This window comes from Vibrio sp. 10N.286.48.C11, from assembly GCF_041469805.1.
GTDB classification, from domain to species: domain Bacteria; phylum Pseudomonadota; class Gammaproteobacteria; order Enterobacterales; family Vibrionaceae; genus Vibrio; species Vibrio crassostreae_C.
The window spans coordinates 1-115,343 of sequence record NZ_JBFRLK010000005.1; the positions used below are offsets into that span (position 1 = coordinate 1).

At 44.1% G+C, this 115,343-nt stretch carries 91 protein-coding genes, 1 tRNA gene and 2 riboswitches (1 of these 94 running past the window's edge); of the genes, 45 read left to right on the forward strand and 47 right to left on the reverse strand.

Features of this window, described 5'->3' with window-relative positions; translation table 11 throughout:
* Nucleotides 1-101: 101 nt before the first annotated feature.
* Genes bcsE through bcsG form a run of 3 tightly spaced genes read left to right on the forward strand, consistent with a single transcriptional unit; the run spans nucleotide 102 to nucleotide 3,486 of the window.
* Nucleotides 102-1,685, forward strand: a complete 1,584-nt coding sequence (gene bcsE / locus AB4209_RS01470) for a cellulose biosynthesis protein BcsE (protein WP_372054600.1) — start codon at nucleotides 102-104, stop codon at nucleotides 1,683-1,685.
* Complete coding sequence (locus AB4209_RS01475; protein WP_170791835.1) at nucleotides 1,682-1,858, forward strand: hypothetical protein; 177 nt, start codon at nucleotides 1,682-1,684, stop codon at nucleotides 1,856-1,858. The genes bcsE and AB4209_RS01475 overlap by 4 nt, the downstream gene beginning before the upstream one ends.
* On the forward strand, nucleotides 1,858-3,486 hold the full coding sequence (bcsG, locus tag AB4209_RS01480; protein ID WP_065585142.1) for a cellulose biosynthesis protein BcsG: 1,629 nt from the start codon (nucleotides 1,858-1,860) through the stop codon (nucleotides 3,484-3,486). The genes AB4209_RS01475 and bcsG overlap by 1 nt, the downstream gene beginning before the upstream one ends.
* Before the next feature lie 132 nt (nucleotides 3,487-3,618).
* Here the strand turns inward: bcsG and AB4209_RS01485 are convergent, their stop codons facing one another.
* The 5 genes from AB4209_RS01485 to AB4209_RS01505 form a co-directional block, all read right to left on the reverse strand.
* Nucleotides 3,619-4,545 (reverse strand): LysR family transcriptional regulator, encoded by a 927-nt coding sequence (locus tag AB4209_RS01485; RefSeq protein WP_372054603.1) that lies wholly within the window; start codon nucleotides 4,543-4,545, stop codon nucleotides 3,619-3,621.
* Between the two features lie 249 nt (nucleotides 4,546-4,794).
* Entirely contained in the window at nucleotides 4,795-6,009 is a 1,215-nt protein-coding gene (gene gltS, locus AB4209_RS01490; RefSeq protein WP_017062061.1) for a sodium/glutamate symporter, read from the reverse strand.
* A gap of 254 nt (nucleotides 6,010-6,263) precedes the next feature.
* Nucleotides 6,264-6,354 (reverse strand) — tRNA-Ser (locus AB4209_RS01495).
* A 180-nt stretch (nucleotides 6,355-6,534) separates the two neighbouring features.
* Nucleotides 6,535-6,984 (reverse strand): L-alanine exporter AlaE, encoded by a 450-nt coding sequence (locus AB4209_RS01500; protein ID WP_017062062.1) that lies wholly within the window; start codon nucleotides 6,982-6,984, stop codon nucleotides 6,535-6,537.
* A gap of 248 nt (nucleotides 6,985-7,232) precedes the next feature.
* On the reverse strand, nucleotides 7,233-9,686 hold the full coding sequence (locus AB4209_RS01505; protein WP_372054605.1) for an ATP-binding protein: 2,454 nt from the start codon (nucleotides 9,684-9,686) through the stop codon (nucleotides 7,233-7,235).
* A 171-nt stretch (nucleotides 9,687-9,857) separates the two neighbouring features.
* On the opposite strand from AB4209_RS01505, the gene AB4209_RS01510 reads away from it, so the two are divergent.
* On the forward strand, nucleotides 9,858-10,427 hold the full coding sequence (locus AB4209_RS01510) for a UPF0149 family protein (protein WP_017062064.1): 570 nt from the start codon (nucleotides 9,858-9,860) through the stop codon (nucleotides 10,425-10,427).
* 75 nt (nucleotides 10,428-10,502) lie between these two features.
* On the opposite strand, the gene AB4209_RS01515 is transcribed toward AB4209_RS01510, so the two are convergent.
* The 17 genes from AB4209_RS01515 to aspS form a co-directional block, all read right to left on the reverse strand.
* Nucleotides 10,503-11,534, reverse strand: a complete 1,032-nt coding sequence (locus AB4209_RS01515; protein WP_017063519.1) for a potassium channel family protein — start codon at nucleotides 11,532-11,534, stop codon at nucleotides 10,503-10,505.
* A 175-nt stretch (nucleotides 11,535-11,709) separates the two neighbouring features.
* Nucleotides 11,710-12,771 (reverse strand): quinolinate synthase NadA, encoded by a 1,062-nt coding sequence (nadA, locus tag AB4209_RS01520; RefSeq protein WP_048664691.1) that lies wholly within the window; start codon nucleotides 12,769-12,771, stop codon nucleotides 11,710-11,712.
* A 209-nt stretch (nucleotides 12,772-12,980) separates the two neighbouring features.
* Entirely contained in the window at nucleotides 12,981-13,763 is a 783-nt protein-coding gene (gene ybgF, locus AB4209_RS01525; RefSeq protein ID WP_017062068.1) for a tol-pal system protein YbgF, read from the reverse strand.
* Between the two features lie 32 nt (nucleotides 13,764-13,795).
* Entirely contained in the window at nucleotides 13,796-14,338 is a 543-nt protein-coding gene (gene pal, locus AB4209_RS01530) for a peptidoglycan-associated lipoprotein Pal (protein WP_017062069.1), read from the reverse strand.
* 113 nt (nucleotides 14,339-14,451) lie between these two features.
* Nucleotides 14,452-15,804 (reverse strand): Tol-Pal system beta propeller repeat protein TolB, encoded by a 1,353-nt coding sequence (gene tolB, locus AB4209_RS01535; protein ID WP_017062070.1) that lies wholly within the window; start codon nucleotides 15,802-15,804, stop codon nucleotides 14,452-14,454.
* A gap of 12 nt (nucleotides 15,805-15,816) precedes the next feature.
* Nucleotides 15,817-16,884, reverse strand: a complete 1,068-nt coding sequence (gene tolA / locus AB4209_RS01540) for a cell envelope integrity protein TolA (RefSeq protein WP_372054608.1) — start codon at nucleotides 16,882-16,884, stop codon at nucleotides 15,817-15,819.
* A 13-nt stretch (nucleotides 16,885-16,897) separates the two neighbouring features.
* Nucleotides 16,898-17,341: a protein TolR gene (gene tolR, locus AB4209_RS01545; RefSeq protein ID WP_017062072.1), complete on the reverse strand. Its 444-nt coding sequence runs from the start codon at nucleotides 17,339-17,341 to the stop codon at nucleotides 16,898-16,900.
* A gap of 3 nt (nucleotides 17,342-17,344) precedes the next feature.
* Complete coding sequence (tolQ, locus tag AB4209_RS01550) at nucleotides 17,345-18,028, reverse strand: protein TolQ (protein WP_017062073.1); 684 nt, start codon at nucleotides 18,026-18,028, stop codon at nucleotides 17,345-17,347.
* Entirely contained in the window at nucleotides 18,018-18,455 is a 438-nt protein-coding gene (gene ybgC / locus AB4209_RS01555) for a tol-pal system-associated acyl-CoA thioesterase (RefSeq protein ID WP_017062074.1), read from the reverse strand. The genes tolQ and ybgC overlap by 11 nt, the downstream gene beginning before the upstream one ends.
* A 172-nt stretch (nucleotides 18,456-18,627) precedes the next feature.
* Nucleotides 18,628-18,930 carry a cyd operon protein YbgE gene (ybgE, locus tag AB4209_RS01560; RefSeq protein ID WP_017062075.1) on the reverse strand — a complete coding sequence of 101 codons (303 nt, stop codon included), beginning with the start codon at nucleotides 18,928-18,930 and terminating at the stop codon, nucleotides 18,628-18,630.
* Nucleotides 18,923-19,030 carry a cytochrome bd-I oxidase subunit CydX gene (cydX, locus tag AB4209_RS01565; RefSeq protein WP_000270284.1) on the reverse strand — a complete coding sequence of 36 codons (108 nt, stop codon included), beginning with the start codon at nucleotides 19,028-19,030 and terminating at the stop codon, nucleotides 18,923-18,925. The genes ybgE and cydX overlap by 8 nt, the downstream gene beginning before the upstream one ends.
* A 31-nt stretch (nucleotides 19,031-19,061) precedes the next feature.
* Entirely contained in the window at nucleotides 19,062-20,198 is a 1,137-nt protein-coding gene (cydB, locus tag AB4209_RS01570) for a cytochrome d ubiquinol oxidase subunit II (protein WP_017062076.1), read from the reverse strand.
* Nucleotides 20,199-20,211: 13 nt separating this feature from the next.
* Nucleotides 20,212-21,798 (reverse strand): cytochrome ubiquinol oxidase subunit I, encoded by a 1,587-nt coding sequence (gene cydA, locus AB4209_RS01575; protein ID WP_017062077.1) that lies wholly within the window; start codon nucleotides 21,796-21,798, stop codon nucleotides 20,212-20,214.
* Nucleotides 21,799-22,350: 552 nt separating this feature from the next.
* Nucleotides 22,351-23,367: a Holliday junction branch migration DNA helicase RuvB gene (ruvB, locus tag AB4209_RS01580; protein ID WP_372054610.1), complete on the reverse strand. Its 1,017-nt coding sequence runs from the start codon at nucleotides 23,365-23,367 to the stop codon at nucleotides 22,351-22,353.
* A gap of 103 nt (nucleotides 23,368-23,470) precedes the next feature.
* A complete protein-coding gene (gene ruvA / locus AB4209_RS01585; RefSeq protein WP_017062079.1) occupies nucleotides 23,471-24,082 on the reverse strand; it encodes a Holliday junction branch migration protein RuvA in 612 nt (203 codons plus the stop codon).
* 153 nt (nucleotides 24,083-24,235) lie between these two features.
* Nucleotides 24,236-24,757, reverse strand: a complete 522-nt coding sequence (gene ruvC / locus AB4209_RS01590; protein WP_008219936.1) for a crossover junction endodeoxyribonuclease RuvC — start codon at nucleotides 24,755-24,757, stop codon at nucleotides 24,236-24,238.
* A gap of 171 nt (nucleotides 24,758-24,928) precedes the next feature.
* Nucleotides 24,929-26,707 carry an aspartate--tRNA ligase gene (gene aspS, locus AB4209_RS01595; protein WP_017062081.1) on the reverse strand — a complete coding sequence of 593 codons (1,779 nt, stop codon included), beginning with the start codon at nucleotides 26,705-26,707 and terminating at the stop codon, nucleotides 24,929-24,931.
* 314 nt (nucleotides 26,708-27,021) lie between these two features.
* On the opposite strand from aspS, the gene AB4209_RS01600 reads away from it, so the two are divergent.
* From AB4209_RS01600 to AB4209_RS01625, 6 genes are all read left to right on the forward strand, one after another.
* On the forward strand, nucleotides 27,022-27,927 hold the full coding sequence (locus AB4209_RS01600) for a DUF72 domain-containing protein (RefSeq protein ID WP_029235140.1): 906 nt from the start codon (nucleotides 27,022-27,024) through the stop codon (nucleotides 27,925-27,927).
* Between the two features lie 139 nt (nucleotides 27,928-28,066).
* Nucleotides 28,067-28,795 carry a carboxy-S-adenosyl-L-methionine synthase CmoA gene (gene cmoA, locus AB4209_RS01605; protein WP_017062083.1) on the forward strand — a complete coding sequence of 243 codons (729 nt, stop codon included), beginning with the start codon at nucleotides 28,067-28,069 and terminating at the stop codon, nucleotides 28,793-28,795.
* 186 nt (nucleotides 28,796-28,981) lie between these two features.
* Nucleotides 28,982-29,953 carry a tRNA 5-methoxyuridine(34)/uridine 5-oxyacetic acid(34) synthase CmoB gene (cmoB, locus tag AB4209_RS01610; RefSeq protein WP_017062084.1) on the forward strand — a complete coding sequence of 324 codons (972 nt, stop codon included), beginning with the start codon at nucleotides 28,982-28,984 and terminating at the stop codon, nucleotides 29,951-29,953.
* A 312-nt stretch (nucleotides 29,954-30,265) separates the two neighbouring features.
* Entirely contained in the window at nucleotides 30,266-31,006 is a 741-nt protein-coding gene (locus AB4209_RS01615) for an ATP-dependent zinc protease (RefSeq protein ID WP_372054612.1), read from the forward strand.
* Nucleotides 31,007-31,023: 17 nt separating this feature from the next.
* Nucleotides 31,024-32,529, forward strand: a complete 1,506-nt coding sequence (locus tag AB4209_RS01620; RefSeq protein ID WP_372054614.1) for an inactive transglutaminase family protein — start codon at nucleotides 31,024-31,026, stop codon at nucleotides 32,527-32,529.
* Nucleotides 32,530-32,532: 3 nt separating this feature from the next.
* Nucleotides 32,533-33,513 (forward strand): alpha-L-glutamate ligase-like protein, encoded by a 981-nt coding sequence (locus AB4209_RS01625; RefSeq protein WP_372054616.1) that lies wholly within the window; start codon nucleotides 32,533-32,535, stop codon nucleotides 33,511-33,513.
* 124 nt (nucleotides 33,514-33,637) lie between these two features.
* Here the strand turns inward: AB4209_RS01625 and fdhF are convergent, their stop codons facing one another.
* The 5 genes from fdhF to cmoM form a co-directional block, all read right to left on the reverse strand.
* Nucleotides 33,638-37,867: a formate dehydrogenase subunit alpha gene (fdhF, locus tag AB4209_RS01630; RefSeq protein ID WP_372054618.1), complete on the reverse strand. Its 4,230-nt coding sequence runs from the start codon at nucleotides 37,865-37,867 to the stop codon at nucleotides 33,638-33,640.
* A 327-nt stretch (nucleotides 37,868-38,194) separates the two neighbouring features.
* Nucleotides 38,195-42,655: a chromosome partition protein MukB gene (gene mukB, locus AB4209_RS01635; RefSeq protein WP_372054619.1), complete on the reverse strand. Its 4,461-nt coding sequence runs from the start codon at nucleotides 42,653-42,655 to the stop codon at nucleotides 38,195-38,197.
* The gene (gene mukE, locus AB4209_RS01640; protein WP_372054621.1) at nucleotides 42,652-43,458 is read right to left on the reverse strand and encodes a chromosome partition protein MukE; all 807 of its coding nucleotides are present in this window, start codon (nucleotides 43,456-43,458) and stop codon (nucleotides 42,652-42,654) included. The genes mukB and mukE overlap by 4 nt, the downstream gene beginning before the upstream one ends.
* On the reverse strand, nucleotides 43,439-44,776 hold the full coding sequence (gene mukF / locus AB4209_RS01645) for a chromosome partition protein MukF (RefSeq protein WP_017055049.1): 1,338 nt from the start codon (nucleotides 44,774-44,776) through the stop codon (nucleotides 43,439-43,441). Before mukF ends, mukE begins: the two co-directional genes overlap by 20 nt.
* A gap of 125 nt (nucleotides 44,777-44,901) precedes the next feature.
* Entirely contained in the window at nucleotides 44,902-45,687 is a 786-nt protein-coding gene (gene cmoM, locus AB4209_RS01650; RefSeq protein ID WP_372054623.1) for a tRNA uridine 5-oxyacetic acid(34) methyltransferase CmoM, read from the reverse strand.
* Nucleotides 45,688-45,802: 115 nt separating this feature from the next.
* On the opposite strand from cmoM, the gene elyC reads away from it, so the two are divergent.
* Nucleotides 45,803-46,663 (forward strand): envelope biogenesis factor ElyC, encoded by an 861-nt coding sequence (gene elyC, locus AB4209_RS01655; protein WP_104216130.1) that lies wholly within the window; start codon nucleotides 45,803-45,805, stop codon nucleotides 46,661-46,663.
* A gap of 157 nt (nucleotides 46,664-46,820) precedes the next feature.
* On the opposite strand, the gene torR is transcribed toward elyC, so the two are convergent.
* The gene (gene torR / locus AB4209_RS01660) at nucleotides 46,821-47,534 is read right to left on the reverse strand and encodes a two-component system response regulator TorR (RefSeq protein WP_017062094.1); all 714 of its coding nucleotides are present in this window, start codon (nucleotides 47,532-47,534) and stop codon (nucleotides 46,821-46,823) included.
* A 285-nt stretch (nucleotides 47,535-47,819) separates the two neighbouring features.
* Between torR and torD the strand changes: the two genes are divergently transcribed.
* From torD to AB4209_RS01675, 3 genes are all read left to right on the forward strand, one after another.
* On the forward strand, nucleotides 47,820-48,467 hold the full coding sequence (gene torD / locus AB4209_RS01665) for a molecular chaperone TorD (protein WP_017062095.1): 648 nt from the start codon (nucleotides 47,820-47,822) through the stop codon (nucleotides 48,465-48,467).
* Nucleotides 48,468-48,783: 316 nt separating this feature from the next.
* Nucleotides 48,784-49,788, forward strand: a complete 1,005-nt coding sequence (purR, locus tag AB4209_RS01670; RefSeq protein WP_017063507.1) for an HTH-type transcriptional repressor PurR — start codon at nucleotides 48,784-48,786, stop codon at nucleotides 49,786-49,788.
* Nucleotides 49,789-49,958: 170 nt separating this feature from the next.
* Nucleotides 49,959-50,044: riboswitch (cyclic di-GMP riboswitch) on the forward strand.
* Between the two features lie 127 nt (nucleotides 50,045-50,171).
* Nucleotides 50,172-50,762 carry a TfoX/Sxy family DNA transformation protein gene (locus AB4209_RS01675; RefSeq protein WP_019820997.1) on the forward strand — a complete coding sequence of 197 codons (591 nt, stop codon included), beginning with the start codon at nucleotides 50,172-50,174 and terminating at the stop codon, nucleotides 50,760-50,762.
* Nucleotides 50,763-50,859: 97 nt separating this feature from the next.
* Here AB4209_RS01675 and AB4209_RS01680 read toward each other — a convergent pair whose 3' ends face one another.
* A complete protein-coding gene (locus AB4209_RS01680; RefSeq protein WP_017067843.1) occupies nucleotides 50,860-51,219 on the reverse strand; it encodes a DUF3316 domain-containing protein in 360 nt (119 codons plus the stop codon).
* A 379-nt stretch (nucleotides 51,220-51,598) separates the two neighbouring features.
* Between AB4209_RS01680 and AB4209_RS01685 the strand changes: the two genes are divergently transcribed.
* Complete coding sequence (locus AB4209_RS01685) at nucleotides 51,599-52,279, forward strand: TVP38/TMEM64 family protein (RefSeq protein WP_102319674.1); 681 nt, start codon at nucleotides 51,599-51,601, stop codon at nucleotides 52,277-52,279.
* A 64-nt stretch (nucleotides 52,280-52,343) separates the two neighbouring features.
* Complete coding sequence (locus AB4209_RS01690; RefSeq protein ID WP_017062099.1) at nucleotides 52,344-52,661, forward strand: DUF2007 domain-containing protein; 318 nt, start codon at nucleotides 52,344-52,346, stop codon at nucleotides 52,659-52,661.
* 131 nt (nucleotides 52,662-52,792) lie between these two features.
* Here the strand turns inward: AB4209_RS01690 and AB4209_RS01695 are convergent, their stop codons facing one another.
* The 4 genes from AB4209_RS01695 to topA form a co-directional block, all read right to left on the reverse strand.
* Complete coding sequence (locus AB4209_RS01695; protein ID WP_017062100.1) at nucleotides 52,793-53,590, reverse strand: alpha/beta fold hydrolase; 798 nt, start codon at nucleotides 53,588-53,590, stop codon at nucleotides 52,793-52,795.
* 285 nt (nucleotides 53,591-53,875) lie between these two features.
* The gene (glgA, locus tag AB4209_RS01700; protein WP_372054626.1) at nucleotides 53,876-55,330 is read right to left on the reverse strand and encodes a glycogen synthase GlgA; all 1,455 of its coding nucleotides are present in this window, start codon (nucleotides 55,328-55,330) and stop codon (nucleotides 53,876-53,878) included.
* Complete coding sequence (gene glgC, locus AB4209_RS01705) at nucleotides 55,320-56,549, reverse strand: glucose-1-phosphate adenylyltransferase (RefSeq protein WP_080582251.1); 1,230 nt, start codon at nucleotides 56,547-56,549, stop codon at nucleotides 55,320-55,322. The genes glgA and glgC overlap by 11 nt, the downstream gene beginning before the upstream one ends.
* Nucleotides 56,550-57,074: 525 nt before the next feature.
* Nucleotides 57,075-59,705, reverse strand: a complete 2,631-nt coding sequence (gene topA / locus AB4209_RS01710) for a type I DNA topoisomerase (protein WP_050643790.1) — start codon at nucleotides 59,703-59,705, stop codon at nucleotides 57,075-57,077.
* A 439-nt stretch (nucleotides 59,706-60,144) separates the two neighbouring features.
* On the opposite strand from topA, the gene AB4209_RS01715 reads away from it, so the two are divergent.
* Nucleotides 60,145-60,390 carry a YciN family protein gene (locus tag AB4209_RS01715; RefSeq protein ID WP_017062104.1) on the forward strand — a complete coding sequence of 82 codons (246 nt, stop codon included), beginning with the start codon at nucleotides 60,145-60,147 and terminating at the stop codon, nucleotides 60,388-60,390.
* Nucleotides 60,391-60,451: 61 nt separating this feature from the next.
* Here the strand turns inward: AB4209_RS01715 and aroA are convergent, their stop codons facing one another.
* Nucleotides 60,452-61,732 (reverse strand): 3-phosphoshikimate 1-carboxyvinyltransferase, encoded by a 1,281-nt coding sequence (gene aroA / locus AB4209_RS01720; RefSeq protein WP_017062105.1) that lies wholly within the window; start codon nucleotides 61,730-61,732, stop codon nucleotides 60,452-60,454.
* 162 nt (nucleotides 61,733-61,894) lie between these two features.
* Nucleotides 61,895-62,350 carry a glycine zipper 2TM domain-containing protein gene (locus AB4209_RS01725; RefSeq protein WP_004736438.1) on the reverse strand — a complete coding sequence of 152 codons (456 nt, stop codon included), beginning with the start codon at nucleotides 62,348-62,350 and terminating at the stop codon, nucleotides 61,895-61,897.
* 53 nt (nucleotides 62,351-62,403) lie between these two features.
* Here AB4209_RS01725 and aat point away from each other — a divergent pair, with 53 nt between their 5' ends.
* The 3 genes from aat to infA all read left to right on the forward strand — a co-directional run bounded on the left by aat (nucleotide 62,404) and on the right by infA (nucleotide 64,112).
* On the forward strand, nucleotides 62,404-63,114 hold the full coding sequence (gene aat, locus AB4209_RS01730; protein WP_372054628.1) for a leucyl/phenylalanyl-tRNA--protein transferase: 711 nt from the start codon (nucleotides 62,404-62,406) through the stop codon (nucleotides 63,112-63,114).
* The gene (locus AB4209_RS01735; RefSeq protein ID WP_065585123.1) at nucleotides 63,114-63,812 is read left to right on the forward strand and encodes an arginyltransferase; all 699 of its coding nucleotides are present in this window, start codon (nucleotides 63,114-63,116) and stop codon (nucleotides 63,810-63,812) included. Before aat ends, AB4209_RS01735 begins: the two co-directional genes overlap by 1 nt.
* An 81-nt stretch (nucleotides 63,813-63,893) precedes the next feature.
* A complete protein-coding gene (gene infA / locus AB4209_RS01740) occupies nucleotides 63,894-64,112 on the forward strand; it encodes a translation initiation factor IF-1 (protein ID WP_001040192.1) in 219 nt (72 codons plus the stop codon).
* A 213-nt stretch (nucleotides 64,113-64,325) separates the two neighbouring features.
* Here infA and clpA read toward each other — a convergent pair whose 3' ends face one another.
* Together clpA and clpS are read right to left on the reverse strand one after the other, a co-directional pair.
* Nucleotides 64,326-66,599, reverse strand: coding sequence for an ATP-dependent Clp protease ATP-binding subunit ClpA (gene clpA, locus AB4209_RS01745; protein WP_372054630.1), 2,274 nt, complete (start codon nucleotides 66,597-66,599; stop codon nucleotides 64,326-64,328).
* 39 nt (nucleotides 66,600-66,638) lie between these two features.
* Nucleotides 66,639-66,959, reverse strand: coding sequence for an ATP-dependent Clp protease adapter ClpS (gene clpS, locus AB4209_RS01750; RefSeq protein WP_004737430.1), 321 nt, complete (start codon nucleotides 66,957-66,959; stop codon nucleotides 66,639-66,641).
* Between the two features lie 585 nt (nucleotides 66,960-67,544).
* On the opposite strand from clpS, the gene cspD reads away from it, so the two are divergent.
* A complete protein-coding gene (gene cspD / locus AB4209_RS01755) occupies nucleotides 67,545-67,766 on the forward strand; it encodes a cold shock domain-containing protein CspD (protein WP_004736548.1) in 222 nt (73 codons plus the stop codon).
* Nucleotides 67,767-68,083: 317 nt separating this feature from the next.
* Here cspD and AB4209_RS01760 read toward each other — a convergent pair whose 3' ends face one another.
* Nucleotides 68,084-70,309, reverse strand: coding sequence for an NADP-dependent isocitrate dehydrogenase (locus tag AB4209_RS01760; protein WP_372054632.1), 2,226 nt, complete (start codon nucleotides 70,307-70,309; stop codon nucleotides 68,084-68,086).
* A 321-nt stretch (nucleotides 70,310-70,630) separates the two neighbouring features.
* On the opposite strand from AB4209_RS01760, the gene AB4209_RS01765 reads away from it, so the two are divergent.
* Nucleotides 70,631-71,359 (forward strand): pseudouridine synthase, encoded by a 729-nt coding sequence (locus AB4209_RS01765; RefSeq protein ID WP_136973574.1) that lies wholly within the window; start codon nucleotides 70,631-70,633, stop codon nucleotides 71,357-71,359.
* Between the two features lie 58 nt (nucleotides 71,360-71,417).
* On the opposite strand, the gene AB4209_RS01770 is transcribed toward AB4209_RS01765, so the two are convergent.
* Together AB4209_RS01770 and AB4209_RS01775 are read right to left on the reverse strand one after the other, a co-directional pair.
* Nucleotides 71,418-72,065, reverse strand: coding sequence for a DUF2057 family protein (locus tag AB4209_RS01770; protein WP_102398103.1), 648 nt, complete (start codon nucleotides 72,063-72,065; stop codon nucleotides 71,418-71,420).
* Between the two features lie 74 nt (nucleotides 72,066-72,139).
* The gene (locus AB4209_RS01775; protein WP_104216125.1) at nucleotides 72,140-73,159 is read right to left on the reverse strand and encodes a porin; all 1,020 of its coding nucleotides are present in this window, start codon (nucleotides 73,157-73,159) and stop codon (nucleotides 72,140-72,142) included.
* Nucleotides 73,160-73,672: 513 nt separating this feature from the next.
* Here AB4209_RS01775 and dinG point away from each other — a divergent pair.
* The 5 genes from dinG to AB4209_RS01800 all read left to right on the forward strand — a co-directional run bounded on the left by dinG (nucleotide 73,673) and on the right by AB4209_RS01800 (nucleotide 78,564).
* Nucleotides 73,673-75,748 carry an ATP-dependent DNA helicase DinG gene (gene dinG / locus AB4209_RS01780; RefSeq protein WP_017066711.1) on the forward strand — a complete coding sequence of 692 codons (2,076 nt, stop codon included), beginning with the start codon at nucleotides 73,673-73,675 and terminating at the stop codon, nucleotides 75,746-75,748.
* A 128-nt stretch (nucleotides 75,749-75,876) separates the two neighbouring features.
* A complete protein-coding gene (locus AB4209_RS01785) occupies nucleotides 75,877-76,656 on the forward strand; it encodes a TSUP family transporter (RefSeq protein WP_017062114.1) in 780 nt (259 codons plus the stop codon).
* 22 nt (nucleotides 76,657-76,678) lie between these two features.
* Nucleotides 76,679-77,227: a primosomal replication protein gene (locus tag AB4209_RS01790; protein WP_017062115.1), complete on the forward strand. Its 549-nt coding sequence runs from the start codon at nucleotides 76,679-76,681 to the stop codon at nucleotides 77,225-77,227.
* Entirely contained in the window at nucleotides 77,217-77,387 is a 171-nt protein-coding gene (rsmS, locus tag AB4209_RS01795; protein WP_017055021.1) for a pleiotropic regulatory protein RsmS, read from the forward strand. The genes AB4209_RS01790 and rsmS overlap by 11 nt, the downstream gene beginning before the upstream one ends.
* A 43-nt stretch (nucleotides 77,388-77,430) precedes the next feature.
* Nucleotides 77,431-78,564: a cupin domain-containing protein gene (locus AB4209_RS01800; RefSeq protein ID WP_017070025.1), complete on the forward strand. Its 1,134-nt coding sequence runs from the start codon at nucleotides 77,431-77,433 to the stop codon at nucleotides 78,562-78,564.
* A 112-nt stretch (nucleotides 78,565-78,676) separates the two neighbouring features.
* On the opposite strand, the gene AB4209_RS01805 is transcribed toward AB4209_RS01800, so the two are convergent.
* On the reverse strand, nucleotides 78,677-80,794 hold the full coding sequence (locus AB4209_RS01805) for a methyl-accepting chemotaxis protein (protein ID WP_017070026.1): 2,118 nt from the start codon (nucleotides 80,792-80,794) through the stop codon (nucleotides 78,677-78,679).
* A 499-nt stretch (nucleotides 80,795-81,293) separates the two neighbouring features.
* Here AB4209_RS01805 and emrD point away from each other — a divergent pair, with 499 nt between their 5' ends.
* The 6 genes from emrD to AB4209_RS01835 all read left to right on the forward strand — a co-directional run bounded on the left by emrD (nucleotide 81,294) and on the right by AB4209_RS01835 (nucleotide 92,086).
* On the forward strand, nucleotides 81,294-82,499 hold the full coding sequence (gene emrD / locus AB4209_RS01810; RefSeq protein WP_017065927.1) for a multidrug efflux MFS transporter EmrD: 1,206 nt from the start codon (nucleotides 81,294-81,296) through the stop codon (nucleotides 82,497-82,499).
* A gap of 348 nt (nucleotides 82,500-82,847) precedes the next feature.
* Nucleotides 82,848-84,938, forward strand: coding sequence for a S9 family peptidase (locus AB4209_RS01815; RefSeq protein ID WP_017065926.1), 2,091 nt, complete (start codon nucleotides 82,848-82,850; stop codon nucleotides 84,936-84,938).
* Nucleotides 84,939-85,107: 169 nt separating this feature from the next.
* Complete coding sequence (gene xthA, locus AB4209_RS01820) at nucleotides 85,108-85,914, forward strand: exodeoxyribonuclease III (protein WP_372054635.1); 807 nt, start codon at nucleotides 85,108-85,110, stop codon at nucleotides 85,912-85,914.
* A 156-nt stretch (nucleotides 85,915-86,070) separates the two neighbouring features.
* Nucleotides 86,071-87,756 (forward strand): type I secretion system permease/ATPase, encoded by a 1,686-nt coding sequence (locus tag AB4209_RS01825; RefSeq protein WP_017062120.1) that lies wholly within the window; start codon nucleotides 86,071-86,073, stop codon nucleotides 87,754-87,756.
* On the forward strand, nucleotides 87,749-89,089 hold the full coding sequence (locus AB4209_RS01830) for an HlyD family type I secretion periplasmic adaptor subunit (protein ID WP_017070029.1): 1,341 nt from the start codon (nucleotides 87,749-87,751) through the stop codon (nucleotides 89,087-89,089). Before AB4209_RS01825 ends, AB4209_RS01830 begins: the two co-directional genes overlap by 8 nt.
* Nucleotides 89,090-89,101: 12 nt before the next feature.
* Nucleotides 89,102-89,185, forward strand: a riboswitch (cyclic di-GMP riboswitch).
* A 30-nt stretch (nucleotides 89,186-89,215) separates the two neighbouring features.
* Complete coding sequence (locus AB4209_RS01835) at nucleotides 89,216-92,086, forward strand: hypothetical protein (RefSeq protein WP_372054637.1); 2,871 nt, start codon at nucleotides 89,216-89,218, stop codon at nucleotides 92,084-92,086.
* A 163-nt stretch (nucleotides 92,087-92,249) separates the two neighbouring features.
* Here AB4209_RS01835 and AB4209_RS01840 read toward each other — a convergent pair whose 3' ends face one another.
* From AB4209_RS01840 to AB4209_RS01860, 5 genes are all read right to left on the reverse strand, one after another.
* Entirely contained in the window at nucleotides 92,250-92,927 is a 678-nt protein-coding gene (locus tag AB4209_RS01840) for an ABC transporter permease (protein WP_017062123.1), read from the reverse strand.
* 2 nt (nucleotides 92,928-92,929) lie between these two features.
* Nucleotides 92,930-93,670: an ABC transporter permease gene (locus tag AB4209_RS01845; RefSeq protein ID WP_017066929.1), complete on the reverse strand. Its 741-nt coding sequence runs from the start codon at nucleotides 93,668-93,670 to the stop codon at nucleotides 92,930-92,932.
* A gap of 79 nt (nucleotides 93,671-93,749) precedes the next feature.
* Nucleotides 93,750-94,520, reverse strand: a complete 771-nt coding sequence (locus AB4209_RS01850) for an ABC transporter substrate-binding protein (protein WP_017062125.1) — start codon at nucleotides 94,518-94,520, stop codon at nucleotides 93,750-93,752.
* Nucleotides 94,521-94,657: 137 nt separating this feature from the next.
* The gene (locus tag AB4209_RS01855) at nucleotides 94,658-95,428 is read right to left on the reverse strand and encodes an ABC transporter ATP-binding protein (protein ID WP_004736532.1); all 771 of its coding nucleotides are present in this window, start codon (nucleotides 95,426-95,428) and stop codon (nucleotides 94,658-94,660) included.
* Nucleotides 95,429-95,665: 237 nt separating this feature from the next.
* Nucleotides 95,666-97,129 carry a hypothetical protein gene (locus AB4209_RS01860; RefSeq protein WP_102567177.1) on the reverse strand — a complete coding sequence of 488 codons (1,464 nt, stop codon included), beginning with the start codon at nucleotides 97,127-97,129 and terminating at the stop codon, nucleotides 95,666-95,668.
* 441 nt (nucleotides 97,130-97,570) lie between these two features.
* Here AB4209_RS01860 and AB4209_RS01865 point away from each other — a divergent pair, with 441 nt between their 5' ends.
* The 8 genes from AB4209_RS01865 (at nucleotide 97,571) to AB4209_RS01900 (ending at nucleotide 109,963) form a co-directional block, all read left to right on the forward strand.
* The gene (locus AB4209_RS01865) at nucleotides 97,571-99,112 is read left to right on the forward strand and encodes a DUF3360 family protein (protein WP_016767646.1); all 1,542 of its coding nucleotides are present in this window, start codon (nucleotides 97,571-97,573) and stop codon (nucleotides 99,110-99,112) included.
* 307 nt (nucleotides 99,113-99,419) lie between these two features.
* Nucleotides 99,420-101,696, forward strand: coding sequence for a formate C-acetyltransferase (gene pflB, locus AB4209_RS01870; protein WP_102427865.1), 2,277 nt, complete (start codon nucleotides 99,420-99,422; stop codon nucleotides 101,694-101,696).
* A gap of 200 nt (nucleotides 101,697-101,896) precedes the next feature.
* Nucleotides 101,897-102,886, forward strand: a complete 990-nt coding sequence (locus AB4209_RS01875) for a lipid A deacylase LpxR family protein (protein ID WP_102332498.1) — start codon at nucleotides 101,897-101,899, stop codon at nucleotides 102,884-102,886.
* Nucleotides 102,887-103,050: 164 nt separating this feature from the next.
* Complete coding sequence (gene pflA / locus AB4209_RS01880; protein WP_010437353.1) at nucleotides 103,051-103,791, forward strand: pyruvate formate lyase 1-activating protein; 741 nt, start codon at nucleotides 103,051-103,053, stop codon at nucleotides 103,789-103,791.
* Between the two features lie 220 nt (nucleotides 103,792-104,011).
* Nucleotides 104,012-104,512, forward strand: a complete 501-nt coding sequence (locus AB4209_RS01885) for a YfbU family protein (protein WP_017066932.1) — start codon at nucleotides 104,012-104,014, stop codon at nucleotides 104,510-104,512.
* A 543-nt stretch (nucleotides 104,513-105,055) separates the two neighbouring features.
* Nucleotides 105,056-106,990, forward strand: a complete 1,935-nt coding sequence (locus AB4209_RS01890; RefSeq protein ID WP_017062132.1) for a PrkA family serine protein kinase — start codon at nucleotides 105,056-105,058, stop codon at nucleotides 106,988-106,990.
* 127 nt (nucleotides 106,991-107,117) lie between these two features.
* Nucleotides 107,118-108,389: a YeaH/YhbH family protein gene (locus AB4209_RS01895; RefSeq protein WP_017062133.1), complete on the forward strand. Its 1,272-nt coding sequence runs from the start codon at nucleotides 107,118-107,120 to the stop codon at nucleotides 108,387-108,389.
* A gap of 11 nt (nucleotides 108,390-108,400) precedes the next feature.
* Entirely contained in the window at nucleotides 108,401-109,963 is a 1,563-nt protein-coding gene (locus AB4209_RS01900) for a SpoVR family protein (RefSeq protein ID WP_017062134.1), read from the forward strand.
* Between the two features lie 144 nt (nucleotides 109,964-110,107).
* Here the strand turns inward: AB4209_RS01900 and sohB are convergent, their stop codons facing one another.
* Nucleotides 110,108-111,175, reverse strand: a complete 1,068-nt coding sequence (sohB, locus tag AB4209_RS01905) for a protease SohB (RefSeq protein ID WP_372054640.1) — start codon at nucleotides 111,173-111,175, stop codon at nucleotides 110,108-110,110.
* Between the two features lie 137 nt (nucleotides 111,176-111,312).
* Here sohB and AB4209_RS01910 point away from each other — a divergent pair, with 137 nt between their 5' ends.
* The 4 genes from AB4209_RS01910 to AB4209_RS01925 form a co-directional block, all read left to right on the forward strand.
* Nucleotides 111,313-112,053, forward strand: a complete 741-nt coding sequence (locus AB4209_RS01910; protein WP_017062135.1) for a YciK family oxidoreductase — start codon at nucleotides 111,313-111,315, stop codon at nucleotides 112,051-112,053.
* A 155-nt stretch (nucleotides 112,054-112,208) separates the two neighbouring features.
* Complete coding sequence (gene imuA, locus AB4209_RS01915) at nucleotides 112,209-112,916, forward strand: translesion DNA synthesis-associated protein ImuA (protein ID WP_371724741.1); 708 nt, start codon at nucleotides 112,209-112,211, stop codon at nucleotides 112,914-112,916.
* Nucleotides 112,917-112,919: 3 nt separating this feature from the next.
* The gene (locus tag AB4209_RS01920) at nucleotides 112,920-114,389 is read left to right on the forward strand and encodes a DNA polymerase Y family protein (protein ID WP_372054642.1); all 1,470 of its coding nucleotides are present in this window, start codon (nucleotides 112,920-112,922) and stop codon (nucleotides 114,387-114,389) included.
* Nucleotides 114,390-114,462: 73 nt separating this feature from the next.
* Nucleotides 114,463-115,343 carry the 5' end (the start) of an error-prone DNA polymerase gene (locus AB4209_RS01925; protein ID WP_372054644.1) on the forward strand. Its footprint extends 2,212 nt past the window's final position, so 881 of the gene's 3,093 nt are visible here — the first part of the coding sequence; it begins with the start codon at nucleotides 114,463-114,465; its stop codon lies beyond the right edge, outside the window.

Sequence of the window (115,343 nt, forward strand, 5' to 3'; positions counted from 1 at the left end):
CTTCAAGCTGATTTGATCAACAACGCCGCTTTAGAGTATAACTCCCTTCGTTATATTCTACTTACCAGCTGATAAATAAACCACTGAACTTAAGGAACTTTATGCACTCGATTCATGGATTACCGGTGACCACCAGTGAAAGAGAGTATGAATCTGTATACGTCAATTTGTTTACTCATAAGCGACTAGCAATTGATTCCTTATTCAACTTACTAAAAAATCAAGACAACACATCACTTACAATCTTCACAGACAAAGAAACATTCTTGACTGGTATCACTGACGAAGTCATCTCAAAGATCAATAACTTAGCAAATACATCACTAGATCAAATGTATTTTGTTAATAACCATCAGTCAAAGAAAACAATTAATCCTATTTTGCTATCCAGAGACATTTACAGGGTGAATGTAAAGGCAGGTTCTACTTATGTTTTATTTATTCATGACTCCTTACTCGCTCATTGTAATGACAATGAAATTAATGAGTTTCTACGAAACATCGAAAAGTTGGCCATTAACAAAAACCTAGCCATCAGTTTGTGTATTTATGGGAACCTTGCAACATCCATATTAAAACCTAAACTGCTGACGAATAACCGATATATAGCTGGGTTAGCGACTATGACACCAATAGACGAGTCAACTTATAATTACCTCGTTGATTTTTGGTCGAACAAACATGGGGTTAAGTCAGATAGTGAATATATTCTAACGAGCTCAAACAGCCATCAATTGGAAGCTACTTTGAATCAGAGCCTAAACTCTGCAGGCACTACTGAAGACAGAGCGGACAGCGATCGGATTTATGTCAGTAAAGAAGTTTTAGGTGAGGGCGTTAAGGCGCCCAAAAGCGTGCATTTAGCCAATGACAATCAAACACTATTGAGCATGATTGATAGTCCAAGAGCATCAACCGTGATCTTTAGTTGTGGCGATCAAAGTGAAGTCAGGCAGCTAGCTATCGACTGTTACAGGTTGCGAGCTAAAGCGGGTAATCAGTTAAAAATAGTTATTCGTGAGACCAACCAGTGTCTGCGATATACAGATGAAAAATTTCTACTGCGGGCAGGAGTCAATTTGATCTGTCCAGTTCAAGTTCCTCACATGCGCTTTATGACTCAGGTCGAGGCCATACAAGGCCAGGTGTCGACTCGATCCTTACCTATAAATGTTGAATCACTGCTCAAATATGATCTTAAGTTCGGCAACAAAGGCTACTTGCTCAACAAAGAGTTCACCAATTATTGTAGCGATGTTATTGCAATGTCATCACGCTCAAGCATTCGATTTGCACTGATAAAGCTTAATCTATTACCCGGAATGACCCCAGAGGAATGCTTGCGACTGTGCCATATTCGCCGAGACGGTGATATTGTCACCGCCTGTAATAATGCCCTGTATGTTCTTTTTAGTGCTATCCGTCATAACGATATCAATGTTGCGCTGAACAACATCTTCGAGTTTCCTATTCGCGATCTGTTCCATACGGTTCAAACCTATGATACTCAACATGATATCGAAGCCGAACTACTGCACATCATTGAAGATCAAACTGCAATCTCACCTGAAGTATCGAAATTAACGACAGAACAAAAAATATTTTCAGATATTTCTCAACCCATTGCTGACATACCTCCCCTATTCGCTATAAAAACAGTCATCGCCTCTAAGGGAAACATATGAACATTAACGATTTTCTGCTTACGGCAAGCATCAGTATTTCTATCGGGGTGCTACTGGGGTACTTTCTGCGCGATGCTATTGAGTTTGGTAAACGCTTTTATCAACGTCATCTCACTCGTTCACGATATTTCGAACAAGATGTCATTATCACTAAAAATAAGAAGCTTAAATAATGAAACCTCATGTTAAGGATTCCATTTATGCAAACCTAAGTTTAGGTTGGTGGAATATCTATTTTATCGCAAAAGTAGCCCTTTTCGCTCAAGGGACAATTGACTTCCACCCAGTTGAAAACTTCGCTTTATTACTATTTATACTGCTCCCAGTGACAGTGAAACCGATCAACGCATTTCGCCACCTAATAGCCATAGTGATAGCAGCTTGGCTGTTACATTATGACTCTTACCTTCCTCCACTGGATAGGCTTTGGGCACAAGCGGGACAATTGATCCAGTTTGAAATCGGATACCTTATTGAGCTTATGGGTAGATTTGTTTCACTCGAAACTCTCGTTGGCTTATTCACACTATGTGCGGGTTATTTCATTCTAAGTAAATTTTTGCGCGTCTCAGTCTTTGTCGTTATCGCGATGCTTTATGTCAGCCTGCCGGACAATACCGACTCTTCTGCTCAAGTTGTTGTTAGTTCAGATTTACCACAAGAGAATACTCCTGCAGAGCAACGTCCAGAACAACCGCAAATTGCTGAAATAAACGATCAGTCCCTCAACAAAATGACAGCCGACTTTTTCGAAAAAGAAGCGTCTCGCTCTGTCTCGTTTAGTCAGGACACTAATGCAGGTGCACCGTTTGATTTACTGTTCTTAAGTATCTGCTCTGTTGCATGGGACGATATAGAGATTGCTGGATTAGCAAACCATCCATTGTTTAAAGAGTTCGACATCATGTTCGATAACTTCAGTGCTGGCACCTCGTACAGTGGTCCTGCTGTTATTCGACTCTTAAGAGCGAGCTGCGGACAGCAAGAACACAGCCAACTGTTCGCATCAGCGCCATCGAACCAATGCTACCTGTTTGATAACTTGAAAAACCTGGGGTTTGAAGAGAACCTGTTAATGAACCATAACGGTGTATTCGACAGCTTCCTCGAGCTAATTAAGAAGGATGGGGATTTACAAACAGACCTCATGTCTCAAGAAGGATTTAAACCTTACCAAAAGTCATTTGATGGCTCATCGATATTCAGAGACAAACAAGTCCTAGATAACTGGATACAGCAGAGGCTCAATAGCAACGACGAAAAAGTAGTCGCACTGTATAATTCAATATCATTGCATGATGGCAATAGAATCATCAATTCAAAATCCAGTACTTCAATGATCAGTTATAAAAAACGTTTGAAGAACCTACTTGATGACCTTTACGATTTTTTCAAGCAACTTGAAGCGTCGAAACGCAATATCGTCGTTGCTCTCGTACCAGAACACGGAGCAGGTATGCGCGGTGATAGAATGCAAATACAAGGTATGAGAGAAATACCCGCTCCTGCAATTGTACATACCCCGGTTGGCATTAAAATTTTTGGAGAAAATATTGAGCGTAATGGTGAAACCGAGCATGTTAAAGCACCTTCAAGCTATCTAGCGCTTTCGCAATTGGTTGCCAATATTTTAGAAGAAGATATCTATAGTCGCCGCCAATTCACCCCAGCTAAATTAGCTGAAAATCTGCCAGAAACACCTCTAGTGGCACAGAACTCGGGGTCGACAGTGATGGAGGTAGATGGAAAGTACTACATCACTCTCGATGGCTCTAGTTGGATTGAATACCCAAATAAATAGCCATTAGTCAGGCTCTGTCAATACATAAAATTGTGACAATTAAAATACAAGCCAGTGCATTTCAATCACTGGCTTTTTAATACCTACCATTATCAGATTGTTTAATCTAAATGCACACCAACCTACTTCAACTTAAAGATTGTAAGCGTCATGACTCAAGAAAGTGGCGTTCTCGAGTAAGAAATCTAACAAGGTTTCCGCTTGTAGCGTTAGTGCACGGCCTTTCAAAGATTGAACCTTAACCGTCGCCTTCGATAGCATCTCCAACTCGGTCGCAACCACTTCTATCTGCCCTGACTTTATCTCATCGATCACAGTGAGCTTAGGCATAAAGGTGACGCCCAACCCTGCTGAAACGAAGTTAGTCAGTGCCGTGACTGAGTTAGTTTGAAGTTTTGGCTGCAAGGTAAGATGGGAAATTTGTTCAGCCTGCTTTACTAGCCTCCCCATACCGGTCGAGTTATCGATCAAGGCGAGAGAAGCGTCTTGAATATCTTGCATTACCACTGGTGCTTCTTTCATCGTAAGGAAGTGCCCCTTCGGAGCAATCAATTCGAGCGGATGGCTGCGTTCAACGTGGGAGTGCAGTTTAGGGTGCGGTGCAGACGCATAGGTTATCGCAAAGTCTATCTGTTGATCTTCCAACATCTTGACTGCATCCAATGCCCCTGCGATCTCAATAGAAAGATTGATATCAGGATAACGAGTCATGAAGGTTTGCATCGGTTTAGAGACCAAGTTAGTAATAAATCCTTCTCCAATCGCGATGCTAACATTACCGCCCTTGAGGTTTTTAAGCTTGGTTAGTCGAGCAAGCACTGCCGCCTCTCCACGAACAATGGAGCGATAGTAGTTCAACAGTTCGTTCCCCGCCTCAGTCAGCAGAGATTGGCGGTTGTTGCGCTCCCATACTTTCATTTCCGCTTGCGCTTCTAACTGTGTCAGCATTCGACTCATCGCGGCAGGGTCAACGTTCATCATCTTAGATGCCTTACGTAACGACCCGTATTTCGATAAAGCATTAAGGTATTCCAGCGCGCGGATATTAAAGTGGTGCATTCAACTTCCTTGTGATTCGACTGACACTAATCAAGCGTCTCACAATTTTGCTGCGAACACGTATCCCAATTTATCGAGATCGGAATTGCGCTTACTAACTTGTGCACCGAGTCACTTCAAGGCATTACATCAAAGGTTGATATACGTGTATTTTTTGCTGTAGATAACACAAAGGCGACAACTTTCGTCATCGCCTTTGTGGTCATTATCCCGATGTAAACCTCAAGCAGTCAATAACCGGTCACTTCACTACAGACCAACAAAGAAACTGATCACCAATGCGTTGATCAAATCAACAAAGAAACCACACACTAATGGCACCACAATGAACGCTTGTGGGCTTGCGCCATAGCGGTGAGTTACTGCGGTCATGTTCACAATTGCTGTTGCGGTCGAGCCTAGAGTGATACCACCAAAGCCTGAACATATCACCACAGAGTCGTAGTTTCTTCCCATCAAGTAATAAACGACAAACACAGTAAACAGCAGCGAAAGTAAGATCTGGATACTCATGACAACAGAGATATAGCCAAACAGTCCATCGAGATCCCAGATACGCAACCCCATCAATGCCATGGTCAAGAACATGCCTAAACAAATATCAGAGATCATCGCTAAGCCTTTGCGGCCTTGAGCGATTTTCTCTTGTGTACGACGTTTCTTAAACAGTGCGCGACCAACGTTTCCGATTAGGATACCTGCGATCAAACAGCTAACGAATAACGGCAGTTTTAGGCCCATCGAGTCGATAACTTCACTCAAGCTGTAACCCAGCATTAGTGTTAAGTTAAGAATCAACCACGCCCACAGAACGCCGTAGTGGCTAAGCTCTGTTTTTGTTTCACTCTCTTGGAATGCACCAACCGTAACCTCTTCTTCATTAGAAGGGCTTACTTTGTGTTTATTGAGCAGGTAGTTCGCAATCGGACCACCAATCACACACGCTGCAATTAAACCAACCGTGTTTGAAGCGACACCAAGTTCGAGCGCGTTAGCAATACCAAACTCTTCCACAAACATTGGCGCCCAAGCTAACGTTGTGCCTACGCCGCCTATCAAGCTAACAGACCCAGATAGCAAGCCTGCTTTCGCATCCATTCCAAAGCCAGAAGCGACTGCCATTCCGACTACGTTTTGCAACACGATAAAAATGGCAGCAAGACACAGTAGGATGAACAACGGTCGCCCGCCTTTAATCAGTGTTTTAATATCCGCTTGGAGCCCGATGCCAGCAAAAAAGTAGAGAAGCAAAAAGTCTCTGACATCTAGGCTAAAAGTGATTTGGATTTCAAAAATATAGTAAAGCGCCGCTACGGTCGCTGCGCAGACAAAGCCACCAATCACAGGCTCTGGCAGTGAATACTTTCTTAATACTTCAGATCGCTCGATCAAACCTTTACCGATAAACAGTAATGAAATCGCGATCGTAAAAGAGAGCATTGGAGAAACTAGGGTTTCTGTCATGAGGTTATGGATTCCTAATAGTTAGATTATTCATAATATTGCGTACTATTAATAATCTAGATTCAGGCCAAAAAATCAAGCGATTATCGATGATAAAAACATCTAATATGGTTAATTCTGCGACGGTATTAATAGAGATTATAACTATAAAGCAATGATTAAAGGAACGGATATTAGGGAGGTATACAGATGAGGTGGGATATAGAGGCTCTAAAACGAGAAAACCCCAGCATTTCTGCTAGGGTTTTGAATAGTGGTGGAAGGATGGGGATTTGAACCCCAGATACGCTATAAACGTATACTCGCTTTCCAGGCGAGCGCCTTAAGCCACTCAGCCATCCTTCCACAAATTGTGTGTTGAGCATGTCACTCAACGAGGCGCTACTTTATTGATTCTGCTTGCTTTGGTCAAGGGGCATTCTCAAAAAAAGTGCCTTTTTCGGTTTGTTCGATTACAAATTAACTCATTAGATCAAAAACAAACCAAATTTCATTCTTTCGCTGCACTTACGCTTGTTGCTTTTCTTAAGCTTGTTGATAGTAGCCAGGAACTCGAAACCATTTACGACACATATCGAGGAAGTAGCCGTAAAGTACGCCCATACCGCACGAGATAACTGCATTACTGGTGACAGCCGTAACGATCTGGTCGCCTGAAGCACCCACTGCCAACAAAATACCCGCATATACTGGAGACTGGAATAACACGTATGCCATCAAATCAGACAAGTTTTTCATCAATGAGCTTTCTGAAAGTTTTGCACCATTGCGTAAGAACCAATCACGAAAAACGCCATAAGGCCAAGCGATAGCAATGTTTACAGGAATAGATAACGTTCGAGAAGCAAGAGATTGCTCAAACGTCATACCAGAAATAAACACTTCTACGATCATGCCAGAAATAAAACAGAAAACGACCATAGCAAATGTATCCGCAGCTGCGTTTCGAATACAAAATGGACCACGAGACTTCATTGACGACAAACCTAAAATATATCACTGCTTAATTAGTGATTTAGTAACATATAAACAAGGCACATTTGCACCTCACCAGATAATATCGCTATTAAATCACAAGATTAGTAGTCATACACTCCAAATTAAAAATCAAGTTGTAAATTAACAACCAAAAACCACTTTAAAAGCAGTCACTTTCACCAAAAAATCCAACCAAGGTCAAATATTGGACAGTTCGTCATTTACTTACCGTAATTAAACAACATTTAAGCCATAGGTAGATTTACAGTAATGATATTAATGACATCTTGTGTAGGTGGTGATCCTAAAGCAACCTGCTCTAACGCTTTATCGACTTGTTCAGTAAGTTCCGCGTTGTTCATAGCTTCAACGTGGACACGTAGGCTCTCTAGTGCAAATTGAATCAGTTCTAGGTTGTTGTCTTCTAGCGCCACATACAACGTCACTAACAGCTCTTCAGTGTTATCTTTGTTGCGAAGATCAGGTTTAGGCAGTGACTCGCTTTTACTTTTCGAATCGTGTGGTTTTACGTCTTGGCTTTCGAGCTCATCCGCTTTTACTTCATGGTATTGATAAAGCTTATTTGAATAGCGGAACAAGGCATCATCCAGTTCACGCTCGTCAATCGGCTTAGCAATAATATAATCCACACCTGCCCCCAACATACGCTCACGAGTCTCTTTAAAGACATCAGCCGTACAACCAAACACCAATACCGATGACACATCGCCTATCAAAGCACGAATAGCAGTGGTTGATTCAACGCCATCCATCACAGGCATATGGTTATCCATGAGCACCAAATCAAAGCGCTCAGCAACCACGGCTTGTATCGCAAGTTCACCGTTTTCGACGCTCTTACAGGTAAAGCCTTTACTGCTCATGAAGGCTTCAATGATCACCGTGTTAGTTCGGTTGTCCTCGACGATCAGTACCTTTAAGCCAGAGTAGTCCAACTTCTTATGTGGCAAACTCTCGATTTCTCCTGGCTGACATGGCTGAATCTTCAAGCGAACATCAAAACTCGTGCCTATCCCTTCTTCACTGGTGACGGTAATACTGCCATCCATCAACTGGGCAATTTTCTTCACAATCGCGAGGCCAAGGCCAGTACCGCCAAAACGCCTTGTGGTCGAAGACTCCGCTTGTTCAAACGGTTTAAAAATACGCTTCTGAGCTTCTTTAGAAATACCAATTCCGGTATCACGAACTCGAATGCTCAGATAGGTGTCACTCCCCTCTACAACTTCTTTCAGGTACACCTCAACAAAGCCTCTGGAGGTGAACTTCACCGCGTTGTTCAATAGATTAAACAAAATTTGGCGAAGGCGAGCTTTATCTGAGAAGTACCAACGACCCGAAGTCACCTCAGAGTACACTTTGAATTGAAGCCCTTTCTCGGAAGACAATGTGTAGTAAACACTGTTAATACTGCCGATGATCGAATCAAGCGGGAAACGCGTTTCATCAAGATCCAACCTGCCCTGCTCGATCTTCGAGAAGTCTAAGATCTCGTTGAGTAGAGTCATCATATGATCGCCGGACTCATACAAGCTCTTAAGATGCTTCTCTTGTTCAGAATTTAGAGGCGTTTTTAATAGGATTTGAGCGGTACCCAATACCCCATTCATCGGAGTGCGAATTTCATGTGACAAGGTCGCAAGGAAAGCGGTTTTTGCATTGGTGGATGCCTGAGCTTTAACCTTTTCCGCTTCGAGATAAATGGTCTTTTCGTTGAAGGTTTTAATCAAATGGCCGATTTCGTCATCACTCGAGTAATCCACATCAATGATTTCGCCGGCTTTCGAGCTATCAACCTGTGCTGCAATCCTTGTGATTGGACTAATCAAATAACGGTTCAATAAGTAATACCCCGCCATGACACAAAGTAGCAATAGCGGAACAATACCGCCTTCAATGCTCATCACCTGACGAAACACTTCGTCTTCTACTCGTGATTTGGAGTTCACCACATCCACTTGCCAGCCGAAATCACCAAATTGATTGCTACTGATGTAAATGCCTTCAACGAGATTAAAGTTATGCGAAACCAACACTTGGTTAAGCTTATCTCTGAGCGTAATGCCAAGGTTGTATTCTTCGGCGTGGTTCTTGATAAAACCAAGCAGCTCTTCGAGCGAGAGATCCACCGTGGCAACACCGGCAAAAGTACCGTCGTAATAATAAGGGGAAGACGCCGTAATCATTCGAACGTGTGTGTATGGGTCGATATACACATCGCTCCAAGAGATCGTTCCTTGTTTTTTGTTGACGACAGAGGTGTACCAATACTCTTCTTGATAAGGGGCATTTTTGGGGTTGTTGTAAGAATATATCTGATCGATTCTTCCATCGTCGGCTTTATTAAAAAAGTAACTGTTGAGAAGCTTTTTAGAATCGAGCGCATAAGGTTCAGGCCAAATACCGGCACTGACAATTGTATCGTCGCTCGCCGCCAACATGGACTTAAAGAGCGGAATAACATCATCACCATTGCGATGTGCTTGAGCAAACCCAACGAGACTGTCTACAAAGCCTTGAGAGCTGCTGAGTGGCTCTGTAATCAATGCGGATAACAATTGCGTACGCAAGTCGAGATTTTGTTGTAATTTGGCGCGCACAGGGGATTCTACGACGTAATACGTCACACTACCGACAATGGCAATAAACATCGCAAGGTATAATCCAAGCGCTACCATGCTTTTTTTCTTTAAAGACGACCGTATCTGCATAATTCTTTTATTGTTTTCTTTTCTGTTAAACCTAGTGTTTATCATCCATGACATCAAGCCTTTTTAGATTGAAGCTTGATTGGCACAAGTTCATTGGTACTATAAGCGCAAATATGTTCCCTTTTACGGTACCTCACTTTGACTTTACAAGATATTCTTGCGCTTCCAGAGTTGGAAGGAAAGCTAATCACAGAACACAAAACAATGGGCTTTGTCACTGCAATGGCAGCGGCACCGAATGTGTTAACCCCGCATGAGTGGCTACCGTTCTTATGGGGTGGCGAAGAAGTCGCACCTTTTACGGATGGTGAACAGCTAGAAAGCTACATTGAAGTTATCATCGAGCTTTGGAATAAAACCCGCCCTGAACTGATTGAAGGGACTTGGGTTTGGCCTGAAGCTTGTCAATTAGACGACGAAGAAGTGGTGAACACTGCCGCTCGTGATTTTTGTGAAGGCTTACTTCAAGGCTGGCAGATTGCTCGCGACGATTGGGAAACACTAATGCCTGAAGAGAGCGAAGATAACGCACTCGTTGGCGGTGTCCTGCTGTCACTGAGCATGCTTTACGATCCAGAAACGTCAATTGCTACGCTTGCAGAGCAAGGCATCGAAGGCCTAGAGCAGTTCGAAGAGATCTTTAACGCTGTTCCTGTGATGCTTTGCGGACTAACGCAGCGTGGCATTGCACTGGCTGAAGCTCAATAACAGTTAGCTTTATACAAGCCAAAAGGCCTCATTATGAGGCCTTTTTTAGTTTTCAGACGAAATAAAATAGTCGCTTTAGAAGCCTTTCCAATCGAAGTCATCAATTCGCTCATCAGCAATATAAAACAGCTTAGTGCCACTGCTGACCACTTGATCTAACTCTGGGTTGAGTTCAATACCGCTCCCCGTATCAATGGCGATCAGAGTTGCTTGATACTTCTCTTTAAACACTGAGAAAATAGGCGCGACGGTGACAGACTCAGCGTCTTCAGGGAAATACGTTGAATACTGTGTCATGCCTCTTGTTGAGCTCAATAATTCTTGGTGAAGCGCACTGGAACCTGGGTCTACCGCAGCCTTTGCTAGCATCTCAGCACCCACCGCTGGAATACATTCTGAGTTAGGGCAATGCTTGTGTAACAAATCGCTCAGCGCTTCATCTTTAAAGTAAACAAGAAGGTGCGCTTTAGGGTTTCGGTTGGCACAGTAAAGCGCCGCAGATAACGTAATGTCGTCTTCTGGGTTATCAATCAGGATGCAACTTGCAGACTCAATGCCCGTTTTCTCCATCTCTTTGCCATCGGTGTAGCTGTTTACTTTGACGAAATTGATTTCACCGGGTAACGGGTTCTCGATATCTGAACGCGTACATAGCACGATTGGTCGTTTACCCGTTTCTTCGTGTTGTAGCATGCGGATGAGATGAATGGTTCTTTGCTCATTCCACCCCAACATCAAAATGTGGTTGTCCACTCTAACTCTCCTTTTTCCTAGCAAGCCCGCTCGCCAATATTCAACACCTTCTGTCGCCACTTTACCGAGCAACGCGGCAAAAAGGCTCAACCCGCCTGGAATCACAAATAGAATAACGATCCACTGCCCCGCTACCGTGGTCGGTGATAAATCACCATAACCAACCGTAGAAGCCGTCACCACCAAGTAGTAAGCGAATACGGTAACCGAACTGGTTAAATCTGTTTCACCCGCCAAATACAGCATCGACCACGATAAAGCGATGTAGCCAAGAAAAGTGAACAGTAAGTTTTTGCCATTCAAAACAAAGATGTTTGCTTTGATCCAGCGTTTGAGTTGTAACCAGATTATCATTCGAGCCTCTAATCTTTTCCTCTTACTTACATGCTAGAAAAAATACGCGATATCAACAAGATGTATCATCAGAAAAAGATACATGACCACAAGATTGATATTGGCGGCCTATACGCAGATACAAAAAAACCAGCACTATTGGCTGGTTTTTTTATTGGTTAGATAAAAGAACGGCTTACGCGTTACCTTTTACCTGCACATTTAACTGCTCTGCAAAATCTAGCATGCGGTTCAATGGGACAAGAGACTTTACACGTAGCTCGTCAGAAACGAAGATCTCGTGTTGCTCACCACCATTCTCAAGCGCATTTTCAATCGCTTCAAGGCCGTTCATTGCCATCCAAGGGCAGTGTGCACAGCTACGACAAGTTGCACCAGCACCAGCCGTTGGCGCTTCAATCAGTTCTTTTTCAGGAACCAATTGCTGCATCTTGAAGAAGATACCTTTGTCAGTAGCAACAATCATCTGTGGATGAGGAAGCTCTTTTGCTTTCTTGATCAGTTGGCTTGTTGAACCTACAGCATCCGCCAGTTCAACGACACTTGCTGGTGATTCTGGGTGAACCAAAATAGCCGCTTCTGGGTATACCGATTTCATTTTCTTCAAAGCATCAGCTGAGAACTCATCATGAACGATACACTCACCTTGCCAAAGCAACATGTCAGCGCCGGTTTGATTTGCGATGTAAGAACCTAGGTGACGGTCTGGGCCCCAAATAATGGGTTTGCCTTCAGCATCTAGGCTTTCAACGATCTCTAAAGCGATACTCGACGTAACCACCCAGTCTGCACGAGCTTTAACAGCCGCAGAGGTGTTCGCGTATACAACCACAGTGTGGTCAGGGTGAGCATCACAAAATTCTGTAAATTTGTCAGCTGGGCAGCCAAGATCAAGCGAACATTCAGCTTCAAGTGTTGGCATTAAAATGCGTTTTTCAGGAGTAAGAATCTTTGCAGACTCACCCATGAAACGAACACCAGCGATGATCAAAGTGCTTGCTGAGTGACGGTTACCGAACTTAGCCATCTCTAATGAATCGCCAACGAAACCACCAGTTTCTTCTGCCAGAGCCTGAATTTCAGGATCGGTGTAGTAGTGTGCAATTAGAACTGCATCTTTTTCTTGAAGTAGTTTTTTGATGTTTGCGATGTGGGCCTGTTTCTGAGCGTCGCTCAATGGAACTGGCTTAGGCGGAAACGGGTAAACTGTATCGATTTTATCTAGTATATGACTCATTGCTCTTGCTCTACGCAACTTCTTCCGAGAATCCGAGTATTCTACACAGGACAGCGATTGGGATCAAAAAGGATTGGTTGCAAGCGGTGACTAGCTAATGCTTAAAACGCATAAACAAGGCGATGTATTGTCATCACTAGCAAGAGAAGTAAACACTAAACGGAAGTGAACAGGTATAAAAAAGAGGCGCCTAAGCACCCCTATTTTGGTTATAAGTGGGTTTTGGCCACTTTAGCCGAAGCACTGTTTGGGTGCTCGGTTACGACTTGTTGGTAATATTTCTTAGCTTGCGTCGCGTTGTTGTTGCGCGCTGCTATGTCACCAAGCTTAACCAGTGCATCTGCTCGCTTGTTTGAGTCTTTGTACGACACAACAGCAGCGAAGCTCTTCACGGCTTCTTTATCTTGCTTCTTAGCGAAATAAAGCTGACCTAACCAGTAATGTGAGTTAGGTGTGAAGGTAGAATCTGGGAAGTCTTTTTGAAACTTTTGGAATGCAGCGATAGCACCCGTGTAGTCTCGTTGCTTTAGAATCATATCTACAGCATTTTGATAAGCAGTTTGCTCATCCACATCAGTACTGAACGTACCAGAAGCGTCTTTAGAGCCTTCGCTCGCCGCCACTGCTACCGTTGCTGTTCCTGCTGCTTTCACCTCGCCTCTTACGCGATCCAGTTCAATGAACAGTTCACGCTGACGCTCTAGCATTTGCTTCATATCGTAGCTGTTTCGTTCCAGATCACCACGAAGTTCACTGATCTCCAGTGCCATGTCGTCGATTTGCTGTTGCATTTGAAGCTGAACGAGATTGCGATTTTGAAGCAGGCGCTCTAAACGCTCAATATCTGATTCGTTAGATGCTGATCGAGAGGAAGATGATGAATTGGTTGCGGTGCTATTGAGATCGGATACTGGAGCTGGTGCAGCGAACGCGGTGTTCGCTGCACTTGCCAGTAACGAAAGCAAAATGACTCGCTTTGTGTTACTGAACATGAGGCAATCCTCAATTATATAGTCTACTAAAATTAGTAAACTAGTACTGCGCGACGGTTTTTAGCGTACACATCTTCAGATTGACCTAGAAGAAGTGGCTTCTCTTCACCGTAGCTTACGATAGAGATTTGGTCAGCTTGAACACCTAGAGCTTGTAGGTATTTCGCTACAGCTTGTGCACGACGCTCGCCAAGTGCGATGTTGTACTCAGGAGTACCGCGCTCATCAGCGTGACCTTCGATAGTAACGTTCATGTCAACGTTCTTAACTAGGTATGCTGCGTGAGCTGCTAGCATTTCTTCGTAATCGCCAGCGATAGTAGAGTTATCGAATGCGAAGTAGATTGTTTGAGTTTCACGTAGCGCTTGCTCTTTAAGCTCTTGCTCAGACAGTTGACCGTTAGCGTCAATTGGCGTTACAACAGTTGTGTCTACATTGCCTTCTGAACCTGAAGTTGTTTGGTTGCTTTCAGTACCAGATGTTGCAGATGTTGCTTCATCAGTTGAGCTACATGCCGTTACTGCCATCACTGGTAGTGCAATCATCAAGCCTTTAAGAACTTTGTTAAGTTGCATCTTTTTTTCCTTACGTTATCAAACTTAGTTTCTACAGCGACTAAGAGTGCTATAGATAGTTAAATGCCACAATAGTTAACACTATCAATAGCTAAAAGAATATGTAATTTTCCCTAGAGGAACGGTGACCATGCAGGCGCTCTTACGCGTCCGTTAGTTGCCGGTAATCTAGCTTTAAAACGTCCATCGATAGAAACCATCGATAGTACATTTGTTTTGTTGTAAATAGAGCTATAGATAACCATACCTCCATTCGGTGCAATACTTGGAGACTCATCTAACAATGTTTTTGTTAGTACCTGAACCGCACCGGTTTCCAAATCTTGCTTAGCCAAGTTAAAACCTGAGTTGCTGCGATTCACCATGATCATGAATCGACCATCAGGAGTGATCTGGCCACCTAAGTTTTGGCTACCTTGCCAAGTAATACGAGAAGTCGAATTATTGGACAAATTTACATTATAAATCTGTGGTTTACCACCACGATCCGATGTGAAAATAAGAGACTTGCCATCTGGGTGCCAGAATGGTTCAGTATTATTCGAACGGCCGCGGGTAATTTGAGTCAGCTTACGGCTAGCAAGGTCAAGTGTGTACACCTGAAGGCTGCCCGTTTTCGACAATACCAATGCCAATGTTTTACCATCTGGCGAGAATCTTGGCGCACCATTGTGACGAGGGTATGACGTCACTTTCTCACGTTCACCCGTGTAAATATTCATGATGAATATTTCAGCTTGGCCATTCTGGAAGCTCACATAAGCTAGCTTTTTGCCGTCTGGTGACCATGCTGGAGACATGAGAGGCTGCTTAGAACGAAGTACTAAACGCTCGTTAAAGCCATCGTAGTCAGCAACACGAAGTTGATACGGGTACTTGTCTTTATCGTTCACTACCACGTAAGAGATACGAGTTAAGAACGCGCCTTTCTCACCAGTTAGCTCTTCATACACTAGGTCTGAGATACGGTGTGCGTACTCTCTCAAGCGATTACCAGGAACCGTAGCCTTCTTATTGAATAGAACGTGATCTTTAGAAAGCACTAATTGGCCTTCATCACTCAGCGCACGACTTTGTCCTTTGGTCAGTTGACCACGAACAATGTCGATCAATTGGTAATTCACCACATACTGCCCTTCGGCATTTTTAGTGATACTACCGGTAAGCAATGAGTCAACACCTAGGTTAGTCCAAGCATCAAAGTTAACCTCAGTTTCGCTGTAAGGCGTTTGAGGCATTTTGCTTGTCGCAACTGGGCTGAATTTACCACTGCGCTGTAAGTCAGAAGCGATAACCGCTGATACATCGTGTGGCAATGGCTCTGAGCCTTCCCAACGGAAAGGTACAATAGCTATAGGTCTTGCAGAGTTAATACCGTCTGTAATAACCAGCTCCAGCGCTGCATGTGCAAACTGGCTGCTTGTAGCTATTAAGAAAACAAAACTCAGTAATAGTTTCTTTAACACAAGTTCGTCCTTTTACTCTGGTGATACAGTTAAGTTAATGTCTTTCAGTGAGTTCACAATGTCTGGGTCTTTAGGCAACGGGTAAGATTGTACTTGTGCCACCGCACGCTTGGTTGCTGCACATAAACGGCTATCGCCATCTAAGATACTCAAACTACCCAATATCGCGTTAGAGCCCGTTGGAATCAGCTTAAGGTTCACTCGACATGAGCGTCCTCGATAGCTGTCTTCTAACAACAGGTTCTGTTGAATCAGTTGGGTATAGATAGCCCCGTAACGTTGCGCTTCATCAGTGATAAATTGTTGTCTTGCTGAAGAGTTTTGAGTCGCTTCCGTTTCAAGCCCAGCAAAGATATCGTTCAATGCGGCTTCTTGTTGTTTACGCTCTTTTTCTGCTTTTGCTGCAGCTTCTTTTGCCTTACGGGCTTTCTCTGCTGCGGCTGCCGCTTCTTTCTCTTTCGCTATGCGTTGCTTTTCCGCGAGTTCAGCGGCTTCTTTCTCTTTACGAGCTTTGTCTGCTGCCTCTTTCGCTGCTTTTTCTTTTGCCACGCGTTCTTGTTCAGCTTTTGCGATTGCCGCTTCTTTGGCTTTACGCTCGTTCTCGGCTTTCACTAACGCAGCTTCTTTTAGCTTACGGTCAGCTTCGGCTTTAGCGGCTTTCTTTTGCTCTTGCTTTAAACGAGCCTCTTCAGCTTTGCGTTGTTTCTCTTTCTCAACTCGACGCTTTTCAGCTTCACGAGTTGCTTTAGCTTCTTTCGCTTGCTGTTCTTTTAGCTTGCGAATATTTTCTTCTTCAGCTTTACGATTCTTTTCAAGTCGTTCGCTTTCACGTCTTAGTTTGTCAAGACGCTCTTGCTCTTTCTTGCTTGCCGCTTCTCTTTGTTGACGAATCTGTTGAGCTTGCTGGCGAACCAACTGAGGATCAATCACCACTGCTTGAACCATCTGCCCTGTAGGCTTTGGCTCTGACATCGTGAAATCCGCCCCCCAAATGAGCGCAACGAATAAAATGACGTGCAGCCCAAGAGAAATAAGAAGCGGTGATCTGAAATTATTGGATTTTTTATTATTCGCTTTCATGAATGCTACGGAGCTATTCCCTTATATCCGTTAAAAGGCCAACCTTTGGCACACCTGCACGGCTTAATTCATCAAGTAATAAAACCACTTCAGCGTATGGCGTTGCGGCATCACCACCAACCGCCACTGGAGAGTTTGGCTTCAGAGACAACTCGGCTTTCACACGGACGATAATATCTTCCATTGATAAGCCACGCTGTACTTCTTCGTCATTAACGCTCAAGCCAAGTTCACCGTCTTTGTTCACTTCAACGATGATGAAACTTGCATTGTCGTCACCCAGTAGGTCTTGTGCCGATTTAGCCGTTGAAGCCTGAGGCAATTCAACGTCAACGCCTTGAGTAACAAACGGCGAAGTCACCATAAAAATGATCAGCAAAACAAGCATAACGTCGATGTAAGGTACAACGTTAATCTCTGCTGTCATTTTGCGTTTTTTAGGTTGGTATCCAGCCATCTATTATTCCCTGCCAGCCATCGCTTGACGGTGAAGAATACTGTGAAACTCTTCAGAGAAAGTCGCGTAGTTGTGTTCTAGCTTGCCTACTCGGCTGCTGAAGCGGTTGTACGCCATTACCGCTGGAATCGCAGCGAATAGACCCATTGCTGTTGCGATCAGTGCTTCTGCAATACCAGGAGCAACCATTGCGAGCGTCGCTTGCTTCACTTCACCTAATGCGATGAATGAGTGCATGATGCCCCAAACCGTACCAAATAGGCCGATGTATGGGCTGATAGAGCCAACGGTCGCCAAGAAAGGTAAGTTAGTTTCTAGTTCATCAACCTCACGAGCAACGGCAACGCGCATCGCACGGCCAGTGCCTTCCATAATGAAGTCAGGTGATGTTGCATTCGATTTACGAAGGCGAGCGAACTCAGTAAAGCCTGCGTAGAAAATTTCTTCAGTACCAGAAAGCTCGTCTTTGCGTTTGTTGCTCTCTTGGTACAGTTTTGCAAGATCAACGCCTGACCAAAATTTGTCTTCAAACACTTCTGTTTGTTTAGAAGCTTGAGATAACACTTTACTTCTTTTTATGATCATCGCCCAAGAAACAACAGACATGCCCATAAGAGTCAGCATGACCATCTTAACTAGTAAACTAGCTTCTAAAATTAGGCCTAAGATTGAGATTTCAGCAGTCACTATTCGTTAGCTCCGTGAGAATAAATGTTGGCATTGCTTTGGGTTTCATTTTTTGATTATCGATACATGCTACCTTAACCATTGCTTTACACAATGCCTTGCCATCAGGATTTACGATCTCTTGACAGAAGACCAAGGTAGCTCGCTTCAACTCGTAAATATTTGTAATGACTTGTAAAGAATCATCAAGACGCGCGCCTTGAATAAAATCAATGTCCATATGTCGGACTACAAAACCGATGTTTTGTTCTAACAATACTTGCTGAGAAACGCCAATTGAGCGCAACATCTCAGTTCGAGCGCGTTCGAAAAACTTAAGATAGTTTGAATGGTATACAACGCCACCCGCATCGGTGTCTTCGTAATACACAGTCACTGGCCACGTAAATAGCTTAGATAATCCCTGCAATTTGCTACCACAATCCAAAACGATAAAGATCTCACTATAACCTAACTCCTTATCATTAATAGTATATCGCTGTGAATTTTTTGATTTGAGAGACGAAAAAAAAGGCCATCTGTATAAGATGACCTCTTTTTGGCTAAAAACCCAACAAGTATAAAGGCTCACGTTGTTATGAACCTAAATCCTTTGCCTTTTATAGAAGGCGCAGCACCGTTAGGTAGAGCAAAATTGTGAGTGAAACATATGGGCTAAACAGTAGCTGCCACATCCAAGCTCTTGGCTTAAATCCGATACCGTAAACCATGCTTGAGCATACTGCCCAAATAAACATTGGTCCGATGATCGCGTTAAAGCCACCGATGCTTGTCGCATACGCTTCAGGATCCCACATCACTAAACCCACATGCATGAAACCCAATACTAGGGCTAAGGCTCTAAGCAGAGTCTTATCCATTGGTTGATGCAGCTTAGCGATTTGCTCTGCGAGATTACTCACTGTCTTTGTCCATCATTTCTGAATGCTCTAGCCATAGAGCATTGATGATGCCGAATGCACATGCTAGAAGTACACCCAAAATCCATGCGAAATACCACATAAAATTTCTCCTAAGTTATTTAACTTCTAGCTTAGTAAGCTGAAACGTCGTTATCTTCGATGTGTTTCTTATCTAGACGACCGAACATTTTGTAGTATGTCCAAGTTGTGTAGCCAAGAATCACAGGAACCATTACCGCCGCAACGACAGTCATAAGACCAAGCGTTAGCTCACTCGCTGTTGAATCCCACATAGTCAAGCTTTGGTTAGGGTTCAGGCTTGATGGCATTACGAATGGGAACATTGCAAAACCAGCCGTTAGAATAACACCAGCGTTCGATAGGCTTGAGAACAAGAATGCGAAACCACCACGCTCAAAGCGAGATGCAATCACAGCAAGCAGTGGCATTGCTACACCAAGGATCGGCGCAGCCCACATTGCTGGATAAGTTTCGAAGTTTGTCATCCAAGCACCCACTTGAAGTGATACTTCTTTGTTTAGTGGGTTTGAGTCAGCAAACGTATCGATAGTGCTCGTAATTACATAGCCTTCGATAGATTGAACCCAGAAACCACCAATAACGAATAGAGCAATAGCAATTAGGCCAGTTATCTGAGCAACGTTACGAGCACGAGCGTGCAGCGCTTCTGTTGTCTTCATTTGAAGCCATGTTGCACCTTGCATCACGAACAACATCAGAGCCAACACACCACAAAGCAATGCAAATGGGTTAAGCAGAGCGAAGAACGTACCATGGTACTTAGACATCATAAATTCGTTCAGTTCAAATGGAACACCTTGTAGTAGGTTACCAAATGCCACACCGAAAATGATTGGTGGTACTGCGCCACTAAAGCAAAGTGCGTAGTCCCAAGTTTTGCGCCATTTTGGATCTTCGATCTTTGAACGGTAGTCAAGAGCAAGTGGACGTAACCAAAGTGCAGCTAGCGTTACGTACATTGCGAAGTAAAAACCAGAGAAAGACGTCGCGTAAACCAGTGGCCATGCAGCAAACAATGCACCACCCGCAGTGATAAGCCAAACTTGGTTACCATCCCAGTGAGGGGCAATCGTGTTTAGCATAATACGACGTTCAGTGTCGCTCTTACCGATAACAGGTGACAGAGCGGCAACACCCATATCAAAGCCATCAGTTACGGCGAAACCAACCAGTAGAACACCGATCAATACCCACCAAATAAGTCGTAAGCTTTCGTAATCAAACATAATATTCCCTCACTTATACTTCAACTGAACGGCTAACTTTGTCTTCAACAGAGTTATCGTTTTGTTCGAAGTGGTAACGGCCTGTCTTCAAGCTACTTGGACCTTTACGTGCGAATTTCAGCATTAGGTAAACTTCAGCAATCAAGAACACTGTGTAAAGTGCCAGGATAGCGAATAGAGAAGTCCAAAGCTGTTCAATAGTCAGTGCTGATGCAGCAACGTTAACCGGTAGGATTTCACCAACCGCCCATGGTTGACGACCAAACTCAGCAACGAACCAACCTGCTTCAATCGCAATCCAAGGAAGTGGGATTGAGAATAGCGCAGCTTTAAGTACCCATGGTTTCTGTTCGATTTTCTGACGACACGTTTGAACAAACGCAGCACCGAATACAAACAGCATGATGAAGCCACAAGCAACCATCAGACGGAATGACCAGAATAGAGGCCAAACTGTTGGGATAGAATCATCCGCAGCCATTTGGATTTGGTCTTCAGTTGCATCAACAACGTCGTCTGTGTAGCGCTTAAGAAGCAAGCCGTAACCTAGGTCACCTTTCACTTCGTCGAACGCAGCCATGTTTTCTTCAGACTTATCGCCTGCACGTAGCTTTTCAAGCAGCTCGTACGCGTACATACCAGTACGGATACGATCAACGTGGTCATCACGTAGGTCACGTAGGCCCGTTACTTCAGTATCAAGCGAACGCGTTGCGATGATACCCATTACGTAAGGAATTTTAATTGCGTAGTCAGTATTCATTGTCTCTTGGTTCGGAATACCAAAAACAGTAAATGCTGCTGGTGCTTCTTCAGTGTGCCATTCCGCTTCTACAGCAGCGAGCTTCACTTTTTGAACTTCACCAAGCTCGTAACCAGATTCATCACCTAGTACGATTACTGACAAGATCGCCGCCATACCGAAAGACGCTGCAATCGCGAAAGAACGACGAGCAAAGGCAAGGTCACGACCTTTAAGAATGTAGTATGAGCTGATACCAAGGATGAACATTGCACCCGTTGTGTAACCAGACGCTACTGTGTGTACGAATTTAACTTGTGCTACTGGGTTTAGTACAACTTCAGCGAAGCTCACCATTTCCATACGCATAGTTTCAAAGTTAAATTCCGCACCCACTGGGTTTTGCATCCAGCCGTTTGCTACCAAGATCCAAAGCGCAGAGAAGTTAGAGCCAAGTGCTACTAACCAAGTTACCGCTAAGTGCTGACGCTTTGACAGTCTGTCCCAACCGAAGAAGAATAGGCCAACAAAAGTAGACTCTAGGAAGAATGCAACAAGCGCTTCGATAGCTAGCGGAGCACCAAAAATGTCGCCAACATAGTGAGAATAGTAAGACCAGTTAGTACCAAACTGGAACTCCATGGTTAAGCCTGTCGCTACACCAAGAGCAAAGTTAATACCAAACAATTTACCCCAGAACTTGGTCATGTCCTTGTAAATTTGCTTGCCAGTCATTACATAAACTGACTCCATAATGGCAAGTAGAAATGCCATACCTAAAGTCAGTGGAACAAATAGGAAGTGATACATCGCTGTAAATGCAAACTGCAATCGCGACAGATCAACAACATCAATCATGGTAACTCCTTTGTGTCGGCTGAATGACACTTGTGTGATTATTCACCGCAAAAATCCATGTTAAAACAATTTATGTAATTGTTATTACAAGTTGAAATTTGTAGCAAAAACGTACCGTTATAGTTAGATTATTGTTAAGCATGAGCTAATATAGCTGGCGCTAATATTACTGGTAAAATCAGTATGTTTCAAAAGGTTTATGGGAGAACCCTGCGTTGATTTGTATCAAATTTATTCGAGCAAATTAGAGTTATTTTTGTACAATTATGATTAAAATCACACCAATTATGCTTGTCTTAATAACAGCGCATGATATATGTGACAAATGCTCAGCACCGCCTCAACATCCGAATTACAACTACCTATAAAGTATTAACAAAAAATATGACAACTTATTTCATTTCCTGTTATCTAAATCAAACCTGAAATCAAAGTTTCCATTTTTGAAGCTCCCTTTTCGATCTTTTTATCGACTCGCTCAAAGAGTTGTTATTCAGTAAAAAGCAAAAAAACCCAGCGCTTATGCAACTGGGATCTTTAAAAATGAATAATTTAACGATTGGAGGGTTTATCTATTCCAAAGTGTAAATACGCTCTGTCGGTCGCGATTCGACCTCTTGGCGTCCTTTGTAGGTAACCTTGTTGAATCAAGTAAGGTTCTAACACATCTTCAATAGTGTCTCTCTCTTCACCAATCGCGGCAGCCATGTTGTCGATACCTACCGGACCACCACCAAACTTCTCCATAATCGCCAGCAGAAGCTTTCTATCCATGTAGTCGAAACCTTTAGCATCGACATCCAACATGTTTAGCGCTTTGTCAGCAACCTCCGGACAAATATGCCCGTCGCCTTTTACTTCCGCATAATCACGAACACGGCGCAGTAGACGGTTAGCAATACGTGGCGTACCACGAGCTCGGCGAGCAACTTCTAGCGCCCCTTCGGACTCCATAGAAAGACCAAGGCAATCTGCACTGCGCTGAACGATGTTTTGTAGATCTTCAACCTTGTAGTACTCAAGACGCTGAGTAATACCAAAACGGTCACGTAACGGCGATGTCAGTGAGCCAGCACGAGTGGTTGCGCCAATCAAAGTAAAAGGAGGAAGGTCAATCTTGATAGAGCGTGCCGCTGGGCCTTCACCAATCATGATATCTAATTGGTAGTCTTCCATTGCAGGGTACAACACCTCTTCAACCACAGGGCTTAAACGGTGAATCTCATCAATGAACAGGACATCATTTTCTTCGAGATTGGTCAGTAACGCCGCTAGGTCGCCTGCTTTTTCTAGAACAGGGCCTGAAGTCGTACGAATGTTGACATCCATCTCATTGGCAACAATGTTCGCCAACGTGGTTTTACCCAAGCCTGGAGGGCCAAATATCAACAGATGGTCGAGCGCCTCGTTACGCAGTTGTGCCGCTTTGATGAAAATCTCCATCTGGCCACAAACGTGATCCTGACCTTGATAGTCAGCCAGTGCTTTAGGGCGTATTGCACGATCAATGACATCTTCATCTTTGAATACTGGGTTATCCGGTGCAATAAGGCGATCGGCTTCAATCATAAATTCTGCTATTCCTAACTATGCTCTTGTTGACTCTGCGCTTCTTGACTCTGTGTAAAGGCAAAGTGAATGAGTCTATTTTGTCGAACAAGTATATTGGGTATTAAACCATCGATTTCAGAGCTTCGCGAATCAACTGTTCGCTGGTCATGCCATCTTTAGCCACTTGAGAAACCACCTTGGAAGCTTGAGTCGGCTTGTAGCCTAATGCAAGTAGCGCACTTACCGCTTCTTCTTCCGCGTCGTGAACGGTTGGCATAGAATCAATCGGAGCTGCATCTGTCGCTGGAGTAAACAAGTCACCCGCGCCCCACCCTTTCAGGCGGTCTTTCATTTCAACAACCAGACGTTCAGCGGTTTTCTTACCCACACCCGGAAGTTTAACCAGCGTCGAGATGTCTTCACGTTCAACACTTTGAACAAACTGGCTAGCCGTCATGCCTGAAAGAATGCCAAGGCCTAGCTTAGGGCCCACACCGTTCGCTTTGATCACTTCACGGAACAGCGCACGCTCTTTAACCGTGTTAAAACCATAAAGTAGCTGCGCATCTTCACGTACAACAAAGTGCGTGTAGATGATTGCCTCTTCGCCCACGTTTGGTAATTCGTAAAAACAGCTCATTGGCATTTGAACTTCATAGCCAACGCCACTCACTTCGATTAGTAATTCTGGTGGCTGTTTTTCTATTAATGTACCGCGTAGACGTCCGATCACAATTCACTCTCTTGATGGAATATAATTTGAGGGACAGAATATAAAAGAACTGGATGCTTATCCAGTTCTTTGTGTTTATTAGGATGATTTATTTAAGCTTGCTTAGCTTAAGAAACCGAATGATTCTGTCTTCAGAAACGCCATAGCCTATGGTTATCGGTAACGCCCTTTTCTTGCGCCTGTTGCTTTACCCGCAAGCGCTATCAAAGTTTTATTGGTGTTGGCGTGAGTGATCGCTACGCCTAGAGCATCGGCAGCATCGGCCTGTGGTTTAGCGGGTAACTTAAGCATGCTCATCACCATGTTCTGAACCATCGACTTATCTGCACCACCATTGCCTGTCACCGCTTGTTTGATTAGACGAGCCGCATATTCATGAACGGGGAGATCAGCATTTACCGCTGCCACTATCGCACTGCCACGCGCTTGTCCCAGCTTAAGTGCAGAATCCGCATTCTTCGCCATGAAGACCTGTTCTATCGCAAACACATCCGGTTGAAACTGAGTGATGATTTCGCTCACACCGGCGTAGATTTGTTTGAGTCGGCCCGGCAGTTCTTTTTCAGAGGTGCGAATACAACCGCTACCTAAGTAATATAGATGGCGACCATTTTGACGAATCACGCCATAACCGGTAATACGCGAGCCAGGGTCAATTCCTAAGATAATAGACATAACTTCAATACTGATTATTTATACATGCTTTATGAGCTTAGTATATCGAACGCAAAAAAAAATGCCCGTCAAATTAACGGGCATTCTCTAATTTACTGGCAAGTCTTGGCTAATTAATTGAGAGCTCTCTATCAACTAGGATCTCTTCATCAACAAGAAAAGATAACAGGCTTACGCTTGCTCTTTTTTCTCTGCCAATTTAACTGCGATTGCTAGCTCTTCCAGTGATGCTGGGTTCGCTAGGCTTGGCGCGTCTGTCAGTAGACATGCTGCAGCTGTTGTTTTCGGAAATGCGATAACGTCACGGATGTTCTCAGTACCACAAAGCAGCATTGCTAGACGGTCAAGACCGAATGCTAGACCAGCGTGCGGTGGCGTGCCGTACTTAAGCGCTTCAAGTAGGAAGCCGAACTTCTCTTGTTGCTCTTGTGCTTCGATACCTAGGATACCAAATACCGCTGTTTGCATTTCTGCGTTGTGGATACGTACAGAACCGCCGCCTACTTCGTAGCCGTTGATTACCATGTCGTATGCATCAGAATTTGCTGCTGCTGGGTTCGCTTTTAGCTCTTCCGCGTTCACACCTAGTGGTGATGTGAATGGGTGGTGCATTGCGTGTAGGTTACCTTCGCCGTCTTCTTCGAACATTGGGAAGTCAACAACCCACAGTGGAGCCCATGCAGATGTGTCTGTTAGCTCTAGATCCGTACCTAGTTTAAGACGAAGTGCGCCCATTGCTTCAGCAACGATGCCCGCTTTGTCTGCGCCGAACAGAATGATATCGCCAGATTCAGCTTGAGTACGATCTAGAATACCGTTGATTACGTCTTCGCTTAGGAATTTAGCAACTGGAGATTGAATACCTTCCATGCCTGCAGCACGGTCGTTAACCTTCATCCAAGCTAGGCCTTTCGCGCCGTAGATGTTTACGTGTTCAGCGTAGCCGTCGATTTGCTTACGAGTTAGCTTAGCACCACCTGGAACACGGATAACTGCTACGCGACCTTTTTCGTCGTTAGCTGGGCCAGAGAATACCTTGAATTCAACATCTTTAACCAAGTCAGCAACGTCCACTAGCTCTAGTGGGTTACGTAGATCTGGCTTATCAGAACCGAAACGACGAATCGCTTCAGAGAAAGGCATTACTGGGAATTGACCTAGTTCAACATCTAGAAGTTCTTTCCACATATCGTGAACAAGCTTCTCAGTCACGTTACGTACTTCTTGAGAAGTCATGAAAGATGTTTCGATATCGATTTGAGTAAATTCAGGCTGACGGTCAGCACGTAAATCTTCATCACGGAAACATTTAACGATTTGGTAGTAACGGTCAAAACCAGACATCATCAGCAGTTGCTTGAAAAGCTGAGGAGATTGAGGAAGTGCGTAGAAGCTACCTTTGTGAACACGGCTTGGTACTAGGTAGTCACGAGCACCTTCTGGTGTCGCTTTCGTTAGTACTGGCGTTTCGATGTCTAGGAATAAGTTCTCATCTAGGAAACGACGAACGAAGCTAGAAGCACGTGCACGAAGCTTAATACGGTCGCTCATTTCTGGACGACGAAGATCGATGTAACGGTACTTAAGACGCTGCTCTTCAGAGTTCGTTTGGTTGAAGTCTAGTGGAAGCGCTTCTGAACGGTTAATGATCTCTAGACCCGTCGCGTAAAGTTCTACTTCACCAGTAGCCATGTCTTTATTTACTTGGCTGTCCGGACGAACTCGTACTTCACCAGTAAACTTGATACAGAATTCATTACGCAGTTGGTTAGCGATCGGGAAGATATCTTTCATATCTGGATCGACAACAACCTGAACGATGCCTTCACGATCACGCATATCAATAAAGATAAGACCGCCTAAATCACGGCGACGGTTTACCCAGCCGCACAATTCTACAGTTTGTCCCGCCAGGGACTTGTTCAGGTTACCACAGTAATGGGTACGCATAATGAATTTCCCAATCTCTTAATTATTTACTAATTTCCAAGCTGTCAGTGGTCATTCCACACAACAGAGCAAAGGAACATTTATACGCGGAAACTCGCTTAAAATCGACCTTCCACATTCGAATTTATTGTGTTTTATCTGGCTTTGCTGCTTTTTAGCCCATCAAGTGCGCAAAGATTCATCAAAACCGAAAAAATTGCGATAATTATATCTCGAAAGTACCTTAATCAGCAAAACTCTCGTAAAGTAGATTTTAGTTTCAACCCAAAAACTTTTTGTAATGACTGATGGCGTGATGGATAACGGTGTAATAGATGGATAATCGTGTAATAACAACAGAAACTTTACCTCTAAGACTTGGATTAACTATGTGGTCTCATTCTGAGTGGCAAAGTCAGTTCTACGGTAAAGGCACCAAGCCTGCCGAACGCTTGGAAAAATACACCCAAGTTTTCCATACCGTTGAGGGCAACACCACCTTTTACGCTACGCCAAGTATGTCTACCGTTCACAATTGGAAAGCCGCCAGTCACGATGATTTCAAGTTCACCTTCAAATTGCCCAAATTCATCACCCACCAGCAACAACTGAGACACTGCCAAGCCGAACTCAAAGAGTTCTTGATGACGATGTCGCCACTGCATGACCGTATTGGTCAATGGACGATTCAGCTGCCGCACAGTTTTGAGCCCAGCATGCTGCCTGCCCTACAAAAGTTTTGCACCTTATTCCCAAAAGATATGCAGCTTGGCGTCGAAGTTCGACACTTAGGTTTCTTTGATAAGGGCGATGCGGAAAAACGCTTCAACCAATGGCTGGTTGAGGAAGGCATCAATCGCATCATTATGGACAGCCGCCCCGTTTTCTCTGCGCCACCCACCACAGAAGCGGTGATCGATGCGCATCAGAAAAAACCGCGTGTTCCTGTTCATGCAATTGCTACCGCCAATAACCCGATGATTCGATTTATTGGTCACCCAGACCAAGAACCTAATATTGAGTTTTTTAAGCCTTGGTTTGCCAAAATCCCAAACTGGCTTAATGAAGGCAAGCAGCCCTATTTAATGATCCACACCCCAGACAATAACCACGCACCTGAACTTGCGATTGCTATTTATAAGAGGCTACAAAAGCAAGTCTCTGAAAATACATCATTATTACTGCCCGAACTGGCTCAGTTTCCAGCTCAAAAAGGCAATCACCAAATCTCGATGTTTTAACCTCTCACTTGTAAGTAGCTTCGAACCTTGAGCTAAATCTCAGTTTTCGTGACAGTGGCGTTTTTTTTACGTAAAATACGCCCCCTTTTATTTGGTACGAATTTTGTGCCAATTACGCTGACTGTCGAGAGAAAATGCTATGAGCAACACAGACAATATCTTTTCCGCTCCTATTGATAAAATTGGAGACTTCACCTTTGATGCAAGGGTTGCTGAAGTATTTCCGGATATGATTCAACGTTCGGTGCCTGGCTATAGCAATATCATCTCTGCAATCGGCATGCTGGCTGAGCGCTTTGTAAAGCCACACTCAAATATTTACGACCTTGGCTGCTCGCTTGGTGCTGCGACACTTTCTATGCGTCGTCACATTCAGCAAGAAGGCTGCACGATTTTCGCGATCGATAATTCAGAAGCCATGGTTGAGCGCTGCAAATTGCACGTTAATGCTTACCGCAGTGACACACCGGTAGAAGTGATTGAAGCCGACATCCGTGAAGTGGAAATCAAAGACGCTTCTGTTGTGGTGCTTAACTTTACGCTGCAATTTCTTTCTCCAGACGATCGATACGCTCTGCTTGAGAAAATTCATGCTGGCTTGCGCCCAGGCGGGATCTTAATCCTGTCAGAAAAATACGTATTCGAAGATGAAAGCTCAAATGAACTGCTTATCGACCTGCACCATGATTTCAAACGTGCTAACGGGTACAGCGAGCTAGAAGTAAGTCAGAAACGTAGCGCAATTGAAAACGTGATGCGCCCGGATTCGATCCCTGTTCACAGAGAGCGATTTGATAAGATTGGCTTCTCAAGCAGCGAAGTCTGGTTCCAATGTTTCAACTTTGGTTCAATGTTCGCGATAAAGTAAACATTTTAGATTACGTAACCGTCGCGACACCGTTAGCACGTACTAAAATGTCATCCTCAAGAGCGAGGAACAAACGAATTGGGGATCTCTTATCAAACACGATAAACGAGATTCCCTAGCATGTTTGTCCACACTCTTAATGGAGTGACAAATTTAATTTCTACACCACCAACTCAGTGAAAACCTATGTTTAATTTTGCCAATTTTTATCAACTTATTGCCCAAGATACTCGCCTTCAGCCGTGGCTAAATGTCCTGCCACAGCAACTGACCGATTGGCAAAATGCAGAGCACGGTGACTTTGACCGCTGGCTACGTGCACTAAACAAGATTCCACAAGACGTGCCAGATCAAGTTGACCTGAAAAATTCAGTGACGATTGGTAGTTCTACGCCATACCACACAGGCGAACTGAAAAAGCTAGAAAGCTTATTGAAGACTTTCCACCCGTGGAGAAAAGGTCCTTATACGGTTCACGACATCCATATCGATACAGAGTGGCGCAGTGACTGGAAATGGGATCGTGTGCTTCCACATATATCTCCATTAAAAAACCGTTCGGTTCTCGATGTAGGTTGTGGCAATGGTTACCACATGTGGCGCATGCTGGGTGAAGGTGCTCGCTTAACGGTTGGTATCGATCCTTCCCACCTATTCTTGGTTCAGTTTGAAGCAATTCGTAAGTTGATGGGCGATGACCAACGAGCTCACCTATTACCTCTAGGTATTGAGCAGCTCCCAAAGCTAGAAGCCTACGACACGGTATTCAGCATGGGCGTGCTTTACCATCGTCGTTCACCACTGGACCACTTGATTCAACTGAAAGACCAATTGGTGTCTGGCGGTGAACTGGTTCTTGAAACCTTGGTAATTGAAGGCGATGAGAACGCAGTATTAGTTCCGGTTGACCGTTACGCGCAAATGAGAAACGTCTACTTCTTCCCTTCAGCTCGCGCACTGAAACGCTGGCTAGAACAAGTTGGTTTTGAAGACGTACGAATCGTTGACGAAAATGTCACGACAATTGGTGAACAACGCACCACAGAATGGATGACACACAACTCTCTTCCAGATTACCTCGATCCGAACGATCCAAGTAAAACGGTTGAAGGTCACCCTGCACCGAGACGTGCGATTCTGGTAGCAACAAAGCCATAGATTTACTGCCCACAAAGCAGTGGCATATTGAGTAAATAAAGCACAAGCCTATTAAGGCAGCAAAACAATTGCTTGCATGGTCAAAAAGCCACTGTTAATTTCGCGGTGAACCTTGCTTCCTTAGCTTAAGAATTGAACAAAAATTGACTTGTGTTTAATAAGTGAGCTATTCCAAATAGCAATAATTGGCGTAGCGCTCACATTGCGATTCAATATGACCAGACTCTTACAATAGGATGCTTCACGCATCCTTTTTTGTGGGCTAAACTTCTAAATAGTCTGAACTATTCTCTAATTCTCAAAGGTTTTTTTATGTTTAAGCGATTATCGCCTATTGTGGCGGTTGGTTTGCTCTCTGGTTGTACTCTTACAAATGGTGCTACCTACCACCAAGAAACTCTCGACGCTATTTCCCGCTCAGAGACAAACATCGCAAATAAGGTTCAAAATCTTGAACTGCAACTAAGCAATCAAAGTGACTATATTGAAAGCTTAGAAGACGAAATTACTACCCTTTCTAGTCAATTAGATACCCATCTAACGAGCATGGAACACAAGGTTATTGAAAAGCTAGAGGAAGGGGAACCGGTCGCTATTGCCGTTGCTCCTATCGCTCCTATATCACAACCGACTATCCTTGGCGGCATCGAAAAAGTGTTTATCGACTCTATCAAGCAAAGCTTTGATGCTCGTGTTGATACAGGTGCAACCACCTCTTCTTTAAACGCTGTCGATATCAAAGAATTCGAACGTAACGGCAAGAACTGGGTTAAATTTCACCTAGACGACAAAGCCCAAGCTAAAGAAGACCAGAAATGGATTGAAGCGCCTGTTGTACGTTATGTAAAAATCCGTCAATCAACCAATGATCAAGCAGAACGTCGAGCTGTGATCGAATTATGGGTGAAAGTTGGAAAAATCCATGAAAAAGCGCAATTTACATTGGCGGATCGCTCTCAAATGAGTCACCCTGTGTTACTAGGGCGCGAATTTATCAAAGACATAGCGCTAGTAGATGTAAGTAAAAAGTACGTACAAACGGAAGTTAAATAACAATAGTAGGGTAAGCTATGACGTCAAGAATTCCATTTTATATCTCTATATTCCTGCTTATTGTGGCAGGTATAACACTGAGTATGTTCAGACATACGACCTACGGTGTACCTTGGACTCCAGGGGAAACCAGACAGGTTTGGGACGTTGAAGCTCGCATCGAGTTCAACGCAGTAGGCAAAGAAGCAAAAGTTTCCTTAGCGGCTCCTCATACTCAGTCTAACTACACACTTATCGGCGAATCGGCTTCATCGCCGGGTTACGGCATCTCTTACTTGAACACAGAATCAGGTCGCCGTGCAGAGTGGTCTATTCGCCATGCTGATGGCCCTCAAACTATCTACTATAAGACTCAATTCCTAGTCGATAACCAAGCGAAAGTTGATGCTATACCACCAGAAGGCGAAATCACACAACCAAGCTTTGATGGTCCTGAAGAAGCTGCTGCGTTGGCATTGATTGACAGAGCAACTAAACGCTCAGCAGACAACATCACTTTCACTCGCGAACTTATCAAAACGCTTAATGACCCAGACAGCCAAAACTCAGCGCTGATTCTGAATAACATGAGCAAAGTTGAAGCGACACATAAGCTACTTTCAGCAGCAAACATCCACAATAAAGTCGTTGGCGTTATCGAGCTAGAAGATGGACGTCGTCGTCAATCTATTCAGCAAATGAACCAGATCTGGGATCACGACCAATGGGTTCTATTCTCTCCAGAATCAAGTGAACAACAAGTTCAGCCAAACCTGCTTATTTGGGATGAATCAAACGTTTCTCTACTGGATGTGGTTGGCGGTCAGAACAGTAAAGTTCACTTCTCTATGATTGCGCAGGAGGTTACTCCTACTGAAGCAACTAATAGCAAAGTCTCTGCTGATCAACTGTTAAACCTTTCAATTCACAGCCTACCGCTAGAAGAGCAAGCGATGTTCAAAACCATCATGCTGATTCCTATCGGTGCTCTGATTGTTGTATTCCTGCGTGTCATCATTGGTTTAAAAACGTCTGGTACCTTCATGCCAGTACTGATTGCAGTAGCCTTTGTACAAACACAATTGGTAACGGGCATTGTCGGCTTCCTACTGATTGTTGGTACGGGTCTTATTATTCGAAGCTACTTGTCCAAACTTAATTTGCTACTGGTCGCCAGGATATCCGCCGTAATCATCACGGTAATCATGATTATCTCTGTGTTTACTGTAGTCGCATTTAAAGTGGGTCTAACAGAAGGTCTGTCTATTACGTTCTTCCCAATGATTATCCTATCTTGGACTATCGAACGTATGTCTATCCTATGGGAAGAAGAAGGCGCGAAAGAAGTAATGCTACAAGGTGGTGGTTCTCTATTCACTGCGGTTCTTGTTTACTTAGGCATGACTAACCCGTTCATTCAGCACTTAACGTTTAACTTTATTGGTTTACAGCTTGTTATTCTAGCGACCATTTTGCTACTAGGTAACTACACAGGCTACCGTCTAACAGAGCTTCGTCGCTTTAAACCGCTAGCGGAGGACTAAGTTATGTTTGATCAATTTACTTCACCGTTTAAGTTGAAAGACAAAGGCATAATGGGAATGAACAAGCGTAACCATAGTTATATTGGTCGCTACAATGATCGTTCCAAGTATCCACTCGTTGATGACAAGCTTAAGACTAAGATCATTGCTGAACAGGCTGGCGCTACTGTGCCAAAACTAATTGGCGTTATTGGTCATCAAGCTGAAGTAAAAACAATCCACAAGATGGTAAAAGAGTGGCCGGGTTTCGTAATCAAGCCGGCTCAAGGTAGTGGTGGTAAAGGTATCCTTGTTGTGATCTCTCACAAGGACGGCGTTTACACCAAGCCATCGGGTTCGACTATCAATGAAGAAGACGTAGAGCGCCACATCAGTAACGCTCTCGCGGGTCTTTTCTCACTCGGTGGTAAGAACGATGTTGCTGTAGTTGAAAACCTCATCAAGTTTGACGAGTGTTTTGACGGCTTCAGTTACGAGGGTGTACCAGATGTACGAATCATTGTATTCAAGGGCTACCCTGTAATGGCGATGATGCGTCTATCGACTTCGGCTTCTGATGGTAAAGCTAACTTGCACCAAGGTGCTGTGGGCGTAGGTATTTGTATCGCTACGGGTAAAGCCGTTCGTGCGGTTCAATTTGACCACCCAGTGACTCACCACCCAGATACGGGTAAAGAGTTGGCGCTACTACAAGTACCCCATTGGGAAAAGCTGCTGACACTTGCATCAAGTGCTTGGGAAATGACAGGCCTTGGTTACATGGGTACGGACATGGTTTTAGACCAAGAAGAAGGCCCGATGGTACTGGAGCTAAACGCTCGCCCTGGATTAGCAATACAGATTGCAAACGGCGCAGGTTTATTACCTCGCTTGCATCATATTGAAAACCTGGGCACACCAGCTGAATACCCAAAACCAGCAGAGCGCGTTGCCTACGCTGCTAAGCAATTTGGTGTTCACGGTAGCGAAATTGTTCAAAACTAAGCTCATCTAAATTAAAGCGAAACGACTCAGTTATTGATACTGAATCTAGCTCGATAAAAAGGCCGCATAACTCTGAGAGTTACGCGGCTTTTTAATGCCAGCCGTCTTCACCGAGCTAATATGATTAAGCCTCTGTTACTTCACTCTCAGGCTCACGAATAGGATCAATACGCACAGCCGCCACCTTAAATTCAGGGATCTTCGCGTGTGGATCAGTCGCTGTGGTAGTCAAACGGTTAACTGGTGATTCAACAAAATGGAATGGAATAAATACCACACCCTTTTGCATTCGTTTAGTCACAAAGGCCGCGATTTCGATTTCACCACGACGTGTTGAGACCTTAAGCATCTGACCATTCGAGATACCTAGCGCTTCAGCATCATGAACACTCACCATGGCACGCGGCCCTGCTAAGTTATCCAACCCTTTTGTTTTACGTGTCATGGTTCCGGTGTGGAACTGTTCTAGAATACGGCCTGTCGTTAATACTAACGGGTATTCCGCATCCGGTAGCTCAGCAGCGTATCTAAACGGAATCGCCTCCATTTGACCACGCCCACGCGTAAATTGGGTCTGGTGCATGATACGTGTGCCATCAGGGTTGTTCTTATTACTTGGCCATTGCACGCCGTTCACCGTAATGTTCTCCCAACGTAAACCACCATACTGTGGCGTGACACGCGCTATCTCATTGGTGATATCAGCAACCGAGTCATATTCCCAATTGCCGCCCATCGCATTAGCCAACATTTGGATAATCACCCAATCTTCTTTCGCTTCACCTGGAGGCAATACCGCCGGGTTAATACGCTGAACACGACGCTCGGTATTAGTAAAATGACCAGACTTCTCAGCAAACGAACAAGACGGCAGAACCACATCGGCATACTGAGCGGTTTCGGTTAAGAAAATATCTTGAACCACTAGGAAATCTAACGCTTCAAGGCCTTCAATCACATGCGCTTGATTCGGGTCACTCAACACTGGGTTCTCACCCATGACATACAGACCGCGAACATCTCGATGGCACGCTCCATCAATAATTTCGGTGAGCGTTAACCCCGCTTCCGCTGGTAAGTCAGAAACACCCCACTCCATCGCGAATTTTTGACGAACTATCGGGTTATACACTTTCTGATAACCTGGAAGGTTGTTCGGCAATGCCCCCATATCACACGCGCCCTGAACATTGGATTGACCACGTAATGGGTTGATACCACCGCCTTCGATACCAATGTTGCCACACAATAGTTGTAGATTAGCGATTGAACGTACGTTGTCGTGACCAGTAGTGTGTTGCGTAATACCCATCGAATAATATACTGCGGTGCGCTCTGCAGTACCAATCAAGCGAGCCATCGCGAAGATATCTTCCGCTTTCACGCCAGTCACCAATTCGACTTTATCAAGTGAGTAGCTTGGTGACATGACTTCTTGCAATAAGGTATCAAAGCCGTCGACACGATCATCAATATAATCTTGATCGTACCAACCGTGTTTGATGATCTGCTGCATCACACCATTAATCAGCATCACATCGGTGCCCGGTCGGTGCGCTAAGTAAAGCTCAGCGTGGTCAGCAATATCGATTCGTTTTGGATCAGCAACGATCAATCGTGCTCCACCATGCCTCACCGCTTGCTTGATGTGCGAGCCAATAATTGGGTGTGCTGAAGTCGTGTCTGAACCGATAATAAAGATCACATCTGAGTGCTTGATGCTTGGAATATCATTGGTCATCGCCCCGCTACCCAGCGAAGCCTCTAAACCGGTAACAGTCGAAGCATGACAAAGACGTGCACAGTGATCGACGTTATTGGTGCCTAATTCGCGGCGTATGAATTTTTGGAAGGCATAGTTGTCTTCATTGGTGGTTTTCGCCGACGAGAAGCCCGCCAAAGCATTGCTACCAAAGCCCTGTTTAATCGCCGTAAATTTATCAGCAATGAGCTTAATCGCTTCTTCCCAACTTGCAGGTTGCAACCAGCCATCTTTACGAATTAATGGTGTGGTTAAACGCGCATCACTCCCCACAAAATCGAAGCCGAATCGCCCCTTAACACACAACATGCCTTCATTAACCGGGGAGTCACCGCCTTCGATATAACGGATTTTGTTTTTCTGTTCATCGATATGCATGGTTAGCTTACAGCCCACACCACAATAGGTGCAGATGGTATCGACTTTCTTGAGTAGGCCTGTGTCTCCCTGCTTTCTATCACGAGCATCCACCATTGCACCGGTTGGACACGCCTGAATACACGATCCACATTGAACGCAGTTTGAGTCGCCCATTAAGGTCTTGTCTGCCCCAAAATTAGGACGACATTCAGGTCTTGATGTAGGCTTGCCATCAGATTGATTCATGAAGCTTAAAACACCATGAACATTCTGTTCACGGCACGCTTGGATACACTGCCCGCAACTGATGCAGCGGTTGGCATCAAAGATAATAAATTCTGAACTGTCATCAACTGCAAATTTTTGTCTTGTTAAACCGACCTTCGCTTCTTCTACGCGTATCGCCTGCCAGTGCTCATTCGAAGCCACATCGATTTTGTACTCTGGATGTGTTTGCGTTGCTTTGTATTCGGTCGAGTAGTCTCGTAGGTCGCAATCGGTATTGGCTTGGCAACCACATTCTAGGCATCTTGCTGCTTCCGCAATTGCATCAGCATTATCAAATCCAGTTTCTACTTCGTCGAAGCTTTGTTCACGCTGCTCGGGTGTTAGCTCTGGCATGATCTTACGAGCCATACGCTGTATGGATTTGTATTGCTCAGGATCCACTGCTTTGAGCTGCTTGTGCTTTCTTGAGTTAAACGGTTTAGCCGGAATGTTATCCATGTCGCCATGGAAGAAGCGATCGATCGCCTGTGCAGCAATGCGCCCATCCCCCACCGCTTCCACTGCGGTTGCAGGGCCGCGTCGGAAATCACCAATACTAAAGATATTGCCAGTACCTGTATGCATGGTTTGCGGATCGGCATCAGCGGTATTCCAACGAGTAAGAGGAATATCAATCGCTTCATTGTCCATAAAGCTCAGATCCGGCTTTTGCGACACGGCAGCAATAACGGTATCAAACGCTTCAACAAAGAATTCGCCTGTTGGTTTAGGGCTGCGACGACCTGAAGCATCAGCCGGACCCAAAGCCATACGCTCTAATCGTATTTCTGATACATGACCATTTTCATCGGCTATGTTTTCTGCCGGGTTGGTTAAGAAATGGAACTTCACACCTTCATGCTCAGCTTCTTCGATTTCGTAATCTTCTGCAGGCATCTCATCTCGAGTACGACGGTAGATCAGCGTGGTGTCAGCACCATCACGCACCGCTGTTCGAGCGCAATCAATCGCGGTATTACCACCACCGATCACTGCAACCTTTTTACCAGTGACATACTGCTGAGCGGTCACGTAATCTTTCAAGTAATCGACGCCTAGATAACAACCGCCAAGCTCGCTGCCCGGATAATTCATTTCAACCGCTTGCGATGCACCAACGGCTAAGCAAACCGCATCAAAATCGTTACTTAAATCAGACAGTGTAAAATCAACACCGAGTTTTTTACCGCACTCAACCACCATTCCGTTGCGACACATCAACTCGATTTCTTTATCTAGAATCGACTTAGGTAAGCGATATTCAGGGATACCGTAACGCAGCCAACCACCCGCTTTGGGCATCGACTCATAGACACTGACATCGTAGCCTTCGTTAGATAAGTAATAACCCGCCGTAAGCCCACCGGGGCCACTACCGACGATTGCAATGCTCTTGCCTTTGATTGGTTTCTTAGTTGGCATGTAGCTCTCTTGAGCGGCTAAATCTGCGTCGGCAGCGTGTCGTTTGAGTTGGCGAATCGCGATGGATTCATCGACCAAATTGCGACGACATTCAGTTTCACAGAAAGCAGGACATACTCGACCAATCGACAGGGGCATTGGCAGTGTCTTTTTGATGACCTCTATCGCTTTGCTGTGATCATTTTGAGCAATATGATGCAGGTAAGATTGGATATCGACCCCAGCAGGACACGCTGTTTGGCATGGCGCTTCACAATCGGCGTAATGATCGGTCATGATGCGGTTCAACGCTTCTTGCCGATGAGTCATTAACTGTTTTGACTGGGTGGTAATATTCAGCCCATTAGACACTTCAAGCTCACAAGAACGAGTGACACCAACGCCATCAACTTCAACAACACACAAGTCACACGGTACTTTATCCGCTGTTTTGTTCAAACCACATAAAGATGGGATCTCTAAACCACATGTTTTTGCCGCCTCAAGAACGGTTTGTCCTTGCTCGACGATTCGATATTTCCCATCAATAACGATTTGAATCATACCTAAGTCCTACCTTTACCTTTCGCACACGCGAGTTATCAACAATTAAAATTTAAGTAATACAATATTATTAATATTATTAAATCTATGTCATTACCATACATTATTTGTGGTTTTGTGCGTGTGACCTCAAACAAGTTCCATTGATAATAACCATAAGGTATGAGTGGTCTTATCAGTATCGACGAGAGGATTAGGCGGAAGGTGTTCTGCTGTAGAAGTAAGGAATAAGAAATTAGATTCAAGGTACAAAAAAGCCCCTAATGATTAGGGGCTTTGAACAAATATCATTGAGTCACTTTCGAGCTTATAGCTGCGCTATCAAAGTTATTGCTCAGTTTCTTCGATAAGCTCTTGCACAGGAGATGCCGGTTTGTTTTGAGCAAAACCTCGCAGGCCAACAACATGTACGTGTTCGTGGTCTTTGAAGACCTTACGAACCAGTTTGTAGGTTGTACCTTTCTCTGGGCTAATGTTTTCAGGTGCTGCAATCAGAAGTTGCATACCCAAACGGTCACACAGTTCAAACAGCGTAGAGATCGACTTAGAATCCAAACGTGCTGCTTCATCAAGGAACAACAAACGACATGGAACGATGTCTTTACTGCGAAGTCGACGAGATTCCTCTTCCCAGCTCTGAATAACCATCAATAGGATTGACTGACCCGTACCGATCGCCTCACCCGTAGACAATGCGCCCGATTCAGCTTGTAACCAACCGTCTGAACCACGGTTAACTTCAACACTCAGCTCTAGGTAGTTACGGTAATCCAGTAGCTCTTCACCAAGAACTTGTGGAGAACGTTGACCCATATCGATATGTGGGTTCACACGTTGGAACAGTTTCGCCATCGCTTCAGAGAAGGTAAAGCGCGTTGATTCAAACAAGTCTTTGTGTTGATCTTGTTGGGTCGCTAGCCCTGATAGCAAGATCTCGTGGCTTTCACGGATCTTGACGTTCAGACGTACGCCTTTAACCTGACCAAAGTAAATGTTAGACAAACCTTGGTTCAGCATTCGAATACGGTTCTGCTCGCGCTGAATCGTTTTCTTGATGATGCTTGCTACTGACTCAGAGCTGATTGCCAGGCGATTTTCACGCTGCGTCAATTCTTCTGTTAGTCGAGCTAGCTCCACTTCCATCTCTTCGATTGCTTCAACCGGATCATCCGTATGAATGATGTCTTGGCGAATACGCTCACGAAGATGTTGGTAAACCGCAATGTAGAACAGAACTTTACGCTCTGGATGTGCATTGTCTTCAGATAGACGCAGCGAATCACGCAGGTCGTCATTGTCGGCTACAGCCAGACGCAGCGCACCCAGTGATTTATCCGACATGGAGCGAAGCTCGCCCGCCGTTAGATAAGCCAGTTCACGTTTGTGTAGACGACGTTCAACGTCATTCTCACGAGCTAAGCGAAGTACTGAACACCAGCCTGCTTTTGCTGCAACAACGAAGGTACGAAGCTCTGTGTACTCTTTCTGAACTTTCTTAAGACGCTTAGCCAAGGCTTTCATCTCAAGTTCAGTTGACGTAATGGTACGCTCGTATTCACTCTTACGGCTGCGAGATGTGTGCAAACGCTCTTGAAGCTCGTCACGACGACGTACAGCACGTTCTTCAGCGCCTTCATCAGCATTGACACCAAACTCTTGCAGCTCTTGTTTGAACTCTTGAACCGTTTCTTGCTTCGCTTGATGTGAGCTCTTCAGTGCTGCCAATACTTGGTTGTATTGGTTCATCTGTTCGCGAGCTTGCTTCAAGCCACCACGGCCTTTGGTTCTTGCTTGTTCTGCTTGAACCAACTTCGCTTTCAATTGCTCGCTCAGTTCGCTGCTCTTGTTTAGAAGATCAACAGAATCCGCGTAAGCAAAGTAGTGACGACGTTCGATTAAGTCAGACAGAGCAAACACTTTGCCTTTCAAGCTTTGTAGAGCTTGGTCGGCTTGTTGATATTGCGCTTCTAGTGTCTCGAACTGTTCAGGGTCTGCGTCTAGTGCAGAAACAATCTGCTCTAACGAAGCAAGTGCTTTGCCATGGTTGTTCAAGTACGACTTAGCTTCGCTCAAGCGCTCTAGTTGCGCTTCTAATTCAGCTAGGCGTTCAGCCAATGTTTCGTCTTCTAAAATACGAACCATTGGTGCTAATTTGTCTAGCGCACCCAACGCTTGTTTACTCTGTTGTAGCTGACTACGTTGCTGTTGCTCTTTAGAATTTAATTCAGCCAAAGAACGTACAATCTGGTTACGCTTGTCACGAATAGACACTAGTGCCTGTTCAGGGTCAGCGTTAAATGCAACGTGTAGGTGCTTAGCAACAAAGCTATTGAATGCTTGGTATAGGCGATTCAGCTTTTGTGCATCAAACGCCGCTTTCGCGTGGTTTTCCACAACAACATCACGCTCTTCACGCAATTTCTCTAATCGTTGTTCACGAGCCGCACGGCCAAACAGAGGAATCTCAGGGAAACGAGAGTAACGCATTTGGCGATCGTTCAGCTGAACACACACCGCGCCCTCTAACTCATCAGCATTGAATGAGCTGTCATCAAATGCATCGACATCGCCTTCAAGGATGTAAAGGTCATCTGGACAATCATCAAGATCCACCAGCTTCTCTTTAATACCATCAAGATCAGAGACCACAATCGCATGACGAGCCGGGCCGTACATCGCACTGAAATATGGCGCATCACCAATGGTAATGTCGTCGTAGATCTCAGAAAGCAGCACGCCACCAAGCGTATCCGCTAAACCTTTCAAACGAGGATCGTTAGAGCCACCCGGAGAAGCTAAACGTTCAATCTCTTGCTCAAGTTCAGAACGGCGCGTCGCCAATTGATCTTTCGCGACCGCTTGAGACTTTTCGTCTTCAAGCACTTGCTGCATTTGAGTCATTACTGCTTGGCTATCTTCTAGCTCAGCGTCTGTTTGATCCCTTAGGGCTTCAAGTGCATCGTTCGCCGTGATCCACGCAGGGGCAATAGACTCAAGTTTTTGAATCTCTTGGTCGTGGTTTTGTTGCACACGACGTTGCTCACTCTTCGCTTCACGCAGCTCTTCTTGAGCGTACTCAAGAGACTCGATCTGCATTGCATGGCGTTCACGTTCTTCATCGAAAACCGCTTCGTCAGTCAGTGAGATGTTGTGTTGCTTTTGGTATTCAGTCGCAAGCTCTTTTGCTTGACGCTGCTGCGCCACATCACGAGCCATGTCACGGTGCTGAGCACGCCACTGCTGTTCATTTTCAACAACGTGTTTTGCGTTACGGCCTTTTTCTAAAGCTTGCTTAGCGCTGCTAGACGCTTCTTTACGCTCAACGTCACCGATAATACTTTTAACAAGAGCGAGCGCTTTGTCGAACTGTGCAGAAGCAGCAGAAGACATGTCTAGTTTATGCTTCGTCGACAGTAGCGTTTGAGTGCTTGATTCTTCTTGTGCTTTTAGCTCTGAAACCAGAGTTAGTGCGCTTTCTGCCGTAATAGATTCATCACCAAGCAACTGCTTAGTTTTCTCTAATGCTTGAACCGCTTGCTGGTATTGAAGTGCACGCGTTTGCTGAACATCCAACGCTTGTTGGTAGTCAGCAAGCTGAGTTTTCAGGCTATCCACTTCTTCTTCAGTGATGGTTGCCTGCTCTTCAGCAAGAAGTACTCGCTCTTGAGCTTCTTCAACCACCATAATCTGCTCTTCTAGACGCTCATTCAGCTCTTCTAGATCTTCGCTGTAGCGAGCAATTTTTTCTTGCTGACGAAGTGCAGTTTGAACCAACTGAAGATGATCCGATGCCGCTTGGTAATCTTGCTCTAGTGCCGATTCTTGATCGACAAGTAGTTCTAGTTCTTCTTGAACGCGATTCAACAAATTGTTTTGATCAAGCAAGGTTTCACGAGAACCGAACAGTTCACCACGGAACTTCATGGTTTGATCTAACTTGTTACGACGATCGTTTGCATGACGCATGTAGTCCGCAGCCACGTAGTTCGTAGATTCAGTGATCAAGTGCTTGAACAGGTCACGATCCGACTGAGTCGTCTTGATCGCTTCTAGCGTCATGCGGTTTTCGCGTAGTGCTGATTCCATGTCTTGGAACGCTTTCTTCACACCACCATTTTGCGGTAACAGGTAATCACGCAGAGAACGCGTAATCGCACTTGAGATACCACCGTAAAGTGATGCTTCAATTAGGCGGTAGAACTTAGAACGGTCGCTGCTGTTACGCAGTTTCTTCGGTACCACACCGTATTCAAACATTTGCGAGTGGTAATCAACAATCGAAGAGAAGGCCTTAAAATGCGAGCCTTCGTATTGTGCAACCGCCGCTTTCACATCGTTCAACTGACATACACGCGCATGGCTGTCTGAAACGTTCTGAATCAACACATCCGTTGGTTTCACATGGCTTGGAAGGCCTTGGATAACGAACGGTTTAATGTCGACTTTCTTATCACGACCCGCGACTTGCTGCAGTTTTACTGCAAACAATAGACGCTGATTACGAGAGTTCACAACATCTAGTGCGGCATAACATGCGCCTGGCTGAAGCTTACCGTAAAGGCCTTTATCACGAGATGACTGTGAGCTACCCGCTTCCGTTGTGTTACGGAAATGCAGAAGGCTTTGGTCAGGGATCAGTGCTGTGATGAATGCCGCCATTGTGGTCGACTTACCCGCACCGTTACCGCCAGAAAGCGTTGTAACCAATCCATCAATATCAAAAGTACGCGCAAAGAAGCCGTTCCAGTTGACCATGGTTAATGATTGATACTTACCTCTTTCAATCATGCTTCACCTTCTACTTTTGTTTGTTCGCCAGCATTTGACTCAAGGTCAAAGTCAGCTTGATCGTTAAAAATGTCTTGTTGACCGTTTTCGTCTACGTCTGCATCTACTTCTGATGTGGCTTCCGCTTGTTCTTCATTCAACAAGCTGCCTTGGTTAGGCTCTTGAGTATGCACCACAGCTTCACCATCACGAATAAGACGTAATTGCGCTTCTTTCATATCGTCACCAACACGAACGTCAGCGCCAAAACGGAATACCGCTTCACTGATGCGGAACTTGCCGGTTTCGCCAATTGCAATCAACATGCCGATACGGCGTAAGCGACGTAGAGAAGTACGCACTTTTTCAAACAGCTTTTCTTTGTCTAAATCAGAACCAGATGCACGGTTGGTTGCTAGCTTCATGAGCTTTTTCTCATCCGCTAACGACATCAATTCATCAAACAGTTCTTGGTTGGTGAAGATACCTTCATGAGCAAGACGTTCTGGGCTTAGGTATAAGAAACACAACACCTTGCCAACAAGCATGTCTAGCTCAGACAAAACACTACGACCAATCAGAGACGTAGAACGTGGACGCAGGTAGAAGAAACCTTCCGGTGCTTTTACCAGTTCCGTATTGTAGCGTTGGTAGAAATGCTGAAGCTCAATTTCAAAATCAGACAGTAACGCGTGGTTATCTAGGTCTTCTGTTGAAACATGCTTACCTGAACGCAGCATGCTGTCTAGCGCAGGGAACAGTGGGTTCGCTATCGCTTTTACCAGTTTCTCTGGCATGTAATCATCAGTACTTGTTAATGACATTTGCTTGTACCTTTGCACCGAAATCGTTGATTGCCTGCCAATCTGGCTGAATAGCCTGATAATCAGACTCTGAGTAACCTAAGCGCACGGCTTGGTCGACAACAATTCTGGCTAAATCAAAATGGTGTGTGCGAGGGTGTGCAGCGAGGTAATCGCGTAACACAAGGCCAAGATCAATTGGCGCGCCTTGCTGTTTGTGAGCTTTTAACATCTCTGCAATTCGATCTGAAAGCAGGTCATTTACTTGCTCAAATTCTTCGTACTCTACGTCGATTGGTGCTTGTCCCATCACTTCGTCATCACGAAGCACGAGCGCTTCATCACGAAGATCCGTCAGCTTCTCAGCATCGGCGTAGGTCAATAACCAAGGCGCATCAAAGTAGTCAGTGACTGACTGACGCAAGCGCTGGCTAAAGGCGCGGTTTTTATCCATATCAATCGCGGTACGGATGAACTTGTGAACATGGCGGTCGTAGCCGATCCATAAATCGATGGCTTGTTGGCCCCAACTGGTGATTCGGTCTAGCTTCATCTGCAAGCCGAACAGGGTTTCGCCAACGAACTCGAGTTCATCGTCACCGTAAACAATTTCTTGAATATCGAGGATCTGTGTTTGCAGTTCATCCCCCGCCGCTTGCAAGGTGTCTTGCAATTCTTTTAGTGTGGACGAGGTTTCTGAAAGCAAGGTTTCACAGTTGTTAATCGCCTCTCGCCAATCCTTGTTTAAAAGGTCGGCAATTTGCTGTTTAACGGTTTGCTGCTGCTCATCCATAACACGTTGGTTAAGATCAATCTGATCGAAAATTTCACCAACAGAATACTTGAGCACGCCGTAAACATTCTTTCTCCAATGTCCTGGAGTTCCGCCTTTTTGTGCTGCTTCAATGGCTTTTGCCATCTCGTCCGCAACCATAGAAAGCTGGATAGACAGTTTCAACTTAGAGAACTGACGGTGGCGTAAATAATAATCTGAAATACCAATCGCCAATGGTGATAAGCGATAAATACTCGCACCATCGGTGATTTCGCTGGTAAAGCGGCTAATCAACTTCTGTTTAACTAACTCGTTGATGGCATTGTTGGCACGAAACGCGGACGCTTCGCCAGTATCTTCAAACAGTCGAGTGACGATGGTAAATGCATCGTGCAGTTCACCCTCGCCCAACTCTTCATCGAACCTTTCATTGCTTAGTACTGCGATAGCAATCAAAAATGCTAAGCGCTCTGGTGGCAAGTTTAATGAAAAATCATGCTGCTTGACCCAGCCCACCAACTCATCAATTGGCTGCTCTTCGGCAGTTTGAGTCATTTCACTCATTGTGGTTCCTGTTACTGTTCTTCGTCATATCGAATGTATTAGATATGACGCCTATTTCTTTATGACGCGGGCTTCTTACGATTGCATAGCGCATGTTGTGGCTTCTTTTACCACATTCACCGCTGTTATTGCGCAGGTTTTTGAGCCCAAACGTGAATATAACGGCCTAGTGACAGATATGGCTCTTGGCGACATAGCTGTTTTTCCAGTTCCAATACATCTTCAAATTGGTAATCGCCCATGTACTCCATATTACCTATGTAGTCACTGAAAGAGCGAATGCCTGATTTACCACAGATTTCTAGACCAGCGTCTTCTATCCATTGATAAACCTCTTCCGGCTTCAAGCCTTTTTGTGGTTGCAGCTTAAACCGTTTTCGATGTGGCATCCCATTCAATACATGAGGAATGTTGCCACAAATCACATTTTTCAGGACTAATCCGTGGTGGTTGTAAAACATTATCGAGGCAACACCACCTGGCTTAACTTGTTCAAGCAATAAATCAAGCGCCTCTTTAGGATCGGCTAACCATTCCATTACGGCATGAAACATCACAAAATCGACTTTCTCATCTAGATGTTCTGCGACTTTTTGTACTGGTGAATGAATAAATCGATATTGCTCTAGCAAACCCGTTTCGCTGATACTTTCTTCTGCGAGCTTCAGCATTTCAGAAGAGAGATCACACAGAGAAACGTTATGCCCAAGCGACGCAATTTTTTGCGACATCTGTGCAAGGCCGCCTCCAGCATCAAGCACATGCAGCGGAGAAGCTGATTGCTCAAACTTGCTCAAAGCTTGTTCTAAATCTTCCCATACGATGATCTGACGGATCTCTCCTTTGTCAGAGCCGTAAATATTTTTTGCAAATTTGTGGGCAATATCGTCGAAATTACGGTCTTCAGTCACGGCTACTTGAGTTATTATGTCCTATCGTGCCTGCTATTCTGTCACAGGAATTCCAGGAATAAAGAGGCGATGTCTCTTTTTACTACTAAGTGATGTTTTTTCGGACTATTCGGATATGTTTGAGCTGAAAAAAGTAGTGTCTTCGCTATTGATGCCACTGCCAGCAATGTTAATTCTCGCTTTTCTGGGTTTAGCCCTAGTGATGTTTACTACCAAAAGGAAGACGGGTTGCTTAATCACCCTTTCAGCCCTATGTGGTATTTTCCTAATCGCTTTCCAACCAGTTTCTAGTCAACTTTTAATGCCAATGGAAAGGCAACACACCGCTTTTTTACCTGTCGATGAAACCGTCGATTACGTAATGGTTCTCGGAAGTGGTCACGTCGTAGACGACCATATTCCACCGACATCAGAACTTAGCCGCACCGGCCTGATGCGTTTAAGTGAAGGGATTCGTATTCTACGCCTTTACCCTGGTGCAAAACTCATTTTGTCTGGCTATGGCGCAGGCACTGAAGTCAGTAACGCAAGAATGATGGCTAAAGTTGCATTAGCACTTGGCGTAGCAAAGCCCGACATCATTCTGCTTGAAACCGCAAAAGACACCTGGGAAGAAGCTCGCCAAGCCGCTGCGTTCGTTAAGAATAAAAAAATGGTTCTGGTGACTTCAGCGAGCCATATGACTCGTGCACTCAATGAATTCCATGCAGCTGGTATGAAACCACTGCCTGCACCAACCAACTACCTTGCACAAGAAGGCGTTGTTGAGCCTTGGAATAAGTACATGCCAAAAGCTCTCTACCTTGAGCAGACTGAGCGTTACTGGCACGAAACCATGGGATTAGTTTGGCAAGATTTACGTGATTGGCTTGATACAAGCAATGACATTGTTGAAGAGCCGGTGATTCCAGAAGCTTCCAGCTTAGTTGAAGATGACGGTGAAGTTTCTGCGGCTCAGCCTCAGGAAGCCAATTGAATCTTTAAACTCATACTGAGCAGACTGAGTCGGCAAGTATTTTTAGGTTCTCTGTTCGTTAACAATGAAAGCTAAGCAATAAAAAAGCCGAGACATCAATGGTGTCTCGGCTTTTTACGTTTAAATGTCGTTGTTGATTAATCACTTCCGAAGGAAATCAATCACCAGCGAACATGTAACCTTCACCGTGAACCGTCACAAAAATTTGTGGGTTCTTAGGATCAAACTCCATTTTTGCACGCATACGACGAATCAATACGTCGATAGTACGGTCATTAGGCGCGTCCACTCGGTGGCTAATCATATTCAAAATACGTTCGCGGCTTAATACTTGGTTAGGGTAAGAAGACAATGCCACTAGCAGTTCGTATTCTGCTTTGGTCAATTTCACCGGTTCGCCGTTTTTGCTTAACGCACGACGAGGGATATCAAATGTCCACTCACCAAAACGAACCACAGACTCATCTGATATTTCTTCGACTGCGCCCGCTGCTGTTTTACGAGCAGCAGAAATACGCCAAAGTAGGTTTTTAACTCGAACTAATAACTCGCGAAGTTCGAAGGGTTTAGTAACGTAATCGTCAGCGCCCATTTCAAGGCCAACGATTTTGTCGATGCTATCCGTGCGTCCAGTAACTAAAATAATTCCAATGTCTGATTGACTGCGTAATTCGCGAGTTAGCATCAATCCATCTTCGCCTGGTAAGTTGATGTCCAGCATAATGAGGTCAACGTTGTTTTCTTCTAACACGTTTCTCATTTGAGCGCCGCTTTCTGCTTCGCTCACTGTGTAACCCTCGTTCTGGAAGTATCCAACCAGTTTACTGCGGGTTACCACATCATCTTCTACGACTAATACGTGATAGCTCATCTACACCACTTTTCTTATTTAATAGTTTCAGTGACTATTCTATTCATAACTAGTAACAATTCTAGTGGTACAGAAGATAAAAGCCAGAAACATGGATTTTTTTTGATACAAGACAATCTTAAACCTTGCTATTTATCGTCCATCGCAATTCAATATAGGCATTACTACTAACGAGTAACTTTGCGTTTCGCAAATAACCTTGTTATTCAGCCTTGGTGTGCTTATGCCCAAGTGACTTCAAGATGCATATAAGCAACATCACAAGACTAAGTCAGGATCTAACAAATGAAAGATACGAAAGCGTTCAACGAGCAAAGAGCAGAAATATACTGGTGGCTATCAAGCTTATTTGCCAAAGAGCTCACTCAAGAAGAACTCGATCACTACCACTCTGTTGAAATTCGTTCTTTCCTAACTGGTTTAGGCGAAAATGAGACACTAAAGCCAGCGATTGATAAGTTAGTGGATGCGCTGAACCGCCTACAAACTCGTGAAGATGCTCAGCTAGAACTGTCTGCAGACTTTTGCGATCTTTTCTTAAAGACAGATAAGCACGGCGCTCTTCCTTACGCTTCAATGTATATCGGCGAAACTGGCCTTTTGAATGATAAGCCAGCAAAAGATATGGAAGAGATCATGGCTAAGCACAACTTAGTTGTGAACCAAGATCTAAAAGAGCCAGCAGACCACATTGCTATCGAACTCGATTTCCTTGGTAACTTGATCATTCGTTCAAACGAAACGAATATTGAAGAAGAACTAGAGAATTCATTTGCCGCTCAACAGCAGTTTATCGAACAACAACTGCTGACTTGGTTACCAAAGTTCAACGTGAAATGTCATGACGTTGATGAATTCGGTTTCTACGCCTCCGTCTCATCGTTGCTACTCGCATTCTGTCAATTAGACACTCAATATTTAGCTGGTGAATAGCTTATTGGATGACTCGTTAAATAAATTCAGAAGAATGTGACAATTCACCCGGATTTCCGGGTGAATTTTATTGCGAGTAATTTCTAGTCAGTCTAAAATTGTGACCGCAAACGATAAAATATGAAACATTCACGAAATGCTATGCTTATTATAGTTTTGAGCATTTCGGTGTTAAGACAAGCCGCTCAATAGCGGTTTTTTGTTTTTTAGCACTTTTAGTACCCAAAGAGCCCTACAAATTTAAGCTCTTAGTTAGGTAGCTTAACGGCTACTTTATTCCGTACTTTGGGAAAGTAGCTTCTAATAGGATAAAACCATGGCCACTATAAAAGATGTCGCTCGCTTAGCCGGCGTATCAACAACAACCGTTTCTCACGTAATCAATAAAACTCGCTTTGTTGCAGAAGCAACGCAAGAAAAAGTAAACAAAGCCGTAGATGAACTGAACTATGCACCAAGTGCTGTTGCTCGTAGCTTGAAGTGTAATACAACACGCACCATCGGCATGCTAGTGACTCAATCAACTAATCTATTCTTCTCTGAAGTTATCGATGGTGTTGAGAGCTACTGCTACCGTCAAGGTTACACTTTGATCCTGTGTAATACGGGCGGTATCTATGAGAAGCAACGTGACTACATTCGAATGCTTGCAGAGAAACGTGTAGATGGCATCTTAGTTATGTGTTCTGACCTAACTGAAGAACTAAGAGAGATGTTAGACCGTCACGCTGACATCCCTAAAGTTATTATGGACTGGGGCCCAGAGAGTTCTCAAGCTGATAAGATCATCGATAACTCTGAAGAAGGTGGCTACCTAGCGACCAAATACCTTATTGAACGCGGTCACTCTAAGATTGCATGTTTAAGTGGCCACTTAGACAAAGCAGCATGTGTTGAACGTATTGCCGGTTACAAGCGCGCACTTAACGAAGCTAAAATTTCTGCCGATGACAATATGATCATCGAAGGCAACTTCGAGTGTGATACGGCTGTTCTTGCTGCAGAACAAATCGTTGAGATGGAAGATCGTCCAACGGCGGTATTCTGCTTTAACGACACAATGGCACTCGGCTTAATGAGCCGACTGCAAGAAAAAGGCATCCGCATTCCTGAAGATATCTCAGTGATCGGTTACGACAACATCGAACTCGCTGAATACTTCTCTCCGCCGTTAACGACAGTTCACCAACCAAAACGTCGTGTTGGTAAGAATGCATTCGAAATTCTATTGGAGCGCATCAAAGACAAAGACCACGAAAAACGCGTCTTCGAAATGCACCCTGAAATTGTTGAACGAAGTACAGTTAAGACGTTAAATTAATTGATAATTCGAGTTTAATTTCATCAAGCGCACCTTTAGGTGCGCTTTTTTTATCAGCAACTATAATGAACCCAGATGCACAACGGAAAGATCATTAATTGAAGCAGTATCACATTTTGAAATATCAAGTGTGAGCTTCATCCAACAAAAACTTTATTCTATTCAATCAGTCACGCACAGGGCAAACCACTCGAAAGAGTGAGACGCAAAGCTTCCGGCCTAAACCACTCGTTGGTATGGTAGCGGGGTTACCGATGGCAAAATGCAGTAACTACTAATAATTTAGTAATTTACGGCTTATTGACAATTTAATTGCAACATTTTGCTAATCTCTCGGACCTGCTTATTTGGTGGCGTAGTTCAAATACACCGAGATAAATAACATGGATAAACCGATACTAAAGGACTCGATGAAGTTATTTGAGTCCCTAGGAAAAATAAAATCACGCTCAATGTTTGGTGGCTTCGGTCTTTTTGCTGATGACACTATGTTTGCTCTGGTTGTAAATGACCAGTTGCACATACGCGCAGACAAAGGCACAACGAAACAATTCGAACAACAAGGGTTTCAACCGTACGTCTACAAAAAACGTGGTTTCCCTGTCGTTACTAAATATTTCGCTTTACCTGAAGGCCTGTGGCAAGACCAAGAGAAAATCTTGCAGCTTGCAACGACGTCTCTGGGTTTTGCTAAAGAAGAAAAAGCTGAGCAGTCTTCTGCTAAGCCGACCCGACTCAAAGATCTGCCTAATCTTCGACTCGCTACCGAGCGTATGTTGAAAAAGGCAGGGATCGATTCTGTCGAACGTTTATATGAATCTGGCTCTGTAAACGCATTTAACGCCATCAAAGAATCGCATGCGTCTTCCGTCAGTATTGAACTACTTTGGGCGCTAGAAGGCGCGATCAATGGTACACATTGGTCTGTTATACCGCAGCAACGTCGCGAAGAGCTTATCAATCGCGTCAATTAACATTGTCAGTGCAATCTATATACATAACTAAGCCGCATTTACTGCGGCTTTTTTTATGTCGACAAAACTAGTCTTATGTATAGCTGAACCACTGAGTTCAAAAAGATGGACGGTAATAGTATTTGTAATCCACTTTAACCATCGGAATGAAGTTAATTTCTCCAGAGGAATCCATTATTTCTTTTACTTTGATGGTACCGTTTTTGATTTCAAACGAGCGTACATCTACTTTTTCAGAGGCTTGCGGTAAGATTTTGCTCAATTCATATGAGCGCTTACTGTTTATATCCATCCAGATTTTTTTTCCAGATTCGTAAGCCTGTGATTGGCTCGCCACTACATCGCCTTTAAATACTTTAGACTCAACAGCCGCACGGTGATAGACGCCCGATCCCATGGCTTGGAAAGAGAATAGGCCCGTTGTAGCAATAACCGTAATCATTGATAATAATTTCATAGCTAGCTCCTTAGTTGTCTGCCTGAATAATTATCTAAAACAATCTTCATGCCACGATTGTTACGTATATAGAACGAGCCAAGACCAAAACTCTTTCAAATTTTTGTTACTTTTTACGTGGTACAAATTATCGCTAATAAAATAATGCATACAAAACAAGTCCCTAGCAGAGAGTCACAACCTTCTAATCAACGAATCTTTTTCCACCTCTATTCCGCCAATACTTGTCGCTAACATAAGACTAAGCAATTAGGCTAGCTTTTTGCCCCCGATCCATCGTCTAGAACAAATAGTTTTTTATTAACTGGTGAAAGTTAATCTATGCTTTGCCTGTCTATCTATACTATCGGTATGCATTGAAAATTTAGAGGAAGTATCAATGAGTAAGAAAATGATATTGGGTATTGTGTTGGTCGTAACCATCGTCTTGTTAGGCATCAATTTCGGCCAGTACTTAACGCTTGAAAATGCTAAGGCCCAACAAGCTGTGTTAAATGACTACATTGACAGCAACTTTATTGCGGCTGCCGCTATCTATTTTGTCGCGTATGTCATGATTACGGCTTTCTCCATTCCTGGTGCCGCTGTTGTAACCTTATTAGGGGCCGCGCTATTCGGCTTCTGGAACAGCTTGCTACTGGTATCTTTCGCAAGTGCGATCGGTGCGACCTTAGCTTTCTTAAGTAGCCGTTACCTGTTGCGTGACTGGATTCAAACCAAGTTTGGTGACAAATTGGCGACGATTAACAAGGGGGTTGAAAAAGACGGCGCATTTTACCTGTTTTCTCTGCGTCTGATTCCTGTATTCCCATTTTTCCTTATCAACCTATTGATGGGTCTAACACCGATGTCAGTGAGTCGTTACTACATTACGAGTCAAGTCGGGATGTTACCGGGGACGGCGGTTTTCTTGAATGCTGGTACTCAGCTCGCAGAAATTGATTCACTTTCGGGCATCGTCTCCCCTTCAGTACTATTGTCATTTGCATTATTGGGGATATTCCCAATAGTGGCTAAATGGTTGATGGGTAAGTTTCGCTCAGCACCCGTAGCTGAATAATGTATATAGCAGAATAGTTTATAATATCTAAACAACACAGATAGCCGAATAAGGTTCTATTTCAATGAAAATCTTCAGTGCATCGAATCCGACAGAAGCTCATATCATCTGTGGATTGTTAGAAAGCGAGAATATTGCCTGTGAAGTCCGTGGTGAGGGGTTGTTCGGATTAAAGGGTGAAATCCCATTCACTGAAGAAACTGACCCTTACGTATGGTTATATGAGCCAGAATTGGCCAGTAAAGCTCGCATGCTCGTCAATGACTACCAAAAGCAGCAAGATTCGATCATCTATGAAGAGTGGCGTTGTGGTGAGTGTCATGAAGTCAACGAAGCGCAATTCGGCTCTTGCTGGCAGTGCGGTGCTGCCTCACCTGAATAGCAGGGTTTCAGTGACCTGATAGAACGATTCGGTCAGATACCTCCTCCAATTAAAAACGGGAAGCTAAAGTTAGCTTCCCGTTTTTATTTCAATTCGATTAACTCATCATCTTTGATTTCACGCCTAGAAAATCACTGAATTTGTTTTTGAATAAACGCAATCGAACGCTGATTAAACTCTTCAGGGTTTTCCACGTTACACACGTGTCCACAATTCGGGATTTCTACTAGCTCACTCGATTCATGCGCTGCAACCATTTCTTTTACAGGCTTAATAAACATGTAGTCACGTTCACCCATCAAATAAAGAGTCGGTATTGGTAGCTCTCTATCTTTAAAATATTTCATCAAGGGGTTTACATCAGCCGTTAAGATAAACCAGCGTTTAAATTCTTTCTGGCACAGTTTTTTGGCTTCGCGGATAAAAAGGTGACGAGACTCTTTTTGGCTTTTTTGTGGCATCACAACATAAGCAAAAAGGCTGTATAACCACATGTAAGGAATGATGTGCTTGCTGAGGTTACCCAACTTGATTAACACTTGAGAGCGAGTGTTTAGCTTGGTGACAGCGCCACCCAGTACCATTGAACGTACACGGCCAGCCGCCAGTTCGGCAACGTTACGCACAATAATCGTGCCCAAAGACATGCCAACGAAATGTGCAGAACGGATCTTAAGATGGTCTAACACTTTAAGAATATCAAGCGTCACCGATTTGAACGTATAACGATTCGAAATCAGCCCTTTAAGTATATTGTCTGATTTACCGTGCCCTCTCAGATCAATGAGAAGTAAGTTGAAATGCTGTTTATACGCTTTGATCTGCTTGAACCAGATGGAGGAACTGCCTCCTGCGCCATGCACAAATACAACCCACTCATCGCTCGTAGGGTGAGTAAATGTTTTATGAAATAGTAAACTCTCAGACATACCTATCGCTTTAATTATTGGAATGGAGCTATGCCTCATCACGAGGCGATGACTAAGGATACCACGCTATTAAGAACTTTAAGTGATAATAGTGTCAAACCTATCATTAGTCATGTGAATACCTACCTCACCTTTTCTACCTGACAAAAATGAGTTTGCAAGCTTTGTCTTCGTAAACGTGATGTGCTCTGACCAGGAAACAAAAAGGCACTCAACAATTAGAGCGCCTTCATTTATTACGAGCTGTTGTTGCCCGCCCGCTAATTTTAAAGCTAAGTCAACAAGTTAAAATGCTGAATGATACATAGCTAGGTATTCTTTAGCCGCATCTTCCCAACTAAAATCTTGCTGCATCGCATAAAGCTGAGCACGCTTAATTTCAGATGGGTTTTGTGCATAAAGCAGTAATGAACGATGTAACACAGCCAATAACGCCTGCGGTGTTGGCTCTTCAAAAGCAAACCCAGTCGCGACTTCAGGATCTTCATCGTAATCATTCACGCTGTCTTTTAAACCTCCCACAGAACGAACAATCGGCAAAGTACCGTAAGCCATGCTGTAGATTTGGTTTAAGCCACACGGTTCAAATTCCGAAGGCATCAAGAAGAAATCAGAGCCTGCTTCAACCAAGTGCGCAAGTTCATTATTGTACGCTTCTACGAACGAGAACTTATCTGAGTGAAGCGCTGATAGCTCTTTCAATTGACTCGCCAAAACCGGATCGCCAGTACCGACAATCACGATCTGAAGATCATTTTTCAAAAACTGTTCGATGATAGGCAGTAAGTAATGAACACCTTTTTGATTCGTCAAGCGACAAACCATGCCATAAACCGCGCAATCGGCAACGGGTAAACCTACATCTTGTTGCAGTTTTTGCTTACAAGCTGATTTTCCGCGAGCCATGCTGTGCTTGGTCGCTTTGTATTTACGAGGAAGGAAAGCATCAGTTTCCGGATTCCAAGCCCCATAATCACACCCATTCAAAATGCCGAACAGATCAGCAGATCTGTGTTGGAATTCTGCAGCCATACCGTGGCTACCTAATTCCGTTTTCAACTCTTCTGCATAGGTAGGACTTACTGCGTTCACTTTATCCGCACACATCACTCCAGCTCTTAGCATAGTGACATGAGTGTCACTCACTGAAGCTTCAGACGCATGGTAACTGTGCATCTCTGGCAGGAATTGAAGTTCATCGTAGGCGAACACACCTTTGAAAACCGCATTGTGAATCGAAATAACACTGCGCGTATTTTCAAAGAAATCGTGTTGTTGATAACGCGATTTAAGCAAGAAAGGAACGAAACCAGTATGCCAGTCATTTGCATGAATGATATCCGGTTGGAAACCAAGCTTAGGAAGCATATCAAGACAGGCTGCACTAAAGAACGAGAAGCGCTCTCCGTTATCAGCATAAGCTTGATTGTTTTCTGCGTACATTTCCGGGCGGTCGAAATACTTGGCACATTCAATACCAAAAACTGGAACGCCTTCTACGCTCAGTTTTTTAACTTGATAAGCCGTATGAGGCCAATGATCGAGTTCAGTCGATAAAATAACTTCTGCTGAATCAATGTTTGGAATGTTTCTATATGCGGGGATAGTCACTCGAACGTCCTGTTCGAGTGTTTGCAACGCTTTCGGCAGTGCCTTGGCTACATCAGCCAAGCCACCACTTTTAATCAAGCCTTCAACTTCAGACGCTACAAAAAGTACCGAGAGAGTCTTAGTAACCAACTCGTGCTCCTTTAGAAATCACTACGACACCATCGTCAGATACGTGGTAATGCTTTTTGTCTTCTGTCAGATTTACACCAATCTGTGTACCCGGTGCGATATCTGCGTCTTTATCAATGATAACGCGGCGCAAGATACAACCCTCACCCACTTTTACATCACCGAGTAAGATGCTTTCGCTAATATCACACGCTGATGCGATATTGCTGCGGAAGCCCAGTACACTCTTTTCAATACGCGAACCACGTACATAACTACCGCTACACACAAGGCTATCAATGATCTGAATTCGACCATTTGCCGAATCAGTAAACGTAGCTGGTGGTAGTGGCGGGTAATAAGTGTGTAGAGGCCATTTACGGTTGTATAGCGAGAATGGCGCATCTTTCTTAAGAAGGTCCATGTGCGCTTGCCAGTACGCGTCAATCGTACCTACATCGCGCCAGTAAACTTCTTCTTTCTCACCAGTAATACGGTTGGTGCTGAAATCATAAACAAACACATCACCACGTGGGAACATGTTTGGAATAATGTCTTTGCCGAAATCGTGTGTCGAACCTTCTCTATCAGCATCTTCCGTTAGTTCGGCAAAAAGCTCTTTCGCTTCGAACACGTAGTTGCCCATTGAAACGAGCGCTGATTCTGGATCGCCCGGGATCGACTTCGGATTTGCAGGTTTCTCTTCAAAGCCAATCATACGGCCGTCAGCATCAACCTCAATAACACCGAATTCTGATGCTTCAGCAAGCGGCATGCGCAATGCTGATACTGTTAGAGCCGCTTTCTTCTCTTTATGGAAATCAAGCATCTGTTTGATGTCCATCTTATAGATATGGTCTGAACCAAAAATACATACTTGATCAGGTTCTTCCAACTCCATAAAGCCCATGTTTTGGTAGATAGCATCTGCTGTGCCTTCATACCAACGCTTTCCTTTACGCATTTGCGCAGGAATTGGGTCGATAAAACGGTCTGTTATGCCACTGATATTCCAGCCTTTTTTCATATGGTGGAACAGTGACTGTGACTTAAATTGTGTTAATACGTAGATCTTCATTAGATCAGCATTAACGAAGTTGTTCAAAGCGAAATCAATTAAGCGGTAACTACCACCGAAAGGAACCGAGGGTTTGCTGCGAGATTCAGTTAAAGGTCTTAAGCGAGAGCCTTCACCACCAGCAAGAATCATTCCCAATACACCAGCCATTTTATTCTCCATATATCTATAGCTTGTCGATGTTAGTACTCGTAGAGGTATCTTCCTCTGGGGGATGAGCACCAACACTTATTTCGGTATTTAGCGAATATCCATTCACATACAGTGACAATATCCTAAGCCAAACGTTGTTATGTGTGCACTATTCTTTGCACTTGGTTTTATATACGTTATCGACTTTTCGGCCGAATTCAATTTTTAATACGCCATTCTGTGGTACGTAAGCTGATTGCTTTCCTAAGACTTAAAGCAGCTCACACTACACCGTCCAGACGAAACATTACATTAACACCCGACACACATCAGGTATACAACTAAACGCTGATCTGTGAGTTACAATATTTTAATTAAGTTACATTTTCGTTAAAGTTGCATAAGAAGATATGATTAATTACCGCCATTAATTTCTCGGTGTGAATTTAATAAATTCCGGCCGACGAAATACTAAGTCAACAAGTTGCATAGTTAGTCATATTGAGATCAAAAAAAAAGCAGCCATTAGGCTGCTTTTTCATCAATAACGTTCAGTTACTTCTCTTTAGGCTTTTTACGCTTATCCGTAACTTCCCACTTACCGTCGATGTACAACGCAGTCCAACCGGACGGTTTTCCATCTACTTCAGTACGAACGTAGTTTTCTTTAGTCTTACGACTAAAACGAACCACTGTCGGCTTACCATCAGGGTCAGCAACTGGCGCTGATGCTAGGTATTGGAACTTAGGTGAGATACGGTCTTTAAAACGAACCAACTCTTCCACTAATGGTGCACGTGTTTCACGTGATTTAGGGAAGTTGCTCGCAGCCATAAATAGACCAGAAGCACCATCACGAAGAACAAAGTACGCGTCTGAATTTTCACATGGAAGTTCAGGGAAATGTACCGGGTCTTCTTTCGGTGGCGCAACTTCGCCATTTTTCAGAATCTTACGAGTGTTCTTACAATCGTCATTGGTACAATCCATGTATTTACCAAAACGACCGTTTTTCAGAACCATGTCAGAGCCACATTTGTCACACTCAACAAGTGGACCATCGTAGCCTTTCACTTTAAATTCGCCGTGCTCAACCACATAACCTTCACAGTTCGGGTTGTTACCACACACGTGCATCTTACGCTTATCATCGATTAGATAAGCATCCATTGCCGTTTCACAAATAGGACAACGCTTTTTAGCTCGAAGTGCCGCTGTTTCAACGTCTTCTTCAAGCACGTTGATGATGCCTTCTTCATCACCAAGGTTGATTGTTGTCTTACAACGCTCTTTTGGTGGAAGTGCATAGCCAGAACAACCAAGGAATACGCCTGTCGAAGCAGTACGAATACCCATTTTACGGCTACAAGTCGGACACTCAATATCGGTTTCCACGATATGATTTGGCTTCATGCCACCAGCGTCTTCGTCTAAGTCTGCTTTTTCCAAATCGCCAGTAAAGTCTTCGAAGAAGTTATCTAGCACGCCTTTCCAGCTTGCTTCGCCTTCTGCGATTTGGTCCAACTTCTGCTCCATACGAGCAGTGAAGTCGTAGTTCATTAGGTCATTGAAGCTGCCATCTAGACGGTCAGTAACAATTTCACCCATCTTCTCAGCATAGAAACGACGCTGTTCAACTTTTACATAACCGCGATCTTGAATCGTTGAGATGATTGATGCGTATGTTGAAGGACGACCAATACCACGCTTCTCAAGCTCTTTAACTAGCGCCGCTTCAGTGAAACGAGCCGGTGGCTTAGTGAAGTGCTGTTTAGGGTCTAGCGCAATCAGATCAAGCTTATCGCCGATCTGTACTGCTGGAAGGATCGTATCTTCGTTCTTGCCCATTGGACGCTGAACACGAGTCCAACCATCAAATTTAAGGATACGACCTTTCGCTTTCAACGTGTACTCATCTGCTTTAACGCTTACTGTCGTTGAATCGTATTGAGCTGGCGTCATTTGACACGCTACGAATTGATTCCAAATTAGCGAGTAAAGCTTGTGTGCGTCTGCGTCTACGCCGTTTAGATCTTCCGACTTAACATCTACACTTGAAGGACGAATCGCTTCGTGGGCCTCTTGAGCGCCCTCTTTGCTGCCGTATGCAAGAGCTTTAGGTGGAAGGTATTGCGCGCCGTACTCAGAACCAATGTATTCACGAGCGGCTTCTACAGCTTCTGAACTCAAGTTGGTTGAATCAGTACGCATATAAGTGATGTAACCCGCTTCATACAGGCGTTGAGCCAGCATCATGGTTTTCTTTACGCCATAACCAAGACGCGTACTCGCCGCTTGTTGCAGCGTCGACGTGATGTAAGGTGCAGACGGCTTACTCTTTGTTGGGCGGTCTTCACGTTTACATACTTCGTATTGCGCTTTTTCTAAAACGCTAACAGCAGCTTGTGTTTGCGCTTCATTTTCAGGTTTAAACGCAACACCGTCTTTCTGTGCAACTTGCAGTCTAAAGTCGGTTTTCTCTGCTGTTTTAGTATCAGCATGCACATCCCAGAACTCTTCAGGGATAAAGGCGTTGATCTCGCGCTCACGCTCTACCAGTAGTTTTACCGCTACTGATTGAACACGGCCAGCGGACAGGCCTCGTGCTACTTTTTTCCAAAGCAGAGGTGACACCATAAAGCCAACAACACGGTCCATAAAACGTCGTGCTTGTTGTGCGTTTACGCCATCAATATTTAGCTCACCTGGAGTTTCGAAAGCTTGTTGAATAGCATTCTTGGTGATTTCGTTAAAAACCACTCGCTTGTATCGCGTTTCATCGCCACCGATGATCTCACGAAGGTGCCATGCGATAGCTTCTCCTTCGCGGTCCAAATCGGTTGCGAGATAAACATGGTCTGCGTTCTCAGCCAGTTTTTGCAATTCAGCGACGACTTTCTCTTTACCAGGTAGGATTTGGTAGTTCGCTTCCCACTCTTTATACGGGTTGATACCCATCTTTTTGATAAGAGCTTTGCGATCTTTTTCTTTCTTGATACGAGCTTTGTCTTCTGGGCTCATACCCTTGGTTGAAACTGCAGCAGCCTTTTGACCAGTACTTTGACCTGCCGTTGGTAAATCACGTACGTGACCTACACTCGACTTAACGACAAAGTCTTTGCCAAGATATTTATTGATAGTTTTAGCCTTGGCTGGCGACTCCACTATAACGAGCGATTTACCCATATTGACTCTAACGTCCTTAATCACGATGCTTCAGCACCAACAATTTAGCTTGTGGGCTTTTACGCATGATATTCTAAATTCATTGCTTCTTTTTTTACTATTGTGCGAGATTACTAGAAGATCAACCGCTTTTTTCAAAATTGGATCTGATCGCTCGACAATTCGACGACTCATAGATAAAAGGGTCACAATATAAAGAAGCTATAAAGTACTCACTAAGAATACTTGCAAGAGCCTATTCATCAGGCATTACGTCTAAACGGGCTCATACTAAGCTTGTCCGCGAATCTAACGCGAGCCCCATTCAATTATTTTTGCCGTAAATCACAAAATAAATTGTGGATGTTTGAAAAGACTCTCTTAATCGGTTGTGAAATCATTGAATTTCTAGTTCGACACCATAAACTCAACGTTATATTCAGTTATCAGAGATAAACTCATGACAAAGAAAGTAATAGCAGAATTTGATTTACTGCTTATCGCAAACCAAATTATCCAATCACATGATGACTACATTGAAGGCATGCGCGCAAACAGCGTAGTAGAAAAAGACGATGTACTCGTCTTCAAAGGTGAATACTTCTTAGACAGCAATGGAATGCCGACCGAGAATACAACCGCGGTATTTAACATGTTTAAATACTTAGCGCACCACCTTTCGAAAGAATTTACAATTCAGCAATAATTAAAAAGCTTGCCACTTAGGCAAGCTTTTTTGTTCCTAAACCTTTACATACTAAGCATTTTTATAGACTTAGCATTTTCAGCTTGTCGAAGTAATCAGGGAATGTCTTTGACGTACAACCTGGATCATTAATCGTCACAGGCGTATCGCTCAAGGCAACCAGCGAGAAACACATCGCCATACGGTGATCATCGTAAGTATCAATCGCCGCATGAGTCAGTTCAGCCACAGGGTTAACAATAATGTAATCTTCACCCTCTTCCACTTCAGCGCCGACTTTGCGTAGCTCTGTTGCCATTGCAGCCAAGCGATCTGTCTCTTTCACACGCCAGTTGTAGACATTACGGATTGCCGTTGTGCCTTTCGCAAACAATGCGGTTGTCGCGATAGTCATCGCAGCATCTGGGATATGGTTATAGTCCATATCAATGCCTTTCAGCTCGCCACAACGAGAAATAACGTAGTCGTCACCCCATTCGATTTCCGCACCCATTTTCTCAAGCGCATCAGCGAATTGGATATCACCTTGGATACTGTTTTTACCAATACCAGTGACCTTAATCTCACCACCTTTGATAGCAGCGGCTGCAAGGAAATATGACGCAGATGATGCATCACCTTCAACCAAGAAATCACCCGGTGCCGAGTAAGATTGCCCGGTAGGAATCACAAACTCTTGGTAATCATTATTGATCACGTCCACACCAAATTGCTTCATGATGTGCAGCGTAATATCGATGTAAGGTTTAGAAACCAATTCACCGTCAATTTTAATGGTCACTTCACCTTCAGCTAAGGGCGCAGCCATCAAAAATGCCGTCAAGAATTGACTAGAGATAGAACCGTCGATAGAAACTGTACCGCTCTTCAGACCAGTACCTGTGATCTTCAATGGCGGGTAGTTTTCATTTTCTAAGTATTCAACGTCGGCACCGGCTTCTCGCAGTGCTGTTACTAAGTGGCCAATTGGGCGCTCTTTCATACGAGGCTCACCAGTAAGAACGTATTCACCGCGACCTAAACATAGTGCAGCCGCCAACGGACGCATCGCCGTACCCGCATTACCTAAGAAAAGCTCTAGGGCTTTGTCACTTGAAAATGCACCACCAACACCTGTCACTTCACAAACGGTTTTGTCTGCAGACAACTGATAATCAACACCTAACTGAGTTAATGCATTCAACATATGACGAATATCATCACTGTCTAGCAAGTTTGTTAGGCGAGTGGTTCCCGTAGAAAGTGCAGCCAAAAGAAGTGCACGGTTGGAAACGCTTTTTGAACCAGGTAGGTTAACTTCCCCGTTCACTTTTTGAATTGGTTGTAACGTAAGGCTTTCCATTAAATCTTATAGTCCTTGTACCACCCGAAGTCACTGGCGCGTATTTATTTTCGGGTGATGAATAATTCTTCGTACTTGCAGACTAACGAACTTTTCCAACGAACTCCAGAGCTAATCCAGCCCAAACCGGTGATTAATTAGCCAATCAATCGTATTTATATACTAGTACACGAGATCAACTCGAACACCATCTGAAAAATAGAGAATTCGTACATCATCGCCTCGGTTGAACAGCATCGAGTTATCGACATCTTGGATAATGTTGACCAACTTGTCGTCTTTGGTTTTGACCAATAACTCGACCAGTTTGTACTCTACTTTATATTGTGTGTTACCTCGGTTACGAGCAATACCCGCACCTGCTACTGCACCTACAGCTGTCGCCACTTCTTTACCAGTGCCGCCGCCAAACTGGTTACCAATCAAGCCACCAATCGCCGCACCTAACAAGGTTTCCCAACCATTCGCTTTCGACTCAACGATCTCTTGCTGAGTGATGTATCTGACCGTATCAATCTCACCATAAACCACCTCGTTTACTGGTCGAGCTTGGTTTCTGTTGTAAGCTGCATTTGCCAACATGGGCAAAACAAGTAAAATCCAAAGCAACTTCTTCATGGTAAAACTCCTAAAGACCTCTTGGTCAGTGATTAATCTGTAATGCGGTACTTATGACTATATACCTAACCGAACTTGATACTACTAGTATAGAGTTTCCTTCGCCTTTCGACGCGCTTGATGACCCCAACGGTCTGCTCGCCTTCGGTGGTGATTTATCACCAATGCGAATTTTAAACGCTTATAGCCAAGGTATATTTCCATGGTATGGCCCAGGTGAGCCTATACTTTGGTGGAGCCCTGCACCGCGAGCGGTATTTAATCCTAAGACATTCGAACCGTCAAAAAGTCTTAAAAAGTTTCAAAGAAAGCACAATTACCGAGTCAGCATCAACCAAGCGACGGACAGAGTAATTGGTTATTGCTCTTCACTAAAACCCGAAGAAGAAACCTGGCTAAACAGCGACATGCAGTCAGCCTACCGCAAACTCGCTTCATTAGGTTTCTGCCACTCGGTTGAGGTTTGGCAAGATGATGAACTGATCGGTGGACTTTACGGCTTACAAAGAGGCCAAGTCTTTTGCGGTGAATCGATGTTCAGCCTAAAGACCAATGCCTCTAAAATTGCGCTGTGGTACTTTTGTAAACACTTTACCCGATTCGGCGGACAACTGATTGATTGCCAAGTCATGAACCCTCACTTGGAATCCTTGGGCGCTATCGAGGTTGATAGGGATGAATTCCTAGGCTCTCTGCAATTACTCAAAGAGTTCTCCGTTGACGATGCATGCTTTAAAACCCAATGGCTAAAGGAAATGCCTTAATGAATCCAGATTTACAACAAATCAGAATTGGATTAACAGACAATCACGCTTGCAGCTACTTACCTCACTTCGAAGAGAGAGTGGCGGTCACGCTTGACGAACACATGCACACCTCAGATAACTATGAAGTTCTGCTTGCGAATGGATTTCGCCGCAGTGGTTCAACCATTTATAAGCCACATTGCGATAATTGCTCAGCATGCCAAGCGATTCGGCTTTCAATTCCTGAGGTTAAGCTTTCCAAAAGCCAACGACGGATCCTTAACAAAGGAAAATCACTACGTTGGGAACTGAAAGATGAGATGGATGACAACTGGTTTGACTTATACAGTCGCTATATCACCGCTCGTCACCGTTCGGGAACCATGTACCCACCCAAGAAAGAAGAGTTTCTACAATTCTCTAAAAATGAGTGGCTTACTACAAAGTTCATGCACATCTATGATGAGAACAAGTTGGTTGGTATCGCCGTAACCGATATCATGGCTCACTGTACGAGCGCGTTTTATACCTTCTTCGATCCTGATATAGACATTTCGATGGGAACACTTGGCGTTCTATTTCAGATCCAACATGCCCAGAAAGAACAAAAACAATGGTTATATTTGGGTTATCAAATCGATGAATGCCCTGCGATGAACTATAAAGTACGATTTCAACGTCATCAAAGGCTAGTAAATCAGCGGTGGCAAGGGTAGAATACGCGACAACTTTACATATTTTGATTTTAACGGCACAATCAAGCCGTTGAAAACCGCCAAATTTCGAAAGAGGATTAGATGGCTAAAGAAGACGTAATCGAGATGCAAGGCACTGTCCTTGATACTCTACCAAACACAATGTTCCGTGTTGAGCTTGAAAACGGTCACGTAGTGACAGCACACATCTCTGGTAAAATGCGTAAGAACTACATCCGTATTCTTACTGGTGATAAAGTAACTGTTGAGATGACTCCATACGACCTTTCTAAAGGCCGCATCGTCTTCCGTGCTCGTTAATTTTTAATTAGCGAATACAATAAGAAGCGGAGCTTAAGGCTCCGTTTTTTATTGCCTGAGCTTTTTACTACACAATCTCGCATCTCGCATCTCGCATCTCGCATCTCGCATCTCGCATCTCGCATCTCGCATCTCGCATCTCGCAAGCATAAAAAAACGCACAACCTAAGTCATGCGTTTTATATTTAAGCCTTTGATTTATCAATCACTTCGTTAGTGCATGACCTCTTCTTTAGCACCAACATAGATGAAATCCAATTCGTCTTTTTTCAGGGATACTTTAACCGTACCGCCATCAACCAAGCTACCGAACAGTAACTCGTTAGCAAGTGGTTTCTTAAGCTTCTCTTGAATCACACGTCCCATTGGACGAGCACCCATGGTCTTGTCATAGCCTTTATCAGCTAACCAGTGACGAGCATCCTCAGAAACCTCTAAAGACACGCCACGAGCGTCCAGTTGAACCTGAAGCTCGACAATGAACTTATCAACTACTTGGCTAATCACACTTGGGTCAAGGCTGTTGAACCAAATGATATTATCAAGACGGTTACGGAACTCAGGAGTAAATACCTTCTTGATTTCGCCCATCGCATCTGGCGCATGATCTTGTTGGATCAGGCCGATCGATTTCTTCTCGGTTTCAGCCACACCTGCGTTGGTCGTCATCACTAGAATCACATTGCGGAAGTCCGCTTTGCGACCATTGTTGTCAGTTAGCGTGCCGTTATCCATTACCTGCAGTAGCAAGTTAAAGATATCTGGGTGAGCTTTCTCGATTTCATCCAGTAACACAACAGAGTGCGGGTTCTTGATTACGGCATCCGTTAGCAAACCACCTTGGTCGTAACCAACATAACCAGGAGGCGCACCAATCAAGCGGCTCACTGAGTGTCGCTCACCGTACTCAGACATATCAAAGCGCAGAAGCTCAATACCCATCAACTTAGACAGCTGAACAGTCACCTCTGTTTTACCGACACCAGTAGGACCAGCAAACAAGAATGAACCAACAGGTTTATTGTCTGCACCCAATCCAGCACGGGTCAGCTTAATCGCTTCACTCAATACATCGATTGCAGGGTCTTGTCCGAATACCAACATTTTCATGCGCTCATCCAGTTTCTGGAGTGTATCTTTGTCTGAAGACGATACTGACTTTTCAGGAATACGCGCCATTTTCGCAACCATTGACTCAATATCAGCCACGCTTACCGTTTTCTTACGACGGCTTGCAGGTGCCAAACGACTACGAGCGCCCGCTTCATCGATTACGTCAATGGCCTTATCAGGAAGGTGGCGTTCATTAATGTATTTAGCTGACAGTTCCACAGCGGCACGCAACGCTTTGTTGGTGTAGCGCACTTCGTGGTGAGCTTCGTATTTTGGCTTCAAGCCAATCAGGATCTTGGTCGTATCGTCTAGCGATGGTTCAATAATATCTATTTTCTGGAAGCGACGAGCTAAAGCACGCTCCTTCTCAAAAATACTGCTGTACTCTTGGTACGTTGTTGAACCGATGCAACGTAATTTGCCACTGCTTAGTAGTGGTTTAATTAAGTTTGCCGCATCAACCTGACCACCCGATGCAGCCCCGGCACCGATAATGGTGTGGATCTCATCGATGAACAGAATCGCGTCTTCTTCTTTCTCCAGTTGCTTAAGAATCGCTTTAAAACGTTTCTCAAAGTCACCACGATATTTGGTTCCGGCTAACAGTGAACCGATATCTAGAGAATAAATTACGCTGCTCTGAATGATTTCAGGCACTTGTCCTTCAACGATGCGCCATGCAAGACCTTCCGCGATGGCAGTTTTACCTACCCCCGCTTCACCCACTAACAGAGGGTTGTTCTTACGACGACGACACAGAACTTGGATAGTACGCTCTAGCTCTTTGTCACGACCGATTAATGGGTCAATATTACCTTGCTTCGCTACTTCGTTAAGGTTGGTCGCGAAATTTTCTAAACGGTCTTCAGAATTAGCTTCTTCAGCATTTTCTGCACCACCAAATGAATCAGATGATGAAGGGCTGTCGCCTTCGTTGCTCGCTTTGGTAATACCGTGTGAGATGAAGTTAACAATATCTAAGCGACTAATGTCGTTTTTCTTAAGAAGATATGCCGCGTGAGATTCTTGCTCACTAAAAATAGCCACAAGTACATTAGCACCTGTTACTTCGCTGCGACCTGAAGATTGAACATGAAAAACAGCGCGTTGAAGTACTCGTTGAAAGCTCAACGTAGGCTGAGTTTCGCGAGTTTCGTCGCTTTCAGGGATAAGTGGGGTCGTTTGATCGATAAAAATATCGAGCTCATTGCGAAGAGCATCGAGATCAGCCTGACAAGCTTTGAGCGCTTCCTTGGCCGCATCATTTTCTAATAATGCTAGTAGGAGGTGTTCGACAGTCATGAATTCATGTCGCTTGTCTCGCGCACGAGCAAATGCGCCATTTAAACTCGTCTCTAATTCTTTATTTAGCATAAGTACCTCCTAAGGGAACAACAGTGTTGTTCGAGCAATTTATACTTGCTCCATTGTACATAGTAGCGGATGCTCATTTTCCTTTGAGTACATCGTGACCTGCGCTACCTTTGTTTCCGCTATTTCAGCACTGTATGTGCCGCATATAGCTTTACCTTCATAATGAACCTTGAGCATCACTTCCGTTGCTTTTTCGATATCTAGTGAGAAGAATCGCTCTAGGATCTCGATTACAAAGTCCATGGGCGTGTAATCATCGTTATTTAACACAACGTTATACATCGCCGGTGGCTTTACTTTTGTTGCTTCTTTCTCCAGTAAATCTGAGCCTGGAGATGCCCATTCAAAGTTTCTGCTCATATCGCTTTGCTAAGGGTTATTTTTCGGAAGTCGTGAGTGTTTACCTAACTCAAATTTACCACATTCACGCTTTACGGTGTACTAAGAAACTGCACCGAGAAACAGTACCAAAAAATATTCCTCTATACTGAGCCTAATCCACCATTTCCATCGCTGCAAATAAAAGATCTCGATTAACAGGATTAACATATGTGATTGATTAAAAAGACGCCATAACTATTGATACTAACGATAAGATCACTGCTAAGTTACTATTTAGTTAATAGTTTGCAGTTAATCTCGAATGTGATTTGTTATTAAAATTGATCACTTTTATACCAATTTACTATTGACTGTGCTCAATCATTAGCTACATTGGATCTAAAAGGTTTTTTAATACATTTTTGCAACATGATTTAAGATCAGTAACACGCTTCAAAAATTAACAATAAGGAATAATTACGCAGGGTAGCGTTAATTTCCGTAAGCAATGTACGAGATTCAAGCTATTAGCTGAAATTCTTTAGCTGGTAGGAATGATATCAATCGCACTTACAACAATTGATATAACAACGTTAGTAACAAAATGCATGAGGGATGTATAGCATGGCTACAGGTACAGTAAAATGGTTTAACAATGCCAAAGGGTTTGGCTTTATTTGTCCAGAAGGTGAAGACGGCGATATTTTCGCGCACTACTCCACAATACAAATGGAAGGTTATCGAACCTTGAAGGCGGGTCAGCAGGTCGACTATGAAGTAGAAAGTGGACCTAAAGGCTCGCATGCTAGCTCCGTTGTTCCTGTAGAAGGCAGCGCCGCAAAATAGGCGAATGCCAACTCATGTTAACCTCCGTCAATCTTCATTAAAGGCTGACTGGTAAACAGAATATTGAAACCGCTCATTTAATACCTGTAATACAGGATTACGTGAGCGGTTTTTTCGTTTTGGGATCTCTAAAGTTGCTCACTAAACAATTCGTTTGAGGATGTACTCTTATTAAGTTAGATCTTAGGAGTATTATAGATGAACAAAAAAGACGCTTTAACGTTGTCGTTAAAGCGTCTTTGGTTTTGACTTATCTGTCAGACTAAGCAACTCGCTCGCAAATCACGTTCATGACTGACTAACGATGAACCCAATCACTATGCATCAATAAACGCGTTTAGCGTTGAGCTTGGGCGCATTAGTGTTGAAACCAATGCATCGTCAAGTAGGTAGTAACCACCTAAGTCGCCAGCCACACCTTGAGCGTTGTTCAGCTCTGCAACAATAGCTTCTTCACTTTCAGCTAGTTGACTTGCCACACCTGCGAATTCAGCAGCAAGATCAGCATCAGCCGTTTGCTCAGCAAGCGCCTTAGCCCAGTAAGCTGCTAGGTAGTAATGGCTACCACGGTTATCAAGCTCACCTACTCGGCGTGAAGGAGACTTGTTGTTATCAAGGAACTCACCCGTTGCTTTATCAAGCGCATCAGCAAGAACTTGTGCTTTAGCGTTACCTGTTACTACGCTCAGGTGCTCTAGAGATGCAGCCAATGCCAAGAATTCACCTAGGGAATCCCAACGCAGGTGGTTTTCTTTCTCTACTTGTTGCACGTGCTTAGGAGCAGAGCCGCCAGCACCTGTTTCAAACAGACCACCACCGTTCATTAGTGGAACAATCGATAGCATCTTAGCTGATGTACCAAGCTCTAGAATCGGGAACAAGTCTGTTAGGTAATCACGTAATACGTTACCAGTAACCGAAATTGTATCTAGGCCTTCTTTGATACGAACCAGTGAGTATTGAGTCGCTTCAAGTGGAGCAAGGATCTTAATTTCAAGACCATCGGTATCGTATTCAGGAAGGTACGCTTCAACTTTCTTAATAAGCTGAGCATCATGTGCACGAGACGCATCTAACCAAAATACCGCTGGAACACCCGATGCACGAGCACGCGTTACCGCAAGCTTAACCCAGTCTTGGATTGGTGCATCTTTAACCTGACACATACGGAAGATATCGCCTTCCTCTACGTCTTGCTCTAGAAGCACAGCGCCTGCAGCGTCAACAACTTGAACCTGACCAGTAGCTTCAAGGATGAAAGTCTTATCGTGAGAACCGTACTCTTCGGCTTTTTGAGCCATCAAGCCAACGTTTGGTACGCTACCCATCGTTGTTGGATCGAACGCGCCGTTCTCTTTACAGAAATCAATAACCGCTTGGTAAATGCTCGCGTAGCTACGATCTGGGATCATTGCTTTGGTATCTTTTTGCTTACCTTCTGGATCCCACATTTGGCCAGAAGAACGCAACATTGCAGGCATAGATGCGTCAACAATGATGTCGCTTGGTACGTGTAGGTTAGTAATGCCACGGTCCGAATCAACCATCGCTAATGGTGGCTGCGTCTCGTATACCGCTTGTAGATCAGCTTCGATTGCTTCTTTTTGTTCTTGAGGAAGCGCTGCAATCTTCGCGTAGACATCACCGATGCCGTTGTTAACATCAACACCTAACTTTTCAAATAACTGACCGTGCTTAGCGAATACGTCTTTGTAGTAAACCTTAACCGCGTGACCAAAGATCACTGGGTCAGATACTTTCATCATGGTTGCTTTCATGTGAAGAGAAAGCAGTACGCCTTGCTCTTTAGCCGATGCGATTTCTTTTTCAAAGAATGCAACTAAAGCAGCCTTGTTCATCACTGACGCATCAATGATCTCTTTATCTTGCAGTGCAAAAGCTGGCTTCAATGTTTTCTTCGCACCATCTTTGCCAACGAATTCAATGCTAACTTCTGTAGCACCTTCAATGGTTACTGACTTTTCGCTACCGAAGAAGTCTTTGTCGTCCATACTTGAAACGTGCGACTTAGAATCTGCAGACCAAGCACCCATTGAGTGTGGGTTCTTCTTCGCGTAGTTTTTAACAGAAAGTGGAGCGCGGCGATCCGAGTTACCTTCACGCAATACTGGATTTACTGCACTGCCTTTGATTTTGTCGTAAGTCGCTTTTACTGCTTTCTCTTCGTCAGTGTTTGCTTCTTCTGGGTAATTAGGAAGTGCGTAACCTTTTGACTGTAGCTCTTTGATTGTTGCTTGAAGCTGAGGTACAGATGCAGAGATGTTTGGAAGCTTGATAATGTTTGCTTCTGGTGTCTTAGCCAATTCACCTAGTTCTGCTAATGCATCACCAATACGTTGCTCTTCGTTCAAATAGTCAGGGAAGTTGGCAATAATACGCCCTGCAAGTGAAATGTCGCGAGTATCAACGTTAATACCAGAAGAAGCTGTAAAAGATTGAATGATAGGCAGCAGAGAGTATGTTGCTAGCGCCGGAGCTTCGTCTGTAATGGTATAGATGATCGTTGGTTTTTCAGTAGGCATGAAATTTCCCTATAGTTCTTACAAGCTCATTTAAAGTAGTGAGCGTGTTATAAATTGACCAGTAAGCCACTCTAAGAGTGAAAACTGCTTACTCGATAGTCGTACTCTATCTTATTTTTCATACAATCTTGATGACAGCATGAACCAAATCCGTGAGTGCGTTGTTATAATAAAACACGAAGGTATAATTAAACAAATCAGGCTTAAGAGTCCATCAACTTGTTCTATTTTGTGTCTTTTAGGCGCGCAAATGATAGCTCAATTCCGTTTCAGTGAAAACTTTTCAGCACACTTCGTTTACATTTTTGCAAGGTAGTTAACATGTCTACTCGCTCACGCAGCGCATCTCGTTCAGACAAACCGGCTCGTTCTGGTGCAACATTAAAACAAAGCGGTAATAGACAAAGCCGAAGCAGTGATAAGAATAACACTGGCAATTCGCACAACAAATCTCACTCAAGCAAGCACCGATATAAAGGCAAGCCTACCAATGCAAAACCTAAGGTTGCGCTCGAAGATCGCAAAGTAATTCTGTTCAACAAGCCTTTCGATACTCTAAGCCAATTTACAGATGGCGAAGGGAGAAAAACGCTAGCGGACTTTATTCCAGTGAAAGACGTTTATGCTGCAGGTCGCCTTGACCGCGACAGCGAAGGGTTAATGGTCTTGACCAACGATGGTATTTTTCAAGCTAAGCTAACTCAACCAAACTCAAAATCCCCAAAGACTTACTGGGTACAGGTTGAAGGCGCACCTTCTGAGGAAGATTTAGATAAATTGAGAAAAGGTGTCGAACTAAAAGACGGCATGACACTGCCCGCTCAAGTTGAGGTGATGTCTGAACCTGTTGTGTGGGATAGAAATCCTCCAGTACGCTTCAGAGCCGCGATACCGACAACATGGTTGGCTATTACAATCATTGAAGGACGTAACCGTCAGGTAAGACGAATGACAGCCAATATCGGCTTCCCTACCCTGCGTCTTATCCGTTACTCAATGGGTAATATGAATGTGGGGCAGCTGCAGCCTGGTGAGTGGAAAGAGATTTAACTCATAGCAATATATTAAAGCGAGATTTACGTCTCGCTTTTTTGTACGTGAAGATTGATTACTTTTGGTCAATTAACCATTTTTGGAATGCTTTACGCTCTTCTTCATTTGCTCTTGAATACCATAGCTTAAGTTGAAGCGTATTTTCAGACTCTTGCACAGTACTGTCGCCAGCTACCGTTGCTCCAACTACTGCACCAGTTTGTACCGCCGCTAGCTCTTCTTTCAACGAACGAATCTTGCCTGAATCAAAAACTAAGCCTCTTTCTTGGTTGTAGTCTTTAACCAACTGAGGGATATCGCTGTAAGGCAGTGCACCTTGAGATGGAGGCAAAACTTCTTGCACGACTTCTGCATCATCACCGTTTACAGAGATACTGAATATAGGAAGTTCTCTGTCTACATTTTTTTCGATTTTAGCGTACTTTCTACTTAGAAGATCAATATCAACATCAGCATTTTCGGGAACATTAACTACCATAATGTAAGGAACTGTACTGATAAACTCGCGTTTGCCTTTATCGCTCAAATACCCTGTGTAATCTAAAACGAGTTGGTTTTCACCTGAGGTGAATACAGCGTCTTCCACACTTTCAACAACCTCACCGTTCAAAGTATTTAGCGAAATACCAGAAGCCAAATCAAGAGCAGCCGTTGCGTATGGTGCAGAGAATAGACAGACAAAACTCAAATACCACTTGTTCATGTACGATTCCTTAATCAATAAATGTAAAAAAGCCAGCTAATAGCTGGCTTTTGTATAGCATAGTTAACTACAGATTAGAATGTGTAGTAAACACCAGCGATAACGCCGTCAGCATCTAGAGTTTGTGATGCGTATTCGAAATCAGCAGTTTGGTATTCAGCTAGGAATAGGATGTTGTCACGGAATGCGTAATCAACACCAACAACTAGGTTAGTAGAGTCGATATCAGAGATCTTAGAAGTACCCGCTGCTGTAGCGATTTCGTCAGTTGTTGCTACAGAGTATGTAGCGTATAGACGAACAGCGTCGATTTGGTAAGCAGCTGCGATACCCATAGTTTCACCGTTGCCGTAAGAATCAGCAGCGATGTCAGATAGGTCCCAGTAACCGTAACCTTGGTTGCCTTCAAACTGTGCGTAAGTAAGCGCTAAGTAAAAACCACCAAATTCAGCAGAAGCAGAAACACCAGCAAGAGAGTAATCTACGTCTTTAGCAGCGTCACCAGTGATGTAAGAAGCACCGATAGAGAAGTTGCTGAATGCGTAATCTGCAGAGATACCGTAAGTGTTGTCAACGTCTTCAGTAGAATCAGTGTTAACGTCAGCTACGATTGTGAAACCTTCAACGAATTGACCTTTGAATACAGCGCCGTGGCCAGAAGACTCGCGGTGGTGACCACCAGTAGAGCCCATGTAGTTACCTTCGTTTGTGATATCATCTTTCTGGATAGCGTCAGCAGATTCTGCTAGGTCGCCAGTTTCACCGAAAGCCATACCCCAAGTGTCAGTTTTAAAACCAGCTAGAACGTCATCGAACTTAGCGTTGCTGCCGTCAGTTTCGATTTCGAAAGATGCGAATGCTGTGAACTGATCGTTAAGCTTCTGCTCAGCGTCAAGTTGGATTTTAGCCCAAGTAGAAACGTCAGCTTCGTTCTTAGTTGTTTCAGTTAGGTTTTTGTCTACTTCAGATTGAGATAGGTAGATATCTACCTCGCCTTTTAGGCCAACTTTAGTATCGTCGTTAGAGTAAATTTCTGCTGCGTTTACAGAAGTTGCTGTAGCTGCGATAGCTAGCGCTAATAGAGTCTTTTTCATAATAAATCCACTGCCTTTTCTAAGAATGGGAGATCCTTGCCCGGTTCCCTTTTATTTTTATGACTGGTCATTACCACTCTTTGTTGGTTAATCACCGTCACTAAATTTCGAGGTCTAGATTGCAAAAGATTATCCTGCGTGTCAAATAAACTAAAAACAAACCTAAAAAAAACACAAAGCAATCAAAATCAACTACTTACATTTTTTTTCATAGTTTTACGAGCAGCTTATCCTTAGTTTTATCAGGAAATATAATAATCCAAAAAAAGAACAAAACAGCATTTAACACCACAAACAACTTGTAAAAACGCCACATCTCAGGATTTAACACCTACAAGCAAGTCTTTTTTAATATTTATATTTCGCAACATAAATAAAATAGTTAAGTTCCTGATGGTTCAGTTTTTTTTTGTGAACAAGATCTACCTTTGATTCAAAAGCAAGCTATTTCACCGTAAATGTACCGACTAGTGATATGTGCTACTATCCTCGCTCCGTTACGTAGGTCACAGTATGCTAACTACTAAAATTCAAAAATCTATTCGCACCAGTTATCAAAACCTCCAAGATCAGTTGGACAACTTTGTACCTCGACGTGCTCAAAATTACCTTGTTGCAGAAATAGCGAAGACACTTTGTGGTCAATACCACAAAAGTAATCGCATGATTGTTGCAGAAGCGGGAACCGGGATCGGGAAATCACTGGCTTATTTAATGGCAACTATTCCTGTCGCTGTGCTCAATAACCGAAAAATAGTCATATCAACGGCGACGGTTGCGCTACAAGAACAGCTCGTCAATAAAGATCTCCCTCTATATAGAAGACTGACTGATCGAGAGTTTTCTTTCATATTAGCGAAGGGCAGACAGCGTTATTGTTGTTCCGAAAAGCTAGCCGCTGCCTGCGGGGTTGATGGTGGACAAATGGCCATGTTCGAATCTAAGCCAAAGAAGAAGGATATCGACCAACTTCAAACCATGTATCGTAGCCTAACCCAAGGTAAATGGGATGGTGACCGTGATTCGTGGCCAAAACCCATCGACAACATGATTTGGCAGATGATTGTCAGCGATAAGCACAGCTGTAATAACAGTATGCCTACTCATAGAGACTGCCCTTTCCAAAAAGCGCGCTCAGAGCTAGATAAAGCAGACGTGATAATTGCCAATCACAGCTTGGTGATGGCGGATGCAGACTTAGGCGGCGGCGTGATACTGCCTGAACCAGAAAATAGCATCTATATATTCGATGAAGCTCACCATTTACCGCATGTAGCCAGAGATCACTCTTCTGCGGCTGCGAGCTTAAAAGGCGCAGCATCGTGGTTGGAGCGTTTGAATCAATCAATCACTAAGCTTTCAGGCCTCGCTGACGAGAAACGTGTCCATCGATTTCGAAATGAGCTGCAAGACTCAGTGCAACAGCTGATCCCTACCCTGACTCAAATGAGTAAACAGTTTGACGCTAACCACTTTGAAGACGGCTTGTATCGCTTCGAACATGGCGACTTACCTGAGTGGCTTGAGAATGAATCAAAAGACCTCAAGCAACTCACACAAAAGGCGAGCCAAGCAGTTGCGAAGATTGCAGACCTAATTGCAGAACGAGTTAAAGACGGCGAGCTTTCAGCAAAACTTGCAGAGCCGGCACTCGCAGAAATTGGCTTCTATATACAAAGAACAGAGAACCTTGCTCAAGTTTGGCGCTTAATGGCTGAACCGAAGAGAGAAAAAGGCGCTCCTTTAGCTCGTTGGCTCGAACTGAATAAAGAAAGCGAAGGCGATTTCGTTGTGAATGTTTCACCACTCGAGGTGGGTTGGCAACTGGACCAGCAAATCTGGAGCCGTTGTGTTGGTGCGGTATTAGTATCTGCGACCATGAGAGCGCTCAACTCTTTTAGCTTTTTCTGTCATCAAGCAGGTATCAGCCAAAAAGCAGAAGATGGCGTACAGTTTTTGGCTTTGGCATCACCGTTTGATTACCAGAATCAGGCTGAGCTTATCGTTCCAGCAATGAAGTACGAACCACAAGCACCTCAGTTTACCGAATATCTTATTGAAATTTTGCCTAAGGTAATAGAAGACAAAAAAGCCAATCTCGTTCTATTCTCTTCTTACTGGCAAATGAACAAAGTTGCAGAGGCTTTAGCAACAGATTTCGTTAAAAAATCGTGGGCATTGCAGGTTCAAGGTGATACTTCACGAACTGAAATCCTAAAAAAACATAAAAAGCTAATAGACCAAGGTAAAACCAGCGTTCTTTTTGGAACTGGCAGCTTTTCTGAAGGTCTTGATCTACCGGGTGAGCTTCTTGAAAACCTCGTGATTACCAAGATTCCTTTTGGTGTTCCTACCTCTCCTGTAGAGCAAGCACATTCAGAATATATTGAATCACGCGGTGGCAACCCTTTTATGCAGATTACTGTTCCAGATGCGAGTAAAAAGCTTATTCAATCTGTGGGTAGACTACTGCGTAAGGAAAGAGATTCTGGTAAAGTCACGATCCTTGATAGACGCATAGTAACGAAGCGATACGGAAAGTCCCTACTCGATTCACTACCGCCTTTTAAAAGAACAATAAAATACTAATATCCCCTGCCCTTGAGGTAGTTATGGGCCTTCATCGCTAGGCCCTTGCATTCACAACCCAACATGACTAATCCATCGGTTTTTCATGTGGCTGCCCTATCAGCCGATAACGAGAACACTAGCTATTTATGGAAATGATTGAGCCAACCATGTTGGTCATACTTGCTCTGGTTGCATTTGCAGCAGGCTTTATTGATGCTGTCGCAGGTGGCGGAGGGATGTTAACCGTTCCAGCTTTGCTATCGCTTGGTTTACCGCCACACATCGCATTGGGTACTAACAAGCTTGCAGCGACTTTCGCTTCATCTACAGCTGCATTCACTTACTACCGTAAAAAGCTGTTCAAGCCTGAGTGTTGGGTCAATGCATTCATATCTACTTTAATAGGTGCGACAATCGGCACACTCACTGTTGATGCCATTAGCACCGAGTGGTTAGAGAAGGTATTGCCGTTAGTCATTCTTGCCGCAGCGGTCTATACCATTTTTCATAAGACTCCAGATGTGAGCCATAATGTGTCTCCTAAACCTTGCCCTGTGCTTAAGAGAAAACAAAAGTACCAAGGATTCATTCTTGGCTTTTATGATGGGGTTGCTGGTCCAGGAACTGGCGCGTTTTGGACGGTAAGCTCTATGGCGCTTTATCGCTTAAACATCTTACTTGCCTCTGGTCTATCCAAAGCCATGAACTTTACCAGTAACTTTACCTCTTTGGTGACCTTCGCGATTCTTGGTCATATTGATTGGGTTCTAGGTTTAACCATGGGCCTTTGTTTGATGGCCGGTGCATTTGTTGGCGCTCACTCTGCTATTCGGTTCGGTGCTACATTTATAAGACCTGTGTTTGTTACAGTTGTAAGCGTACTTGCAATTAAACTGGCATACGAAGCTTGGTTTGTGAACTTATAGGCAGTAGCCAACGGGAAGTGAAATGAATCAATTTTCAAAGCTAAAAAGTGTTATTGATACCTTGATTGGCCATTGCTCGCAGGTTGACAAATCTCGAGGGGCTTATCATCAAGCCTTGTTTGACCGAGCCTTATTTAAATGCGGCGCCTCTGTTTTGCTTCCCTATGCACTTGAAACTCAGGCAACGTACCGCACCATTGTACGTGAACAAACCTCAAATCAACTGACCGCGTCCAGAGCCAACTACCTGACAGAAAAGCTGACCAATCAGATTGCAGCAATCCAAAGAGAGTTAGCCAACCACGATTTACGCTTGGACCGAAAAAGCAAGTCAGGGAAAACCCTGAACGACCTATACAACGAACTCGCCCAGCACCAAGACTGGCAAAAGCGATTGGTCGATTTAGTACGAGTACGAAAGTTAACGTTTGATTCTGCGCCTCGCCACAGTAAGAAAAAAGCGGAAGAGGCTTGGCAGTTAGCAAAAGAGCGATTAGAACGCTGTGAAGACTCAATGAAAAATATTGAGAGACTGATTAACTTAGAGAACCCTAAGCGAAATGAACACTGATAACACACCATCACCACTGGATAACGCACCAGAAGAAGTTAAGTTAGCTGTCGACCTGATCTATCTGCTCGAAAGCAACGAAATCGATCCAAAAGTCGCGTTAGAAGCAATCAAAATTGTCCAGCAAGATTTACAAGCCAAACTAGCATCTAGCATCTAGCATCTAGCATCTAGCATCTAGCATAAAAATATACAGGATTCACATGTACCAACTCAGCTTTTCTATGCCCGAGTTTCTTGAAAACTACTGGCATAAAAAACCAACCATCTTAAAGGGTGGCTTCCAAAACTTCGTCGACCCAATTTCGCCGGAAGAACTTGCTGGTTTATCGATGGAAGAAGAAGTGGATTCTCGCTTTGTCTCTAACCTCGACAATCAGTGGACTGCAGAACACGGCCCATTCTCTGAAGAAAAGTTTGGCGAATTAACCGAAACTCATTGGCAACTGATCGTTCAAGCAGCGAACCACTGGCACCAAGGCGCAAATCAGCTGACTGAGGCGTTCCAAGCGTTACCAAACTGGTTATTCGACGATCTCATGATCTGCTACTCAGCACCTGAAGGCGGCGTAGGCCCACATATTGATCAATACGATGTCTTCATCATTCAAGGTCAAGGCAAACGTCAATGGAAGGTTGGCGCTAAAGATGTTGGCCAATACAAAGAGACTGTTCAAGCGTCTGCACTTCGTCAAATTGAAGGTTTTGACCCAATCATTGATGAAACTTTAGAGCCGGGCGATATCCTTTATATCCCACCAGGTTTCCCACATGAAGGGAGCACGTTAGAGCCGTCAATGAGCTACTCTATTGGCTACCGCTCGCCTAAAGAACAAGAACTGATCAGCAACTTTGCCGATTTTGTGCTTGCTCATGATATGGGTGACGTACACCTGCACGATCCAGAATTCAAAATGCAAGAAGGCTACGGAAAAATTCGTTCATCGGATTTAAGCAATCTCACAGACATGTTGAAATCTGCACTAGAGCAACCTGAAACCATCAGTGAATTCATGGGTTGTCTGCTAAGCCAATCACGCCACCAGCTTGATATCGTTGCTCCAGAGCCACTATGGACTCAAGAAGAGATCGCTCAACACTTAGAGTCTGAAGGTGAGATTCACCGAGTATCAGGCTTAAAGGCGCTCTACCACGAAAATGAAAGCAACACTGCTTACATCAATGGCGAAGTGGTTAAGGTTGATGAAGCGGATTCTTCGTTACTCAACATACTTTGCGATGAGACCATGATTACCTCGGCTACTGCCCTATCTCCTTCGGGCATAACTGTCGTGACTGAATTGGTCAACAAAGGCTACTGGTTTATCGAAGAGTAAGCAGCGTCAACCGCTGGTTATTGCATAGCCTCTAAATAAACAATTAAAAAAGGGACAAATGAAATCTTCATTTGTCCCTTTTTCTATTCAAGAACTGGTTAAGGCTTAATGCTTATACCTTGAACTGATTGACCAACTTCTGTTGTTGTTGAGACAGTTGGTCAATTTCATTGCCGACTTGCTCAGAAGCCGCGGCTTGCTCCAAGATCTTCGCACTCAAATCGCGAATATTAACCACGCTTTGATTTACTTCACCGGAAACCGATTGTTGCTCTTCGGCTGCTCGAACGATCTGACTGTTCATATCACTGATCGCCTCAATAGAAGTAAAGATCGACCCCAGATCTTCAACTGCTTTCTGAACGTGTAGTGCTGTATCGTTAGCTAGGATATTGCCTTCTTGTATTGCTTCAACGACATCTTGAGTTCCAGCATGAACCTTGTCGATCACCGCTCTGATCTCACCAACCGATGACTGGGTGCGACTTGCGAGGTTTCTTACCTCATCCGCAACAACAGCAAAACCACGACCTTGTTCGCCAGCACGAGCCGCTTCAATCGCCGCGTTCAATGCCAGTAAGTTAGTTTGCTCAGAGATCCCTTCAATCACACTTAAGATCTCGGTGATGTTTCCGTTATTTTTTGCCAATTCTTCAACAATAGGAACAGCACTCGACATACGCTCCACCAGCTTTCTCATTTCACCTGCTGAAAGTTCGATGACTTGTTGCCCTTGTTGAGCAGAACGATTCGCTTCGCACGCTGCATCAACGGCCACTTCTGCATTTTGTACCACTAAGCCCGCAGTTTGAGTCATCTCTTCGGCCGCTGTCGCGACTAGATCCACTTCTTTAAATTGAGACTCGCTGCTTTCACGAGTACTTGATGCTGATGCTTTCGCTTGGCTGGTAGTATTTGCCACTTGTTCTGTGGTGTGAATGACTTCTTTGATTGTGTGTTGCAGCTTATCTAGGAACAGGTTAAATCCTTTTGACAACTGACCGATTTCATCTTGAGACTTCACTTCCAAGCGCTGCGTCAAATCACCTTCACCTGAAGCGATGTCATTCAACCTTTCCACAACCTGACGAATCGGCTTCACAATAGACAACGAGGCAAACGCGATAATGGCTAAGCCAAAGATAATAAACACTGTACCGGCGATCACTTCTGTTTTGATGCCTTCACTTAGCTTAGTGCTAATGATGGAATCCAATTTATTTGCGTCAGCGACGACACTGTCTCTTGGGATCTCAAACAACACCCCCCAAGTTTGGTTAGCTGCAACAACAGGTGCAAAGGCAAGTAACCACTCACCGTTCTCGCTCCATTGCGTTGTCACTTCACCACCAAAGATAAAGTCGGTCATTAAATCACTGTTTGTATTGCCACTTTGGAAAGTTGAACCGACTGCAATGCTTGAATCATCAGAAGCGATGACCGAACCATCTAGACTAACCACGTAAGCTTTACCCGCACCGTTAAACAAGCTCTGGTCAGATTGAGTAATCACACTGGTTAAACCATCAAGTCTTAGATCAATACCAAGAAAACCAATAGCAACGTCGTCAACCAAAATAGGGACTGAAATAGAGGACGTAAGTAGTGCTACACCACCGCTGTTCACGACTCTCGGCGTACTAATACACGTTTGCCCTGAAGACAAAGGACAGTAAAAACGTTCGCTATTGCTGTCATCATTCAAGATAGATTCTGAAAGAACGTTCGCTAGAACATTTTCACCGTTATCTGCCACCTTCCAGTAAGGAGCAAAACGACCTTTTTCGTTAGAACCAACATAATCAGCATCGACATAATTCGCATCTTCACTATCGAGCAAGTCAGGCTTGAAAACTAGATACGCTCCTTGAATAGAGTCGAAGTTTAAAACCGAGCGACGAACCATTTCATCCAAGGCGGTACGAAGCTCTTCACTTGGTGTAAAGTTTTCGTCTGCATTGTTTTTTAGAAACTGAGCACTGGCCGCAAGCATCTCTGCGCGGTAAATAGCTTCGTCTACATAACGTTGAGTTTCTTGAGCGTTTAGCTGAGAAACAGACGCCAGCAACTGCTGAGTTTTATTGATAACTGATTCTGAACTTTGAGATTTGATGACTTGTTGATTGCTCGTCGCGTTGTAGATCGAGAAACCAATAAGAGACAGTGACGTAATGATTAAACAACAACCTGCTAAGAGGGTTATTTTCCACTGTACCGATAGAGAGCGCATTTAATATCCTTATTTAAGCCAAAAGACTTCCATAACCATAACTATCACATCGACAACGAATTGCTGTACACAATGTAAATGAGTTAGACGAATAGCTTAGCGGATAATTACAGCACAAATTGCTTACATATAAAACGAAAGTTTATACAAATGTTAATAGAGCGTGTTTTCTTCCTTTTTTCTGTGATTTCAAATGATGTACTCATATAATCATTAGCTGTGTTGCTTAGGTTTTAGCGCTTTGGACATAGCCAGAACATCGATATTTAAAGGAAGCCCACTCCACCCTCTCCCTCTTTAAAATGCAGTAACTTCGGATTAGTTTTTATAATCCAAGTTATAGATTTTTATCTTGATCAACTTCACACTTTTTGATTGCTAAGCCCGCAATCAAGCTCTAATATCTCACGCCTAGATTCCCTGAACACTTTATTCATTTGGCTCTCCTTTAATGGAGCGCTAAGGCTTTTTACGTCTTAATTTTTGGAGAGATACGCAAATGTCCGCCTCGTTTCCATTAGCGAAACTTACCTTTTTAATCGCTATTCTGACTGCCGTAGGTCAAATGACTCAAACGATGTACGTGCCTTCTATCGGTCATATGGCAGGTGAGTTCTTAGTTTCGGCATCTTCACTGCAGGCAGTGATGGCGTGTTACTTGATCCCTTATGGTCTGTCGCAATTTGTTTACGGCCCACTTTCAGATCGCCTAGGTCGTAAACCGATCATCGTGATTGGTTTGATCATCTACATCATCGGTACTTTGGTAGCATTGTTCGCTCACGAATATGAATGGTTCTTAGCGGGCAGCTTTATCCAAGGTTTGGGCATCGGTTGTGGTGGTGCGATGTCTCGTACATTGACTCGCGACTGTTTTGAAGGCGCAGAGCTGCACCGTGCAAACAGCTTGATTAGCATGTGTGTGATTTTCTCACCATTGATGGCTCCTGTACTGGGTGGTTACCTAACAGAAGTTTTCGGCTGGCGTTCTAGCTACTTATTCCTTGCGCTGTTTGGTATTGCTGTTGTGATCACTATGATGACGAGCATGATGGAAACACTGCCGAAAGAACGACGCAAGCATGAATCGGTTGCCAACAGCTACAAGTTCGTTCTGTCTGATAAACGTTTCCAAGGTTTCTTATTGGTATTAGTCGCAACCTTTGCTGGTGTAGCCGTATTTGAAGCAGCGGCAGGTGTGTTGCTTGGTGGCGTACTTGGCTTACCGGCAACCACAGTAAGCTTGCTGTTTGTCTTGCCTATTCCAGGTTACTTAGTCGGTGCAGGCTTATCTAGTTACATCGCACAACGTCGCTCTGAGCGCCGTGCATTGAATGTTGGTCTGGTTGCGATATTGGTAGGCTCAACAGTGGTATTGATACCGGGTCTGTTTGGTCAAACAACAGCATTAACTTTGATTGGCGGTGCCACAATTTACTTCTTGGGCGCTGGCATATTATTCCCAGCAGCAACAACAGGGGCACTTTCGCCATTCCCGTACCACGCTGGTACTGGAGGTGCGATTTTAGGTGGTATGCAAAACCTAGGTGCTGGCATCGCAACACTATTGGCATCGTTCTTCCCAGCTCAAGACCAACTGCCACTCGGTTGCCTGATGATTGCTATGTCATTCATCGCTATGCTTGGTTTACGTTGGGTTAATCGTAAACCTGACCACTCAAACGAAATGCCATTGGCTATTTAACGTAAAACTCGAATCTTGCTAAACAAAGGAAAGGGACATACTGAAAAGTGTGTCCCTTTTTGTTGCACATTTATTCCTTCCACTCTCACGTATCAGTAATTTCATTTAACATTGCTTTGATTTTTTGAAAACAATAACAGACACTTACGATGAAGGTGCATATCCAGAATCCAATTATAAATAATATCACTGGAAGAACACCAACGTACCTGAACTCTCACAACAAAGGATGCTGGCATTAAAACGAGTAAGGTACACACTAAGGATATACAGATGCGTATCGCTTTAACCACATTAGCCGTATCAATAGCGCTTGTCGCCGGATGCAGCAATCAAGGAATCTCAACCATGAACCACTACTCTCAATCACAGCTCGTCGCTCAGCAAACCCAAGCACCCGTTGCTAAGAAAGTCCCTCACGCAATGACGATTCATGGTGAAACCCGAATCGATGATTACTATTGGATGCGCGATGATGCACGCCAAGATCCAGAGATATTGCAACAACTTGAGCAAGAGAATCAGTACGCAGATACGGTGTTGAAACATACAGAAGCAGCACAAAAACAATTATTTGAAGAGATTAAAGGCCGAATCGCGAAAGACGACAATTCGGTACCGGTTCGCAAAGGCAGTTACTACTACTCGAATAAGGTGACAGGCGACAACGAATACCCAGTTCACCTGCGTGAAAAAAACTTTTTAGGCACAGACAAGCAAGTCATCTTAGATGTAAACGAGCTAGCAAAAGAGCATGAATTCTTCAGTATTGGTGGCTTAACGATCAGCCCAGACGAAAACTTGTTGGCCTATGGCGAAGATACGCTAAGCCGCCGCATTTACACCATCAAGATCAAAGACCTCACAACAGGTGAATACCTAAAAGATGAAATTGAAGGCGCTTCAAGTGCTATCGCGTGGCAAAACGACAACCAAGCCTTCTACTACATCAAAAAAAATCCACAAACATTGCTGGGTTATCAAGTTTACCGCCACGTGTTAGGCACAGCTCAGGCAAGCGATCAGTTAATCTACGAAGAAGCCGATAGCGCTTACTACACCTCTTTGAGTAAAAGCAAAGATGGAGAACAGGTCTACATTTGGCATTCGAGCACAGAAACCAGCGGTGTCTCAGTCATCGATGCCAACAACCCAAAGGCTACAGCTGAGGCTTTCTACCCAAAAGAGACCGGCATAGAGTACAGCATCGCTAAGCTAGGTGATTGGTATTACATCTACACCAACTACCAAGCGGTCAACTTCCGTTTAATGAAAGTCACAACCGAAGAGATGCATGATCGCTCAAAATGGGTCGATGTCATCCCAGCAGACGATAATACTCAGCTTGTAGATTTCGAGTTGTTTGATGACCATCTTGTCTACGAGCAACGCGCGGATGGCTTGTCTACAGTGAAAGTTCGCCAACTCTCAACAGGCCACGAGTTTCCACTTGAATTTAACGACACCGCATTTGCCGCTTACCTAACGAGTAACTATGAATTAGATAACGCAAAAGTTCGTATCTATTACAGCAGCTTAACCACGCCAGGTACTTACTATGATTTCGACCTAAGTACAGGTGAATCCGAACTCATGAAGCAAACACCCGTATTAGGTGATTTCGAAGCGGATAACTACCAATCAGAGCGAATCATGATTACGGCTCGCGATGGTAAGCAAGTTCCTGTCTCTTTGGTTTATCGTAAAGACTTATTTAAGAAAGACGGCACTAACCCAATCTACCAATACGGCTATGGGTCTTACGGCTCTACGATTGAACCTACCTTCAGCTCAACTCGCCTAAGCCTACTGGATAGAGGTTTTGTTTATGCCATCGCACATGTCCGCGGTTCAGAAATGCTTGGTCGCCCTTGGTATGAAGATGGCAAAAAACTGACCAAACAAAACACGTTCAACGACTTTATTGATGTAACCAAAGAGCTTGTTGAAGAAGGCTACGGCGCGAAAGATAAAGTGTTCGCCGTTGGGGGGTCTGCTGGCGGTCTATTGATGGGAGCAATCATCAACCAAGCACCAGAACTGTACCGTGGTATTGGTGCACATGTTCCGTTTGTAGACATTGTGACAACCATGCTCGATGAATCGATCCCTCTAACCACCAATGAGTATGACGAATGGGGTAACCCGAACGATAAAGCCTACTACGATTACATGCTGGGGTACTCACCGTACGACAACATTAAGGTACAAAACTACCCGAACATGTTGGTAACGACAGGCCTGCATGACTCACAGGTGCAGTACTTTGAGCCAATGAAATGGGTTGCGAAGCTGCGTGAAATGAAAACAGACAACAACGTATTGCTGTTCAAAACCGATATGGAAGCCGGTCACGGTGGCGCTTCTGGCCGATTTAAACGATTAAAAGAAGACGCACTTGAATACGCGTTCTTTTTGGATTTACTTAAGACTCAATAGATTCTACGTAACTGTAAGTATTCACATCATTTAATGTCGCCATTTTGTCTCTACAAAGTGGCGACAGAAATTATTAAGCATGGTTAAATACGATGAACCATGAAATCCACCAAATCAAAAACCTTTAAAAACAAGCAGTGACAAAGGTTTACGAGAGGTATAAAAACAAATGAAAGTAATTAGCTTCAACATCAACGGTCTTAGAGCCCGCCTTCACCAACTGCAAGCTATTATCGACAAACACCAACCCGACGTGATTGGTCTGCAAGAGATAAAAGTGCACGATGAAGCCTTCCCAATTGCTGATGTTGAAGCAATGGGCTATAAGGTTTACTTCCACGGTCAAAAAGCCCACTACGGTGTGGCAATGTTGTGTAAGCAAGAGCCTATTTCTGTGCAGAAGGGTTTCCCAACAGATAATGAAGACCATCAAAAACGCATGATCATGGCGACGTTTGAAGATGAAAATGGTGAAAAGGTTACCGTGCTAAATGGCTACTTCCCTCAAGGGGATAACATCAAGCATGAAACAAAGTACCCGTACAAACGCCAGTTCTACAAAGACTTAATGACTTACCTAAACGACTATCACAACAAAGGTGAGCAAGTGATTGTGATGGGCGACATTAATATCAGCCCTATCGACGCAGACATCGGCATTGGTGAACCTAATGCGAAACGTTGGTTAAAGACAGGTAAATGTTCTTTCCAACCAGAAGAGCGCGAATGGTTGAAAACATTGATGGACTGGGGCTTTGTAGACAGCTTCCGTTTGCTTCACCCTGAAGTGAATGACCAATACTCGTGGTTTGATTACCGTTCAAAAGGTTTCGTGGACAACCGTGGCCTGCGTATTGATGTAGTCCTTGCGACTCAAAAGCTTGCTGATAAGTGTACTGAAGCTGGCATCGATTACGAGCTACGCGGCATTGAAAAACCGTCAGATCACGCTCCGATTTGGTCAACGTTTAAATAAAATCCAAATTAAATTTCAAATCAAAAATGCACAAGCTTTTGTTTAGCTTGTGCATTTTTTTTACGTAGCTCAAATCCACTCAAAAAGCTTGAGATAGTTCACATTCTCGCCACTGCCCATCTATACTATTTGGACAACCAATGGAGAGAGTTTTGTATGGACGCAAAGCCTTGGGCCGGTATAAATCCAATTAATCTGCGTAGTTTACTTCCGATGATGGTGGTCAGCGGAGCGATCAGCGTATTGATGTTAGTCGTTCCCTTATTCAGCCTTCAAGTGTTTGATCGAGTCCTCTCAAGTCAAAGTTTAGATACGCTTCTATTCTTGGCTTTCATTGCTGTGTTCCTACTTACAGCCCAAGCGTTCCTTGACGCGTCTAGAGCCAAGTATGCACAAAAGAAAGCGATAAAATTTGAATTTATCGCGTCTCAGCAGCTATTTGAACAAACCTCCTTCTCATCGAAATCAAAAGAAAAGCATCTGTTCAACGATATAAGTGAGGTAAAGAGCCTACTCTCTTCTCCTGCCTACTTTGTCATGTTTGATCTGCCGTTCACTCCCCTGTTTCTTATCATTATGTTTGCGATTCATCCATATATAGGATTAGTCGGTGTGGGTGCCGTTGTTTTTATTCTCATGACAACATTGCTTTCTCATTGGGTTAAATCTAAGCACTTTAAAACCACTTATTTAAGCCAGCTCGCAACACAAAGAAAAAACGACGAGTGCTTTCAAAAACACGCCACGATTTTTAGCCAACATCAACAACAAGGTTTAAGTCAAACCTACCAAGAAATATTGGCGGAAAAGAGCTGGTCTCGAAGCCATTTAGATCAAGCCACCTGTTCACTGAGTGCATTTTCTCGTTACATACGTATGGTCCTTCAACTCATCATCATGGCTGTCGGAGCAAGCCTAGTCATTCAAAATGCCATGTCTGCTGGTGGTATGATTGCGGGTTCAATCCTAATGGCGAGAGCACTCCAGCCTATTGAGATGCTCTCTAGTGGTATTCAAGCATGGAAAACTGGTTTGGATGCAAACAAACGCTTAGCTAAGGAATTTGCTTCTCATACTAAACATACCGAGCGAACCGAGTTGGAAACAATTAAAGGTGATCTGGTCATCGACAACGTCACATGGTTCGCGTCTGAAAAACTTAACAAGCCGACTCTTAATGGTTTGAAGCTAAGACTGGAATCAGGAAATCGAGTCGCATTGATAGGCCCTAGCGGGTCAGGTAAGTCTTCCATCTGCAAAATGATCACTAACGGCATATCGCCCTCAAAAGGTGGCATTTCTATCGATGGACTCAATGTTGAGTTGTGGAATCTGAATCAGTTCAAACACACCGTCGGTTATGTTCCTCAGCACATCGACTTTTTACATGGCACTGTCAAACAAAATATCGCCCGATTTGATTCCAACGTTACGGATAGCCAAATCGTCAGATCCGCTATTCAAGCCGGTGTGCATGATGCTGTTGTCGCCTTACCGAATGGATATGAAACGATTATCGGTTCTTTTGGTCATCAGTTATCTGGTGGACAAGCCCAGAAACTTGCCATCGCAAGAGCATTGGTTTTCTCACCTAAGCTACTCGTGCTTGATGAGCCTGATTCCCATCTCGACAAAGAAGGCGAAGAGTTTCTTGTTTCGCTATTACAATTGGCGAAAGAGAAATCCATTTCTGTCGTGATGGTAACGCATAACCCAAGCTTACTCAGACATGTCGATTGGGTTGTTGAATTGAAAAACGGCCAGATAACGCAAGCAGGCGAAGCGAGTAAAGTTGTCCGGTCGCTCTTCAATGTCGCTTCCTCGGAGGTGTCGAATGGCTAGTATTCATCATGACGATAAAGGTATTCACTTCGACGATGGTAGAAAACTGATCTTTTCTACATTCAAAATACAGGTGTTCATCTGGTTAGTTCTTGTGACTACTCTTGGTGGCTTTGCTGCTTGGGCATACCTAGCCCCGCTTTCTTCTGCTGCCATTGCGCCAGGCGTGATTATCGTAGAATCAAAGCGAAAACCCATTCAGCACTTAGAAGGCGGGATTGTAGAAATCGTCCATGTTTCTGACGGCGACCATGTTCAAAAAGACGAACTGCTCATCACGTTAAGTCACACACAAGCTCAAGCATCGCTTCTAAGGCTAAGAGCTCAGTGGCAAAGTGATTTAGCGCGGCTGAACCGCTTACAATCAGAGTTAGCGAGTCATCAAGAAATTCAATTTGATATGAGATTACTCTCCCTTATGAGTGACCCAAACGTATCAAGCTTACTTGATACGCAGAGTAAACTTTTCAGCAAAAGACAATCGTTAAAATCCGGTGAATCCGATGTGTTACAGCAAAAAGTCGAGCAATCAAAACTTGATCTGCAAGGCTTCCAACAACGATTCTTAGCCGGAAATCGAAGCCTGAAGTATTTAGAAGAACAGGTACAAATGCACCAAGATTTGCTTGTTTCCGGTAACACATCCAAATCTCGCTTATTGGATTTACAGCGAGAACGCTCTCAATTACAAGGTAACGTTGCTGACCTCAAAGCTAGAATCGGACACGCCAAGCGCACCATCGCCGAAGCGAAATTAGAGCTGATCAACGCGGATTATACTTACGCCAAAACGCTCGGCGAAGAGATACAAGATTTAGAACGAAAGCTGAATGAAACCAGAGAAGCTATGGTCAATGCTCAAGATATTCTTACCCGGGTTGAAATAAGAGCACCTCAAAGTGGTGTGGTGGTTGGACTTAATGTGGTCTCCGAAAATGCCATCGTTCCACCCGGTGAAACCTTGATGGAATTGGTTCCGCAAAATGACGAGTTGATTGTAGAAGCGTTAGTGAAGCCAGAAGACATCGAAGCCTTACGAATTGGCTTGGATACCCAAGTAAGACTGACTGCATACAGTTTCCGTAAAACACCACCGATTCGTGGAAAATTAGTCCATATTTCGGCTGACCGCATTAGCGATCAAGCCACAGGATCTTCTGCTTACTTAGCGAGAGTATCGTTAGATAAGTCTGAGCTAGAAGCATTAGAAAACATCTCATTGTATCCGGGCATGCCCGCAGAAGTGATGATATTACTTGAGCAACAAACACCGCTCGAGTATCTACTCAACCCACTCTCTGTGAGCGCCTATAAGGCAATGAGAGAAATTTAACCAAGCGCACAAAGAAGATAAAGCCAAACTCATCGTGAGGTGAGGACGGAAAGCTCCAGATCTCAGGGATGAAGCCGAGATGGCTGGGCTGCCTCTATGTATCGAATGATATGTGAGGAAAAAACGATGGCAGAAGTAACCAATACAGCAGCAGGACTGAAAAGTAATGGTAGCAATGATACCAATATACTAGTAGATGGTCCTAACCTCCCCACCCCAGAATCTAGAGATGTCAACAATGACCTTTCTAACCTCAGCGGCGATAACCTCGAAGTACGAGCCGGTAAAGGCGACGACATTGTGCATGCCGGCAGCGGCGATGACTTTATCGCTGCTGGACGTGGATCGGACACAATTAAAGCAGGTGCCGGAAACGATGTGGTTGAAGCTTGGAATCATTCGCTCAATGCTGGTGATGAAGCCGGCGTTAACCGCGATTTAAGCGCGGCACGCGATAAAGATTTAGAAGCGCTAGGAGAAGAGTGTGTTGACGACATTGTGGTTGCAGGTGCCGGTGATGATTATGTTGAAGGCGGTGCGAACAATGACATTATTTATGGTGACAGAGGCGCTGGTGCAGAATTTGGCGAAAACCTAATCAGCGATGGTGATTTTGAAGCTTTTGACCTTGGCAATACATGGGGAACAGCGCCAAGCGCCGGTGCATGGAACGCCGAGGTTGGCAGTATCGAGATTCAAGAACAACTGCATGGCGGTGTCCCAGCTGATGGTTACGGGACTGATATCGCCAGTGGTCACTTCCTAGAATTAGACTCGCATGGCGCGAATTCAAATTCAACCGTCTCCCAAACATTTACGGTCGATGACGACGGTATATATCAACTCGATTTTTCCTACGCTTTCCGTAATAAAGGAGGCGATAGCACCACCGCTCCTTTCACAGTCCAAATAATGGCGGGCACCGACGTTGTATTCGAGAAGTCTTTCCAAGACATTGACGGCGTCGATGATGATTGGGATCTGTTTAGCGAAGATGTCGATCTCTCTTCAGGAAATTGCTCACTCAATTTTATTGCCGACGGCGCAGAAGACACCTTTGGGGCTCTGATTGATAATGTGTCATTGAAGCAGGTACTGCATAACGATGTGCTCATTGGTGATAACGGGCCAGACGCTGCAAATGAAGGCGCCGCTGGGAACGACTTGATTCGAGGCGGTAAAGGGAATGACGTAATTATCGGCGATAACTTTGAAGCGCTGTCGTTTAACGAAGGAACCGGCGAGTTTGAATTAGCGGAGCCAACGACATCCGTCGACCTATCAGCAAATTCAACCGCCTACAACGCTGATGGATCTGTCGGTACCGTTGATACAGGTAATGCAAGTTCTGGCGGTACAGGTTATGGGGTAGATGGCGCAGCAGAGGCTGGCGTGCTTGCTCAAATTGGCTTCAGCTACGACGGCGGTTCTGGTGAAGGTGCATCAGAGATGTTTTCTGTCAGCTTAGACGAACATACAATGATTGCTAAAGTCGGTATATCCAACCTCTACTTAAATGAAGGCGACAATGGCGTAGATGAGGCTGGCCATTGGGCAGCATATCGAGAAGGTATTCTGGTCGCTGAGGGCGATTTCATTGCGAGCGATTTAGCGGATGGCAATAACAACAGCGGTTATCTAAACATCGGTCCTGATGAGACTGGCTTTAAAGCCTTTGATGAACTTCAGTTTACTGCCGTTGGTCCTGCATTTGAAAAAAACGGAAACGCTAATGCCGATTCAAGTGACTACTACGTCACTTCTGTTACCACCGATGGCCTAACGGGTGACGGAACCGATATATTGCGCGGTGGTCGTGGCGACGATGTCATTCTTGGTGGCGACAACGCCAAGGGTGGCGTACCTGAACTCGATCCTGATACGGGTTACTACGATGTAAGTAACTTCAGAGGGACTATTGATGTCACTATGGAAGGCACCGAAGCGGGCTTCGAAAATTCGTTTGGTTACTTCACAAAAGACAGTGAAGGCAATGTAAACGCTGAAGTCATTTGGGGAAATGTGAAGGATCACCTTCCAAACTCTGAAGCTGGCAACAGCTTTAGTCTCGATTTGGGGCACTGTGATGATTGCGTTGATACGCTCGGGTTCTTCATTATCCCAGATGGCGGGAATGACGGTTTCGTCTCAGGCGAAAGTATCGCAATTGACTTAAACACTCAACAAGCGACAAGCTCTAACAATAGTGACCACCCCTTCTTGCTGGGCGTACAAGATTTAGTCGGTAGTAACGGCAACCTTACCTTAGATGTTAGCGGCATTAACAACTTCAATCCGGGTACAGAACTCGGAAATCAGTTCTGGAATGACAACCCTGGCGGTGATGGTGACTTCGATGATGTGGTAACCACCGTTGAAATCGACGACCAACCAGAGCAATTGTTTGGTGGTAAAGGCGATGATTGGCTTGATGGCGGAGACGGAATCGACCATATCAAAGGCGGTAAAGGCGATGACATCATCATTGGTGGTGGTGGTGCAGACGAAATCCGTGGGGGTAAAGGCAACGATACAGTAGCCTTTGATGCAGAGGATACTCTAATTCATGGTGGTAAAGGGTTCGATGTACTGGTCGCCAATGACCCTGGTGGTGTCGATATCGACATGTCGAAGGGGTCAAACATCAATGGGTTTGAAGCAGTCATAGGGGGAGACTCAGCTAATGACAAACTGACTATTTCTCTAGGTAAAACCTTCAATCAAAACCATGACCTTGATGGTAATAGAGCAAAGAACGACGACCAAGTTGCTGAATTCTTTGCTTTAGGAATTGAAGATATCGACGCAAGTCATCTTCAAGGATTCCAATACCAAACCGCAACATCAGTGACGCTAGACCAAGATATGCAAGATAAACTTGGACTCGATGGAACTGAAACGATTACCGCTTATAGCTTCACCAAAGGAGGCAAAGAAGTCATCATCTACACTGATGCATCCTTTGATGGTGATTTCATTGGCGTTAATGAAGTTTAATTGCTTTTTGAACTAGTAAATCAGAAACAAAGTTAAAGGACTTATTGCTTGTGTAATAAGTCCTTTTTGCTTCAAAGAGCTACTCAACTAATTCCTATACAAACCCTAAATAAGAACGGCGCTCAATGAGCGCCGTTTTGTTAACTGTGTGAATACCGTGCAATTAGCTAAGGGGTCTTAGGTAAGCAAGGAAACGCTTCTCTGCGAATTTGAAAATCGCGATAATGATGAACGTTAGTGCCATGTAGAACAGACCTGCCGTTAGGAAAGATTCGAATGGGGCATAGTAACGAGAGTTAACCAAACGAGCTGCACCGGTTAGATCCATAATGGTTACGATACCAGCTACCGCAGAGCCGTGAAGCATAAAGATCACTTCGTTACTGTAAGCGGGCAATGCTCGGCGTAGTGCGCTTGGCAAAATGATGCGGCGGTAAGTCTTTGGTGTACTCATGCCGTACGCTTTTGCTGCTTCAACTTCACCTTTCGGTAAGCCGTTAATGGCACCGCGAATGATCTCTGCTGTATATGCTGATGTGTTAAGAATGAATGCTACTAGAGCACAGAACCAAGCGTTTTCCCATAGTGTGTCTTTTACTGGGAAGAACTGATCCATACCGTAGTAAATCAGATACAACTGCACCAATAACGGCGTACCACGGAAGAAATAAATGAACGACCAAGCCGGAGCGTTAATCAGCATATTTGGGCTGTTACGAGCGATCGCTAATGGTATGGCTACGAATAAGCCAATAATCAAAGCGACACAAACCATCCAAGCCGTTGTCCACAAACCACCAAGGTAAATCGGCAGGCTTTCAATTATCAATGAAAAGTCCATAACTACCTCGCGTGGATACTGAATTTACGTTCAACCAGCTTAAGTAAGCCCGTCGAAACACTGGTGAAGAATAAGAAGATAATCGCCACTGTCATATAGAAGGTAAATGGCATTTTGGTTGAACCTGCCGCCAGTGCGCTAACACGTACCATATCTTCTAGGCCAATAATGGAAACCAACGCGGTAGTTTTAAGTAAAACCAACCAGTTGTTACCAAAGCCCGGCAGTGCGTGACGAATCATTTGCGGTAACAGGATACGACGGAACGCTAGAACAGGTCCCATGCCATAGGCCTTTGCTGCTTCCATTTCACCGCTATCAACCGCCATGATCGCTCCACGGAAGGTTTCAGCCATGTAAGCGCCAAAGATGAATCCAATGGTTAAGACACCAGCAACAAATGGACTGACATCAATATAATCAGGTAAGTAAGCGGTCCACTCGTGGTTAGGATCACTTGATGTGAACCACTCATTGAGCCACTCATTGATGGAATACAAACTGTTGTTTAAAAGGATTTGTCCACCAAAGAAAATCAGCATCATCAAGACGAGATCAGGAATGCCTCGAATGACGGTTGTGTAGAGGGTTGCAATAGCACGAGCCCAGCGATAAGGCGCGAGTTTTGCTAAGGCACCTAGCATACCAAGAACCATAGCTAAAATTAGCGACAGCAAGGCAACTTCGATTGTGAGCACCGCCCCTTTCAGGATCGACGCTTCATATCCTTGTAAATCAAACATAATGGATTCCAACAGAACTGCGAAAAAGTTGGTAAGACAGGGAGAGGAGAACCTCTCCCTTAAGAATTGACGCTAAAGATTACTGACCGTATACGTCGTAGTTGAAGTATTTAGCCGCGATATCTTGGTAGATGCCTTTTTCACGTAGTGAAAGGATTGCCGCATCTAATTGCTTAGTCAGATCTTTGTCTTGCTTACGAACAGCAATACCCATACCTTCACCGAACCACTTAGGATCCGTTAGAGAGGGGCCAACAAACTCGTAGTCTTCACCACCAGCTTTGTTCAGCACGCCTTCTTCTAGAGCAGATGCATCACCTAGTACAGCAGCAACACGACCGTTTGCTAGATCAAGGTAAGCTTCGTCGAATGAACCGTAACGAACGATCTCTACTGTATCGCCGTAGTTGTCTGTTAGGTATTTATCGTGAGTTGTTGCACGTTGAACTGCAATCTTTTGACCGCTTAGATCATCAAAGTTAAGGCCTGCACCTTTCTTAGCGATGAACTTGTTTGGGATAAGTGCGTATTTACCAGTGAAGTCGATTTTTTTCTTACGCTCTTCCGTGATAGACATTGCCGCGATGATCGCATCATATTTACGAGCAAGTAGAGAAGGAATGATACCATCCCAGTCTTGTGCAACGATCTTACACTGCACCTGCATTTCAGTACAAAGTGCGTTAGCCATATCGACATCGAAGCCTTTCAGTGACCCGTCAGCTTCTGTCCAGCTAAATGGAGGGTAAGCACCTTCAATACCAAAGCGTACTGTTTTCCATTCTTTTGCTTGAGCTACGCCCGTTGCAGCAGTTGCAGCAAGTGCCGCGACTAATAACCACTTTTTCATATCCCTACTCCTGTGATTTAGGTTTTTATGTTTTGCTAGTTTTAATATTGTGTTTGTTGTTGCTTATTAACTTACTTGTTGTGTTTTATTGTTCACACCGTCGCTGTTTACCGTTGGCAACGGCGTTTCAATTCTGATTAGTAAATCGATGAGATAAATTGTTGTAAACGTTCAGATTCAGGTTCCGTAAACAGTTTAGCTGGATCGCCCTGTTCTTCCACTAGACCTTGGTGCAGGAACATCACATGGTTTGATACGTCGCGTGCGAAAGCCATTTCGTGCGTTACCACAAGCATGGTTCTGCCCTCTTCTGCTAGATCGCGCATTACACCAAGCACTTCGCCTACTAACTCAGGGTCTAATGCCGATGTTGGTTCATCAAACAGCATAACTTCAGGATCAACCGCTAGCGCTCGCGCAATAGCAGCACGTTGTTGTTGTCCGCCAGACAAATGACCTGGGTAGTAATCTTTACGCTCATACAGACCGACTTTCTTCAGTAGTAACTCTGCATTTTCAATCGCTTGTGCTTTAGGTACACCTAGGACGTGAACAGGCGCTTCGATAACATTTTCGAGAACGGTCAGGTGAGACCACAGATTGAAACCCTGAAAAACCATCGCTAGGCGAGAACGGATTCGCTGTACTTGTTTTTCATTGGCAGGAACTGAAACACCTTGGCGGTTGTTTTTCATTTGAATTAATTCGCCATTAACCCAAATCTCGCCGGCGGTAGGTGTCTCTAAAAGGTTGATACATCTAAGGAAAGTACTTTTACCAGACCCAGAAGATCCAATAATCGAGACTACATCGCCTTTATGCGCAGAAAGTGAAATTCCCTTTAAAACTTCATTTTGACCAAACGTTTTGTGTAGATCCTTTATGTCCAGCGCTGGTACATCTTTCATGCGCTTTCTCTCCCAAGTTTGTGAAAATGCAAGGTACTCCGACCTTTTCATGCGATACAAACTAGCACCACACGGAATAACATGCAACAAATTATTAACCTAATAATTTGGAATAAATAGCGATTCACTCTGACTTATTATGCAAAAGGTAGCGTTTTCACCTCAATTACATGAATAGCAGTTATAAACAAGCCCCGATTAACGGGGCTTATTTGTTTTATTTTTGTTAAGCAGGCGCTATTTTGTAAGCATCAAATAGTCTTGGTTCTGAACCTTTACACCCGTTTTGTTTAGTGTAACTTCATTAACAACAAGCCCATCTAAATCTTCATCTAAGTCCGTTACATTACCGTGCGCAAACGCAGTCATGAAATCATAACCTGTAATCTCCGACTCTGCTGTCTCAACAAGAACAGTCTGATGAATGGGATCTGAGGTAGGATCTAACTTCAATTCAGCCTTAACAGTATCTGAGTAGTCGTAGTAGTGAAGCTCTGGTAAAACAATTGTATCTTCCAAATGAGTAAATACTTTATGTGTCAATTTATGAAGGCCGCCACTTAGGCTTTCTGTTGTGTAGGCAACTCTCATTTTTCCGACTTCATCTGTAAAACTAAAATCAAGGTCTAAGTTATTACCAGCAAGATTTGGTGAGTCAGTCGGCAACGAACTTAAGTCATAAAATGAGTCTGGAGCGATATCTACGTCCCAAGAACCTTCAACATATAACTTCTTGTTGAGATCAATATTCCAGCCATTAAGCGGAGTGTCTGATTCAACATTTAAGCTCCAGTGTTCAGTATTTGGCTCATCCGGACTTGTAAAGTCACCTTGCGTGCTTGGAATTGTTGCTATGCCATAACTAAAATCACCCTGACTAACCTTAATCTCAACATTCGAGTAATCAAAGTCATTTGTGTGCGTCAGTTGAGCTTTGTTTCCTGCCATATCAACCAGTAACAATGGATCGGCGTTACTCCAAGCTCTTACACCATATTGATGCAAATACCCATCTTTAAATTGCGTAACAATGGTTGATTCAGGTGTCCCATTAGGCAGAGCCCGTACATCTAACTTATCAATCGAATACGTCGGCACAGACTCTTCTTTTAGCTGGGATTGAAAGTTATAATCTCCACCACCAGAAGCTACGGCAAGGTAAGACAAGTCATTTCGTGTTGTCTTACCAAAGTTATCACCTTTGTCGCAACTACTAACAGCTTCACGGTTCATACCAAACGTAGTTGTTCTCAGAGTAAGATCTTCCAAATATTCTTTAGAAAATGTATTAGCTGTGAAGTGTGTGTTGTTCGCTTCGCGAATTTGGAACGTAACAAAGCCACCATCAGGTATACCTTCCAAGGTAAACGAGAGCTTCAAATTACTTGGGACAATTAAATCACCAACCATTGAACCAGCCGCATCCGAATAGTATGCAACCACATTTTCATTGTTGAGCTGTGACTCAATTGCTGGTTGGTAAGTCAACACCGTCGCTTGCTGACTACTATTATCTCTTCGCTCGTATACGGTACAGTTCGAAGTGTTGCTACTTTCAAGGATTGTATTCGGGGCAGAGAACGAAAATTCAAACTTTGTTGATGGTGTACCACCACCACCGCCACCGCCGCTTCCGCCGCCACAACCAACCAGTAGTCCTGAGATCATTGCCGCTAGTGGCAACATTTGTGTCTTTTTCATCGATTTTCGTCCTGTTTGTGGCAACAGCTCGCCAAAATTAAATATCTATCAGCGATTAAGCAAAAAGTAAGCCAATCACTAAAAATGGAATTTACAAAGGATAAGAACTGTGACGAGACGATGAAAACGTCAGTTTGTGAAAACAAATTACACTTTTTATCAACGGTACGTTAATGAATCGCTGCGTTTTGTAGCTTTCTTTCACATATACTCATAAAGTGATCAAGATCAATCACCCTAAAGGGTAAGCTTGTTAGACTCCTCAGCAAAGAATAAGGCATTAAAAATGCCAAACATTTCTTTTAACTTAGCTGCATAAAGCACAGCAAAACCGTGCAACATAATGTTAATGAGTTATAACTAAGAAATAACGCAATTACGCAATTACGCGAACTTATAGAATTCAATTTTAGAATTACTAACAAAAAATATGAGGAATCTATGTCAGACGTTGTCAATAATGCGAACTCTGAAGTAGAAGAGAAAAGCTATAAAGAGCTACACCGTCCTGCTTCTGAATTTGAGAGCCGCTCAGATTATCTAGATCACGAACTTCAAATCATGAAGCCTCGCCGCTTCGGTTTAAACCTTCCAGGTCGTGACTTCCGCTTTGAACTTGAAGATCTTGTTCCTGCACTTGCTGGTACTATTGGTATCATTGCGATGTACTCTGCAGTAATGATGTCGTGGGCTGATGGCCTAACTCAAGCTTGGGATCACGTAAACCTAGGTAAAGACTTCGCAATTGAAGTCGCTCGTGTAGAAATGCTTATTCCTGCACTACTGTTTTGTATCCTTGCTTCTGGTTTCTTTAACCCTAAAGCAAACCTTGCCGGCAACCACGGCCCAATGATCCCTCTTATCGGTACCATCGCTCTCGCTGGTGCTCACCCTCTTGCATTGGCCATCCTGATCGGTGTGTTCGGTCTCATCCTAAGTTTCCTAAAAGGCGGATCTAAACTTGTTAACCTAACTTCTGAAGGTACAGCAGGTGGCTTGCTCATATTCTTAGGCTTAACCGGTACCATGAGCCAAATCAACTCAATTCAAGCATGGGCGGTTGGTCTTCAATCTTCTACTGTTGAAGCGGGTAGCATGGGTTACGTGGGTCTTATCGTTCTTGCTATTACTATTGCTATCTACGCTTTCTTAGCAAAAGTGAACAAGCGTTGGTTAGCTATTCCAGTTTGTGCGTTTACAGGCCTTGCTATTGCATTAGCATTAGGCGCTGGTTTCGATATCGTGTTCGAAACTGAAATGGGCATTCCAAACCTAAACCCAGTTTACTGGTGGGGTTCGACTTCTGAAGGTTGGATGCTTGGCTTGCCAAATGTTGAGCACTTCATCGCTTCGCTACCGTTCGCTATTCTTGCAGTAGCAATGTGGTCACCAGACTTCCTAGGTCACCGTATCTTCCAAGAGCTGAACTACCCTAAACGTTCTGAAAAAGTTCTGATGGACGTAGATGACACAATGACGATGTGTTCTGTTCGTCAAATGGTCGGTACTGCAGTAGGTGGTGGTAACATCACATCTTCTTGGGGTACTTACATGATCCCAGCAGCAATCGCGAAACGTCCAATCCCTGGCGGCGCTATCTTGCTTGGTTCTCTGTGTATTATTGTTGCGATTCTTGGCTTCCCAATGGACGTTGCAGTATGGCCACCAGTAATGCGTGTAGCACTACTTGTAGGTGTATCACTACCTCTACTTGAAGCGGGTATGCAAATGGTCAAGGATTCAAAAGATTCTCAAGCAGCGGGTATCTGTATCTTCGGTTCAGCGGTTGTTAACCCAGTATTAGCATGGGCATTAACGATGCTTCTTGATAACAACGGTCTAATTGGTGATAAAGAACGTGCGAAGCGTCTATCATTTGTAGACAAGATTGTTATCCCTGTCGGCGTTTTGGTTATCTGTCTGGTAGCAATGCTTGCGGTTGGTATGCTAGAAAGTCAATATGGCCTGAAAGCTTGGCTATAATAGTCCTTACTACACATAAGTAGTATTCGGATTAAAAAAAAGTTTGGGTGGCAACCCTTGTCACTCAAATTTTTTCAACTTTTTTTGGCATTTATTGATTTAGTTTAAGGTTTACAGAAATTTTTTAGCGTAGTCTTGAATTCATAGAGTAAAGACAACATATAAAAGGTAGTGACAATATATATAACCATATGACGCTTATATGCTCATATATATTGTTATTAATAAGAGTGTACTACCCTTACGAGGGGCGCTGGCTCAACAGTGTTAATGTACGTATTTTTTCTACTAAAAAGGTAGGTATGTCATGGCAGAGCAATTTGCTAAAGCTTGGGAAGATTTTGCTGCAGGTGAGTGGCAAAGCGAAGTAAACGTTCGTGATTTCATTCAAAAGAACTACACGCCGTATGAAGGCGACGAGTCTTTCCTAGTTTCTGAGGGTACTGAAGCAACTAACAAGCTTTGGTCTTCGGTAATGGAAGGTATCAAACAGGAAAACGCAACTAAAGCACCTGTAGATTTCGATACTTCTGTTATCTCTACCATTACTGCTCACGATGCAGGTTACATTGAGAAAGATCTTGAGACTATCGTTGGTCTACAAACTGAGAAGCCACTAAAACGTGCAATCATCCCTAACGGTGGTGTACGTATGGTTGAAGGTTCTTGTAAAGCATACGGTGAAACTCTTGACCCAATGGTTTCAAAAATCTACTCAGAATACCGCAAAACACACAATGCTGGCGTTTTCGATATCTACACTCCTGATATCCTAAAATGTCGTAAGTCTGGTGTTCTGACTGGTCTTCCTGATGCTTACGGCCGTGGTCGTATCATTGGTGACTACCGTCGTGTTGCACTTTACGGTATTGATTTCCTAATGAAAGACAAAGCTGCTCAATTCGCTTCTCTACAAGAGCGTTTCGAGAACGGCGAAGATCTTTCTGCAACAATGCAATTGCGTGAAGAGATCTCTGAGCAACATCGTGCTCTAGGTCAAATCAAGCAAATGGCTGAGAAATACGGTTTCGATATCTCTGAGCCAGCTCAAACAGCTCAAGAAGCTATCCAGTGGACTTACTTCGGCTACCTAGCTGCTGTTAAATCTCAAAACGGTGCTGCAATGTCTCTAGGTCGTACTTCGACTTTCCTAGACATCTACATCGAGCGTGATATCGCTGCTGGCAAGATCACTGAAGAACAAGCACAAGAAATGATCGACCACTTCGTAATGAAACTGCGTATGGTTCGTTTCCTACGTACTCCTGAGTACGATGAGCTGTTCTCTGGCGACCCAATCTGGGCAACAGAGTCTATGGGTGGTATGGGTATCGACGGTCGTACGCTAGTAACGCGTTCGAACTTCCGTTTCCTAAACTCTCTATACACTATGGGTCCTTCTCCAGAGCCAAACATCACTGTTCTTTGGTCTGAGCAACTACCTGACGGCTTCAAGCGTTTCTGTGCGAAGGTATCTATCGATACTTCTTCTATCCAGTACGAAAATGATGACCTAATGCGTCCTGACCTAGAGTCTGATGATTACGCTATCGCTTGTTGTGTATCTCCAATGATCGTTGGTAAGCAAATGCAGTTCTTCGGTGCTCGTGCTAACCTTGCGAAAACAATGCTTTACGCAATCAACGGCGGTGTGGACGAGAAACTTAAGATGCAAGTTGGTCCTGTTTCAGACAAGATCACTGACGAAGTTCTTAACTACGATGACGTAATGGGTCGCCTAGACACATTCATGGACTGGTTAGCTAAGCAATACGTGACTGCACTAAACAGCATTCACTACATGCACGACAAGTACAGCTACGAAGCGTCTCTAATGGCTCTTCATGACCGTGACGTTCGTCGTACTATGGCTTGTGGTATCGCTGGTCTATCTGTTGCAGCTGACTCACTATCTGCAATCAAGTTCGCGACTGTTAAACCAATCCGTGACGAAGATGGCATCGCAACTGACTTCGAAATCGAAGGCGATTACCCTAAATACGGTAACAACGACTCTCGTGTAGATGATATTGCTTGTGAACTAGTTTCTACGTTCATGAACAAGATCCGTAAGCTTAAGACTTACCGTAACTCTATCCCTACACAGTCAGTTCTTACTATCACGTCTAACGTTGTATACGGTAAGAAAACTGGTAACACTCCAGACGGTCGTCGTGCTGGCGCTCCTTTCGCTCCTGGTGCAAACCCAATGCACGGTCGTGATGAGAAAGGTGCTGTAGCATCACTAACGTCTGTAGGTAAACTACCATTTGCTGACGCACAAGATGGTATCTCTTACACGTTCTCTATCGTGCCAAACGCACTAGGTAAAGAACAAGACAGCCAACGTGCTAACCTTGCAGGCCTAATGGATGGTTACTTCCACCACGAAGCTGGCATTGAAGGTGGTCAACACCTTAACGTTAACGTTCTTAACCGCGAAACTCTTGAAGACGCAGTTAAGCACCCTGAGAAATACCCTCAGCTAACAATCCGTGTATCTGGTTACGCTGTTCGCTTTAACTCTCTAACTGCAGAGCAACAAGCTGACGTAATCGCACGTACATTTACTGAGTCTCTATAAGCTCACGCTCAATAGACAGTAAATAATATTAGCCTCGCCAATGTGCGGGGCTTTTTTATATCTGAAATAAATCGCACTACACTCACCTATCCCGCGAAATGTTAGGTTGAGCAAAAAAGCACCCTGCCATTCACTTTTTTTCCACAAATTCTGTCAAATTACGGTAATATCGCGGTTCATAATTTAAGAGTAACTGCTCCATGAAATACCTGCGTTGTTTACCCCTGATTCTTCTCTCTTTCTCATCTTTAGCCTCTGAGCGTTCTACGTTAACTTTTGCTTTAGATAATGATGGTATTTTTGGTGTCGACCAAGACTATACCAACGGCTTATTTCTGGGTTACACATCATCAAGTATTACGCCATATAACTGGGTAAAACCATTGAGTCTTTCCTACTGGGGCGCAAGCTCTCTAGACAAGTGGGAAATCACCATTGGCCACAAGATGTATACGCCTTCTGACATTGAGTTAGAAACGCCATCGCCTAATGATCGCCCATACGCAGGTTACCTTCACACTGAATTCAATTACATCAGCTTAAACCCACAGCAAGCCCAGCGTTTTAATATCACGTTTGGTACTACGGGCGAACGTGCACTGTCTGAAGATGCTCAAAAGCTGGTTCACTCGATCACAAAATCAGATGAGCCGATGGGTTGGGAATACCAAGTTGATGATGAGTGGGCGGGAAGCGTTGGTTACCTAAGCCATTTCAACCTAATGCGTAATCAAGCTCTTGCGAATACTGACTACGAAATCTCTAACGTTTCTGAAATCAACGTCGGTAACTTTAGAAGTGATATCTCGACTGGTTTTATGTTCCGTTGGGGTACGGACTTAGGCGGTAACTTTGGTGCTGCTAACATCACCACAGAAAACCCATTCAAACCTGGCATGATCGGCGCATCAAACGCTGGTTGGTTTACCTATGCAGGCCTTGAAGGTCGTTACCGATTCAACGACCTAACTATCGAAGGCGATCGTTCTGAAATCGAAGATAATTGGCCGAACCCAGAACAATACGATGTCACTTTAGAGAATATTCAAGCAACAGCTGTATTGGGTGTCGCTTGGTATAACCAATACGTTGGTGCCTCTTTCGCACTAACAGCAAAAACACCGGATTACGAAGAAGCAAAAGAGTCTGTTTATACCACTGGCGGTATCACAATGTTTGCTTTCTTCTAGCCACCAGTAAGGGCTTTCGTCCTTTACTTTTCCAGTTTAATAAAGGCAATCATCTTCACAGGTGGTTGCCTTTATTTTTAAAGGTCTCGTTACCATTTGACCCTATTTTATGTACCGTTTTTGTAATAAAATAAACGGTATAAATTCCTCTACGAGAATAGCTCATGTCTACAACTGGTCGCATTCACTCATTCGAATCTTGTGGTACTGTCGATGGCCCTGGTATCCGCTTTATTGTGTTTCTTCAAGGCTGCTTAATGCGCTGTATGTACTGCCACAATCGCGATACATGGGATCTTCATGACGGAAAGGAAGTAACGGTCGAAGAGATCATTAACGAAGCAAAATCATACCGTCATTTCATGAAAGCTTCTGGCGGTGGTATCACTTGTTCAGGTGGCGAAGCGATGCTACAGCCTGAGTTTGTTCGTGACTTTTTCCGTGCAGCTCAAGCCGAAGGCATTCACACTTGTCTTGATACTAATGGCTACATTCGTAAGCACACAGAAGTGGTTGATGAAGTACTTGAAGCCTCTGATTTAGTAATGCTTGATCTTAAGCACATGCGAGACGAGATCCACCACGATTTCATTGGTGTATCAAACCGACGTACTCTGGATTTTGCACGCTACCTGCACAAAATTGGCAAGAAAACTTGGATTCGCTATGTGATTGTTCCTGGCTACACGGACACGCCTGAAGATGCTCATCTGCTAGGTGAATTCATCAAAGACATGGATAACATCGAGAAAGTAGAGCTGCTTCCATACCATAAGCTGGGTGCACATAAGTGGGAAGCACTTGGTTTTGACTACCCTCTTGAAGGTACAAATCCGCCAAGCAAAGAGAAAATGGACGAGATTGTTGCTGTTCTTAGCCAGTACCATTCAAACGTAAAATACTAATCTAGACTGACGTTCATAGTGATTTCAAGCGCCTCAATTTCGATTGGGGCGTTTTCTTTTCGAGCCAAACAATCCTTTCACTTTTCTTTACAACTTTTGTTTATCAATTCAAAAAATCATATTAAATCCGTGTTGAGATCATGTTTCCACTCGTAGGAATGCTGTTACTCTTACTACAACAAAAGAATACAACATTTAGTTTTTTAGTGAGGCTCCTCCCATGGAAATGACCAATGCTCAGCGTCTGATTCTATCAAATCAATACTACCTAATGTCTCAAATGGATCCTGAGAACTCCGCTAAATACCAACGTCTACAAACGATTGTAGAACGTGGTTACGAACTCCAAATGCGTGAACTTAACAAAGAGTTTGGTTGTTTGACTGAAGCAGAATGTCGCGAAATTATCGACATCATGGAGATGTACCATGCAATGCAAGAGTCGAACAAAATGCTTGCAGAACAAGAGCGTGCTGAAGTAGACCAACGTCGCCTGCAGTTCTTAGGTTTTGATATCGCTTCTGAAGCGCAGATCGTACACTACGTGCGTTTCCTTGTTGATTCTGAAGGTCTTTACCCTCAATTCGACAAAGCCGATCACCACTTCAATAGCCAGATGCCAATGCTAGAGAAGTACCGTCGCATGCTAACAACATGGCGCAACTGCCCTCGTCAGTACCACCTATGTGCGACAGAGCTATCTCAAATCTTTAGCGCTTAATTCGTTAATAGATCAGCGATAACTTTTAAAAAGTTTCAAGAAAAAGGGTTACTCATCATGAGTAACCCTTTTTTTATTCGAATCACTTGAACTAGAAAACGCAAGCAGCGTCAAATAACGCAGTAACCTTCTAGAGTATCAATTTACCATTTCAAACATAATGAGAATCAATAACGACTTTTTTGATAAACCATTCTCACATTCTCTTGTTATTTTCTGATAGCCAAGCGCATTAGACCGTTCATCATGCAAGATTATTAATAAGGCTCGACTATGTATTTAACATACATAAATCCAGCACGGGTATTATTAAGCGACCTAAAATCTCAAAACAAACGACCAGATCCCCTCGAATGTAAAATAATTGGATTCTACGCGCCTCAAGTTGCCTATTGCGCTCGCCACGTTTTTCACACGCAAAATTGTAAATAAATACATAATTGTTAAGCAAAATTGTGGAAGCGGGTCTAACCTTAAAATGTAGGGAGAGCCTATTTTTCAATCGCTCGTCAGTTTTGACTGGTTAACAAGGGGAATGTGACTATGAGTATCTTTGACCACTATCAATCACGTTATGAAGCAGCCAAGGAAGAAGAGCTGACATTGCAGGAGTTCTTAGGGCTGTGTAAAGACGATAAAAGTGCTTACGCTAATGCTGCCGAGCGCTTATTACTAGCCATTGGCGAACCGGAGGTTATTGACACTGCTCAAGACCCTCAACTGAGTCGTATTTTCTCGAACCGTGTCATCTCACGCTACAGCGAATTTAAAGATTTCTACGGTATGGAAGATGCGATTGAACAGATTGTTTCTTACTTAAAACATGCTGCGCAAGGTTTAGAAGAACGTAAACAAATCCTTTACCTACTTGGCCCTGTGGGCGGTGGTAAATCTTCTCTCGCTGAAAAACTCAAAGCCCTGATGCAGAAACTACCAATCTATGTATTGTCTGCTGACGGTGAACGAAGCCCAGTAAACGATCACCCATTCTGTCTATTCGACGTTAACGAAGACGGCGACTTATTGAAGAATGAATATGGCATTGAGAAACGCTATCTTCGCTCAATTATGTCTCCGTGGGCAGCGAAACGTCTGCACGATTTTGGCGGTGATATTTCCAAATTCAAAGTCATCAAACTGCGCCCTTCTATTCTCGATCAAGTTGCGATCGCGAAAACGGAGCCAGGTGATGAAAACAACCAAGATATCTCGTCTCTGGTTGGTAAAGTTGATATTCGTAAACTTGAACACTTCTCTCAAGATGATCCTGATGCCTACAGCTACTCTGGTGCGCTTTGTAAAGCCAACCAAGGTGTGATGGAATTCGTGGAGATGTTCAAAGCGCCAATCAAAGTATTACACCCTCTACTTACGGCAACACAAGAAGGTAACTTCAACGGTACCGAAGGGCTTTCTGCACTGCCATTTGACGGTATGATTCTCGCTCACTCGAACGAATCTGAGTGGCAGACCTTCCGTAACAACAAAAACAACGAAGCATTCCTCGACCGTGTGTACATTGTAAAAGTCCCTTACTGTCTGCGTGTGTCTGAAGAAGTTAAGATCTACAAGAAACTGCTTGAGCACAGTGAGCTATCCCAAGCGCCTTGCTCACCAAGCACACTCGATCTGCTATCGCAATTCAGCATTCTTTCGAGACTAAAAGAGCCTGAAAACTCATCTCTATTCTCTAAGATGCGTGTTTACGATGGTGAGACTCTAAAAGACACCGATCCAAAAGCGAAGAGCTACCAAGAGTACCGAGATTATGCTGGCGTTGACGAAGGCATGTCTGGGCTATCAACGCGTTTCGCCTTTAAGATCCTGTCTCGTGTGTTTAACTTCGACCAAGCCGAAGTGGCCGCGAACCCAGTGCACCTGTTCTACGTTATTGAGCAGCAAATCGAACGGGAGCAGTTCCCTCAAGAGACCGCCGAGAAGTACCTAGAGTTCTTGAAAGGATACCTAGTGCCACGCTACGTAGAGTTCATCGGTAAAGAAATTCAAACCGCTTATCTAGAGTCTTACTCTGAGTACGGTCAGAATATCTTCGACCGCTATGTCACCTACGCAGATTTCTGGATTCAAGACCAAGAGTACCGCGACCCAGAAACAGGCCAACTATTTGACCGTGCTTCTCTGAATGGTGAACTAGAGAAAATCGAGAAGACAGCCGGTATCAGTAACCCTAAAGACTTCCGAAATGAGATTGTGAACTTTGTGCTTCGTGCCAAAGCCAACAATAACGGTCAAAACCCAGTGTGGACGAGCTACGAGAAACTGCGCACTGTGATTGAGAAGAAAATGTTCTCTAACACAGAAGAGCTACTTCCTGTTATTTCGTTCAATGCTAAGACCTCAACGGATGATCAGAAAAAACATGACGACTTCGTTGCTCGTATGATGGAAAAAGGCTACACCGAGAAGCAAGTGAGACTGCTATCTGAGTGGTACCTAAGAGTTCGTAAATCCTCATAACTAAACGGTATTGAGCTGCTCAACTGAGCAGCTCGTATAAACCAATAACTTTTATACCTTAGTAAATCAATAACTCTTATACCCGAATAAAAAGTAGGATCGCGACATCAGCTGAGAGGGAGTTCTTATGGCACAATTTATCGATCGGAGGCTCAATGGCAAAAATAAGAGTGCTGTGAATAGACAGCGTTTCTTACGACGCCATAAAGAGCAAATCAAAGAATCTGTGGCCGATGCAGTTAACCGACGCTCAATCACCAATACAGAAACAGGTGAAGACGTCACTATTCCCCATAAAGACATCAAAGAGCCGAACTTTCACCAAGGTCAAGGCGGCGTAAGAGAGCGCGTTCACCCAGGTAATGATCAGTTCATCACTGGCGATAAAATCGAACGCCCTAAAGGTGGTGGTCAAGGTGGTGGCTCAGGCCAAGGCGACGCAAGCCCTGATGGCGAAGGCCAAGATGAATTTACCTTCCAAATTTCAAAAGATGAGTATCTTGATATTCTCTTTGAAGATTTAGCTCTACCTAATCTAGAGAAAAATCAGGTCAACAAAATCACCGAATGGAAAACTCACCGCTCTGGTTACCAAAGCGCGGGGATTCCATCCAACATCGCTATCGTTCGTTCACTACAGCAATCTCTGGCTCGTAGAACCGCGATGACAGCAGGTAAAAAGCGCGAGCTTAACCTACTGATGGAACAGCTTGACCAAGTTAAAATGACGGAGCCGGCACAACCTTTTGAGGAAGGTCGCCTCAAAGAAGAGATTGCCGAGTTACGTAAAAAGATTGAAAGCGTGCCGTTCATTGACACCTTCGACTTACGTTTTAAAAACTACGAGAAGCGCCCTATTCCATCTAGCCAAGCCGTGATGTTCTGTCTAATGGATGTATCGGGCTCTATGGATCAGGCCACAAAAGATATTGCGAAGCGCTTTTATGTTCTTCTGTATCTGTTCTTAAATCGCACCTACGAAAACGTCGATGTTGTGTTTATTCGTCACCATACTCAGGCTAAAGAGGTCGACGAACATGAGTTTTTCTACTCACAAGAAACGGGTGGCACCATTGTTTCAAGCGCACTGAAACTGATGAAGGAAATTGTCGCAGACCGCTACCCTGCTAATGAGTGGAACATCTATGCAGCACAAGCCTCTGATGGCGATAACTGGGCTGATGACTCTCCTCGCTGTAAAGAGTTACTGGTCAATACGCTTCTGCCAACTTGCCAATATTACTCTTACATCGAAATAACACGCCGCTCTCATCAAACACTTTGGCACGAATACGAAAAACTCGAGAGTAGCTTTGACAACTTCGCCATGAAAAACATTAAAACGGTGGATGATATTTTTCCTGTGTTTAGAGAACTGTTCCAGAAAGAGACAGCGTAAGGGAGTTTGCCATGACAGCGAAATCAAACGTTGCAGAGAAAAACAAAGCTGCAAAAAAGAAAAACGACAAGATGCTGCCTGATGGTCCAGATTGGACGTTCAACCTCTTGGAGAAATACCACGTAGAAATCAAACGTGTTGCGCAGCATTACCGTTTAGATACTTACCCAAACCAGATTGAAGTGATTACTTCAGAACAGATGATGGATGCCTACTCGAGCATTGGTATGCCTATCAATTACAACCACTGGTCTTTTGGTAAGAAATTCATTCAAACCGAGCAAAACTACAAGCATGGCCAAATGGGCTTGGCATACGAAATCGTAATCAACTCCGATCCGTGTATCGCTTACCTGATGGAAGAGAACACGGTCACAATGCAGGCGCTGGTAATGGCTCACGCTTGTTATGGCCACAACTCTTTCTTTAAAGGCAACTACCTGTTCCAAACATGGACCGATGCCAGTTCCATCATCGATTACTTGTTGTTTGCTAAGAAGTACATCAGTGGTTGTGAAGAGAAATATGGTGTTGCTGAAGTCGAGCAGCTCCTTGATTCTTGTCACGCACTGATGAATTACGGCGTAGACCGATACAAACGCCCTGAGAAGATTTCCATTGCAGAAGAGACAGCAAGACAAGAAGAACGCGAAGCTTATCTGCAATCTCAAGTGAATGAGCTATGGCGAACCGTTCCTCAAAATAAAAGTAAGGAAGAAGAGACCAAGATCCGCTTTCCTAGCGAGCCTCAAGAAAACATTCTCTACTTTATCGAGAAGAACGCACCACTGCTTGAACCTTGGCAACGAGAGTGTGTTCGCATCGTTCGCAAAGTGAGCCAATACTTCTACCCTCAAAAACAAACTCAAGTGATGAACGAAGGCTGGGCAACCTTCTGGCATTACACCATTCTTAACCACCTTTACGACGAAGGCTTGGTGAGTGATAAGTTCATCTTAGAATTCCTACACAGCCATACCAGTGTCGTCGCACAACCTGCCTACAACAGTCCTTATTTCAGCGGGATAAACCCTTATGCGCTTGGCTTTGCGATGTTTAGAGACATCCGACGCATCTGTGAAGAGCCAACCGATGAAGATAGAGAGTGGTTCCCTGAGTTAGCCGGAAGTGATTGGTTAGAAGCGGTGCACTTTGCGATGCACAACTTCAAAGATGAAAGTTTCATCAGCCAATACCTTTCTCCAAAAATCATTCGAGACTTTAAGCTGTTCTCTGTACTCGACGACGACCGTAAAAATACCATTGAGGTGAGTGCTATTCATGATGATCCGGGCTATCGCCTGATTCGTGAGAAGCTTGCGGCGCAATACAACCTAAGTAACCTTGAACCAAACATTCAGGTGTTTAATGTCGATGTTCGTGGTGACCGCTCAATGACACTGCAATATGTGCCTCACGACCGCATCCCGCTTGATAAAGGCTACGACGAAGTGATGAAGCATCTCTATCGCTTGTGGGGCTTTGATGTGATTTTGGAAGAGCTCAAAGACACGGGTCATCGAGAAATCCTGACGACTTGTCCGAAACGCAATGACTATGGAGCCAAGATTTAATACCCATCATAGTAAGTAGATTATGGGTATAAAACTCCGCTCCCCCTACAACATAGTGGTCACCCGCTCGGAAGTGGAGCAATAAAAAAGCGCATAAGTCTGATGACTTATGCGCTTTCTTTTTAAGGCTCGAACTAAATAAGCTTAAACAATCGGCTTTTGACCGCGTTCAATCAGCTTCATCAGCACGCTGTCTGCAGATTTACCTGCCACGCCAGCTAGCTTGTCTGACAGCTTTTTCTTCTGTACATAGTGAATCGCTAGAACCGTCTTGTCTTTGCATGCTTCAACAACTAAGTCATCAGAAGTACGGATCTCATCCACCAGCCCAAGTTCATGTGCTTGTGTACCAAACCAGTGCTCACCCGTTGCAACCTTATCAAGGTCTAGCGCTGGACGATGGTCACGAATGAAGTCTTTGAATAAGCCGTGTGTCTCTTCTAGCTCTTCTTTGAACTTCTCACGTGCTTTATCGCTGTTCTCACCAAACATAGTCAGTGTGCGCTTGTACTCACCCGCAGTTAGCTGTTCAAACTCAATGTCGTGCTTTTTAAGCAGTTTATTGAAGTTTGGTAGTTGAGCAATCACGCCAATAGAACCAACGATAGCAAAAGGTGCTGATACGATTTTGTCTGCGATACATGCCATCATGTAACCACCGCTTGCTGCTACTTTGTCTACCGAGATAATCAAAGGCAGGCCAGCCGCTTTGATACGATCAAGTTGAGAAGACGCCAGACCATAGCCATGAACCATGCCACCGCCAGATTCAAGTTTCAGCAATACTTCATCACCTTCACGAGCCACAGCCAGAACCGCCGTTACCTCTTCACGTAATGAAGCCACTTCTTTCGCATCAATGCTGCCGTTAAAATCAAGAACGAATAGATGTGGTTCACGCTTACAATCAAGCTCACCCTCTTTCGCTGCTTTCTTCACTTCTTTACCGCGTGATTTTACTTTCTCTTTTTCCGCTTTCTTTTCTGCTTTATCACGGGCTTTGATGAAAGCATCATCGTGTAGATGGTGCTCTAATTGTTCAATCGTCTGTTTATGGTGTTCAGATAGGTTCGTGATTTCCAGCTCACCTTTAATCGCGCTTGATTTTCCACCCACAGATTTAGCAATGACTAAAATTGCAATGATGGCGATTACAACGGTCGCAATCTTGGCTAAAAACAAGCCGTAGTCCAACAAAAATTCCAATGTCATATCCCCTATTGTATGAATTAGTGTATTGTAACCATCTTGTCACGATTACCAAGAATTTCTCATCATTCCTGCGGTTATCTGTGTGATTAAACATCAATGGAATGACGAACATAATAAAAGAAAGAAGGATAAGCACAGTGGATTACCCAATCTCTACAGATGCCCTCAAAGATAAAGTAATTTTGGTTACAGGTGCCGGTGCTGGCATTGGTCGCCAAGCTGCACTAAGCTTCGCTCAACATGGTGCAACTGTCATTCTGTTAGGCCGCAATGTTAAAAACCTAGAATTCATTTACGATGAAATCGAAAGCGCTGGTTACCCGCAGCCTGCAATTATCCCATTGGATTTAAAAGGTGCGACAAAGCAGAACTACGTTGATATGGCTGAAACCATTCAATCACAGTTCGGTCGTTTAGACGGCCTACTTCATAATGCTGGCGTTCTTGGCACTCTGAGCCCGTTTGAGCAGATTGATGAAGAAACCTTTGATGATGTTATGCAGATCAATGTGAAGTCTGAGTTCTTGATGACTCAAGCTCTGCTACCTGCACTTAAAAAAGCAGAAGCAGGTCGTATCGTATTCACCTCTTCTACCGTTGGTCACTCTGGCCGTGCATTCTGGGGCACTTACGCGATTTCTAAGTTTGCTACCGAAGGTATGATGCAAATCTTAGCGGACGAGCTTGAAGACACGAACATCCGTGTTAACGCAATCAACCCGGGCGGCACTCAAACACGCATGCGTGCAAAAGCGTACCCAGGAGAAGATGCGAATAAGCTAAAAACGCCACTCGACATCATCCCACTGTACCTACATTTAATGAACCCAAGCGTGACAGATATTAATGGCCAATGTATCGATGCTCAACCTAAGTAACTGATATCATTAACCAACAGTAAAAAGTCGCTTCCATAGCGACTTTTTTTGTATCTAAATCAACCATCTAATACTTACTGCCGCTAATTTTCATCATTTCTCTTTGCATCTTTTTCATTGTTAAATATACTGTATAGATATACAGGTATTTAATTATGCATGAACTAATAAAAAACTTACAAGACCGCCAGCTAATCTGGAAAGGGTTACAATCAACAACGCAAGGAAGTACCACTTCAACAGGCTATCCTCAACTGGATAAACAGCTTGATGGCGGCTTCCCGACGCACGGCGTTATTGAAGTTGAATCACAACAAGGGATCGGCGAGCTTCGCCTCCTTACGCCCTATTTATCTCAACAAAACTCGCAAAAACTGGCCATATTCATTAATCCGCCAGGGAAGATCTGTGCCGAGTTTTTTAGCGGCCAAGGCATTGAATTAGAGAATATTCTTGTTATCCAGCCTCAACGCGATCTCGATGCGTTGTGGGCGGCTGAGCAGTGCCTCAAAAGCGGTGCTTGTCACTCTGTATTGCTATGGGGAGCCGATCTAGAAATACACCAAACCAAGCGCTTACAAGCAGCAAGCGAAACCGGTAAGTGCCTGCAGTTTCACTTTAAAGCCACCAGCCATAATCAACTATCCCTACCCGTTTCTTTAAGCATGAAGCTGTCTTCTCACGCCCAAGGATTGAAGGTAGAGGTAACAAAAAGAAAAGGCAGTTGGTCGTATGGCGGCTTTATTCTAGACATGACACACAACTGGCCGTTACTCACAGAGAACGTCATTCATGAAGACAATTTAGATCGTGCTTTGTCAGGTAACACTGTGCTGGCTTTTCCTATTGCGAAGCAAGGCTAGCGTATGTTGTGGCTTTATCTGCACTTTCCGTCCCTGCAGTTGGATACCTTGTTTAACTCTAATGAATTGGGTTCGAGCGAAGACTCACGCGAACAACCCATTATCATCGTGGATGAAAAAGATCACCGAGTACTGCAAGCAAACCCAGTTGCGTTGCAATCGGGAATTTCACTTGGTACGGGCTTAGGATCTGCGGCGGCGCTGTGTCACAACTTACACGTCCACCCTTACAGTATTGAACTGGAGAAAAGTAAGCTCAAAGAGATCGCTCAATGGGCGTATTTGGTCACTTCCGACATGGCGTTATTGCCACCTAATGGTTTGTTGATTAAAGCCTCTAACATGCTGTCACTTTACGACGGGCTAGATAACTACTGGCATGAGCTCAAAAGCCACTTAGAAACGCTCAATATCCAGTTCAGCTTCGCTACGGGTTATTCGCCGCTTTCTGCGATCCTTTTGGGTAAGCAAGCGATCAACCAAGCAACAAACAATATTGAGCAGATGAAAACTTGGGTCAATCAACAAGCATTGAATTCCAGTGAGCTACCGACCAAGCAAGTTGAACGCCTGAACCGTGTCGGTATCAACATCGTTGAAGATCTATTAAAGCTGCCTTTGCAAGAGGTCGCACGCCGCTTTGATATCGACTTGGTCAATTATGTCGGTCGCCTAAACAGCCAGTTCAAGCACCCAATTGATTTCTATCACCCACCAGAGAATTTCCAGCAATATTTGGAGCTGTTGTTTGATATTGAAAACATCCTATTTATCGAAAAGCCGTTGCTGAAATTACTGAATCAACTCGAGTGTTTTTTGAAGCTACGTGACAGAGTCGCGTTTGAGCTAACACTGACTCTGCACCTTAGAGATAAAGACGATCACCCGGTCTCTTTTTATTCGGCACAAGGTGATTACCTTGCAGAAAAATGGGCGAACCTTACTCATCTCACCTTAGAGTCACTCAAGCTCACAGCACCGGTTCAAGGGCTGACCCTCAGCTTGGTTCGTCATGGAGAACCCCAAATGGCCTACCATGATCTTTTTGATGGTAATACCGGAACACTTGCCGCGTTAGATTTGCTCTCATTACTGCAAGCAAAGCTTGGGCAGGCCTGTATTAAAACACCGAAAATACAGCACGACCCAAGGCCAGAAAAGGCCAATCAGTATTCGCTCCCAACACTGAGTAAATCTGTGGCAAAAAGGCAAACGCCCCCAGAGAGCGAGCAACAAACCATAGCTCTTAGCGTCGATCAACAACGACTCCGGCCCAGTATTTTACTGCCAGAGCCCGAAGCCTTAACCGAAAGCGTCACCTTGTCTCAAGGCCCTGAACGTATTGTGTCTGGCTGGTGGGACGGAGAGAAGATCATTCGTGACTACTTTATTGCTCACAGTGAAAACGGTCGGTGGTTATGGGTCTTTAGAACGCCAGATAAGCAGTGGTTTTTGCACGGCTTATTTAGCTAGTCTGTTCTACTGATTCAATTTCAGCGTCCCTTTTCAATCATGTTCACTCGCAATGGTTAAGTGAGATTACGTTATGTCTCAGCAATACTCAGAGCTATTTTGCCAAAGCAATTACTCCTTCCTTAAGGGAGCCTCACACGCAGAGGAGCTTGTTTTACAGGCCGATTTCTTGCGTTACAAAGCACTCGCGGTTACTGATGAGTGCTCAGTCGCGGGCATCGTTAAGGTTCACTCTGCGATCAAGCAACATAAACTGTCGCTCAAGCAAATTGTCGGGAGCATGTTTTGGCTAAATGAAGAGTGCCAAGTGGTCTTGATATGCCCAAACAGACAAGCCTACGCCGAGCTGTGCCGTATAATTACCAACGCGAGACGTCGTAGCAGCAAGGGACATTATCAGCTCTCTGAGTGGGACATCATGTCAGCTAAGCACTGCTTTATTCTTTGGCTTCCTCAACAGAAAAATGAAGACGCACACTGGGGGCAATGGCTCTCCCAGCATCATTCAGGTCGGTTGTGGATTGGCTTACAAAGACACCTAAAGCAAACCGACCAGCAATACACAGATTACTGCGTTGAGCTGTCACAACATCACCAACTGCCGATTACAGCTTGTGGTGGTGTGTTGATGCACAATGCGAATCGCTTACCCTTGCAGCACTCACTCACTGCGATAAAGTACCAAAAGCCCATTACCGAAGTGGGCAGTCACTTACTCGCTAATGCCGAGCGCTGTTTACGGAGTATCAATAAGCTCTCTCATATCTTCAAAGCGGAGTGGCTAGAAGAGAGCAACCGTATCGCTGAGCTGTGTGAATTTGATTTAAATAGCTTGCGATACGAATATCCCAGTGAGCTGATTCCTCAAGGGGAGACACCCATGAGTTATCTGCGCATGTTGGTCGAAAAAGGAAAACAGACTCGCTTCCCACAAGGTGTACCTAACGACATCCA

Excerpts from the sequence above, each read along its gene's own strand:
- bcsE (WP_372054600.1), top strand. The coding sequence starts at position 102 with ATGCACTCGATTCATGGATTACCGGTGACCACCAGTGAAAGAGAGTAT.
- AB4209_RS01475 (WP_170791835.1), top strand. The coding sequence starts at position 1,682 with ATGAACATTAACGATTTTCTGCTTACGGCAAGCATCAGTATTTCTATC.
- bcsG (WP_065585142.1), top strand. The coding sequence starts at position 1,858 with ATGAAACCTCATGTTAAGGATTCCATTTATGCAAACCTAAGTTTAGGT.
- AB4209_RS01485 (WP_372054603.1), bottom strand. The coding sequence starts at position 4,545 with ATGCACCACTTTAATATCCGCGCGCTGGAATACCTTAATGCTTTATCG.
- gltS (WP_017062061.1), bottom strand. The coding sequence starts at position 6,009 with ATGACAGAAACCCTAGTTTCTCCAATGCTCTCTTTTACGATCGCGATT.
- AB4209_RS01500 (WP_017062062.1), bottom strand. The coding sequence starts at position 6,984 with ATGAAGTCTCGTGGTCCATTTTGTATTCGAAACGCAGCTGCGGATACA.
- AB4209_RS01505 (WP_372054605.1), bottom strand. The coding sequence starts at position 9,686 with ATGGTAGCGCTTGGATTATACCTTGCGATGTTTATTGCCATTGTCGGT.
- AB4209_RS01515 (WP_017063519.1), bottom strand. The coding sequence starts at position 11,534 with ATGATAATCTGGTTACAACTCAAACGCTGGATCAAAGCAAACATCTTT.
- nadA (WP_048664691.1), bottom strand. The coding sequence starts at position 12,771 with ATGAGTCATATACTAGATAAAATCGATACAGTTTACCCGTTTCCGCCT.
- ybgF (WP_017062068.1), bottom strand. The coding sequence starts at position 13,763 with ATGTTCAGTAACACAAAGCGAGTCATTTTGCTTTCGTTACTGGCAAGT.
- pal (WP_017062069.1), bottom strand. The coding sequence starts at position 14,338 with ATGCAACTTAACAAAGTTCTTAAAGGCTTGATGATTGCACTACCAGTG.
- tolA (WP_372054608.1), bottom strand. The coding sequence starts at position 16,884 with ATGAAAGCGAATAATAAAAAATCCAATAATTTCAGATCACCGCTTCTT.
- tolR (WP_017062072.1), bottom strand. The coding sequence starts at position 17,341 with ATGGCTGGATACCAACCTAAAAAACGCAAAATGACAGCAGAGATTAAC.
- cydX (WP_000270284.1), bottom strand. The coding sequence starts at position 19,030 with ATGTGGTATTTCGCATGGATTTTGGGTGTACTTCTAGCATGTGCATTC.
- cydB (WP_017062076.1), bottom strand. The coding sequence starts at position 20,198 with ATGTTTGATTACGAAAGCTTACGACTTATTTGGTGGGTATTGATCGGT.
- cydA (WP_017062077.1), bottom strand. The coding sequence starts at position 21,798 with ATGATTGATGTTGTTGATCTGTCGCGATTGCAGTTTGCATTTACAGCG.
- ruvB (WP_372054610.1), bottom strand. The coding sequence starts at position 23,367 with ATGATTGAAGCCGATCGCCTTATTGCACCGGATAACCCAGTATTCAAA.
- ruvC (WP_008219936.1), bottom strand. The coding sequence starts at position 24,757 with ATGTCTATTATCTTAGGAATTGACCCTGGCTCGCGTATTACCGGTTAT.
- aspS (WP_017062081.1), bottom strand. The coding sequence starts at position 26,707 with ATGCGTACCCATTACTGTGGTAACCTGAACAAGTCCCTGGCGGGACAA.
- AB4209_RS01600 (WP_029235140.1), top strand. The coding sequence starts at position 27,022 with ATGGATAATCGTGTAATAACAACAGAAACTTTACCTCTAAGACTTGGA.
- cmoA (WP_017062083.1), top strand. The coding sequence starts at position 28,067 with ATGAGCAACACAGACAATATCTTTTCCGCTCCTATTGATAAAATTGGA.
- cmoB (WP_017062084.1), top strand. The coding sequence starts at position 28,982 with ATGTTTAATTTTGCCAATTTTTATCAACTTATTGCCCAAGATACTCGC.
- AB4209_RS01615 (WP_372054612.1), top strand. The coding sequence starts at position 30,266 with ATGTTTAAGCGATTATCGCCTATTGTGGCGGTTGGTTTGCTCTCTGGT.
- AB4209_RS01620 (WP_372054614.1), top strand. The coding sequence starts at position 31,024 with ATGACGTCAAGAATTCCATTTTATATCTCTATATTCCTGCTTATTGTG.
- AB4209_RS01625 (WP_372054616.1), top strand. The coding sequence starts at position 32,533 with ATGTTTGATCAATTTACTTCACCGTTTAAGTTGAAAGACAAAGGCATA.
- fdhF (WP_372054618.1), bottom strand. The coding sequence starts at position 37,867 with ATGATTCAAATCGTTATTGATGGGAAATATCGAATCGTCGAGCAAGGA.
- mukB (WP_372054619.1), bottom strand. The coding sequence starts at position 42,655 with ATGATTGAAAGAGGTAAGTATCAATCATTAACCATGGTCAACTGGAAC.
- mukE (WP_372054621.1), bottom strand. The coding sequence starts at position 43,458 with ATGTCATTAACAAGTACTGATGATTACATGCCAGAGAAACTGGTAAAA.
- mukF (WP_017055049.1), bottom strand. The coding sequence starts at position 44,776 with ATGAGTGAAATGACTCAAACTGCCGAAGAGCAGCCAATTGATGAGTTG.
- elyC (WP_104216130.1), top strand. The coding sequence starts at position 45,803 with ATGTTTGAGCTGAAAAAAGTAGTGTCTTCGCTATTGATGCCACTGCCA.
- torR (WP_017062094.1), bottom strand. The coding sequence starts at position 47,534 with ATGAGCTATCACGTATTAGTCGTAGAAGATGATGTGGTAACCCGCAGT.
- torD (WP_017062095.1), top strand. The coding sequence starts at position 47,820 with ATGAAAGATACGAAAGCGTTCAACGAGCAAAGAGCAGAAATATACTGG.
- purR (WP_017063507.1), top strand. The coding sequence starts at position 48,784 with ATGGCCACTATAAAAGATGTCGCTCGCTTAGCCGGCGTATCAACAACA.
- AB4209_RS01675 (WP_019820997.1), top strand. The coding sequence starts at position 50,172 with ATGGATAAACCGATACTAAAGGACTCGATGAAGTTATTTGAGTCCCTA.
- AB4209_RS01680 (WP_017067843.1), bottom strand. The coding sequence starts at position 51,219 with ATGAAATTATTATCAATGATTACGGTTATTGCTACAACGGGCCTATTC.
- AB4209_RS01685 (WP_102319674.1), top strand. The coding sequence starts at position 51,599 with ATGAGTAAGAAAATGATATTGGGTATTGTGTTGGTCGTAACCATCGTC.
- AB4209_RS01690 (WP_017062099.1), top strand. The coding sequence starts at position 52,344 with ATGAAAATCTTCAGTGCATCGAATCCGACAGAAGCTCATATCATCTGT.
- AB4209_RS01695 (WP_017062100.1), bottom strand. The coding sequence starts at position 53,590 with ATGTCTGAGAGTTTACTATTTCATAAAACATTTACTCACCCTACGAGC.
- glgC (WP_080582251.1), bottom strand. The coding sequence starts at position 56,549 with ATGGAGAATAAAATGGCTGGTGTATTGGGAATGATTCTTGCTGGTGGT.
- topA (WP_050643790.1), bottom strand. The coding sequence starts at position 59,705 with ATGGGTAAATCGCTCGTTATAGTGGAGTCGCCAGCCAAGGCTAAAACT.
- AB4209_RS01715 (WP_017062104.1), top strand. The coding sequence starts at position 60,145 with ATGACAAAGAAAGTAATAGCAGAATTTGATTTACTGCTTATCGCAAAC.
- aroA (WP_017062105.1), bottom strand. The coding sequence starts at position 61,732 with ATGGAAAGCCTTACGTTACAACCAATTCAAAAAGTGAACGGGGAAGTT.
- AB4209_RS01725 (WP_004736438.1), bottom strand. The coding sequence starts at position 62,350 with ATGAAGAAGTTGCTTTGGATTTTACTTGTTTTGCCCATGTTGGCAAAT.
- aat (WP_372054628.1), top strand. The coding sequence starts at position 62,404 with ATGACTATATACCTAACCGAACTTGATACTACTAGTATAGAGTTTCCT.
- AB4209_RS01735 (WP_065585123.1), top strand. The coding sequence starts at position 63,114 with ATGAATCCAGATTTACAACAAATCAGAATTGGATTAACAGACAATCAC.
- infA (WP_001040192.1), top strand. The coding sequence starts at position 63,894 with ATGGCTAAAGAAGACGTAATCGAGATGCAAGGCACTGTCCTTGATACT.
- clpA (WP_372054630.1), bottom strand. The coding sequence starts at position 66,599 with ATGCTAAATAAAGAATTAGAGACGAGTTTAAATGGCGCATTTGCTCGT.
- clpS (WP_004737430.1), bottom strand. The coding sequence starts at position 66,959 with ATGAGCAGAAACTTTGAATGGGCATCTCCAGGCTCAGATTTACTGGAG.
- cspD (WP_004736548.1), top strand. The coding sequence starts at position 67,545 with ATGGCTACAGGTACAGTAAAATGGTTTAACAATGCCAAAGGGTTTGGC.
- AB4209_RS01760 (WP_372054632.1), bottom strand. The coding sequence starts at position 70,309 with ATGCCTACTGAAAAACCAACGATCATCTATACCATTACAGACGAAGCT.
- AB4209_RS01765 (WP_136973574.1), top strand. The coding sequence starts at position 70,631 with ATGTCTACTCGCTCACGCAGCGCATCTCGTTCAGACAAACCGGCTCGT.
- AB4209_RS01770 (WP_102398103.1), bottom strand. The coding sequence starts at position 72,065 with ATGAACAAGTGGTATTTGAGTTTTGTCTGTCTATTCTCTGCACCATAC.
- AB4209_RS01775 (WP_104216125.1), bottom strand. The coding sequence starts at position 73,159 with ATGAAAAAGACTCTATTAGCGCTAGCTATCGCAGCTACAGCAACTTCT.
- dinG (WP_017066711.1), top strand. The coding sequence starts at position 73,673 with ATGCTAACTACTAAAATTCAAAAATCTATTCGCACCAGTTATCAAAAC.
- AB4209_RS01785 (WP_017062114.1), top strand. The coding sequence starts at position 75,877 with ATGGAAATGATTGAGCCAACCATGTTGGTCATACTTGCTCTGGTTGCA.
- AB4209_RS01790 (WP_017062115.1), top strand. The coding sequence starts at position 76,679 with ATGAATCAATTTTCAAAGCTAAAAAGTGTTATTGATACCTTGATTGGC.
- rsmS (WP_017055021.1), top strand. The coding sequence starts at position 77,217 with ATGAACACTGATAACACACCATCACCACTGGATAACGCACCAGAAGAA.
- AB4209_RS01800 (WP_017070025.1), top strand. The coding sequence starts at position 77,431 with ATGTACCAACTCAGCTTTTCTATGCCCGAGTTTCTTGAAAACTACTGG.
- AB4209_RS01805 (WP_017070026.1), bottom strand. The coding sequence starts at position 80,794 with ATGCGCTCTCTATCGGTACAGTGGAAAATAACCCTCTTAGCAGGTTGT.
- emrD (WP_017065927.1), top strand. The coding sequence starts at position 81,294 with ATGTCCGCCTCGTTTCCATTAGCGAAACTTACCTTTTTAATCGCTATT.
- AB4209_RS01815 (WP_017065926.1), top strand. The coding sequence starts at position 82,848 with ATGAACCACTACTCTCAATCACAGCTCGTCGCTCAGCAAACCCAAGCA.
- xthA (WP_372054635.1), top strand. The coding sequence starts at position 85,108 with ATGAAAGTAATTAGCTTCAACATCAACGGTCTTAGAGCCCGCCTTCAC.
- AB4209_RS01825 (WP_017062120.1), top strand. The coding sequence starts at position 86,071 with ATGGACGCAAAGCCTTGGGCCGGTATAAATCCAATTAATCTGCGTAGT.
- AB4209_RS01830 (WP_017070029.1), top strand. The coding sequence starts at position 87,749 with ATGGCTAGTATTCATCATGACGATAAAGGTATTCACTTCGACGATGGT.
- AB4209_RS01835 (WP_372054637.1), top strand. The coding sequence starts at position 89,216 with ATGGCAGAAGTAACCAATACAGCAGCAGGACTGAAAAGTAATGGTAGC.
- AB4209_RS01840 (WP_017062123.1), bottom strand. The coding sequence starts at position 92,927 with ATGGACTTTTCATTGATAATTGAAAGCCTGCCGATTTACCTTGGTGGT.
- AB4209_RS01845 (WP_017066929.1), bottom strand. The coding sequence starts at position 93,670 with ATGTTTGATTTACAAGGATATGAAGCGTCGATCCTGAAAGGGGCGGTG.
- AB4209_RS01850 (WP_017062125.1), bottom strand. The coding sequence starts at position 94,520 with ATGAAAAAGTGGTTATTAGTCGCGGCACTTGCTGCAACTGCTGCAACG.
- AB4209_RS01855 (WP_004736532.1), bottom strand. The coding sequence starts at position 95,428 with ATGAAAGATGTACCAGCGCTGGACATAAAGGATCTACACAAAACGTTT.
- AB4209_RS01860 (WP_102567177.1), bottom strand. The coding sequence starts at position 97,129 with ATGAAAAAGACACAAATGTTGCCACTAGCGGCAATGATCTCAGGACTA.
- AB4209_RS01865 (WP_016767646.1), top strand. The coding sequence starts at position 97,571 with ATGTCAGACGTTGTCAATAATGCGAACTCTGAAGTAGAAGAGAAAAGC.
- pflB (WP_102427865.1), top strand. The coding sequence starts at position 99,420 with ATGGCAGAGCAATTTGCTAAAGCTTGGGAAGATTTTGCTGCAGGTGAG.
- AB4209_RS01875 (WP_102332498.1), top strand. The coding sequence starts at position 101,897 with ATGAAATACCTGCGTTGTTTACCCCTGATTCTTCTCTCTTTCTCATCT.
- pflA (WP_010437353.1), top strand. The coding sequence starts at position 103,051 with ATGTCTACAACTGGTCGCATTCACTCATTCGAATCTTGTGGTACTGTC.
- AB4209_RS01885 (WP_017066932.1), top strand. The coding sequence starts at position 104,012 with ATGGAAATGACCAATGCTCAGCGTCTGATTCTATCAAATCAATACTAC.
- AB4209_RS01890 (WP_017062132.1), top strand. The coding sequence starts at position 105,056 with ATGAGTATCTTTGACCACTATCAATCACGTTATGAAGCAGCCAAGGAA.
- AB4209_RS01895 (WP_017062133.1), top strand. The coding sequence starts at position 107,118 with ATGGCACAATTTATCGATCGGAGGCTCAATGGCAAAAATAAGAGTGCT.
- AB4209_RS01900 (WP_017062134.1), top strand. The coding sequence starts at position 108,401 with ATGACAGCGAAATCAAACGTTGCAGAGAAAAACAAAGCTGCAAAAAAG.
- sohB (WP_372054640.1), bottom strand. The coding sequence starts at position 111,175 with ATGACATTGGAATTTTTGTTGGACTACGGCTTGTTTTTAGCCAAGATT.
- imuA (WP_371724741.1), top strand. The coding sequence starts at position 112,209 with ATGCATGAACTAATAAAAAACTTACAAGACCGCCAGCTAATCTGGAAA.
- AB4209_RS01920 (WP_372054642.1), top strand. The coding sequence starts at position 112,920 with ATGTTGTGGCTTTATCTGCACTTTCCGTCCCTGCAGTTGGATACCTTG.